Consider the following 115,343-nt stretch of genomic DNA (forward strand, 5'->3'; position numbering starts at 1 on the left):
GCACGTTTTCCCTCACCGTCAGGCGGCGAAACAGTGCATTGTGCTGAAAGGTGCGGCCGATACCGAGATGAGCGGCCTTGAAGGGATGGATGGCCTCGAACCGCTCGCCATCGAAGACCACATCGCCGGAATCGGCGCGGTAAACACCATTGATGACATTGAGCAGGGAACTTTTGCCCGCGCCGTTGGGGCCGATCAGCGCGCAGATTTCTCCTTTTGCGACACTGAAGCTCAAGGCATTGAGCGCCCGTACGCCCTTGAAGGACAGGGATACGTCATGGAGTTCAAGCAGGCCGGCCATCACGCACCGACCGATTTTAACGGCAGGGACGCATCGGCCGCCTCTGCCTCGCGCCGCTTCACCGCCTCTATGTCGCGCAAGCCGTTCGCCGGGTGGTTGACGGGCAGATAAGGTCCGTCACCGAAGAGTTTTTCACGCAAGGTTCCCGGCTTGTAGGCAGTGGGATAGGCACCCCGCCTTTGCAGTTCCGGCACGATATGGCCGACAATATCCTCGAAGCTGTCGGGCGTAACCGCATAGGCGATGTTGAAGCCGTCGACGTCGGTATCCTCGGCCCACTCCTGCAGGATATCGGCGACACGTTCGGATGAGCCGACGAAGACAGGCCCCATGCCGCCGATGCCACCGAACTGCGCGAGCTCGTCGATGGTCCAGGACTTGTCGCCGCCGGCAATGTGCTCGACGAAGGAGTGGATCGCATTGGTTTCGATCCTCTCGACCACGTCGGTCGGCGCATATTGCCCGAAGTCGATGCCGCTCCAGCCGGACATGAAGGTCAGCGAGCCGTCATAGGAAACGTAGCTCTTGTAATCCTCGAACTTCTTCTGCGCCTTCTCTTCCGTCTCGTCGGTGATGATGGTGATCAGCGTATAGATGAACACCTTCTTCGGATCGCGGCCGGCCGCGGCAATGCGCTCGCGAATATCGGTGACATAGCGCTTGAGGACGGATTTCGTCGGCGCGGCGACGAAGATGCACTCGGCATGCCCCGCCGCAAATGTCTTGCCTGGCCCTGAAGCACCCGCCTGATAGAGCACCGGTGTGCGTTGCGGCGAAGGCTCCGACAGATGATAGCCCGGGACCTCGAAATATTTGCCCTTATGGCCGATCTCGTGAACCTTGGATGGATCGGTGAAGATGCGACGGTCGCGGTCGCGCTGCACGGCGCCCTCTTCCCAACTCCCCTCGAAGAGCTTGTAGAGCACCTCGACATATTCGGTCGCGACTTCATAACGGTTGTGGTGCCGGCGAAGTCCGCCCTGCCCGATATTCTTCGCGCCGCTCTCCAGATAGGAGGTGACGATGTTCCAGCCGACGCGACCCTTCGTATGGTGGTCCGCCGTCGAAAGGCGCCGCGCAAAGGTGTAGGGATGCTCGAAGGACGTCGAAGCCGTGATGCCTATGCCGAGATGCTCCGTCGCAAGCGCGATGGGCGCTGCAAGCTGCAGGGGATCGTTGACCGGAATCTGTGCCGCCTGCTCGATGGCGTGATAATTCGAGCCCTCGTAGACATCATAGTAGCCGATGACGTCGGCGATGAAGACGCCATCGAAGATGCCGCGCTCCAGCGTGCGGGCGAGATCCTGCCAGTAGTCCAGATCCTTGTATTTCCAAGACTTGTCGCGAGGATGCGCCCATAGGCCCGGCGATTGATGACCCACGCAGTTCATGTCGAAGGCGTTAAAACGAATTTGGCGGCTCATGAAATTCCCCTGCTGAGTGTCTGGACAAGGCGAGTGCTGGGGACAGTAGGGATCTCAATTGTATTATTATAGAAAACCTATAATTTTTATGGATAACGTTGCGGATTATTTTTCTTCCGAAGCGCTGCAAGTGAGGCAAAGGAGCGAACGTCTACCACTGGTTTAGGTAGACAAAAGACCAATGCACGCACAAAGACGCAGCACTCAGCAGACAACAATATCAGCGATGAGCGGCCAACCGCTCGCTCAGTCCACAAACATTCGGCAGGAGCGTCTTTGGTGCTCCTGCCGGAACAGCTTCAATGTGCGGCCTACTTCAGTGGTGATCACGCCGACTGCGATATCAGGCGTCGCCGGGATAATCCCGCTTTTCACATACCACTCCGCTATGGTGCCGATTTGCTTCACGTCGGCATCGGTAACAGCGGTCATCGGCACCGCGTTGTTTTCGCCGATTTTCGCACCAAGTTCGGCCGGAATGTTCATTTCCTTTGCCCAGATCGCGCACAGGCATTCTCGCTTTTCCACAACATCGAAGATGGCCTGCAATTGATCCAGCTTCTTGGACGCAAACTCGCGGCTTGCGACGAGGACGACAGGATTGTCGGACCCAATCGCCGCGCCGTCGGCAAGGACTTTGCCGTCATAGGTTTTCTCGGCAATCGTCAGAAAGGGGTCCCAGGTTGCGCAGGCATCGACATGGCCTTGAACGAAGCTCGGCCCGCTGTCGCTGGGGCTGAGATAAACGCGCCTGACGGTCGATGGATCGACGCCGTTCTTTTCGAGGCCACGCATCAGCAGATATTCGCCGGTCCCGCCGCGGTTTACGGCGAACTTCTTGCCGGCAATGTCCTTCAGTGATGAAATGCCTGAGGCATTCTTAACAATGACACCTTCGGAACCGGCCGCCATCTTCTGATACGCGAAGGCTGGGATCCGGACTCGCGACCACTCCGTCGCCAACTACCTAAAATCCCGCGTCTTCACCTTGATCGCATCAAGATGCGGATAGGGATCGACGATATCCCGCGCCCGAGGCCCCTTCGGAAACCCGCGCGGATCCGGCGTCGGCGACCATGATGAAACTCATCGCCTCGTCCATGCGGCAACGGAAACGGCCGCATCACGATCCCCGACACTTGCCAGATCCCCCGACAGATCCGTCAGCCTATGTGCCACGAGATGCACGACGTCGCCTTCCCGCTGGATGCGGCCATAGACGCCGATCATGCCGGCACTGAGCACGACACGGCGGTATTTTTCAAAGGTCTTTAGCCAGACGACGAGGTTGGCTATGCCGGTCTCATCCTCGATGGTGATGAACATTACCCCCTTGGCGGTACCCGGCCGCTGGCGAACAAGCACGAGGCCGGCGGCTTCCAGCCATGTACCGTCGCGGGCCTGCATCGCCTCGCGGCAGGTGGCGATACGGCGCTTGGCGAGATCGGCGCGCAGGAAGGAGAGGGGATGGCCGCGCAGGGTCAACCCGACACGACCGTAGTCCTCGACCACCTCGCCGCCTGATGTCATCGGTCTCAGCGCCACCGTCGGCTCATCAAGCTCAGCCACGAGGCCGGAGATCATCGACCGATGAGAAGAGCTGCTCCGCACGCGCCGCGACGATTGCCGCGGCGGCGGCATTGGCAAGACCCTTGACCATCCGCAGGCCGAGACGCACGGCAAACCGGTCCTCGTCATTCTTCGGCTCCAGCGTGCAGTCCCAGAGGCTGGCGTTGACGCAGACGGGCCGCACCTCGACGCCATGATTGCGGGCGTCGCGGACGATCTGTGCGGGTGCATAAAAGCCCATCGGCTGAGCGTTGAGCAACGCGGCGCAAAAGACGTCGGGATGCCAGCATTTCAGCCAGGAGGAGGCATAGGCAATGAGCGCGAAGGAGGCCGCGTGGCTTTCCAAAAATCCGTAGCTGCCGAATCGTTCGAGCTGCTTGAAGGTCTTTTCGGCGAACTCCCGCTCATAGCCATTCGCCACCATTCCAGCAATCAGTTTCTGGCCGAATTTCGAAACGCCGCCGTTGTGTTTGAAGGTTGCCATGGCGCGCCGCAGCTGATCGGCTTCGCCTGGTGTAAAACCGGCGCACTCGATCGCCACTCGCATCGCCTGCTCCTGGAAGAGCGGCACACCGAGCGTCTTGCCGAGCACGTTCTCCAGTTCCGGTTTCGGATAGTCGACCTTCTCCTTGCCCTCGCGGCGGCGGAGATAGGGATGCACCATGTCGCCCTGGATCGGACCGGGGCGGACGATCGCCACCTCGATCACGAGATCATAGAATGTGCGCGGCTTGATCCGCGGCAGCATCGACATCTGCGCCCGGCTCTCGATCTGGAAGGTGCCGAGCGTGGCGGCCTTCCGGATCATCGCATAGGTGCGCGGGACCATGGCAGCCGGCTCGATCGGCACCAGTTCGTCGAGGCGGTCACGGGTGAGCACAAAGCCCCCCGGGTGACGCCGCACGCGCCTGCCTGGAGACCCGCGACACAGTCCTATGCTTTGAGAAAACTCTTGTGGCATCCAAGCCGTCTTCGTTCCTGGATAGCCCACGTCTTCTTATATTAGAATTCTATTCCGCGATCGCGCAGCTATTTGGTATCGATGACAATGGTCGGTCGCACCCACCACGTTTATAGTCTATAAAATTGATAGACTAACTCACTCGCAATGCCGTGCCTCGCTCTTCATCTCATCCGCAAGAATGGATTTCAACAGGTGATCGCAATGACCAGACAAGTGATCGAATACGCCGGCATTCCGGTCGGCATCGTCATTCCGGACAGCAATTCATTGAAGTTCATCGCCGTCAAATTTCATGTCTACGATCTCGATGGTCAACACTTTGCGACGACATCGGACGTGCTGCGGGCAATCCATAAGCTGATGTCGACATCCGCTGACGGCGTCAATCGCGCCGCCTAGGGAAACCTGCGCCATGAGTAGGTTACATTACTTCTTTCATCTCTCGGCACAGCGCGACGACATCGAGGCCAGATTGCTAGCTCAAGAATATCGGATGCTGCTTCTCGAAGATCATGTCGATGACGGCACCAGCAGCGAACTGCAGTCGAAATGCACGGAGCTTTCCCGTGAAATTTATTCATACCGGCACCGGCGTCACCGTTGACAATCAAATCCCGAGCGACGCCTGCATTAACAGTCATCAATATCCTCCAATCCGTCAGCCTTGCAAATTCCTCGCACGATCAGCAATCGGCTCCGTTCGACCTCCGGATACGATCACTGATATCGCAGATGGTTTGACATGGCAGTGATGTTACAGCTTCCGCCCTCCGTACTCCAAAAAGGATCAAGCGGAGGCTGGAGGCTTAAAAACAGCCAGCAATGCCTGCCAGCGGCGTGATGATGGATAGGACAAGCGCAAGATCAACGCGAAATGAATACCGGAATCGACGAGGAAAATTGCCGATGCTACGCAGAATTTACATCAAGAATACCTTCTCAATCGCTGCCAAGTTCGGCGCAGCAATTGTTCTGACTATTGCCGTCGCGCTGGCGCTTCACAGTGCTGCGACCGCAGGGGAGAAGGTACTTCTATCCTATGAAGCCACGCCTTCTTCGGGCTTCAAGCTGCCAGGGCTCGCCCATGCAAGTTACGATGACCGGGCGGCATTCTCGGCGCAAGTGCTGGAGGAGATCGTGCCGAAAATCATATCGGCAAATGGCATTGATCCGGCAACCCTGGAGACCGAGGTCACGCCCGGCGGGTATCTGCTGAAAACGAATGCATCGCTTCAGACGGAAGGAGAGCTCGATGACCACATCGCCGATCGGCTTGCCGGCTCATTTGGTTACGTTTTTCGTCAGTACAGCGTGCTCGTCTCGCGCCTTGACGATACGTCGGGTAAGACCGGCTTTGTTGTCGTACGATTTCCCAAGGACACGCTCAACGCGGCTGTCGCACAGAAGTTCTTCGAGACGGCCGACGCGACGAAGAAGGGCTTGGGAGGCGGCTATACGGCGTTCGCGGACGAACAGATCTACCTTAACGTCGTAAATTCCGAAGGAAAGCCTTACAGCGGCCTTGATGACATGGCCTTCCTGGACGGATTGAAACAAACTGCGGCATCCTTCGCAGATCCCAAGCCGGAAATTGCCGCGTCAGGCAAAGCAACCGCGCGCTTCATTAGCAACGATTGGGACAAATCCGGTCAAGGCGAAGACTATGTAGGCCAGCTCGGCGGCCCCAATTCCGATCTGGTGCAAAAACTCGAAGTGATCGGTAAGACCTATGCATCGCTGATCGCGGCATCAGCCGAAAAGAATGGCTGGAACCGCGGCCAATAGACTTTCCTCTCAGAACCATATCCGACGCGGGCTTTGGCAAGTAATGGAAATGCGAGCCGGCCAGCTGCCGCTAGAAGACGACCATTTGATCCATCTTCATATTGGGAGACACTGATGGCTGTTACGGCCCAACCACTCATCCTTGATCACGCGGTCGTTGGCGTCCTTGACCGACTGCACGAAGCAGCCGCCGTCTACCGCAAGCTCGGTTTCAACCTCACGCCGCGAGGCCATCACACACTGGGCTCCATCAATCATCTTGCCGTTTTCGGTGAAAACTATCTGGAGCTGCTGGGATTCCCGCAGGAGAATGACAGGAAACGAAGCGATCTCTGGTCCTATCCGATCGGTTTGAACGGGCTTGCGTTTCGCGCGACCGATGCTGCCGGTCTGCGACGAGAGTTGGTCAGCGCCGGCTCCGTTACGGAATGGCGGAATTTTTCGCGGCCGGTAGCTTCCGCACCTTCCAGATCGGCAAGGAGGCGATTTCCAACGGCCGCTTCTTCTTTTGCCAGCACAACACGCCGGAACTGGTGTGGCAACCGGGCGATCAGGACCATCCGAACGGCGTCCTCAATATTGTCGACGTGTTTATCGTCAGCCGCGCTCCTCAAACGATTACCGAACTGCTGGCTGGATTTCCCAATACCGCGGCGCCACAAGTCGCCAAGGACGGTATTGCAATTCAAGCCGGTATCGTCACGGTTCATATCATCTCCGAGGCCGACGCTGCCTCGCGAATTGGATCCGCCATTCCTCAAGGCTTTGCGGGCAACGAAAGAAAGATAGCCCTTGGTCTGAACGTCCGCTCACTCAAGGTAGCGGCGGATATCCTCGCGCAAGGAGGCTTTTCGCCGCGCGCCTTCGAGGGAGGCTTGCTCGTCGATGCCGACGCCGCCAACGGCGTTGCGCTGTGGTTCAAGGAGGAAACTTCAAGAGCCGGACCTCGCGGACGATAGTAACGGATAAGAAGAGAGAAGGAACTCCGTATGGCCAACCCGTCCGTCACCACACGCATCGTGCTTGCCTCGCGCCCCTCCGGGAAGCCCATAACTGCGAACTTCCGCCTCGAGCAGGAAACGCTAAGGGATCTGGTCGAAGGCGAAATCCTTCTCCAGATCCTTTATCTGTCCCTTGATCCCTATATGCGTGGCCGCATGGATGACGCGAAGTCCTATGCCGCGCCCGTCGCAATTGGCGGCGTGATGGAAGGCGGGACGGTGGCGCGCGTCGTCAGTTCGCGCAATCCGGCATTCAAGCCTGGAGACATTGTTCTCTCCCATTCCGGCTGGCAGAGCCATACGATTTCAGACGGCAATGGATTGCGCAAACTCGACCCAGATGCGGCGCCGATCTCGACGGCACTCGGGATTCTTGGAATGCCGGGCTTCACCGCCTATGCGGGGCTACGCAATATCGGAAGGCCCAAGGCGGGCGAAACATTGGTCGTTGCGGCTGCAAGCGGCGCGGTGGGTTCGGCAGTCGGCCAGATAGGGAAGATCTTCGGCGCAAGGGCGGTTGGGATTGCAGGTGGCCCCGACAAATGCCGCTATCTATACGAAGAGCTTGGCTTCGATGCGGCAATAGACCATCGTGCGAGCGACTTTCAAACCCAGCTTGCATCGGCCTGTCCGAATGGCATCGACGTCTATTTCGAAAATGTCGGCGGGCATGTCTGGAACGCGGTATTTCCGTTGCTGAATGATTTCGCGCGCATCCCGATCTGCGGGCTGATTGCGCACTATAACGATGACGCCGGCGCATCGCGAGACCCCGACCAATTGCCAGCGGTGATGCGTACGATATTGCGGAAGAGCCTGACGCTACGAGGTTTCATACAGCGCGAATTTGCCGATCAACGCCCGGATTTCTATCGCGAAGCGGAACAATGGATCGCCGAAGGACGCCTCAGATACAAGGAGGACATCGTGGATGGGATTGAAAACGCTCCGGAGGCTTTTATCGGCCTCCTGGAAGGACGAAATTTCGGCAAGCTGGTGGTGCGCATCGCGCCATGATTTAGGGGTGGTCGCTGCGCACACTATCAGCAATAGCTTGGGCGACCTTTCTTGCCTGTATGCGGATATCCGGTACGGCGGTGATTTCCCAGAACTGGCCTGCGGTCAATGCACCGACCGCATAGAGAGCCACCTTGCTGCCTATCGGCGTGGGAATGCGGGACTGGGCGTCGACAATCAGTCCAAGATGAAGCGGATCAGCCTCCACCAGGCCTTTGTGCTGCATCTCCTGCAATAATGGCGAGTGCGCTATGCCTGCACGTTCCATGCCGGTGCAATTGACGATCCAGTCCGCTTGTATCGACGCCGCAACGCCTCCGCCGCGGGGACGGTAGTGCAAGATTAGAGCCTCTGCGTCCTTCACATTCCGCAGGTAGCCGGCTCGCACCGAAACCTGGCCGCTTTGCATCATGCTTTCGAACCGGCGAAAAACGTCGGGGGCGACGCGGTGACGGTGGATGTTCCACCATGGCAATGCGTGGCGCAGAAAGCGGCGGCGTTCGCTATCCGGCAGCCTCAGCCACAGAGCCTGCGTTTTCGGGCGCAGACCATCCATGACCCTGCGCCAGTCGCCGGCGTTCCTGCTTTCACGACGCAGAGCATGCAGGATTTCACTCATCCTCGTGGGCAATGCCCCAACATCGATTTCCGCAGCCGGCTGTGGATGACTGATATGATTGAGCGGGACGAGGCCCCGCCGTGAGAGCACGATTACCTTACCCATAAATCCGTGGGCAAATAGCGCCAGGACCTGATCGATCATCGTCAGCCCCGAGCCGAGAATACAGACCGTGTCGGTCCTCCCCACCCGTCTAAGCCAAGACAGTCGCCATGGATTTTCGATGATATGCGATTGCGCATCGGCCGATAACTGCGACTGATCGAACGGCAACTTGGCATTTCCGACGCCAAGACAAAGCACGATGCTTCGGCCGGCAATCTCACCGCCATTGTCCAGCAGAAAACCGAGCGCGGCGCCGTATCGCTCGACACATCCGCTGGCCTTTGCCTTGATGAAATCGACCCGGCATCGGCGCTTCCTGCTGCGCAGAAGAGCGGCCAAGCTGTCGCGGAGATACAGGCCATAATCCTGTCTGGAGGCGAAGTCTCCTCCACCCAATGGCCGCTTGCGCTCACGCAGCCATTCGACAAATGCATCCGGACGGTCCGGAAAGAGGCTCATGCGTCCGGCGGGTACGTTCAAGCGATGCAGATAAAGCTCGGTGCGATAAGCCGTTCCCCGGCCAAATCCGGGATCGTCGCCGACAACGGCGATGGATGCCGTTTCAGGAAGCAGCTCGACGAGGTTGCCGACCGTGGCGATGGCGGAAAAGCCGGAGCCCACAACAACGGCATCATAGATCATCGCTTGTTCTCTCTGCTTTCAAACGAGCGGGAGAATTACCCGTGTCTCTTTCCCTTACGGTCTGATCTAGGGCAGACGAATTTCCGATCCAATGGCTCCGTCTTCGGAAGATGCCGGTTTCGCCCTACGCGCTTCCGCTCATCAGGTGGACCGGGCGTGTCACGCTTCCCAATTCGTGGATAGCCCAAAGCTCATCAGCAACGAACTTCTGAAGCCTCCACAGGTTAAGGTCCCGAATCCCCCAGGCCTCGAGATGTTTCACCGTCAAATAAAGATACTCGGCGCACGACCCTCTGGCACGGCACGCCCTTGCCAGAATGCCTGCTACCGCTTCCTGTGATAGTTTGGAGGTAACATAGCTTCCCTTCGGACCAGCCCAGAAACCAACGCGCGCACGGGGCCTTGCTCGGTCTGCACGCGGATCCACCTTATTGCGGCCGCGTCTTCAGGCGTGCCGACTTCACGGCGAAGCATGCGTTGAATCTGGCCCAGGCGATCACCATCATCCAATCTGAAAACGACGGCCTCGCGTCCGCAACAATCACCTCAAGCGTTGCCATCAGCCCGTAGGCCTTCTTGCAGCTTTGCAAGTCGATCGCCGCTGCGCGCGGCGATTACGACCGCGAGTCCTTCAGCGGCAAAGCGCCGCGCAAGCGCGGCACCAAGCCCCTGTTTGGCTCCGGCTCCGAAAACGACCGCAACACCCGGTAATGCCGGTATCTTTTTCGGGGCCTTCGCCACAAGAAGTCTCCTCGCTCAGCGGACACGATCGAAGATCAGGATGAAGTTATTCGCTGGTAGGTCAAGCGTGCGGGCGAGCTTCAGGCCATGCGGAGCCGCGGCCTTTTCCAGTTCGCCGATGTCCTTGAGACCCCATTCGGTGACACCAGCAGCTAGGATTTCCTTATCGAAAGCTTCGTTCGAGCCTGTCGTATAGTGGCCGTCGCGCTTGAACGGGCCATAGATCGCCACAAAGCCATCCGCCGCGAGGACCGACGACGAGAGGCGAGCAATGCCTTCCTGGATCGACACCGGGGCCACCTGAAAGAGGTTGATCACGAAGATCACGTCGAAGGTCTGGTCCTTCGGGTCGGGAAAGGTAGATGGATCGGTGAGATCGATGCGAATAGGATCGGCGACATTGCTGTTGCCAGCGTCCGCGCGCTTCGATTCGATCGTATCGAAAACATCAGTATCATAGTCGGACGGCAGGAAATGCACGCCGGAGAAATGCGGAGCGAAATAATTGATGTGAAGGCCCGCGCCGCTCGCTAATTCAAGAACATTGCCCGACGTTGGGAAGATTTCCTTGAATGCCGTTAGGATGGGATCTTTGTTGCGATTGCCGGCCCACGCGACATAGGGGCTCAGGGGATATGGATCGATGTCTGGGCGCTGATCAACTTGGGTCATACTGGTCTCCTTGGTATTTGGCTCGCCACTGGTCGAACCGGATGGAATTAGACGGGTTGGGCGAGGAGTTCGGAGAGGAAGCCATCGACGGCGGCGTCGAAGTCAGGATCGACCCCAAAGAGGGCGAGATGGTTCATAGAGCGTTGATTGCTGTCCCCGAGGCGCTGGAACGCCGTTCCAATGACACATATGCGCCAAGATCAGTGCGGACAGCGGTTGGCTGAATGGATGTGGGTTCCATAATCTGCTCCTCCTGAGCGAGTGCTTTGATGCAGCCTCACTCTGCCAGAGCGCCGGCCGCTGTTCACTCCTCATGGGATCTAAAGCCGAAGGGGTGCGCCTCACCCGCCCCGATCTGATCTTGCGTTTAGATCAGCCGGTCAGATCGGGGCTGATTGGCATGCCGTGTGGCAACCAAAAGGACATTTCTACTTTGCATAAAGGCGGACATTCCAACTTCTTCGCCACACTTCCATGCTGACCTCCCACCGCAGTGATCGTCGCGGCGCCCTCAAGCTGACGAAGTTGACGAACCTGACGAGACAGCCCATATTTCCGTTGGAGGTGCCCTATGGCTATGACCGAAAAAAAAGGCGGTTCCCGCAAGCGCAACGAGCGCCGTAGGAATCTTATCACCGGATATGCAGGCAAATGGGAGCCGCTCTTTGAGAAAAAAGCGGTAGCCCGCGCGACCGCAGCGCGCGTGCTTTCTGGCGTGTCCGAAGGTGTCAAGCGCGCCAAAAACACGGGCGGCACCGTTCGTGTGACATATGTCATTCGATCGGCGGACGAAGAGCCTGAAATTGAGATTGAAGAGATCGCCCCTCAGAAGGACGCGCTGGACATCGCCCTCGCGGCCGCAAAGCAGCGCGGCGCCGAGCGTGTCGCTGAAATCCTCAAGGGACCCGAGATGTTGTCTGCGGACGAGTTCGCCGATGAGATCGGCGCCACTCGCGAGACGGTGAACAGAAAGCGCAAGCGTCACGAAATTCTCGGGCTCGAAGGAGCAAAGCGAGGCGTGCGCTTTCCGAAATGGCAAATCGGCGATGATGGTCAACTGCTTGGCGGTCTCGCTCAACTGTTCGAAGCTTTGAACGGGCACCCATGGGCGGTTTACCGGTTTCTCCTTCAGGAAAGCGATAGCCTCGGCGGTCGCACCGGTCTTGAGATGTTGCGGAAGGGCATGATCGAGCATGCTGTGGGTGCGGCGCGCTCCATCGGCAGAGGTGATTTCTCCTGAGCATCTCGCTGAATTTGCTGCCGCCCGCCGACTTCGGCTCGCGTGAGCTTGTGACCCTAAAATTGACTTCTAGCGCTCCGTGGTACCGGCTCTTCCAAAGCCGATATCCCAACCCTCTTGGCTACGGCTTTGGATCAAGCCGCTTCAGTGATCCCGAAGTGACCGTGTCTCCTCCCGACCGGTTCGGCGTTGTTTATTTCGGCAGCAGCATAAAAGTCTGCTTTGCCGAAGCGATCTTGCGTGAACGCGCCGTCGGTTCAAAAGGCTCCTTCCCTATCGGTATTGCGGAGCTTCAGGAGGTTTCTTGCGCGTCGATCGAAATCAACCAACCTCTGCTGCTCGCGGACCTGCGCTCCGATGGAATGTGCGCATGCGCATACCGACTGATGCTGCCCGTGCCGCTTCGCATGAACTTGGGAAGCAATGGTCAAGAGCACTCTGGCTCCACGACGAGAAACCGGACGGGATCATCTACGACTCCCGCCTGAATGGTGAAACCAATACCGCCCTCTTCGATCGGGCGCTCCCTAAACTCGACGTGAAATCTGCCGGGCCGCTGCTGGATTCACGAGATGAATTGGCACAAATCCTGGACGATTTCGCACTTGAGATCGTTTGATCCCCGACGCGTGTTATTTGCGCACTCGACTCTTGGCACATATCGCTTTGCAGTTAATTAGGTTCTTCCTCAATTTCTGTGGTTAACAGAGTGTTAGTGCTGCGATTGCTATCTGCGGGGATGCGAACGGAATCGAAATGGTCACCCGGCCCAGGGGTCAAAGTTCTGGGTATCACCCTTCAAGATGAAGAAAACTGGATTGTTTCTGCCGCTGCGAAACCTGTCGGTATCTGCCCGGATTGCGGAATGCGAAGCCGGCACCGGCACGGCTGGCACAACCGCCGCCTCCTGGACTTGCCTGTTCAGGGCCAAGTTGTGAAAATCAAGCTCGCGCTGAACCGGTGGCAGTGTAGACACCGGAAATGCGGGCGACGAACTTTCACAGACCGGTTGCCCGAGATTGCTTCACCCTACACACGACGAACTAAACGGATGGCTGAGATTGTAGGCTTGATTGGCCACAGGATGGGGAGCATGAGGATTTGTGGGGCGGGGTGGAACGGAGTATGTCGCCGTCATTGAATCCTGGCGGAGCGGGTGGGTGTGAAGAGGGCAAAACGGAAGGCAGCAAAGAGTAGCGGGAAGACGCCCGCTTCGGAGGATGAGGCTGTTATCCTGCAATTCCGCATATGGCTAAAGGACGTGAGCCCGATGGTGTGGCGCAGGGTTCAGGTAGTCTCGACGATGACGTTGCGCGAGTTTCATGGCGTCCTTCAGGTCGCGATGGGATGGGAAGGCATCCACCTTTACCAATTTATCATTCACACGGCGCGGTACGGCTCGTGGGAGACGGGTGCCCGTTCTCCGGCCATGATGCTTGGCGAATTGAAGCTGCGCAAAGGCAGCCGGTTCCTGTACGAATACGACCTCAACATTCCCTGGGAGCACGAGATCCGGCTGGAGGAGCGCCAGCCCGTCAAATCGGGTGCTCACTATCCGGCATGCACCGGAGGAGACGGCGACTGCCCGCAGGAGGATTGCGGCGGGCCGGAGGCCTGGATGTGGCGGCGGGACAACGCCTTCGGCTATGAGACGATGGACGACCTGGAGATCACGACCGAGTTTTTGCAGGAGGTCGCCGAAACGAAATCCCTTGTTGTGCTGGACGCTCCCGACCGTGCCGAGGAACTGCGCGCCGCACTGGATAGACTGAAGGAGCGCGCAAGCTGGCATGATGGATGATGACGGCGAGACGATCGCGACCGAAACCGTGGCCGATCTGGTGAAGGTGACGAAAGGCGCCGAGGATCTCGGACTGTCATTATCGGAGGCAAAGACCCTCCTCGCCAAATTGCAGCAGGCGATGGTGGAGACGCAGGTGGAATCGTGGCTCAGGGAAAATCGCGATCTGAATGGCGCCCGTCTACGCAGCAAGGGAAGTTATCCCGTCACCTTTCATACGCTATTCGGCGACGTGCAGCTGAAGAGCCCGCGCTATTGCCTGGCACGGATAGACGGCGCGAACGGTCCTGCAACGATCTCACCTCTACGGAAACTGATCCCCGACCACATCGCGCCCGAGCGCCTCTATCTGGAGACCCGGTGGGCGTCGCTCGTGCCCTATGCCGCCGCCGCCGAGCTATTGGCCGACGTGCTGCCGATCGATTGCGGCGCCAATGCTACGACGGTCCGCCAGCATGCATTGCGCGCGGCCCGCCGTATCGAGCGGGAGCTGACGGAAGAAAAAGTCTCCTTCATGCAGGATGCTTGCCCACGCGACTGGATGAACCTGCCCATTCCGGATGGCCGCATCGTCATCGGCCTCGATGGCGGATACATCCGCGACCGCAAAGACCGGAAGAGGAACTTCGAGCTGATCGTCGGCCGCTCACTGCCCGAAGACGGTGATCCGCGCTACATCGGTTTCGTCCACGGCTACGACCGTAAACCGCAGCGGCGGATTCTCGATCATCTTAAAAAGCAGGGCGTGCAGGCCAATCAGGATATCACTTTCATCACAGATGGTGGCGAAGAGGTCCGTTCGCTCGCCGAGATGATCGCACCAGCGAGCGAGCATGTCCTCGACTGGTTCCATATCACCATGCGCATCACAGTCCTTCGCCAGTTCGCGCAGGGGTGCGAAAACTACCACGAGCAGGCCGGGCAGGATCTGATTGAAAGCCTACGCAGGATCAAATGGCATCTCTGGCATGGCAACGGCTATCGTGCCCGTGACGAAATCGCCGACCTGCAATTCGATGCGGAAGGTCTCGAAACGGACTATCCCAACATGCGCAAGTTCCTGACCGCCATCGGCGAATTCCAAGTTTACATCGCCTCCAACAGTGCGAGCCTGATCAATTACGGCGAGCGCTATCGGTCCGGCGAGCGCATCTCCTCGGCTTTCGTCGAGGCCACCGTCAATGCTGTCATCTCCAAGCGGTTCGCGAAAAAGCAGCAGATGCAGTGGAGCAGGACCGGTGCGCACCTTCTGCTACAAACCCGCACGCAGACCCTTGACGGCTCCCTGCGTTCAACCTTCCTGCAATGGTATCCGGGCATGGCTAACGACAATCATGAGAAGCCCGAAATGGCCCGCGCCGCCTGACCGCACCACAAATCCTCATGCCCCCCCTTCTCCCTCGTTTTGATTTTCTGCACTGCGCTGGAGATCGGCAAAGACAGGATCAGACCTTAGGGAATAAAGGCCGTGAGACGGACCTGGAGTTCCAAATCGGGTGCACTGGTGGCCTGACTGCCCTTGGCGAGTTCCGTCAGCGCAGCTAGAACGTCTTGGTCTTGCGCGCCCGCGGCAAGGAAAAAGCGTGAGAGCACCGTGTCGAGCACGGTTGCCTCGGCTGCAGCGATGGGCACGAGAATACGAATGGTCGCTTGCTGCTCCTCCGGCGATAACGACGGATCCGCCAAAGCACGCGCAACGAACCGGGCGGCGATGAGCGGCGGGAACCCGGGGTCGGGAATATTGACCAAGGTCCCCTGTGGCAGGGGCTGCTCGGCATCCCAGCCTTGATCGATGTTCAATCGCCGAAAGTCCTCGAGCGGTCGCTGGTAGACTTCCGCAAGCTGCGTCAGCGAGGTCGCGTTCAAGAGTTTATCGGAAAGGGGAATGGTAAACTGAGGATCGCGGTCGGCGTATGTCTCACCCACCTTATGCTGAGCAGCGAAATCGGGTGCCGAAGGGTCCACGGCCAGGCGCTCGGCGAGGTCGACGACGTCGAATGCGCCGACTGCAGGGGCTCCCCACCAGCGAGATGCCATCGCGTTGACACGCGCCGTTGTGCGCGCGCAGAAGGTGCTGTCCTGAATGTTGTGGGCCGAACTGCGCGCGGCTGCGAGCGCCTGGGCGATCCATCCGAAATCCGGCGACGATATTTCGATCGCCTCCGCCAGGGCGGTGCAGGCTGGCGCGTTGAAGCCGGCAAAGCCATAGCGTAGCCCGAGCGCGCGCGTGATGAGTGTCGCGGATGTCGCCCGGCCGCCCGGAAGCCGCGAGAAGGCTTCGGCGAAGGCAGAAAGACGCCTGCGATGAGTCCCCCATGTATCGCCCTGGCCGCGGCGGCCCGCACCTGCGGCGATCACATCTGTCGTGCCCACCGCGTCGACGGCCTGCGAGAGAGCTTGGTCGAGTTGCTCAACGGCCCCGGCTTCGCCTGCGAGCCTGCGCAGGGCGAGGGTCGTGATCCCGAGGCTTTCGCGAAATTCGCCGCGGTTGGGGGCCAGCGCCGCGGCACCCAGAGCCGGAACCCAACTCCGCACCCATTCCACCCTTGGGTGTTGTAGCACGGCATCGAGCAACGCCCACAAGGAGCCCTGACGATACTCGCGATAGCCATAGGCCGCATGGAGCGCGACATATTGCTGCAAAAGCGGTTCTCCAAGACCCGGATCCGCCGCCGTCAACGCGACCAGGTCCGGCCCGTCAAGTTCGGCGAGATATCCCTTTGAACCCGCCATCATCTCCCGGCTCGCAAAAAGCTCGATATCGGCACCTGCCAACAACGATCGATCCACTGCGGAATCTGTCAGACGTGCGACGATCGAACGCGCTTCCTCCAGCGGGGGAGGCGGGGGTAGCGAGGTCACGGGCACAGGAGTCTTGTCTATAGCAGCATCAACCCACTGCGAAAGGCACTGAAGCACCGGCGAAGGCGGCGCAATCGCAATCGCTTTCCGTGTTCGGTCGCGAAGACCTCTGGCTCCCTCGATGTTTTTGGAAGCACCGAGCCAGGCGATGGTCAACAGCAGGGCCTGATACCAGGCTGCGTCCATCTCCAGCGCGAACAGGTCGAGCCGCCGCTCTGCGCCATCGACGTCGCCTTGAACGGCCAAATCGAATACCGGCTGCGCCCGGCGCTGCTCCTTGCCGAAGGCCACGACCCGCAACGCCACTTCGGCCAGCAGTATGGGGGAGAGGCCATCGTCATGGGCGGCAGTCCTCAGCGCCAGTTCGAGCACGCGTTCGAAGGCGTTCGGGTCGCGAAGCCGCTTTAAGTGCTGTCGTTCATATTGCGCGTCGAGCACAAGCGATACGAGCTTTTCCGTGAGCACGTGCCGCGCAAGCGGGTCGGCCGCCGCCGCGGCCAAATGCTGGGGAGCATGCCGAAGCCCATAATTGTCCCACTCGGTCCACTTATTCGAGAGACGGTCGGTGTAGTGTTCGCCGACGGCACGGTTCGCGGAGCGAAGATTGACCTTGTCGGCTAGGAAATCTGCAAAGGAACGGTGAACAACCCGCCAGGTTTCCACTCCGCCGACTCGCTCGCTGCCCAAGAGACGCGTCCAGCGTGAAAGGGCCCGTTCCGTGATGGCCTGCGGATCGCGCCCCGTTTGCGCGCCGAGCCAGTCCGCGGTCACGGCTTCGGCAGCGACCGCGAGGCGTTCGATCACGGGACGGTACAGCGTATCCCAGTCAGCCCAGCCCTCCGCTTGTGCCTCCTTCATTTTGGACCAGAACTGTTCGTAATACCCCTGAAGGCCCTGCGGCAACTTGTCCAGGTCGAGCGATGGCTGCCCAGCCTCGCGCGGCGATATCATGTCGGCAAGGACATAGCTCAGGTACATAAAATTGCCTTTGCTTGCGCTCTTGAGCCGTTCGACAAAGGCGTCCGCGCCAAGCGGCGGGCGCAAATCAGCCAGAGTCGCCTTGATCTGCTCATCCCGAGCCACGCGCTGTTCCAAGTACGTCTCTATGGCCATTTTCTGGTCTGGCGCATCCCAAAGGATTTCGTAGCTGGCTTTCGGCGTATTGGGCTGTGTTAGCAGATGCCCGCCGGTTGGTCTGTGCGTGACCACGACGTAGACACCGTGGGGCAGATGCGTTGGGAGCAACAGCGGATTGGCGTTGGTCGGCGGACGCTCCGCTTCATCGAGACCGTCGACCACGATCCATACAGGCGCTGATTTTGCGGCTACTTCCTTGAGCAGGCGACCCAGGTACGTCGCGTCCTCGCCCGCCTTGGAAGGCAGACGATCGTATTTCAACCCGTAGCGGATGATAATGGTGGCGCACAGATGCGTGAGGAACTGTTCTGCTGCGGTCAGACCGCGGCTGGCGTTTGCGAAGAAGCAAAGTGCATCGTTCCGCCGCGCGATCTCCGCGGCAAGCGCCGTCTTTCCGAGGCCAGCGTCCGCGACGACTTCGAAATAGCCGCACACCGACGCAGCGCGAAACGCATCGAGCCTTGCGAACACCGGCTCGCGGCCGACGAATGCGCACGAGGCGGCCTCGACAAGCTCAGGAAAGTCAAGCACATAGTCGGCAGGCGGGGAAAATTGTGCGCCGAAGATGATGTCGCCATGGACCTCTCCGACAACGGCAACATTGCTGTGGTGGGCGCTGAGCCCGCCGACAACGCTACCCTCTGGACCACGGTGGATTCAGGGCACATGCTAGTTTCCCGTGCCAGGCGGGCTCCCGAAGGTGATCCCGCCATGCACCTCCTCAGCGACCGCTATGTTGCTGCTGACGGCGACAAGCTGCCCAACAAGCCCACCAGAGGCTCCGGGCTTGACAGTCTCTACCTGTTTCAGAAGCGCTGCCAGTTTCTCGACGATTTGTTTGTCATCAGCGACCCCCGCCTCGCGGATCGCTTTCTCCGCCTCGGCTTTCTTCTTCGGGTCCTGAACGTAATCGTCCATGCACTTGGCGAGGCCAGGATTCGCACTCCCGAACTTGCTGACGATCAGTGCCTTGAGGGCGTCGTAACCATCTTTGATCAGCGTGTCGCCGATGGTTGCTCCGATGGCGGTTAGCCCGCCCAAAATCACACTGACGGGATCCATGATAACCTCCCTGTAGCTGATATTCTCGAGACGCGCGGCCTTTGGCCTAACCCAGCCTCGCACACCGCGCGCGCCTGATGTCCCAAACGGATTTGGGCGTGGCGTCCGCCGCGAAAATAGGACTGGCCGCCTAGAGTACTGCATGTCCAGTGTTAGCTGGGTCCGACGTGCCAGTTTCGCGCCATCACGCACGTTCGATAGAGTTCCATAATCCCATTATGCGCCACAATCAGTGTAGCCGCAAAGTTAAAGTGTCCTGTTTCTGCAAAGTTGAGCATGTGTTGGCGACGGTCCAACCTGCCGGAACTCGTGTAGTAACTTCCGCCGCGCGATTGCTGTCCATTTCCTTGGCTAAGCCTGTATGGGCCGCTAAACCATCTGGCATCAGAGTGGATTCTCTTTGCTGGTCGCCCAAACCGTCGTACAATGAAATTGAGATTGTCAGGAGATGCTTTATCGAACGAACAACCGTACAATATCATCCTCTTGAAAGTCGCCGTGGTTTCAACGCTGTAAAGTGCCCAAATGTTTTATGCGCTATCTCGTGCATTCTGCAGTGCACTCGTGCTTTTCTGTACAATTTCTGATTGTCGGAGTGGAGAAGCGACTATGAAAGTCGATGAATCATTGTCGAGAGAGGTCGAATCTGCTCGTCTCACCGGGCGTGCCGTCCCAGTGATAATCACCATGCGGAATGCAGAGGACGTGAAGTTCGTTTTGGAAAGCGGGATCAAGGCGAGTGTGACCTTTCAGCACATCCCAGCTGTTGCCGCTTCTCTGACTTCCGATCAGATCGAGCAGTTGGCCGCGATGCCTCAGGTTGAACTGATTGAGCTCGACACCGAGGCCAACGCGCTGCGCAAGCCGTAGCTGACCTGGCCGGATAGATCATAAGAAAATGGAATGTGGGTGCAATGGCCGTTGCATGTTGAAACGGCCATCGCTAAGCGTTCAGACGCCCCTCTTCGGCACCGTTGGTGGCGGGACCAGCGCTCCGGAAGCCGCATTTGCATTAACGCGACCATAGCCATAGAGCCGATCCCACCCAGGCATTCCCAAATTATCAACAGTGGAAGCTAACAGATTCCAGATCTGCTCGTTGTTCGAGAAACGATGGGCGCCCCAAGTGAGCGCCGCGGCTCCGGCAACATGAGGGCAGGCCATGCTGGTACCGCTCATCGTAGCGTAGCCGCCTCCCGGCGCCGTGGACAGGACGTTTAGTCCAGGTGCGCAGACATCAACTTCGGCCCCCCTGCTGCTGAACGACGTAATGACATTTCCGGAGTCGATCGCCGAGACGGAAATGACGTTCTTGTATTTGCCGGGAAAACCCACATTGCTGGCAGCCGGCGGCACAGGATCCTGGATTTGCGCATTTCCAGCCGCCGCCACGATCAGCAGGCCGCGGTCCCATGCCACGTTGCAAATGGTCTGCAAAGCGGTCGGTGCGGCAGACCCTCCGAGGCTCATGCTGATGATGTGCATTTTGTTCTGAATGCACCAGTCGATGCCGGCGATAACCCAACTGAATTGTCCACTGCCGTTGCGGTCGAGCACCTTGACGGCATAAAGCGAAGCCTGCGGTGCGACGCCCACGACGCCGGCCCCATTGATCGCTGCAGCAATCGTACCGGCGCAGTGTGTGCCGTGACCTTGGTCATCCAGAGGGGTTGGTGCACCCGGTACAAAGCTCATACCGCCGCCGTAGTTGGTTTTTAGATCCGGGTGATTGAAGTCGATCCCGGTATCGACGACGCCGACACGAATGCCCTTGCCCTGGGAATTTCCCCACGCAGCAGGGGCCAAGATCTGTGCAACGCCAACCGGAATCGTTTCAGCCATCACCGCCGGCTGATTTTCGATCTGCAGATGTTGCAAGGCGCTACCGATTGCGTAACAAGGAGCGTCCTCCTCCACATTCGCGACATTGGCATTCTTGCGGAGGACGTCCATCTCACTTTTGAGGAGTTTAGCGCTGACGATCGGCGCTTCATATTGATTTACGTCATATCCAACCGCTTCATCCTCTAGAACAGGACGGCCTGCCCCTATGGGCAACGATGTTGCATCGAGGAAGTGAGGCATCGCCTCCTGCGCAATCGCGGCGCGCACGATCTCGAGCTTGTCCTTCTCTTTGTCGGGCCGTTTTTCTTTGGCCTTGAACGTAATGATCACGGATTTTCGCTGCTCTGCCATTGCAACCTCCCTTGAAGTTCCATTTGACGAGGAATTCGCAAGAAACGCGCGAAATCGACCAACTGCTTCAATGTGAAGCAGGTACAAATTCGCCCTTCGACAGAAATAGGCATAAAAAACGGGTACGGCGCCATGGTAAAAGGCACCGGCAAGGTCTGCTATCTGTGGTTATGCAAGGAGTTTATAATAAAATACTTCGGCGCGTATTCGCTGTCAACTAGCATATGATACTGATACAACGATGAGTTGGACCGGGACCGTTCTCTTCTCCCAATGCATCCACATAAGAGGAACCAAACCGAAGACCTCCGGGCCGAGGCTGACCGTGATGCCTGGCGGCAGCAAGCCCAACAGTCACAGCGTGGTTTCCTACGCCGGATGTTCGGCTGACGTCCTCTGTGGACATGTCCTCAGACCGTTTCAACGAAATAGTTGGGAAATAGGGGGCAAGAATGTACAAGAAGTTCGGCATAGGGATCGCCATCGCGGCAGGCTGGGCAATCGCGTGGGCCGTCAAAGAAGAGTTCGCAATTCCGGACTACGCGATGTGGCTGGCGATAATCTCCGTAGTGGGCGTGATCTTCAGCTTTCAGGTTGAAAACCGCCTGTCGGCGCTCGAGGGGAGAGTGATCCGCAAGCATTACAACGGCGGCGTCAAACTGCTCGAAGGCGAGAGACACAAGCCACAGCACGCACAACCGGAAACTCTGGTGGCTGGCGGCGCTATGGAAGGGTGGATCAAGGAACCGCATCAGATCCTCTTCGAGGACTTCAGATGGTGGGCGCCTGTCCTGAACCCAGAATGTATCCGATCCTTGGGCTATCGAGTAAATCCACGACACCGATCTCAGAAACTCTCGCGGCCCAGCATTCGGCCGCCGGTTTCGCATCTGGTACAACGCCTGCGAGGTAGGGACGATGCAGATCGACGTTGGCGGTTTTGGGCTTCTCAACCCGGAGCGGTTCGCCGCCGACAGGCAGGCTGTCGCATTGCCTCAAGAAGATTGTTACTGAGCGAGTTCGTTGCCTCACCTAGAATGTTACCGTGACGGCACATGGCGCCATGATGCCCTCATCGCTAGGGAGGTATCATGACGACGAAGATGACGCGGGCGATGCGTATGGAACTCGCCAATGCGATCCGGGGTCGCTATTCCACTGCCGCGAATAAGGACAAGCGCAGGATCCTGGACGAGTTTATTGCTGCGACGGGGTATCACGAGAAATCCGCAATCCGTGTCCTGAATGGCCAACCGGCACCACAGAGCCGACAGACGCGGCAACGCACTGCGCTCTATGACGAGGCGGTGCGCAGTGCGTTGATTATCCTGTGGGAGGCTTCTGATCGAGTTTGCGGCAAGCGCCTCAAGGCGCTGCTGCCCATTCTATTGCCGGCGTTGGAACGCAATGGCCATTTGCTGCTCGAGGAAGAGATACGCCACAAGATCCTGTCGATGAGCGCCGCCACGATCGATCGCCTGCTGCGGATGCCGAGGCGCACCACCAAAACGAAAAAGCCAAGGATTGTGCCAGAGCCACAGCGGCGTATCAAAATGCGCACGTTTGCTGATTGGAACGAGCCGCATCCCGGCAGCATGGAAATGGATCTGGTAGCTCATTGCGGGGGCGTCAATCGCGGTAGCTACGTTCATAGTCTCGTTCTGACTGATATCGCGAGCGGCTGGACGGAGGCGGCGCCCATTGTGGTCCGAGAAGGCAGCCTCGTGGTCGAGACACTCGAGCGTATTCGCGCAGGCTTGCCCTTTGCACTGAGAGCTCTGGACGTGGATAACGGCAGTGAATTTGTCAACAACAGGCTGATCGAATATTGCCTTTCTCACGGCATCGAACTCACTCGAGCACGGCCTTACCGCAAGAACGACCAAGCCTGGATAGAGCAGAAAAATGGCGCCGTTGTGCGGAAGCTCTTGGGCTATCGGCGCTTCGAAGGATTGGCCGCCGCCAGGGCGATCACGCGCCTTTACGGGGCGTCCAGGCTCTTTGTGAACTTCTTCCAGCCTTCGTTTAAGCTGGCCGCAAAGCACCGCGATGGTGCAAAGGTGGCCAAACGCTATCATCCGCCGCAGACTCCCTGCGAGCGTCTGCTGCAAGCCGAAAGCACGCCGGTGGCCGTCAGGACCAAACTGAGCGAAATCGCCGCCGAGCTCGATCCGTTGAAGCTTGTGGAGGAAATGCGTGCCGTGCAGGCTTACCTGGCAGCGTTGGCCGACGGCGAAACACCGCCACCGGCCACATCCGAGCCGCCGAACCTGGCCGCGTTCGTGGCAAGCCTTTCGAGCGCCTGGCACGTGGGTGAGATTCGTCCAACCTTTTCCATTGAAGCCAAACCGCGCTACTTGCGAAGTCTACAAAAGGTCTCAACACAAGCCCCTGTTGCGAGCCCGACCGTCTCGCTCGAACTGGTGAAACCGTCGGCGACCGCTCCAATGGAAGCGAAAAGGCTGGAGACGCCGAATCTGATCTACGCTGAACCTGGCCAAGCTCGCATCCAGGCGCTCCGCGCGGCGTGGCCGATCGCGTGTCGCCGATTGGAAGAACTCCCCAACATCAACGCCATGCAGCTCTTCGAAGAGTTATGCATCCAGTTTCCAGGTCGATTTACTCGCAAACAGTACAAAACGTTCGCTCGCAAGGTCAGTCTCTGGCGCCAGGCGGCTCGCGCGCGCGGCATTGTCATCGCCTCGAAGACGTATCGTCGGTTCAGTGACAACCCCCGAGGTCGCCGCCCCGATACCTTCAAAGACCATTGGGAGGAGATGGCAGGGTGGCTTGAAGATCACCCAGACCAGACCGCACTTGAACTTCTTGTCGAGTTCCAGGCCCGTTACCCTGGACAATACAGCTTCCGACAGCTTCGTACGCTACAGAAGCGAGTAAGAGTATGGCGAGTGCAAGCCGTGCAGCGGCTCATTGGCGACGCCGGCACTTTGGCTCACATGTCGCTCCAGATCCCTCATGCTGCGCTACGCAGTAACATTCTAGACGAGGCAAACGGTAACAAAATTACATGAGGCAACACGATGGGGAGTATTGCTCCGGTACCGACACAGGCTCGGGTGGAGTTGACGCTGACCTATCTGCGCTTCATCCAGCAACGCGACGCACTGAGCCTGCTTTACTCGATCCTGCTCTTCGTTCGGCCGTTCGACTTCGACAACTCCGAACTCTCTCGCAGCAAGGCCTCGGCCGAGGCCGCGGACCAGCCGCCGGCTATCTCTGGGAAGCCGTCAGGCAGCCCGAAGTCGATCCATGGTTCGAATACACGGTCGAGGGGCCGTACCCGCTCCTGCGGCATACAGTCGATCAGTGGAAGAATGACATCGACCCGATGGTGAAATGGTGCGGCGACCGGAGCTGGGGTGCAGACAATTGTCGCTTTGCACTTAATATCAAGACTCGGCCTGCAAGAATTTCAATTAAGATAGCGCGGCAGTTAATTTGAGACTGGGCACTTAATGTGAGATTTTGGTTTGGATTTCAGCACTTAATGTGAGAACCGCCGCTGTGAATTAAAATGACTGTCTTCGGTGGATCTTCATCAGCAAATCGCAAATATCACAAAAGGTTATTGCCGCATCTGAAGGCGTTAAGCGCTGAAAATCGCTTTAACGAATCTCACGTTAAGTGCTCTAGCTCGCCGGAACAGCCGCATTCTTACGATTAAGATGGGGTGGTTGCCGTCCTCCCCCAACCGCATAGCAATATGCCAAGGTGATGTGGTGTAAGCCACAAAAGAGAGAGGTCGGCGGATGAACGATACGATGATCGGAGTGGATCTGGCAAAGAATGTTTTCCAGCTACACGGGGCGTCGATGACAGGCGTTGTGAAGTATCGCAAGAAACTGTCTCGCGGGCAGTTCTTCCGGTTCATGTCAGAGCAGTCACCGGCACGAGCGCCCATTACTGGGCGCGTGAGCTGGTGAAGCTGGGCCATGCAGTCAAGCTGATCGCGCCGCAGTACGTGCGCCCGTTCGTGAAACGGCAGAAAAACGACGCAGTCGATGCTGAGGCAATCGTCATTGCGGCTCGTCAAGCTGAAATGCGCTTTGTCGAGCCGAAGACCGCTGATCAGCAAGCGCGGGCGGTTCTGTTTCGGGCGCGTGAGCGTGTTGTTCATCAGCGAACGGAATTAGTGAACGCTCTGCGCGCCGTTCTCTACGAATATGGGCAGGTCATTCCGCAGGGGATTGGTCACATCAAGCGCATTGAGGCGATCCTCGACAATACTGAGATCGGCCTGCCCGAGATTGTGCAGGAGGAATGCCGCGACCTTCTGGCTCAGATCGGCGAGAAGACGGCCCGGATCGAAGAGAAAGCCAGGAAGCTCGCGGAGCTGTCTCGGCGAAGCGGAGCCGCCCGCCGGCTTCAGACCATGCCGGGTGTTGGACCCTTGACCGCGTTGGCCGTCGAAGCTTTCGCGCCGGCGATGCAGAGCTTCCGATGCGGACGTGACTTTGCCGCTTGGCTCGGCCTCGTTCCACGACAGTTCTCTTCTGGTGGGAAAGAAAGGCTTGGCCGGGTGTCGAAGGCTGGTCAGGCCGACATCCGCAGGCTCCTGATCATCGGGGCAATGGCGCGCCTGAGTTGGGCGGGTCGCAAACCGCCAGTACAAGGATCGTGGCTTTCGCGGATGCTCGCGAAGAAGCCGCGCATGCTGGTGGCGATTGCACTGGCGAACAAGATGGCTCGGACAATATGGGCCATGCTGACGAAGCAGGAAGATTATCGAGACCCAGCTCTGGCAATGGCGGCGTGAAAGGAAACTGCCACGGATAACCAGGACTGGCAAAGAGGTGTGAGAAGTCGACGACCTGAATGGGCGCATGATCGAACCGATCGGGAACGGGAAAACCAGTTTGGCACTTTGAGCCCGCAAGCTCGGGATTAAGATTTGGACCCGCTCCGCAGATCACCATACCGGCCAGCGGCCTTTGCAAGCGCCGCAACGAAAGGCCTGACAGAAGACCGCACTCGATCACACGTCAAAGAAGGTCAGAAACTTCTTGCTAAACGGGCGGCAACCACAGAAGTGCCAAACGACACGTTCAGTGCAGAGTAAGGGCTCACTTACGGATGAGCTCGTCGCGGTTCACGAGATCAACCGCCGTCGATCGCTTCAACTAGTCTCGGATTAAGTGCCATGACTAGCCAGAACCGCCGCATTCTCGCGATTAACTGCCATCTGCGGTCGTCAAGATGGCGTGCGCAAAGGTCGGGCCGTTCAAGAAAACTAGGAGGGACGCCAGGGACCATTTATCGTTTATCCTGAAGCGGATCCGGCACGCGATCTTCCGAACATGACGGAACGACGCTTGTGCCGCAAGGGCATGCCTATCCTCCTGCTTATCCGATCTTTCACCTACACTTTCCTTTGCCACCGGAAGTGTCCACGAACATGACCACGGACATAACGAAGCTCGCCGGATCCATTTTCTCCTCCGTTGGTATTTTCACATCAACTCTATTCGATTTTTAGCGCTGGACGCGGCCACTCTTCCCCAAAAGCTTGGTCGCGGATGCGCGTCTGCGGCGGCGTGTCGAGGACTTGCCGAATGATATCGACAAGGCCTGACAAACATTTTGCAAGCTAGTTCAACCCAGAACTGCCCTTCCATCCATTATCGCGGTCATGAAGCGATATCCGTTGCTCGCTATGTAACGCGGATCGGCCTTGAGAAGGTTCATGAATTCACGGTGGCTGTCGGTGCTCCTTCCGACCAGGCAGCCAGCGCTTGATTTTCCTAGATCTAATCTATCGCCATCGTAGCCCCAATGCTGATTGATACCAAACAGACCCTCATAAACCTTATCGCCCGCCCTTAAGTAGTCCTTGTTCAGGTCCCGGTAGACCCTCAACGGCTCGACCTGGACGAGTGCCTCATGCGCGCTCGGCGTGCCGGCTCTGTGGGTACCAACACGCCAAGCTTTGTACTGACCGAATGCAATGCGGGCCGCTCCTTTGTCGTCCATTGGATTCATCGTCCAGAACCGCCCTGGCTCCGTCGTCGCTTCCCACACCTTGAACTGCAAGGTGCCTTTATTGTCGATCCAGAATACGAGACGAATATCGTTGAAGGCATTGGGTGCGTTTGCGTTCAGCGTCCCATCTGCACTCGTGCCCTCAAGATAGACGATGTTCTTGCATTCCGGATATCGGCATATCCAGTGTTTGCTGGATATCATGTAGTCGACTACACGGTCCAACCACGCCCCCGTTCTTGGGATGGGCGCCAAGGCGCTCACCGGATTGGTGAGTGCATTTTGGATGCCCGCGGGGACTGATCCTCCATCATAGGCAATACCGTTTCGGGCGCAGTAGACCGCCAGCGCCCATTTCGAGACCGGCCCGAAATCGCCGTCCGGCGGCGGATCAAGGTACCCAAGATCCGAAAGCATCTGCTGAATTCGTTTGTCGCCAGTCAGCGCCGCGGTATCGCCGGCCGCGCTTGCGACAGGTTGCACCGAACGCGGCTGGCCGGTCGTTTGACCAAACAGTGCCGCGAGACTCGGCGTATCTGGGGATGCTGCCCAGTTCTCTTCTCCGCTAACCCGCATGGCATCGGCAAACCAGGTGACAAACTTGTCGATGTGGTTGCCGGTGCCGGTAGGGTAGCAAAGGAGGCGCCATCGATTGGCTTCCGCGGCGTCCTTGCGCAGCGAACCGGCATTGTAGGCTGCTGCGACGCGCGGCGCGTCAAAGTGGGTGTTGCCGCGTTGCTTGGCAATGTAGGCGGTACCCGCGTCGATCGACAGGCCAGGATCCAGCAGATCGTCGCCTTTGAGACTTTGCCGCCCAAGCGCATCCCTCGCGGTCCCGACGAGGGTTTGCATGAGCCCCACACTCTCGTCTTTGATCTTGGGTTCAGGTCGTCGAACGTCCGGCTTGCCGCTGCTCTCTGTGGCGATCGTGGCAACGATCAATTCGATCGGGACGCCATATTGCTTGGCCGATCGGGTGCACAGTTCGCCGTATTTCGACCAGATGTCACGCACCGTGGCTGGCTTCCCGGCACTGCCAACGGCTAGGGCCCCCTCAATCGAGATCCCCGTTGCCGTCAGGCACCAATCGACGCTTTCGGGATACATCTTGTGCGGCGTCGTCAGCTCGGGGAGCAGCTCAGCCAAGAGACTGAGCTTGGCCGGAATTACTCCAGTCGAAACCGGCCCGGCGGTCGACGGTTCAGCGGCGACAACCGGCTGGTTGGCAGCGACTGGAGGAGGTTGGATAGGCGGCGGCGTATAGGTTGGTACGTTGCGGGCTTCGGCGAGGTCTTTCATAGACTCGACCATCGCATCCGACTTTTCTTTTGAGCCCTGGCTGCTGCCCCAATAGAAGCTGACAACCGTGCCGGCGATGCCGTTTATGAAGCCCACCGCGGTGCCGATGAGACCGAATGCTGCTACGGAAAATTGGTTGTCGGCACTGAGCTCAAAGTAACCAGATGCCAGCAGAACGAGCGCGCCAACCATTGCGAGCATGCCAACTATGGCTATTCCAACCAGCCACATGCCTGCCTTGAAGACCAGAGGCGCGATGTTGTTGGCAGACTGGAAATCGCCAGCACGTGCGCGATCCTTCGTCGCAAGCTCGGCAAACTTCAGGCCGGTATCCAGTTCATATTTCCTGAGATCGTTTTCCGCCTGCGTAAGAGACAGCATCAGCTGCGGATTTGTAGAGTTCTCCTCGACTATCCTGACGACATCGTCCGGGGTGAGCACTTTGGTGTCCGATACTGCCGATCCCGCGGAGCCGGAGCCGGGAGGTATAGGAGCCGACGCACCGGCACGCTGACCATCAGGCGCAAACTGACGAAGCGCCGTCGAGGCGACCGCTGCCGCTATGATGTTGAAGGGCGGCGGAATCGCAAGCGCTGACAGAAGTGTCGGCGCAGCAGATCGCAGCACATCGGAGACGATTCGAGATAATGCCATGTCCCTTCCCTCCCGTCCGTTACAAACTCCTTTAAATGCCCTGCAACCAAAACATTATCACCTGGGTAAGCAACGCCGCCGCCGATGTCATCCGCGGAAACTACTGCCCCTGATCCGCCGACTTCGTCGGTTCCGTGTCCGAAGGGGGCTCCACACCGGACTTTTGATTGAAGAGGTAACTTGGAACGGTATCGTACATCGGTTCATCGATGCCGTTCAGAAGCATGAGATTAGCCATCATCGGCGACATCTGAACGTCGGGGAAATAGGTCGTGAAAAGACTGATCGCCTTTGCCCGGTGCGAAAAGAAATCGTAGACGCGCCGCTGCACGAAACGGGCAAGTTCCGGCTGATCGCGAGAAACGAGCAGGGCATAGGGCTCGTAGGTGTAGAACGCCGCAAACCGTTCGACATCCTGCTCTCGGCAGTCTCTGGCCACCCGCCATGAATCGAACTTCGCCTGAATGATCTCGCGGTCACCGAAATAGACCTGCTGCCGCCCTAGCTGCTGACTGCAAAACCAATCGGTGAGCGCGTTGTAGGTCGGAAAGGGACAAAGCCTCACCGGCGGCTGCCTCGCAGCCACTCCTGGCGCTTGTCGACAGCTTTCATATTGAGCAAGTTGCGATGTGCAATCCACCGGCTTGTCCGAAGAGGAGTTGGCGCCAAATAAATTGACCTCACACGCGCGCAGCGCGACCTGCTCGGCCGTCGTGTTCTCGACATAGGCAAAATCGGTGCCGGCGCGCGATCCGGAAACGCGGCGAACGAGGTAGGAAACGCCGGTGACGAACACGATCGGCGAAAAGTATCCGTCGATTGTTTCGTTGTTCCTCCAGAATCGCAAGGTGGTGGGGTCGCAGAGAATGTCGATCTTTTTTTCCTTGGGAGCGTCCGTCTGAAGGCGCTGGAACCGGTCAGCCGCGGTCACCAGAACTTCATCGAGGTGATAGGGGGAATTGGCGAAGATGCTGTAGCAAAGATCGGCGGCATAGCCTCGGTAGCGCTGGGTGCTCAAGGGGCCGGCCTTGTACGAGAAGGGCTCGGCATCCGCGCGAAATCCGGCCTTCACAGTCGTCGGTTCCGCCGCCGGCGATTGCGGATCGATCTCCTCGGCGACAGTTCTGCCGCTCAGGGCCAACGTGATCGCGAAGCTGGCGACGAGTAAGACAGAAGTGACGATGCGAGCCAATCCCAGGCGTTCCCGCATTTTCTGCTGCACCGGCCCGGTCTCAGGCGCATGCGGAGGCCAGGCGGCATTGGTGACCGCGACGAAGACGACCGTAAAGCAAACGATCAGATCCGTCAGATTGTAGAAACGATAGAGGACCTGCCTTTCGGGATTGAAATATATGGCCTTCAGCGTCTGAAACGGCGTGCAGGCGACATCTGTTAGGCAACCCGAAAGCCAAGCGAGGTTCAAACCCAGCACCACCGCCGTCGTCGTTACCGCAGCAATGGCGCCATAGACGACCGCCGGCACCTTTCCCTGGGCCCGGCGTTCCGATGCGCGTACGACAAAGCAGGCGAAGATTGCCGCGCAAACGCTCTTGGGAAGGAAAACGCCAAACGCCGACTGCTTGCGCGTGTAGAGCAAATCGAGAAAACGGTCCGTATTTTCGGCGATCAAAGCCGTCCAGAACATGGCGAGTAGCGTGAGACCGAACGCTGCCACGACGGCGGCGATCGCGATATAATAGATCATTCGTTCGGCAGATTGCCGGCGGGTGTGGAGATTTCCCAGGTGCCGGCGCTTGTCGAGGTCCGTGAGATATTGCCTGAGCGCCATAACCGCGAGCACCGGAAGCCAGAAGATGACCGCGACTTGCAGCGTTTCCAGGGCGGCGGTGGCAAAGACCGTCATGGCGGTCAGGTCGACATCGCTGAGCGGCGAGTGAAGGCCAAGCCGAGTCATAAGGGCGTATGTGCAAAAGATTGGCGGTAGCAGGATCAGAACCCAAAAGCCTGTCTCCAACCGCCGCTCGGGGGGCGCGATCTCCTTGACGGCTACCTTCAGTGATCGGTGCAAATCGCTTGCCTTGCCTCGTCTTTGGCCGGTCCAGCCGCTTGCCTCCTCCAGATACGGGCTTCGTTCGGCATAGACGGCGAGAATGGCGGCGAGTTCAAGTCGCGACTTGTCGATCTTCGCAACCGTGTCTTCCAGCATTGTTTCCACCTGCCGGCGCTGGCGGGCGTGTACCTCTTTTTCAGCCTCCTGGTCGGGCGATCCGTTCGCGACGCCTTCCTTGCTCTCCTCCGGGTAGGCGCATTCGATGAGGTCTTCGAGGGCAAGCAATGCGCTCTCCGCCGTCTGGCGTTGCTCGCGTGCCAAAGTCTGCAATTCGTCGAGAACGAGCGTATCGGGCCAGGAACCGGGATCGCGGATCGCCTCGGTCATGATTTCGAGTTCGGTCCATTTCCGAATGAGCGGAGCAAAATTGCTGGTGCGCTCCAGAAGGATGCGCAACCAGGGTTTCACGCTTTTTACTTTCTGAGCGATTGGGTCTTCGCCAGCCCTTTCTTCCGCGGCGACGCCGGGGCCATTCCCGTTCGTCTGCGCTGGCTTGTGGGAATTCCCATTTGCGAGGATTGCCTTCTGGACAGCCGGCCGGGTGTGCTGATCCAGAGTCAAAAGCAAACGGCGCGTACGCTCCTTGAGTTGCATCGGAACCCCTACCCATCCGTGCACCTGTCGCCTGAGCCAGGTTTCCACGATTTCCACGGGTTTCAGCAACGGCGCAAATCCCGCCATGCCGATCGCGAGCGTCAGTGGCCAGCTCGGGCTCGTCAGCGTATCGCGGCCGATGTCCACCTCCAGTCCCGCCATCGGGATGTAGTTCACGGCTTTGAAGACTAGGCCGCCGAAAAAGGTCAGCGCGGCATAGATCGCCACCAGGATTCCAGCGTAATAGAAGTAGGCCTGCCGCATGGCATCGCCGCCGCGCAATTGCGTTGGGGCGAGCCGCTTGACGACCTCGTAGTCGTATTCATCGGGTTGAGAACTGGGCTGCCTGAACCGTTGCCATGCGAACACGGCGACCAACGCCGCGCCTAACAGAAACGCAAAGACGAAATTCCATTCCAGCCGGACGCCCATCAGCGGCAACAGATCACGCTGCTCCGGCTGGAGCAGATGGTAGCTCCAGAGGGATACGGGAACGTCTTGCGGCCAGACATTCACGACCTTGTCGCTCACGTCCGCCCCCCAAATGCACCTTAAGCCACTGAACTGTCAGCGTTCAGCATTTCTGAACGTTGGGATCGCACTGTCCGGCCGAAAATGCGGGACCCGAAGGCACCGCTAATGCGAAAACGGACAATAGCAGGATCAACGCCAAAGAGAATCTACGCATCACATTTCCCATCAGATATATATATGAAAGTGCTAATACTACCATAGTTTGTATTGAGCAACAAGACCAATTGCGTTCCGCGTTTGGCCATTGCCTGTCAAGCTATTTGGAAAGGTGCAACGGGTGGCTGAGGGTGCTGCATGCTTCGCTTGCCTCCCACAACACGCTCTCCCAGAGCGGGTTGCATACAGCGGCTGGAGGTTTGATGCTCTTGAGCTGCCTTAAAGACCGAGCCTACGCTCTTGAAGAGATCTGAACCGGCGGCACCTCACTCAGATAGCTAAGTGCCTGATAAACCAGAATTCGTGGCATAACGCCTATTTATGGGACTTCGCGACGGGCCAAGGCGTTCAAGCTCGGGTCGTGATCGATTGATGTAAGAACGCGAGGTTCGGCATCGCGCTAGGCGACCTTGCCTTTTGCAAGGAGGTGCTGGCGAAAAATATGCCGAAACTCCTTGAAGGTGGCGAAGCCTAGAGCATTTGCGACACACACGACAGTTGAGGGAGCAACCATACATCTTTGTGCGAGCGAGGCCGTCGTGCCGAAGGCGACGACATCGGGATCAAATAAAGCGATCCGGGCAACGCGCTCTTGTTGCTCCGGAAGACGAAGGTTGGTTGCTACGATCATATCTTTCAGCTGGCCGATGTGGCTGGCTTCGCAACCGCTTTTTTCCGGTGCAACCGCTTTTTTCCGGTCCATATGACGCGCTCCATCGAAATTCCCAGAGGCTTCCGTCGTGTCAGTCGCGAAACTTGGACTGAACGAATTCGAACGCTCGTGCCGTGCACTCCTTCGGCGCCGCGACGGCAGGATCCTGCTCTGCCTCGACAACGAGCCATCCAGCATAGCCAGTGTCCTTCACGAAGCGGACGACGGGGTCGAAATCGATCACGCCGTCGCCTGGAATCGTGAACATGCCGTTCCGCACTCCCTCGTTGAAACTCAGATCCTTCGACTGCACCTCCGCGCGGATTGCCTTGCGAACGTCTTTCAGATGGATGTGAACGATACGGTCTCCAAACCGCTCGATCAGCTCCGCATAATCAAATCCGGCAGCAGCGGCGTGTCCGGTATCGAGAAGAAGCCCAGCGTCCGGCCCAGCTTCACCGATGATGGCGGAGATTTCCTCAAAGGTTTCTGCGACCATCATGAGGTGGTGATGATAGGCGAGCCTTAGCCCATAGGTGTCGAAGAGGCGCTTTCCGAACTCGGTCAGTCGCGCGGAGTATCCCGCCCTGTCTGCCTCCGGCATGAGTAACCGGTGCGACATCGGCGCATCGAGCGGCGATCCGGGCGTCATCATCGCGACCTCACCGTAGACCAGCACACTGCACCCCATGGCTTTCAAAAGTTCAGCGTGGGCGGCAACTGAGATCATTTCCTCGCCCACCGACTTCTCCGCCAGTTGGCCGGAATGCCAGCCCGAGGCGAGAGCAAGGCCGTTCTTATCGAGCAGCGGCTTCAGGACCGAAGCTTCGCGCGGAAACTTCCGTCCAAGCTCGACGCCCGCATAGCCGTTCGCAGCGGCGTCATTCAGGCACGTGTCGAGAGAAATATCGGCACCAAGATCTTCAAGCACATCGTTCGCCCAAGACAAGGGACTGACGGCCAGTCGCGCTTTCGAGGAAGGCAGGGTTGATTGCTGGCTCATTTTCATTCTCTTTCTGATTTTTGATCTGCAACTTGCTCTGCCGCCGGTCGAAGGCCTCGAAGGGGACAACGCGGCCTAGAGCTCTCCGGTCAGGAACTGGGCCCGACCTTCGCCGAAGGACCAATCCTCGTCTGTGTTCTGCGTGAAGGACACCATGACGTCGCTCGGGACGATTCCACATCGCTCCTCCAGAGCTGAACAGAGCATCTGGTAGAAGGAGGTCTTCTCCTCGGTCGTCCTCGAACGCGAGACGACCTCGACCATCACGAAACGGTCCGTGCGCGGTATATCGAGCCCGGTGTCGAGTACTCGCAGATGGCTCGGTTCATGTTCGTTCAGGATCTGATAGCGGTCTCGCTCCGGAACCTTGAAGGACTGAACCATAGCGTCGTGAGCGGCATCAAGCAGCGTGTTGATCTGGTCCCCGCTGCGTCCGCGATAGATGTGGAATTTCATGAGTGGCATGCGGTTACCTCGACCCTTAGCGTCGGCGCGCTGTCAGGCGTCACGTTTCATGATCCATTCGACTTCAGGCGCTGGAACGAAGCGCCACTTTCTCAACGGGCCGGCCATGACGTTGAGGTAGTACATCTCGAACCCATAGGGTGCGCCGCACGGGTGATGGCCGCGGGGAACCAGAACGACATCGCCGTCAGACACGGCCATCGTCTCGTCCATCCTACCGTCGTCGGTGTAGACACGCTGGACTCCGAAGCCTTCACTCGGATTGATGCGATGGTAATAGGTCTCCTCGAGGTAGGTGATGCGCGGGAAGTCATCCTCGTCGTGTCGATGAGAGGGGTAGCTCGACCAATGTCCGGGCGGCGTGAAGACCTCCGTAACCAGAAGGCTGTCGCAGTAGTCCTCGTTCTCCATCGCGATGTTGTTGATGAAGCGAGTATTCGTCCCCTTGCCCCGCTCGGTAAGCGAGATGCCGTCGGGCCCGATACGGCGCGCCTCATGGCCGTTTTTGCCTGGCGCAGAGCACACAGCGATCGTGCAATCCGTGTCCGCCCTCGCACTCCATTCGCGGCCATTGGGAACATAGAGGCAATGCGGTGGCGTCTTCTCGAACACGTTCATGCGCTCGCCGAGAACGCCCCATTCCTGCCCGGCGGCGTTGATCGCGGCCTTGCCTTCCACCATGACGAGGATCACCTCGTTCGAACCGGTCTGCTCAGAGGCTTCTTCACCTGCCCGCAGCTTGTGGAGCGAGAAACCGACATATCGCCAGCCGGCGGATTGCGGCGTTATCTCGTGGACCTTCCCGTGGCGGCCGAATGGTTTGCGTAACAAATCGCTCATCAGTGCCTCCTCAGTTCACCAGGTTTTGTGAGCGCATGTGCTGCTCGTATCTCGCTCGTGCCGCACCGGATTTTTGGGTGCGGGCAATTTCAGGCACTGCGACATCCCACCAAAAGCCCCCACCGCCTTCACCAGGGCCGGGCTTCGGATCGGTGTCGATGACGATGACCGTGGGCCGATCCCTGCCTCTCGCCTCGACGATCTGCACCTCGAGATCGGCAATATTCTTTGCCTTGACCGCATGCGCGCCCATCGAGGCGGCATGCGCGACAAAGTCGATCTCAGGCTGTGCCTCGATAGCGCAGTCCTTGTAGAGATTGTTGAATTCCTCGCCGCCGCAGTGAATCTGCAGCCGGTTGATGCAACCGTAGCCCCTGTTGTCGGTCATGACGACGGTGAATGGGATCCGGCGCATGACGGCGGTTGCGAGTTCGGAATTCGCCATCATGTAGCTGCCGTCTCCAACGAAGCAAACGACCTCGCGCTCGGGCATCGCCAGCTTGATGCCAAGCGCTCCGGCGAGTTCATAGCCCATGCAGGAATAGCCGTATTCCATGTGGTATCCGCCTTGCGCGGGCTGCCAGAGGAGCTTAAGTGCACCGGGCATCGTTCCGGCCGCGCACATGGCGATGGTCTTTTCCGTGGAAACCCTCTGAACAGCGCCGATTACCTGCGCGTCAGTCGGCAAAAAGCCCTCCGGCTTGCGCTCAGGGGCGGCGCAGTGCGCGTCCACCTTCGACAGCCAGACTGTCCTCGATTTCGAATTGAAGGAAGAGGCCTTGAAGCTGCCAAGACGTCGCGAAAGCTCCTCCAATGCCACTTTGGCGTCAGAGATCAGTCCGACCGCACCGTGTTTGTCAGCGTCATAAGCCTGAGTGTTGATCGAAACCAGCCGTCGCCCCGATTTTCCGAATAAAGCCCATGAGCCTGTGGTGAAGTCCTGGAAACGGGTGCCAACGCCTATGACGAGATCGGCGTTCGCACACAGTTCGTTTGCTGATGCCGAGCCGTCGACGCCCGCCGCCCCGAAATTCATGGGATGGGCTTGAGCAAGCGCGGACTTGCCCGCCTGTGTCTCGACGACCGGGACGCCGTGGCGTGTCGCGAAATCAGCAAGCGTGCTTTCTGCCTCGGAGTAGATCACCCCACCGCCGCAGACGATGACGGGGCGGGTCGAAGTGCGGATGAGGTGTGCAACGTCTTCGACGTCGCGTCGATCCGGCTCGGGGCGGCGGATGCGCCAGATCCTCGGTTCGAAGAACTCCTCTGGGTAGTCATAGGCTTCCGCCTGTACGTCCTGGCAGAACGCAAGCGTCACAGGCCCGCAGTTGGCGGGATCGGTCATGACGCGAATAGCGCGTGGCAGCGCGGTGAGGAGCTGCTCGGGGCGGTAGATCCGGTCGAAATATTTGCTGACTGGTCTCAGGCAGTCGTTCGCCGACAGGCTGCCGTCCTCAAAGTCCTCGACCTGCTGCAGGACCGGATCCGGCCGGCGATTTGCAAAGGCGTCGCCGGGTATAAGAAGCACAGGAAGCCGATTGACATGCGCCAGAGCGGCTGCCGTCACCAGATTTGTCGCTCCAGGGCCGATCGAGGAGGTTACGGCATGTGCACGCCGGCGCTTTTTCGCCTTGGCATAGGCAATCGCGGTATGGGCCATGGTCTGTTCGTTCTGACCTCGCCAGGTCGGCAGCGCATCACCGATGCCTTCGAGAGCTTCACCGAGCCCTGCGACATTGCCATGCCCGAAAATCGCCCAGACGCCTTCAATGAAACGATCGCCCTCCTCGGTCATCTGGACGGAGAGATAGCGCACCATCGCCTGCGCCGCGGTCAACCGGATGGTAGACATGTCAGTTTCCTTTCGCAGTCTTGCGCGCCATATCCCAAATGCCGCAGAGGCGTTCGAAGCGGGCCGCCATGTCGGCGACCGCAACCTGATCCGACAGATCGCCCTTCATCCAGGCACGCGCGACATCGCCGAAGATCGTCCGACCCACGGCGAATCCCTTCACGAGGTCGAAGGAGGCGGCCACCTGAAACGAGGCCGCAAGTTCCGCCTCTGGAGCGTCAAGTCCGAGGACGACGATCCCGCGAGTGTTACCGTCATTCCGCTCGATTGCCTGAATGGCGTTGTTCCAAGCTTCGGTCGTCTTCATCGGCTCAAGTTTCCACCAGTCGGGATAGACGCCGATGTCGTAGAACTGCTGAATAAGGGTGGCGTTCGTCTCATCATTCACTGCCGAGACCTTCGACGGGATGATCTCGAGTAGGAACTCCAAGCCATTGCGACGCGAGGCTTCGAACAGCCTCTTGACCGTCTCCTCCTGGGCGGCACGTTGCTCCGTGCTATCGGAAGGATGACAGAAGCAAAGGACCTTCACGACGTTATCGCGAGCCCACTCCTCGAGGCCTCCGCAATCAAGTCCAAGTTCGGGCTCCAGCTTCAGCGGGCGCGATCCCGGCCATTCGCACGGACGTCCGAGCCAGAGACCCGTTCCGGCGGCGGCATGCAAAGCACGTCGCCCGATGCGATTGTCGCAGAGAATTCCATATCCCGGCCTGCCGTTCTGAACGCGCTGCGCCGCCTGCAGGCACAGCAACTTGAAATCTCCGCCACGCTCCAGCGTGTAGCCGGGCATTTCCTCGAGTTGCATGCGGTGGTCAAAGGCAAAGACATGCATGCTCGACCATTCACCGCTTCGGTTCGTCGACCAGTGAATTTGCTCCAGTTCACGGTCGTTGCGCAGATCGGGCCGCTTCACGCCTCGCGCCAGAAAGAATTCCAACTCCTCAAGGCTCGGATAGGCCGGCGTGCAGCCGTGACGGCTGACCGCGAATGCCCCGCACGCGTTTGCATATTCGAGGGCTTTCGGCCAGGACTGACCGCCGAGCCAGCCCTTCAGAAGGCCGGCAAAAAAACCGTCGCCGGCACCGAGAACGTTGAATACTTCGATGGGAAATCCCGGCCCTTTCTGCGCGTCGTCAAGGCTGTTCGGGATCCAGTCCTCAATCGCCACGGCGCCCATTGCTCCGCGCTTACAAATCAGCATGGCATCCGTGGCCACTCTCACGGCCCTGAGAGCATCGATCGTGGTCGTCGATCCACCCGCAATGTGAAACTCTTCTTCAGTGCCGACGATAAGGTCAAAAAAATGCAGGGTCGACTGGAGCTTCTCAGTGACCGCGCGGCTTTCAACAAACCTGCTCTCGCCGTCGCCATGGCCTGCAACGCCCCACAGATTGGGGCGATAGTCGATGTCGAGCGCCGTCTTTACGCCATGCTTGCGGGCGAGCTTTAGCGCCTTCATCACCGCGGCTTCTGTACGGGGGTTGGACAGGTGCGTTCCTGTCACCACCAGAGCCCCCGCCTTGCCGATGAAATCCTCGTCGATATCGTCTTCGCCTAGCGCCATGTCGGCGCAGTTTTCGCGATAGAAAATCAGCGGAAACTGGTCTTCATCGCGAATGCCGAGAATGACGAGCGCGGTCAGGCGCTCCGGGTCGGTCTTGACGCCCTCGCAACTTACGCCCTCGCGCTCAAGCTGCTCGCGTATAAAGCGGCCCATATGCTCGTCGCCGACGCGCGTGATGACAGCGCTTTTCAACCCCAGGCGAGCCGCCCCGCAGGCGATGTTGGTCGGACTTCCGCCAATATACTTTCTGAACGACCCCATGTCTTCCAGCCGGCCGCCGACCTGGGCGCCGTAAAGATCGACGGAGCTGCGGCCGATCGTTATCACATCGAGGGACTTGTTCATGAGCGTTTCCAATTTCTTTGACGTAAGGCGAACCGCCATTGGCGAGGGTCCTGCCACAGGGGAACTTTATGTGTCGGCACTTCGAGGATCACTGATCATTTGATCTTGTCGCGAGTTGCGCGACGGTTGCCGGCGGACCTCCTGTGCGACCGGCGGCCGTTGACCTACTTAACCCAGCCGCACGGGCTGCTTTTCGAAGACGGATTTGATTGCAGCCAGAGCGATTGCGAGCGCGTTGCGGGCATCGATGCCTGTCGGTCCGTCCTTGACTTCGCCGTGTCTTACGGCATCGACGAAGGACGCCAGCTGAGCGGTGTAACCCTGAACAAAGTGATCGGTATCACGGCGCCACGTATCGTTTGACACGCCGTCCTTATCAAACAGCGTCATGCTGGAACGACGAACATCGCCCATGGTGATCATGCCGCCGGAACCAAACACCTCGCCGCGGATGTCGTAGCCATACATTGCGCAGAAGTTGGCTTCCGCAACGGCGATTGAACCGTTGTCGAAACGGATGTTGACGACTGCCGTGTCGAGGAAGCCTTTCTCACGGGCATCCGGTCGAACAAGGGCGTCAGCCATCGCGAAGACTTCGACTGGCTTCGCCCCGGGATTGAGCCATAGGAGCGTATCGAAGTCGTGGATCAGCGTTTCATAGAAAATCGTCCACAGCGGGATCTTGTCAGGATCGGCGCCGAAAGGACCAGGATCGCGTGTCAGCGAGCGGATAAGCTGAGGCGCACCGACCTTTCCTGCATCGATGGCGGCGCGTCCTTCGGCGAAAGCGCGATCCCAGCGGCGGTTGAAGCCGACCTGTAGCGGAACGCCCGCGGCCTTTGCTGCAGCGATCCCGCGGTCTGCGTCTTCGAGCGTCAGGGCCATTGGCTTTTCGCAGAAGACCGCTTTGCCCGCTTCGGCAGCCTGCACCAGGACGTTGGTGTGGAAGCGCGCGGGTGTGGCAATGATGACGGCGTCGAGGCCGGGATGAGCAAGCATCTCGGCGACGTCGATAAACGCGGCGTCGACACCTAGCTCGTCTGCGAGCTTCGCTGCCGCGCCAGGCGCAGGATCGGCGATAGCAACCAGATTGGCGTCCACAAGCCGCTTGGCGATGCTTTCGCCATGGAAGGAGCCGATACGTCCCGCACCGATGAGACCCACATTGACATTTTTGACCTTGGCCATGAGATTAGTCCTGTTTGCTGAATTAGAGAGTGAAAGCTTCGCGGAAGGCTACGAGCGCTTCGTCGGAATCTCCGGCGGCCCAGGCTTCCATTCCGATCGGGCCTGAATAGCCCATCCTGTTCAGCGCCTTGGCGACGCCCTTCCAGTTGACTTCGCCGGTGCCCGGCTCGCAGCGACCGGGAACGTCAGCGACCTGAATTTCTCCGATCCAGGGCAGCGCCTTACGGCATAGCTCGATTAGGTTTCCCTCGCCGATCTGCGCGTGATAGAGATCGAGGTTCAGGCGCAAGCGGGGATGGTTGATGCTCGAAACGAGTGCGAGCGTGTCTTCCGCGCGGCCGAACGGAACGCCGGGATGATCGACGGGGAGGTTGAGGTTCTCGAGCGTGAAAACGACATTCTCTTCTTCGGCCATGTCAACGATGCGAAGAAGCGTGTCCTGCGCTTTCAGCCACATTGCTCCTGTAACGACTTCAATCGGCTGTACCGGGAGCCCACGATCACCGAGACCCGTCCCATGCAGATTGAGTCGTTGAACGCCGAGGCGCTTGCCCACCTGGGCGGTCTCGCGGGCAGTCTTGAGCAGTTCGTCCGCCCCTTCGCTGTCTGTGAGACGTCCTCTCAGATAGCCGTTCATGATGGTGAAGTTTGCGCCCGTTGCTTCCAGTTTGGCGAGGTCGTGTTCGGGCCAGTTCCAGAGCCCGACGCCGAAGCCCAGCTCCTTCAGCCGGGATGCACGCCATTCAATCGGGCGGTCTCGCCACAGCATCTCGGCGCAGGCCGCCAACGGAAATGCGGTGGTATTGGAGTTGCTCATTGGGGTTTTCCTAATTTTTGGATATGGGTGTCCTTGGCCCGGCGCTGGCGCGCCGAACCTTGTTTGCTTTTTGGAAAAGCTCGTTAGATCGTTCCGCCGAGTTCCTGAGATACGGACTGCAACTCCTTGCCACCCGCCATCAGGTTCTGGAGTTCGTCGATGCCGATCTCGTTCTTGGCAAAAGTTCCGAGCGTCTTGCCGCGATTGAGGACGGTGAAGCGGTTGCCAACGGCGTAGGCGTGGCGAACGTTGTGAGTGATGAAGATCACCCCCAGTCCCTTGTCGCGAACCTGGTTGATGTAGCGTAGGACCATGGAGGTCTGGGCAACACCCAAGGCGGATGTCGGCTCGTCGAGGATTAGAACTTTGGCGCCGAAATAAACGGCACGGGCGATGGCAACGCACTGACGCTCGCCACCCGAAAGGGTGCCGACAGCTTGCTGCGGATCGCGGACGTCAATTCCGATCTTGTGCATCTCGTCGCGCGTTACGTTGTCGGCGAGTTCCATATCCATCGTCTTGAACGGGCCAAATCCCTTCAGCGGTTCCCGTCCCATGAAGAAGTTCCGGGTGACGGACATCAGCGGGATCATAGCGAGGTCCTGGTAGACGGTGGCAATGCCTGAATCGAGCGCCTCACGCGGGCCGGAGAACACACGCGGTTGTCCCTCAACGAGGAAGTCGCCAGAGCTCGGCTTGTAGACGCCAGCAAGCGTGTTGATCAGAGTGCTTTTGCCTGCGCCGTTGTCTCCAAGGAGGCAGAGGACTTCATTGGTGTGGACCTTCATCGAAACGCCGTTGAGCGCTATCACGGATCCGAAGTGTTTGACGAGATCCTTGACCTCTACAATGGGGGTGCTGGAGTTGCTCATCACCGTTCTCCCGTGACGCGCTTGCGGATGACGTTGTTGAAGATAACCGCGATCAGCAGCATGCCGCCAAGGAACACGAGGTACCAATCCTGGTCGATGGAGGTGTAGGTCAGGCCGATCAGCACCATGCCGAAGACGATGGAGCCAAAGAATGCACCGATCGCCGAGCCATAGCCGCCGGTCAGCAGGCAGCCACCAATGACGGCGGCGATGATTGCCTCGAATTCCTTCTGGAAGCCGCGTCGCGCGTCGGTCGAACCAGCATCGAGCACCGTCAGGATCGCGACGAGAGTGGCGCAGAGCGCGGTGACGACGAAGAGCGTCGTCTTCACACGGCGGACCGGAACGCCAGACTTTTGCGCCGCCCACGCGTCGCCGCCGGCCGCGAAAATCCAGTTGCCGAACCGTGTCCTTAGCAGCAGCCAGGTTGCGCCGAGAGCGATGGCAATGAACCAGAGAATTTCGACGGGAACACCGGGAACCTGCGGCGCACCGCTTGGGAGCTTGGCGATCACGCCGATATCGGCCAACCAAGTGAACAATCCTGAAAACGCGTCGCCAGAAAAGATCGGCGCGAGCGGGCTATTGGCCGCCGCTTCTTTCATTCCGCGAAGCTGGGTCGAGCCGCCGCTGGCCCATTTCAGGCCGACGAGCGTCAGGCCGCGCAAGATGAAGAGGAATGCGAGCGTCACGATGAACGAAGGCAGACCCGTTCGAATTGTGATCTGCGCATTGGTGACACCGATGCAAACCGCGAAAGCCATCGAGATCAGGATCGCGACGCTCAGCGGAAGGTGAAGCACGACGAGCGCCGTGCCGAAGACGAGGCCCGCGAACGCCACCATCGAACCGATGGAAAGATCAAACTCCCCGCCGATCATAAGCAGGGCGGCTCCAATGGCCAGGATGCCGAGCTGCGCTGCTGGAGCCATGAAATTCATTATGCCCGCCAGCGTGAACATTGCGGGGTTCGCCGTGAAGACGAAGAAGATTGCTACGAGCACCAACCCGGCAACGGCTCCAAGTTCGGGGCGGCGCAGGAGGGAGGTGACGGTGGACACCTTCTTCAGCCGCTCATCGGCGCGTGAAGCTGTCACGCCGTTTTGGTTATTGACGAGGGACATGGCCCGTTCCTTTGAGAAAGGTAGATCAAATAACGCGGACGCCAGAGTTTACGATAGATCCGATGGGCATCGCACGCCAGCAGAGTGGCGGCCCCCGGGAGGTTGGGGACCGCCGGGCTTCGCTTAGCGAATGCCCTTGGAGGACTTTTCGATCACGGAAGCCGCTGTGTCCTTCTCGACGAAGCTCGGGCCCGACGGGACATTGCCTGCCGGAATGGTGCCGTAGCGTGCGTAGAGCGCGAGGAAAGTTACAGGGAGATAACCCTGCAGGTAGGGCTGCTGGTCGACGGCGAACAATGCCTTGCCGTCAGCCACCGCCTGGAGGAAGTTTGCCGAGAGGTCATAGGAGGCGACCTTTACCTTGTCGGCAACACCCATCTTCTCGACGACAGCGACTGCGCGCTCGCCGACGAGCGGAGCCGAGAGGCCGAGGACGACGTCGATCGACGGGTCGGAGGTCAGCGCTGCCTGGATCTTGGCTTCAATCTCAGCCGGATCGGCGGTCGTCGGAAGCACGGTCACCTTACCGCCTTCAAAGCCTTTCTCGGTGCCGGCGCAGCGCTGGTCGAGAGCGGCATTGCCGACTTCCTGATTGACGCAGAGCACGTGCTTGAGGCCGAGAGACTTGAGCTTGGCGCCAACCTTGATGCCTGCCGGGGTTTCGTCCTGACCGACATGCAGTTTGATACCGAGCTTTTCCTGAGCGGCGATGCCGGAGTTCATCGAAATGACCGGGATGCCGGCGGCGACAGCCTTTTCGATCGCCGGACCAAGCGCGTCGGGGTCAGGATTGGAGATAACGATACCCGCTGGATGCTGGTTGACGGCAGCCTCGATAAGCTGCGCCATCGCAACCATGTCAAACGTTTCCGGCGCGCGATAGTCGACCTTGACGTTGCTGTCCTTGGCGGCCTGCATCATCCCGTTCTTGACGATAGACCAGAACGGGTCGGAAGCCTGGCCGTGCGTAACGGCGATAATGCTCGGCTGTTCCTGAGCTTTTACGCCGACGGAGCACGAGGCGGCGATGCCGACCGCGACAACACCATAGGCGAGCTTCTTCCAAATCGATTTCATGTTGTTCTCTCCTCCGAGCCGATCCACTCCCATGGACGGCTAAACGAATGCTACCGGGTGCTTTTCTATTGCTACCGGGTGCAAGCAGATGCATAATAACTTGGAATAGGCTAAAAGCAAGCATTCATTTCATCAAAATTAGCGAATGGAATGTCTGTTCTATTTTTGGATGGAGGCGCAATGCGCAAGCGGGCAACGGCAAAACAAGTGGCAGAGGCTGCAGGCGTTTCGAAATGGACGGTGATCCGTGCGTTTACACCGGGTGCATCGATCACTGAAGAAAGCAAGCGCAGAGTGTTGGAGTCGGCCGCGCGGCTGAACTACACGCCAAACCTATTGGCGCGCAGCTTGGCGACAAAATCGACGGGCCAGATCGCGGTGTTCGTGGACGACTTTGCAAATCCGCAGAAGCTTCCGTTTCTCGAGACCTTGACCGAGCAGTTGCAAGCCGTAGGGCGCGTGGCGATGCTCATCAATATCAATAACCACTTCGACCACGTCCATGCGCTTCTTCACGCCGATCAGAGGCAGGTTGACGCAATCATTCTGTTCGGCACGGCGTTTCGCGACGAAACGCTCACTGATCGGCAGCTTGGAAATGGCACCCCCCCGATGTTCGTCCTTGCTCGTGACAGCCAGATCGACGGGGTGCCGGCTGTCGTTTGCGACGCCGAACTTGCACTTCGCGATATCGTCGACCACCTCTATAGCAGAGGTTATAGGCGACCCGGCTTCATGAGTGGCGCTCCCGCACTATCGACTGCTCTCAGACGGCGTGAATACTTCAGTAAGTTTTGGTCCGAGAAGGGTATCACCCATGTTGAGCAGCTCTCTGCCCAGAAATACAGCCTCCAAGCCGGGGCTTTGGGTATCCGCAACTATCTCTCGGACACATCCGGAAAAGAGCGCATCGACGTGTTGATGTGCGAAAACGATATCCTGGCTTTGGGAGCGATGGATGAAATGCGCGGCCGATTCGACTTGCGAATTCCTGAAGACATCGCCGTGGTTGGTTTCGACAACTACGAGCTTGGAGGGTCATCGGCGTACTCCCTAACGACCTATGAGCAGCCACTTCGGGAGATGGTCAGCATAATCATTCGCATGATCAAAGGCGAAGTCGATCCGGAAACGGTCACTTTGCCGGGAGAGCTTGTCGTTCGTTCGTCGACCTGAAATCTGTCCGTCGCAGCACACGGCTGCCTCTGTGGGCGACGCTAGTGCTCGCTTCTTCGGTCGCAATGCAGCGACGGTAGTCAGAGCGTTTCGTAACTTGCCGGCAAGCCCCCCACTTTCTGTGACTGAGGGCGACGAAACCGCCGTTGCGATGAGAACCCGCCGGTGGACAACCTCTGTTATCCGAACTGAGGTCTCCAGCAAATCGCAGCGCACGTTGTCGCAGAAGAGGCTTAGCCCCGCTTTTGACGGACCGTATGCACCCATGTTTGGATAGGGCGCCTGACCGCCGCTGGAGCCGATATAGATCAGATGACCCGCTTTCGGGTCACCATGCCCGGCAGCAGCGCTCTGGTCAGATGCATCGGCGCGCCTTGAGGTTCACGTCGGTCATTGCATCAATTTCCGCGGGATCGATCTCTTGGAAGGTCGCGCGGGTAAGAAGTATCCTGCGTTGTTGACCAGCATATCACCTCGACGCCTCGAGCGCTCTAGCCGTGAGCTTTTTGGAGGCCCCTGGTCAAGGAACCGACTGACGTTCTTGCGTCAGCCCTGCCGATCATCCGACCTTGCCTTCCAAGCCCGCTCGAAATCGAAGACCGTCCATGAACAATCCCACCATCCGGCGCGGCTCGGTAGGCTCGCCGCAGCTTGGTGGCACGCACAGCATTCCGACCCCGTGCAGGAGTTCCGCAACCTTCACACCGTCTCGGATCCGCCCCGCCGCGGCCGCGGCGTCTAGCAGTTTTTGAACCCAGGGTCCTAGCCGCTCAAGAAAATAGACTGGCAGGCCCTCCAAGGCGGGATCTCCTGGGTTGAATGCCGCCGCCAGTCCCCGGTGAGCCGCGATAAAGTCGACATAGCGCTCGACCCAGTGCTCCAGCGCCTCGCCTGGCGAGTACTCGGCTGCGAGCGACTGTGCCGCCTCGACGGACTCTTCGACCTCTTGGCGAAACACGGCAACGACAAGATCGGAGCGCGCTGGAAAGTGGCGGTAGAGTGTGCCGACTCCCACACCTGCCTTGTCGGCGATCCGACGAATTGGCACGTCGAGCCCTTCTTCGGCGAACACTTGGGCAGCGGTTTGAATAAGCGAGCCGATGTTGCGTTGCGCGTCTGCGCGACGTCGCCGACCAGAAACCTGATCCGCGACCCGATTCGAAATGTTTTTGTCTCCTGGCATAATACCCCTTGCTAACCGGAATATGATTCCGTATATACCTAAGCGGACGAGCGTTCCGTATATCGCATGCGGAGGGTTCGATGACAAGTCCCACGGAGCAATCATTGATGAATAGCAAACCAGTCGCGCTCGTTACCGGAGCAAACAAGGGGATCGGCCTGCAGATCGCGAAAGATCTGGCACGGCAAGGTTTTGCAGTTATCATCGGTGCACGCCAACTTGAAGCGGGCGAGAGCGTCGTTCAAGCCGTCGGGCCCGACGCCCGAACAGTTCAACTTGATATCACCGACGAGGCGTCAATCGCCCGTGCCGAGGCGCGCATCCGCGAATTGCATGGTCGGCTCGACGTTCTCGTCAACAACGCTGGTGTGGGGCATGGTGGTAATCCGGGACGAAGCAACGCCCAGATCATGGCGGAGACGCGTTTGTCTGTCGTTGATCTGACCGAACTGCAGGCTGTATTCGCCACAAACGTTTTTGGAGCCGTTGCCGTCACACAAGCGATGCTGCCGCTTCTTCGCGAAGCGCCGGCGGCGAAGATCATCAACATATCCAGCTTGACCGGCTCGCTGACTCTCAATGATGATCATTCGAACCCGCTTCGCCAGTACACCAGCACATATACGGTCTCGAAGAGCGCCCTAAATGCGTTCACGCAAGCGCTCGCAATCGAGCTCGAAGGCACCAACATCAAAGTTCACGCCGTTTGCCCGGGTCATACCGCCACGGACATGAGCGAATATGGCGGGCCAGTCGAGGACGCAGCCCGCGAACCGGTGCGCGTGGCGTTGCTTGGAGCGGATAGCCCTACCGGCACGTTTTCGAACGCCCGAGGCGCGCTGCCCTGGTGATCCAGTAAGCAGCCTCGCCGCCGTTAAACAGAACCGCATAACTATCCAACAGTGTCGTGATCATTTCGACGTGCAACCCGTCAGGAGAAGCTCGTGCCTAAGACAGCCAAATTTGTGCAGTTCCACCGCCTTGGGGGACCGGATGTTCTCAAGGTCGAAGACCTTCCGATCCAGGAGCCAGGAAAGGAGGAAGTCCGCCTGCGCATCAGAGCATTCTCTCTGAACCGCGCTGAAGCGCTCTTTCGAACCGGACATTACGTCATACAACCGCAGTTTCCGTCCAAGCTCGGCTACGAAGCCTCCGGCGTCGTCGAAGCCGTCGGCCCCGGCGTGGATGAAAATCTGATCGGGAAGGTGTTCAGTACCATCCCGAACTTCAGCTTCAGCCGCTACGGCGTCTATGGTGAAATCGCCGTTGTGCCCGTCACGTCGCTGGCTGCCTATCCCGATCATCTCACGCCGGAAGAAGGCGCATCAATCTGGATGCAATATCTTACGGCCTATGGGCCGCTGGTCCATCTGGGCAACGTTTCAACAGGCGACTTCGTCTTGCTCCCGGCGGCGAGCAGCAGCACCGCGATCGCGGCAATGGAGATCGCGAAGGCCGAAGGGGCCAAGAGTATCGGCATTACGCGGACAGCAAGGAAGAAGGACGATCTCCTCTCGCTGGGCTACGACCATGTGATCGTGAGCGATGAAGAGGATACCGTGAAACGCGTCGCCGACATCACCGACGGCGAAGGCGCCCGCGTCATTTATGACCCCATTCTTGGAAGCGGAATGGAAATCCTGGCGCAAACGGCCACCTATCGGGGTATCTACTTTACCTACGGCCTATTGGATCCTCGGCCAGCTTCCTATCCAACATTTTCGGCAATGTCGAAAGCGCTGACGATTCGAGCGTGGGCGGTACCTGAGCTCTTTCACGACCCCGAAATGTTGAGGAAGGCAAAGGAATATATTTTCAGGCGCCTCAGTGAAGGGACACTGAAACCGAAGGTGGGCAGGGTCTTTGCCTTGGACCAAATTGTCGAAGCGCATCGCTTCATGGACTCAAACGACCAGATTGGAAAGATCGTCGTTAAGGTCGGGTAAAATGGCCGTTGAAATCAAGCCGACTCGTTGGGACACATCACGCGGCCTGCGACCCCGCAACGTGGGCAATTCCTTTTAACTAACGGCCAAATCCAACACCCTGAACTCCGGCCTCAGCGAAGTCTGGCTCGGAATACTTGGAGACCAATATGTGTATCGCATGTTTTATGCAAACCAAGCACCAAACAATGGCGGCAAAGCTGGGGCGGCCGATGAGTTCGTCAGCCATGGAAGCTTTGATCGACAAGCCGGGACCGATCGAGGTTGACACCATCCCCAGCGCGGATTGGGTGGCTCCTCTCTCCGGATTGCTCAATCTCAAGCACCCCGCCGCCATCAAGGCCGGTCTGAAGGATCGGGAGGAACCGATAGAGATTTATACACACCTTCTGCGGCATCCGGTCCAAGGCGCGTTCATGATCGACACCGGCGTTTCAAAGCGCTTCGTGCAGGATCCCAAGGGGGTCGGGGTGGGCCTGGTGATCCGGAAGTTCGCGAAACTCGACCGGATGAAGGTTCGCAACGAACCCCTGTCTGCCATCCAGTCGAAGGGCGTTCCGCTCAAAGGCGTTTTCATGACACATCTTCATTTCGATCATGTTTCCGGCATGCCAGATATTCCGCTCGACGTACCCTTCTATACCGGCTTTGGAGAAGCCAATACCAAACAGTTGCAGAACGTCTTCGTCCAAGGGATGGAAAATAAGTTCTTTGAAGGCAGGCCCGCCATTCAGGAATTTCAATTCGCCAAGGATCCCAATGAAAAATTCGATGGCGTGATCGATGTTTTCGGTGACGAAACGCTCTTCTCCATCTTAACTCCCGGGCATACTGCCGGCCATGTTTCGTTCGTGGCCCGCACAGCCGGCGGTCCGGTTCTTTTGACCGGTGACGCCTGCCACACACGCTGGGGCTGGGACCACGGCGTTGAACCGGGAACCTATACGTTCGACCGGGTGAAGGAACAAAAGAGCTTGCTCGCCCTGAAGGCGTTGAGTGAGCGTCACCCCAAGATGGAAGTGAGGCTCGGTCATCAGCCTTAGGGCCGGCGACGACGCGGCCGCGCGCGACAAGCCGCGTCGGTGACATTCGCGATGAAGTGCAAGGGCAGTCCATTAAGCAGCACGCCGACGAACACGGCGCCGACCACCATGCCGAAAATGTTCGGACGCCGCTGGTCGAGCACTGCAAAGCCGTTCAGCGAGGCCGCGACGGCGTCCATCAGCATCGAGCCGTCGGACGACCGTTTGTTATCATCGACGATCGCGGTGGGGTTATGCATTCTTGCGGATGTCGATGCAGTCCGCCTAATGATACAGTCCCAATCGAACCTCTGGCACGGAACAACGCTCCACGAATTCGTGTCGACAGACGGCACCGTTACCGTCAAAGCTGCGAGCATCGTGACCGCATACTGCAATTGTCACCGGCGTCGCTGCAGCGAGCGGCAGCTCCTATTGGCACGATCAACTCGACAAGGTCCGCAATCTAAAAGGTCTCTCCGAGTAATTCTCGAACTCGCCAAATAGCGGCCTGGAGGCGAGAAAAGTCCCTGAGTGCCGCGCAATCTGCCATCCCCAACGGTCGCCCGTCAGCCGCTCCCCGCTGGGATCAGCGCATCTGAATTTCAAGGGCTCAGCGTTGACGCCGCGCAAGCTACTACTCAGCTTTGTCGCCAACCGGCCAGTACTGTCCCTGCAGGTCACTCAGCAGCCAGCTGGCGGCCATCCCAAGCGGTCCATCTCTCTTGTATGCCGCATAGATGGGCAGCCACCCCGGCGTAACAGAGGAGTCATCGATTACGATCTGTTTGAGGCGACCGTCTGCCAGGTATTCCTTTACAAGATGATGGGGCATGTTGCCCCATCCAAAGCCGGCAAGAATGAATTCAAGCCGTCGGGCGATATCTATGAACCGCCACACTCTTGGGCTTACAACGCCGAAGCTTTGTCCGCCAGACTGGCTCGAATCCGTTAAAATCAATTGCACGTGCTCCGACAATTGTTCTCGTGTTGCCGGTCCCTTTGTTTGCGCGAGCGGATGGTCTGGCGCGACAACCGGAATCAATTCGATCGACGTTAACAGATGGGCCCTCAAGCTCTGTGCAGTCACGGGCGTGATCATCCCAATAGCGATGGCCGCGCTCCCGTCACGCAAACGCCTCTCCGCAGACCATGGCCCATCGGTGAAGAGCGAAACCGTTAAATCCGGGAATTCTGCCTGGAGGCCCTTCAGACTGCCCATTATCGGCTCCGACGGCACCATGCTGTCGATGGTGAATCCCAATTCGGCTTCCAGCCCAGCTGACATCGCTCGTGCAGTCCGCCCGAAGAGTTCGGCTTGGCGCAACACTTGACGCGCCTGGGTCACCAAAACACGACCGGCTTCCGTCAGCTTGGGTATCTTGCGCGTGCGGTCGTATAACTCGACCCCATGAATTCGTTCTAATGTCTGGATCGCATGACTAACCGCGGATTGAACACGGCGAAGTTTGCGCGCAGCGGCGGAGAAGCTCCCGGTCTCATCGACGGTCACCAAAACGCGCAGCTGATCAAGGGTGAGAGCGTCAATCATCCATCTATCTCCAGCATAGATGGATTATATCGAAATTCCATCTATTTTTCAAATGGACGTAGGGTGTTATGTCGGGCTTATCAGTCAATCAGATGGAGAGATCGTATGGAAAATGTTGTAGGCACCCGCCCGCTGGCCAAGGCAAAAACTATCACAATTTGGGTTTTGCGAGCCGTGCTGGGGTTAGCCTTCATCACATTCGCCGCGATGAAGCTTAGTGGTCAGCCGGAAATGATTGCCGAATTCGAGCAGGTCGGGCTCGGCCAGTGGTTCCGCTATTTCACGGGCATACTGGAATTGATCGGTGGCATCGCCCTCCTCGTGCCGCGGATTTCGATCATAGGCGCAGTGCTGCTTCTAGCGATCGACGTCGGAGCTTTCATTGCACAGATCTCTGTACTTCACATCGACTGGATCCACACCGTGGTGCTTGGGGCCGTCATTTCCTTGCTCGTTTACCTGCAGCGAGACGGTGCCAAGGCGCGCCTCCCTAACAGCCGCTGAGAAATCTTCCCTTTGGGTATCATGGTTCGTGCCCAACAGTATCAACTTCTGTCATGCCCGGCGAGCTCATTTGCCCTGCGTCAGCCTGGATCATCGCGGGGCGCTGGCCATAACTCAGTCACGCGAGTCGGATAATCCGCCGAAGGAAGAGACTTGGCTTTTTCCGTGGTTATACGCGTCGCCAGCGCGTTCTCACGCTCTCGGCAGGCGCAACACGCCTGCCGAGAGCTTAGAGTCCAACGACAGTCATCAAATGACAATGATCTGATATCGCTAGAAGGGGATCGGGATGGCCCTCACTGGCAGGCAATGTCCTGCCTCGGTTTCCCAAGGCAACCTTCTCTGCCGGGTTCTGGGCCAACCCCATGCCGACGAGGATGTGGTCAAGTTCGATCGGATTACGGCAGCCGAGGTTCTCCTTGAAGGAAAGAGCCTTCTTTGCATCCTTCCGCTTGGCTGAATCCGTGAAAATGGTTAGGTCGTCACATATGGCTTTGGAAGCCGCGTTGACCGGGCAAGTCTCATGCAGCAGCATCAGCGAGGTGTTTGCCAGGTTTCCGTCGAAAACCTCCTTGAATAGATTGGTCACCTTCACGCCTGACGGCAGCGGCGTGGTTGGATCGGAGCCATCGGTCCTCACCGTTTGGGATGCCTGGCCCTCGTACCAAAGGCTGCGGTTGAAATCACCGAGCAAGACAAAGCGCCCATCGCCCGGAGCGTCCCGCTCGATCCATGCTTCGAGAGCGGCAGGCTGCCGCTGGAGAATTTGGCAGTTCGGGTCATCGCCTTCCAGATGGCCGCGGCGCGGATCGCTTTCATCGTCAAGCGGAGAGACGCAGGACGACTTGAGATGCACAATGGACTTCATCTTCCTTTGCACGGACTCCCACGCCAGCCGGGCCGTCGTCTGCCAAGCAGCCTACCAATTCCCGGTTCCGACGATCGACATGGGCGTAAGCATCACGGTCAGGGCCGGTGCGATCACCCACATCACGGGGCGAGTGCAAATGCTGGCTCCCGGCCTTCCCTGCCTGGTCTGTACCCAGGCTTTGGACAGCAGCCAGATTCGCAGGGAGCTGCTCAGCCCGGCGCGCAGCCGATCCATACTTCGAAGGAGCGCGTGTGCCTCAGCCCGCTGTGATTTCAATCAATTCGACGGTGGCCTCGCTTGCCGTCACCATGTTTCTCGGCGCGGCGACCCCCGCCCCCGCGGCTGCGCGCTTCCTCTACTACGACGGCATGCGGGGAGCGGTCCGCCCCACCACCGCACGGCGCGTGCACAACTGTATTTGTTGCTCAGCTGACGGTGCGTTGGGGAAAGGCGTTGAATGGCCTCTCCCGGTGAGGGTCGAGCGATGAGCAGAATGCCTCTTTCGCCGAGAACCGTCGTTTGGTACGGGGAACGACCCGATCCCGACGGCCTGGACGAATACGCACAGCATGGGCTGAGCATTTCGTTTGTTGACGACCCATGAAGGATCCGGATATTTCAGAGGTGGACGCGGCGGTGTTCCGCTTCGGCCCCTCGTCTTTGCAACAAATTTTGGCAGCAGCTAGACGCTACGCGCGGCAGTTACGCGACTATAACATTTCGTTGCCTTCATCGCGGATGACGATGCTTCGCTTGAGGTATGACAGCACCCGGAGCGAATGCTAAGATCTAAAACTGGCGCAGCTCCGCAATGTCCTCGGAAATGTTTGCCACGCGACAATTAACAGCATTGCCTGAAGTGCCACTTGAACTTGCCACCATCGACCGCAAGCCTGCGAACGACCGGCAATAGATGGCAGATATCCGATTATTCCAATTGTATCCGATTCGTGCATGCAAACCTCACAGTACGTGCCCGGATATCATCTTGTTAATCTCCATGCTTCAGGTGTTGGTACTAGACGACGCACTGCACCGACGGACACTGGCCCGCACAACTACGACGGCCTGCAGTTGACGTTGAACTCTGCCCGAATGATTCGAGGCGGCCATCCCCAAAACCTGAAGTGCACGATTCGGTAGTGTCACGCGCGTCCGTAAGGATGACAACGCGCCAATAACTGCACCTTAAAGGTTGAATGACGAAACGCCACTCCGCGGCAGGCGCGTAATCGATCCAGGAAAGAGCACACCAATGTCATCCTTGCACACCACCCGAGAAAGCCAGCGGAGCGGGCGGACCACGCCCACGGCGACCTCTATCAGATCTTTGCAGGTCATGAATAAAACATAGCTGCCCAACAGCAACTTTAGATACAAATGAAACCCGTCTTTCAACTTAGACATAGGCGTTTTCACAGGGAACTCACGATGAATATCGTCAACTTACCGTCCCGCAAGCCGGTCAACGGTCACTCCGACATGTCACCTGTCGCGTACCCAACATTCACCGATATCCAAATGGCGCAGATACTCGAGCACGAGCGGCAACAAATGCTGTTTGTCGTCAACTATTTGGAAGCGATGCATGCGCAAATGCTCACGGAGACTGCGAACGAGCCTCTGGTGAAACTCATAGCCGATGAGAATCTCGTCCCTGCAAAAGCTGACCCTGGAGGCAAGTCCAGAAAACTTGCGATCGGCAATGGTAAAACTCGCGCATCACCGGAACGCGGGACTCCTATGGGCTCAGCTGCTCTTTCGAGGATGGGCGCGCCGGAATAGCAACAACCCTGGAACTCATCGCATAGCATATCGGGTTACCAGCAGTTTTCATCACGCCTCCTGGTTCCTGAAATCAAGAAAAGCCGCGCGTGAGATAATGGAAAATCTAAGAAGGGCACAGGTTTCGGCTTGTTGTAAATCGATATCATGAGTGGAAAAGCCATCCATACATCTCGCCCGGCCTTCAAACGCTTGGATATTCAGTCGGCCAAGTCATTTGAAAAGGCGCAACATGCCAATAACTTGGTTCAGGCAACTGCCGTCGATAGTAAAAAAAGCGACCAGATTTTATATCTGCCGACAGCCAACTTGGCTTCTTGGTCATTTGACATCGCAACGGGTGATCTATGGTGGTCCGCCGAACTCGAATGGTTTTTCAACCAGTTTCCACAGCAAGCCGATCGGCAGCACATGCGGGCCACTATACGTGCAGAGCTGGCGCCATGGCTGCAAGGAATCGCCCTCCGCGCTGTCGCGGCGCAAGGCGATCAATGGCCAGAGCTCAAACTGCAGGTTAGAATGCCCGATAATTCTAGCAAAATGCTTCAATTCCTGTGTCATAGGGGCGGACATCAGCGCCACTCGGGGATTCTGACGGGTATCGCATATGAACTGGACAGCGCAGGTCAGCGCGAGCGGCTTTTCCGCGAAGCATTCGAATTTGGGCCGTTCGGCGCGGCAATTATCGATTCACATGGTCACTTTTTAAGAGTAAATGCGGCATTCGCAAGGCTGTTGGGCTATACTCGTGAGGAGTTTTCCAGACGGTCCGCCAACGAAATCACGCCCGCTGGCGATATTAGTCTCGATCGAGAGGCCATGCGGGCCCTTCTGCGAGCGGGCAACGGACGGGCCGCGATCTTCAAGCAATACCTCCATCGCGACGGGCATCTCATCGATGCTCAGGTCGAGTTTGCGATCATCTCGGGCGACGTCGCACAGCCCGACGAAACTCTGTGCTTCCTTGTATTTGTGCAGGACCTCACGGAGCTCCGGAAGACGCAGGCCGAGTTATATACGTCTCAGATTCGTTCCGAACTAGCGCTTGCAAGTACCGGAATCGGCATATGGGAATGGAACGGCAACCAAAATGGGGCATTCTACTCACCACGCACCTGCGAAATCCTCGACGTCGAGTTGAAGGAACTTTTCTCTGACGAAAGCTTACTTGCCAGCATCCATCTAGACGATATCAAGGATTATGTTGAGAGCCGGATGCAACATACGAACGGCGATACTCCTCTGCATAGAGCTGAAATCCGTATTCGACAACGAAATGGGTCATACAAGTGGGTCGAGGATATTGGCAAGATCCTCGAACGCGATGAACAGGGTCGGCCGCTCCGGGTGGTGGGAACGCTCCTAGATATTCATGACCGCAAGGCCATGGAGGAAACACTGAAGCGGCAATCCTGCGAAATCGCTTCTCTCGTGGAACACTCCCCTGATGGTATGATTCGTTATGATTGCGAACTTCGCCGACTGCATGCCAATCCTGCGATGCGCCGCTTTCTGAGGGGAATTGATCCAAAGGATGTCATCGGTCTCCCTGCGACCGAAGACGATATCACAGGGATTCCCACTGACTATCTTGACACGCTGCGATCGGTCCTGAGGACCGGCCAAGAAGCCGACCTGGAGACGAGTTATATATCCTCGTCCGGATCACACAATTGGTTGCATGCCCACTTTACACCGGAAATCAATGCCGATGGCAAGGTGTCGACCGTTCTCGTAGTGATGCGCGATATTACAGAAGCCGTTTCGCACCGGGAGGACATAGAGAAGCTTGCGTATCGCGATTCCCTTACCGGACTTCCCAACAGGGCCTGGTTCAATCGCGTCTTTGAAACCACACTTGCTGATGCTGAAGCCAAGAATGTGCAATTCGCGTTGGTCATACTGGATCTCGACAATTTCAAGGACGTGAACGATACACTAGGCCATGCGGCAGGCGATCAGCTCCTGTGCGAGGTCGCCCAGCGTCTCTCTGTCGAGCTGCGGCAATCCGATACTTTTGCCCGTCTTGGCGGCGACGAATTCGCGATCTTTCTGCAGAACGTGGGACACCGGCAAAATGTATCGGAAATCACCAACCGGCTGTTGGCGGCGATTGCCCGCCCTTTCCATATGGAGGGTCGCGATATGCTAGTATCGGGCAGTCTGGGGATAGCCTGCTATCCCGACGATGGCGCCTCCCCTCGCGATCTCTTTGCACACGCAGACGCCGCCCTGTATGAGGCGAAGGCGCGAGGCCGCAACAATTTTCAGTATTACGATGAAGCGCTTACCGCCCGAGCGAGGCTACGGGTGAACCTTGGTAACGCCTCGCACACAGCATGTGCCAACAAAGAGCTGGAACTCTATTACCAGCCGAAGGTGGACCTCTCGTCTGGCGAGATTATTGGTGCCGAGGCATTACTGCGCTGGCGGCATCCTGAGCTTGGACTTCTGATGCCCGATTCCTTCATCCCCATCACTGAGGAAAATGGAACCATCGTTGAGATTGGCGATTGGGTTATTCGAACAGCCGCGCAAACGGCTGTCGACTGGAACTCCAAGCGTCTGAAGCCCTTGAAAATTGCCGTCAACCTTTCGCCCCGGCAGTTCAAGCAGAACGATCTCGCGAAACAGATCGAAATTGCCTTAACGCAGACTAGTTGCCGAGCAGAATGGTTGGAGTGTGAGATCACCGAAAGCTTGCTACTCAATGACGAGCCCGGTGTTCAAACGACGCTGCAAAAGCTGCGGGCGATGGGGCTGAGCGTTGCTATTGACGATTTCGGGACTGGCCATTCGGCTCTTGCTTACCTCAGTCGTTTTCCGATCGACGTTCTGAAGATTGACCGTTCCTTCATAGCTCAAATGGGGAAGAATGATCGTGGAACTGAACTGGTAAAGGCTTTCACGTCGATCGCCGATGCGCTTGGAATGACCACCGTCGCCGAAGGCATCGAGACAAACGAGCAAGCTGCCAGTCTGAATGGCTTTGGCTGCGAAATCGGGCAAGGTTACTTTTTTGGGAAACCGGTAGCTTTGCATGACTTCAACAAACATTTCCTGTAAGGCTTCTGTCCGTCTTCACCCGATGGGCCGCCATAGACGTCAGTTCGGAGGATTTCTGCGGACCCATATTCTTGACCTGCAGGTGGACGGCTCGGTATCCTCATGATTGGTGTTCGCCGAGGACCCGGATGAGAGATTCGACGGGGTGATCGATGTTTTCGGTGACGAGTCACTCTTCACTATCCTGACTCCTGGACATACTGCGGGCGGTGTTTCGTTTGTGGCCCGTACTCCTGGAGGTCGGTTCTTTTAACAGGCGACGCCTGCCATACACGTTGGGGTGGGAGCATGGCGTCGAACCTGGAATTTTCACATTCGACCGGGTAAAGGAACGGAAAAGCTTGCTCGCATTGAAGGCGTTGAGTGAGCGAAGAGATAAACTCTAGGCGGCGCAACCAACATTGAGGCAATCCACCCCGTGCAGAAGCAGAAGCGCGCCTGAGGGAAGTCGACGCCAACGACGCGCTCCCCGCACAATTCGCGACTGCTACTAAATTGGGCGGATTGCCGAGACGGACAAGGCATCGCGCAACGCGCTGACGAAAATGTCCAAATCGCTCTTCATCATGTAGATGTGCGGCGAAACCCGCAGCCCCTCAATATTCTTGACCTTGCGATATTTCACATGGACGCGGCACGTCTCCCGGAGGTCGCTCTCGAGCCTCCTCATATCCATGCCGTCGATAGAAAACAGGCCTATTGCACCCAGCTCGTCCGTGTCAATTGGGGTATGAAGCCTGAAGCCGGGAATATTGCGAGCAAGGCCGATCCAATATCGGGTGAGTTCACGCAACCTCGCATGCATCCTGGCTGCTCGAATCTGCTTATGGAAATGGATAGCCGGCGCAATTCCACTTTGTATCGCCGAGTTGTAAGTGCCAAGGTTCCAGTGATCGAACTTGTCTATTCCGATGGTCGGTTGGTCGAATGGCGCAAGTAGGGGCCATGTTTGGTCGATATGTCGGCGGTTGACGACCAGCATCCCGTTGCCGACCGGCGCTCCCAACCATTTGTGAAGGCTGGTGATAAAGAAGTCGCAACCGAGTTGGCGAAAGCTGACCGGCATCTGGGCGAATGTCTGAGCGCCGTCGACGACGGTAATGATATTTCGCTCACGCGCTATCTCGCAGAGGCGTTTGATGTGGAGAACACGGCCATTCCAATGATACATATGCGTCAGCTGCAGCACGCGGGTGCGCGGCGTCATCAGATTAACGTAAGCCTCGACGATATCGTCGTTGCCGTCCAGCAGATCGAAAACGCAATTGACGACCTCGACACCGTCGCGCTGGACCCGTTGAAACCATCCCTCGCGAACACTCGGGTAGTCCCAGTCCGAAATAATTACCTGGTCACCTCTGTCGAGCGGTATCCCAAAGATCGCTGTCGAGAGACCTTCCGATGAATTGCGGTTTAGGGCGATTTCGTCGGGCGAACAATCAATCAGTTCTGCCAAATCGCGCTTTATGCCGGGCAATGCTGTGTCGAGCTTGCTCCACATATTGTAATCGGGATTGCGGCTGATGAACCGGTAGGCGTCGATCATTGCTTCTTCGACCACAAGAGGTGGAGGGCTCACTGCCGCGTTGTTCAGGTTCAAAAGCGGTTCCTGCGCAGGGTATTGATCGCGAACGCTCTTCCACGCGTCCTCGCTTGCGCTCACGTCCACCATATCAGCCATAACACTCATCGATAAAGTCCCTCGTTTACCCCGGGCCCACCATAGGCACAGCAGGCCAGAGCATTCTGCCCATATTGCCTCCCGCGCCGGAAGATAATGGCAAAAGAAGAAGCCTGTGCGGAAGAACGTTCGGGCGGGCTCTCGGAGAGCCGGCGAGCGGTCTCACGATTGGGTCTCAGGGGTGATGGCTCAACACCTTTTCGTAGCTGGCCGATCGGGATTGCAATGCAATCGCATCTCGCCGGACGATGCCTTCAGTAGCACGTTTTAGCTTCCTGAAACTTCGCTCTGGTGCGCGCCGAGATAAGAGCGAAACTCAATTATGAGCTGTTTTTCAGCTTCCCTACCATCGGCGGGGGCCAATACCCGGTGACAGAAGGCCGGAACCATTCCGTAAAGCGCCGCGGTCAGGGTTTGAGCGACCAGATCCGGATCGGCAAACTGGGCGTCACTCGCACTCGACAGCGCTGCTCCGACTGCTTTCACACTTCGTCGAGTCGCCATGTCGATTAACGCGCGAGCATCGAGTTCCAAGGAAATGCGATAAAGGGCCGGAGAGACCTCTGCCTGCGCCATCTGCGCCTGAAGATAAGCCTTCACCACAGCCTCGGCGAGCTCCTCAGCTCTGGCGTTGAGGTTTTCGTCGCATGCTCTTTCAATTGCTGCTGCCAGCACCGCGAGATGTCGCTCCAGCATCGCGAACAGCAACGCCTGCTTGTTTGGGTAATATTGATAGAGAGTGCCAACCGAAACACCTGCTCGGCGCGACACGCGTGTGGTGTTCAGTCCGATCAGTCCATCGCTCGACAAAACCTGAATGGTTGCTTCGAAAATCGCGTCCACGGTGGCGATAGACCGCTCCTGACGCGGCAATTTCCGGGGGTTTAGTAATGGTGACGAGCCGTTTCCCATAAGCGAACCCAAAACCTGAAAGATTATTCATATACAACATAAGTTCCCACCGCTCGACGATCAATGCGGTTCGCGTCGGGAGCCATTCGTATCAACAGGGAGCCAATATGTATATCGCCTGCTTTATGCAGACTAGGCCACCAGCCGCACCCCCCTTGGACGCGCCAGGTGATGGCGTTAGTCGCTCGGGCGATCGTCACATAGCATGCCGCAGGGCTTGTTCGACAACTGTGGCTCGATGATCCCCTTGTTCTGGTCCGCTCGGTCCTCCCATCCGTGTGTCATTTTTCCTCTTTCCGAACACTCTTGGGGCGCGTGAGCCTGCCCCAAGAGTGGGCGATTTGAACTCGAGGCCTGGAACTAGAATTCCGCCCATGAATCTTGGGCTAATGCGATATTGCCTCTAACCGCAGGGGCGGCAGCGGAGCGACGCACGGTGGACGGCGATCGAGATGAGGGCGAAGTCGCTGCCATGCTGCGCGCGGTCTTGCGCAGAGCAACGGCTTGGCTAGATGAGGTGCCCTCCAGTTCAAACTGAGAAACGAGCTCGCGCAGCATGGCAGCCTCAAGCGCAAGGCTCGCGCTTGCCGCAGTGGACTGCTCGACCATGGCCGCATTCTGCTGGGTCGTCTGATCCATCGAATTCACCGCGGTGTTGACCTCGGCCAACGCCAAAGACTGCTCTTTGGCAGATTTGGCTATTGACTCCATGTGTTGGTTCACCTGTGCGATAAACTCTCCGATTGACTTCAGTGCCACACCTGTATCCTGGACCAGTTTGACGCCGCTACCGACTTCCTGGGTGGATTTTTGGATCAGCCCCTTGATCTCCTTGGCTGCCTGCGCGGAGCGCTGAGCCAGTTCACGCACTTCCTGCGCGACGACGGCAAAGCCCTTGCCCGCTTCCCCCGCGCGCGCCGCCTCGACGCCTGCATTGAGAGCCAAAAGATTGGTCTGGAAAGCGATTTCGTCGATGACGCCGATGATATTCGAGATTTGCTGTGAGGATTCTTCAATTCTCTGCATCGCCTCTTCGGCGTGAGATACGACTTCCGCAGATTTGGTCGCGGCGTTGTTCGCCTCGGTGGCGACGCCACGCGCTTCTTCAGTTATTTTGGTCGACGAGTTCACGGTCGCCGTGATTTGATCCAGCGCGGCAGCAGTTTCTTCCAGAGAAGCGGCCTGCTGCTCGGTTCGCTTAGACAGGTCGTTGGCGCCGGCGGCGATTTCCTTGGTGCCATCGTCCATCGTGTTGATGCTTTCATAGATCGCCGACATGGTCGTACCCAGTTGGCGGACCGATTGATTGAAGTCGTGCCTCAAGCTTTCGAAGTCCGGCGCAAAGGCGTCGTTGAGCTGGAAGGCCAAGTCAGCCGCTTGATTCCGGCCGCCAAGCCGGAGGTAGCAATCCTCAGACGCTCGGCTGCATCATCCTCCGCCTTTTTCTGGTCGGCGATCCGATTGGCTTCTGCCTGTCTACGGTTTGTCTCGGCGTCAAGTTCGAGCTGCTTGTTGACGATCGCCGCTTGGCGAAACACCTCGATGGCGGCTGCCATCGAGCCGATTTCGTCCGAGCGGCCGCCGAACGGAATGGACGCAGCACTATCGCCGGCGGCGAGCCGCCTCATGGAGGCAGTAATCTTCTGTATCGGCTTGACCACACCTGCCAGGACAAAGAAGATGGAGGCCAGAACGACGACGGCGATAAAACCCAGAATTATGCAAATTGTCGTCACAGTTTCGGAATATGTCGATTCCGCAAGATCGGTCGCCTGCTTGGCGCCGCGCATATTGAACTGAACCAATTTTGCCACCGACGCCGTATTCTTCTCGCCTTGCTCCGCCATCACCGTGCCAAAGATTTTGCTTGCTTCGTCATTCCTGTTCGCACGGGAGAACTCTAGCATTTTGGCAGCTAGCTGGTCATATGCGGCGCTGCCGGCCGAAATTTCCGTGAGTATCTGACGCTCATCTGCGGTGTCCGCCATAAGCTCGTAGGCCTTTATGGCTGCGTTGGTGGCAGCAATCTTCTCCTTGATCGCCTCTTCTGTCTTGGCTTTCGCCTCCGAACTGACAGACAAGATGTATCTGGCATAGGCGAGCCGCTCCTCGTAGAGGAGGCCCCTGATGTCTTTCGCAGCCACGACACTTGGCAGCCATTTTTTGGAAATCGCCTCAGTCGAGCCATTGAGGGTCGACATCGACGCAACAGAGAGGACGCCGAAGCCTCCGATCATGGCCGAGATCAGCAGAAAGACGCTAATCAGGGATAGTTTCACACTTGGTCTGCGCATTTTGGTGATCCCTTGGTTGAAGTGCGACTATTTGGATGCCGAAGCGGCACTAAGAATGGACTGCAACGCGTCGTTCAATTCGGCGAGCTTGTTGTGTAATCTCGCCGGGCGAACGTTTGTCTCAACGTCTGACATCGCCATCGATTCAAGTACGACAGCCATTCTCTCAATCTGTGATTGATAACCTTCGCATCGACCCTGTATGTTGAGAAAGTTCAAGAGGATTGCCAGGTTTGCTCCGCTTTATCTTGCTGACGCCGATAGGGGACGACGAACTGAAGCCTTGAATTTCCATCCCGCCCCCGGGGAAGCGGGTTTAAGGCTTGCTTGGGTTACTGTGGCAATCTGTTCGGCGGTTGCTAAGGAGGTGTTAACTAGTCACCCGAATCTGAAGTTCGGCTCATTGTTTTTTGGCAGAATCGCTTGACCGAGGCGAGGATTTGGTCGGCGGATTTCACCCATCTGTATGGCTTTGGATTCTCGTTGTGCGTTGTAATGAACGCTTCGATGTCGGCCTCCAGCTCTGCGGTGGAACGATGAACGCCGCGTTGCAACTGCTTGCGCGTCAGCTCTGCAAACCACCGCTCGACCTGATTGATCCAGGAGGCGGACGTTGGCGTGAAGTGAACATGCCAGTGCGGGCGGCGTGCGAGCCAGGCCTTGATCCTCGGCGTCTTGTGGGTCGCATAGTTGTCCATCACCAGATGCACGTCCGGCCCTTTGGGCATCTCGGCGTCAATCCGCTTCAAGAAGTCGAGGAATTCGGTCGCCCGGTGACGTTTGTAGCACTGGCCGATCACCGCGCCAGTCGCAACGTCGAGCGCGGCGAACAGGGATGTCGTGCCGTTGCGGACATAGGTATGGGTGCGCCGCTCGGCTACGCCCGGCGCCATGGGCAGAACCGGCTGCTCGCGATCCAGCGCCTGGATTTGCGATTTCTCATCCACGCATAGCACGACAGCCCGGTTTGGCGGCGACATATACAGGCCGACAATGTCCTGCACCTTGTCGACGAACAGCGGATCGGAAGACAGCTTGAATGTCTCCGAGCGATGCGGCTGTAAACCAAATGCGGTCCAGATCCGACGGATGGTGGTGTGCGACAGCCCGCTGTCGGCTGCCATCGAGCGGATAGACCAGTGCGTGGCATCCTTCGGAGTGGTGTTCAACGTACGTTCGATGACTTCGGCGACCTGCGCGTCAGAGACGGTTCGTGGCCGACCTGCGCGATATTCGTCAGTCAGCCCGTCAATGCCATCCCGCGCGAACCGGCGACGCCATTTGCCAACCGTATGTTCGTGGACACCGAGGCGTTCGGCAACATCCTTGCTCTCCAGGCCCTCTGCACACAACAGGACTATCCGGCATCGATCCGACAGCGAGCGAGGTGCTGTATGCCGACGCACCTGAGATTCAAGGAAATTCCTATCCCCGTCACTCAGGACCACGATGTCTGCTCGCCTGCCCACCATCAATCAAACTCCTGCCGTTGCTGCAGAAGCATAACAAATGATGCCTACTTTAGTTCCGGGTGACTAGGATATCCGTTTGGGAGCGATGGCCAAATAGAAGCCAGAAGCGGATAGCTATGCTGAAACTGGATCCATATCCTTTTGTGACGACATGGCCCATCAAGTGCTGCGGCTAATGAACCCGTCGTTTACGGAATTGCTTAAGCCAGCTTTCAGGGGCAGAGATTGTTGGGCTTTCTGGTCATAGCGCATGCGTTCAAGGCCGCGGCAAACGCATTCCCGAGGATCGCACGGTTTCGGAGGGCGACTCGCCAAAGGCTTGTCTATAGAGAGCGGCAAAGCGGCCCATGTGAGTGAACCCCCATCGCTGCGCTGTCTGCGATATCGTGCTTTGATTTTTCGCGTTGATCAAATCTTTCCGGACTGCATCGAGCCGGATTTGGCGGAGGTATTGAAGGGGGCTGATTCCTTTGAACTGCAGGAATCCCGCGTTAAGGCTACGGGCGCTGCACCCACATTCCCGGACAAGATCACCAATCGTAATCTCCATCGAAACATTCGAGACCATAAAGTCTACTGCCCGTTTGACCTGCCTTGGTATCGCGGGCGAGAGGGGGCGGCCTAAATTTACTGAGTAATTGTGGGGCACGACAGCCAGCAAGAGCAAGGCTAGCGACTGAAACAGGTGCTCGGTGAACTTCACCGACGCAATATGTTCTGGTTCGTTTGCAAGGCTGCTCCAGAGCAGTGCCGAGGCCATGGAAATTCTTCGTATTGCAGACGAACTGCAATCCAATTTCGCAGAAAATTCGAGCTTTTTGCTGACAGGGGTATCAAGCAGTTCGCAGAGTTGCTTGGTAACCAGGGATCTGCCAAACGCTATAGCGGTGTGCCGCCGCCCCTCTTGAAAACGAATTCGTTCAATCGTCGACAGGTCTCCTACAAAAGCCTCGTCAGGTCCGTATTCGTGGCGCTGTGAGCCGGTGTAGACATCGAATCCACCTGCATGCGGAAGATAAATCGCAAAGACCTCCGGCGGTTCGAGGAGTTTAGCTTGCATGCCAAAACGGCATGTTCCGGACCAAATCTGGAACGCTCCAGTGGCATAGTGACTCCCTTCAATCGCGATGCCCTTGCGCCGAGTCAGGGGTTCGATGAGGACGCCAGTCGAAAATCTTGCATAGTGTTCAGACAGCGTCTGCGCGTCAATATTCTCGAACTGAAACCTAGAGATACCTGAGGGCTTTTTATGCGGCACAGTGGGTTCCATCCTAGGCGCTCTCAATAACCGCAGCCGATTGCGTGTCCACGGATACCAATATTTCTATCGCAGGGGTATTTCCTTGAAGTGATTTCTTTTCATCGATTTTCATGCAAGAGCCCGAGGTCGATTGTACGTCACAGTGTTTTCTTCGACAGTCAGTCGATCAGGTTGCGATAAGGTCTTTCGGGTGCCGCAAATGTCGTCGCGGTGCCCGAAAGACCTTACCGCGAAACCGGCGGCTGATCTTAAGGCCTGGCTTGAACCTTCGACCGCTGTCACTCACTGCAGTTCGCAAACAACAGCCTGTCGAACTTGAACTGCCGCGAGGTGGCGGACGGCCAACAAAACGTCGACCTGGCCGAAAGACAGCCGTACTGCAGCAAGCGTCGCAACTGTGGCACGAGGGCGGGGCAAGAGCATCCAGCCTATATCACTTGCCTTGTGCCCTGGCCTGGTCGCGAATCTGGGACAAACTCATCTTCGGAGTGAGCGCTTCCGGATCGATTCTAATCTCGATAAGCGCGGGCTTCCCGGACGCGTCGCTCCGCTCGAACGCTGCCGCGAACTCCTCCGTCGCTTCGACAGTTTCCGCGTGCAGCCCATAGGACCGCGCCATCGAGGCGAAATCGGGGTTGGTCAACATCGTGCCGGACACGCGGCCGGGATAGTTCCGCTCCTGATGCATGCGGATCGTGCCGTACATGCCGTTGTTGATGACGAGGAAAATCACCCGCGCGTCATATTGCATGGCTGTCGCGATCTCCTGTCCATTCATCAGGAAGCAGCCGTCTCCGGCAAAGGCGACCACGGTGCGTTTGCGATCCGTGAGCTTGGCGGCGATCGCCGCCGGCACGCCATAGCCCATGGATCCGTTCGTCGGCCCAATCTGGGTGCGGAAGGTGCGGTACTGGTAGAAACGATGCGCCCAGGCGGAATAATTGCCGGCGCCAGTGGTGAGAATAGCGTCGACCGGAAGGTGCGAGCGCAGCCATTCCATCACATCCCCCATCTGCACCGGACCCGGTACGACGGGATGCTTCAGATTTTCGAGGTAATCTTGATGCGCTTGAGCGGTCCAGCCCTGCCATGCCGGGTTCGCGATGGGGGACAGTTGCACTGCCCGCGACAGAAAACCAACGGCCGTTGCATTGATCGGCAATGTCGCATGGTAGACGCGGCCTAATTCTTCCGCGCCCGCATGGACATGAACGAGCGTCTGCTTGGGCACAGGGATATCGATGAGGGTGTAGGCTCCCGTGGTCATTTCACCGAGCCTCGCGCCGATCGAAATCAACAGGTCGCAATCTCTCATGTGCTGGATCAGCTTGGGGCCCGCCGCGAGACCTAGATCGCCCGCATAGTTCGCATGCGCGTTGTCGAACAGGTCCTGGCAGCGGAACGATGCTGCGACCGGCAGCGCAAAGGCTTCCGAGAAGCGCCGCAATGCGTCCACTGCCTTCATCGTCCAGCCACCACCGCCGGCCACGACCATCGGGCGCTTGGCGGTTTCTAGAAGCCGGCGCAGCTCGGCCAGTTCCTCGTCGCCGGGATAGGCCTCGACCTTTTTGTAGTGCGGCACGTCGGTGACATCGACGCGGTCGATCAGCATGTCCTCGGGGAGAGCAACGACGACAGGACCCGGGCGGCCATTGACTGCGCGGTGGAATGCCTGGCTGATCAGCTCGGGGATGCGCGCTGCGTCTTCGATTTCCACGACCCATTTCGCCATCTGGCCGAACATGCGGCGGTAGTCGATCTCCTGAAACGCCTCGCGCTCCATCTGGTCACGCGCCACCTGGCCGATGAACAGGATCATCGGCGTCGAATCCTGAAACGCCGTATGGACGCCCACGGAGGCATTGGTCGCGCCGGGACCGCGGGTCACGAAGCAGATACCGGGCTTTCCGGTCATTTTTCCGTACGCTTCGGCCATGTAGGCGGCCCCGCCCTCCTGCCGGCAAACGATGAGTTCGATGTCGTCGCTCGCGTCATGAAGCGCATCGAGTGCTGCCAGATAGCTTTCGCCTGGAACGCAGAAAGCACGTTCGACGCCGTGAATCCGGAGTGCATCAATGAGCACCTGCCCGCCGGTGCGGGTGGTCTTGGTCGTTTCCATTGGGTTCCCCCGAATTGAGTTAAATGACGGCGTCTTCAAGGAACGGACGGTTCGCCACGACCCGCTCGTATCCGAAAGGCGATAGATCCAGGGTCTTGAAGGCCCCGTATGTCATGAGTTCGCTCAAGCCCCGGCCCATGGCTGGCGACTGCTGCAGCCCATGACCGCTGAAGCCGTTGGCAAACAGGAAATTGCTCACTTCGGTGTGAGGGCCTAGCACCACATTATGGTCCAGGACGCAGTAGTCATAGTGCCCGGCCCAGGAATTCACGACCTTGATCGCCTCGAATGCCGGGACCCGGTTGGCGAGCGTCGGCCAGATTTCGTCGTCGAACTCGTCGTGCATCACGTCGAAGTCATTCGGGTCCACCTCAGGATCGTGCTTGGGATAGGTGCCCATGAGATAGAACTTGCCTTCCGGCCGGAAGAACACCCCGGTCGGATCGATGGTCAGGCCGATCTTGCCTTCCAGCGGTGTCCGGCAGTCGACAACGAAGAGCGAGCGCCGCCGCGGCTCTACCGGAACGTCGAGCCCGGCCATCCGCGCCACCTTCTTGCCGTTGGTGCCGGATGTGTTGACCATCGTGCCACAGCCGATGTTCTGGCCACCCTTGGTGGTCACGGAGACAATCCGGTCGCCCTCGCGGTTCACCGCAACGACCTCGTCCTCGATATATTCGACCCCGAGCGAGCGCGCCTTCTTGCGGAACCCCTGCAGCAGCCCGACGCTGTCGAACCAGCCCTCGCCGCGTTCGCCCGTGCTGCCGACAACAAGACCTTCTAGGTTCAGCCAGGGAAAACGACGACCAAGCCCCTCGGGATCGAGCAGCGTCACCTCGGCGCCGCAAGCGACCTGCGTCTCGTGGTTGCGCCGCAGAACCTGTTCGCCGCGTTCATCTTCGGCAAGGAAGAGATATCCGGCTTCGTGAAAACCGATCTCGGCCGTATCGTCGTCGACGGCGACATTGTGCTTGAAATTGCGGATGAACTCAGTGCCGAACTGCGAGACCTGGACGTTGATGGCGTTCGAGAACTGGTGACGGATCGAGCTCGACGACAACGCGGTCGCCGACCGCTGGTAGGTCCAGTCCTTCTCGATCACAAGAACCGAGCCTTTGAAATCCGGATTGGTGGCGAGAAAATATGCCGTGGAGCTGCCGACGACCGCGCCACCGACGATGACGACATCATAGGACGGTTTCGAAGCCTGCATGTCGCGCCTCACTTCTTCTCGTCTTCGAAATGGCCGGCCGCGGCGAAGCTGCCGCCCTGGTATCGGACTGCCGGATCGTTGGGATCACCCTGCTTCGTATTCGCGAAAACCTTTTCGGCAAATTCGTCCGCGCTGTCCTCCGGCTTATAGCCGAGGGACGCCGCCGTGCGGTTGTCCCAGAAGGCCCGGCTGTTGTTGGACATGCCATAGGCGACCATGAAGCCCACGCGTTCGGCCGAAAGACTTTTCTCTACCAACTGCCGGCAGTCGCGATAGGAGAGCCAGGTGATCAGATGCCTGCGATCGGTCGGTTCCGGAAAGGAGGAACCGATGCGCAATGACACCGTCTCGATACCGAACTTGTCGAAATAGTAGCGCGCCAGATTTTCCACGAAGGTCTTCGAAACCCCGTAGAGACTGTCCGGCCGGGTCGGCACATTGCCGTCGATGGTCTCGTTGCGCTCGTAGAAGCCGATCGCATGAACAGAGCTTGCATAAACGATACGCTTGACGCCATGCTGGCGGGCGGCCTCGTAGATGTTGTAGCTGCCGACGATATTGGCATTGAGGATGGTGTTCCAGGCACCTTCGAGGCCCTGGCCGCCCATGTGGACGATGGCGTCGCAGCCCTCCACGGCCTTCGAAACCGCGTCAAAGTCAGAAAGGTCGGCCGGAAAATCCTCCTCGTGCGGCGCCCGGTTTTCGCAAGCGCTACGCGCCGACAGCCGGACGATCTTTCCAAGCCTGGTTCCCGACTTGCGCAACTGGGTGCCCAAAGCCCCTGCGGCGCCGGTCAGGAGAATACGATTGTAGTCGCTCATGTCGGTATCCCTCAGCATAGCTGGCCCAATGCGTCGGCAACGCGTTCGATCGCGATGTTCAGATTATCGCGCGATGTCGCGAACGAAAGCCGGATGTAAGGCTCGACGCCGAATGCCGAGCCGGGAACGGTGGCGACCTTGCCCGTTTTCAGGAGATAGGAGGCGAGATCCGTATCGTTCTTGATCGGCGTGCCGTCGGGTGCCGTGCGGCCGATATAGGGCGCGCATTTCGGAAAAAGGTAGAAGGCGCCCTCTGGTGCCCGCACCTCTAGCCCCGGTATCGCCCCAAAACCCCTGGCGACCAATTCGCCGCGCGCCTGGTATTCGGCCACCGCATTGGTGACGAACTCCTGCGGCCCATCGAGGGCGGCGGCCGCCGCAAATTGCGTGATCGACGACGGGCAGGTCGTGCTTTGGGATTGCAGCTTGTTGAGCACCCTGGTCAGTTCTTTCGGACCTGCCGCATAACCCAGCCGCCAGCCGGTCATGGCATAGGCCTTGGACACGCCATTGATGATCAACGTGCGGTCGCGAAGTTCCGGGCAGGCCACGCCGATCGAGGTAAACAGCACGTCGCCGCAGACGATGTGCTCGTAAATTTCGTCGGACATGACCGCGACGCGCGGATGCCGGGCGAGGACTTCACCCAGCGCCTTGAGCTCGGCAGCCGTATAGATTGCCCCGGTAGGGTTGGACGGCGAGTTGAACAGGAACCAGCGCGTTTTCGGCGTGATCGCGGCCTCAAGCTGCTCCGGGGTAATCTTGAAATCCTGTTCGACGCCGCAAGGAACGATTTTCGGCACGCCGCCGTGAAGGATGACGATATCGGTGTAGGACACCCAATAGGGCGCCGGTACCACGACTTCATCACCCGCTTCGAGCGTGCCGAGAAAGGCGTTGAACAGGATCTGCTTGGCGCCATTGCCAATCGAGATTTCGTCCATCGCATAGTCGAGGCCGTTTTCCCGCTTGAACTTGCGGACAATGGCTTCGCGCAACTCGGACAGGCCGTCGGGCGCAGTGTAACGGGTCACTCCCCGGCGCATGGCCTCGATCGCCGCATCGACAATATGGGCCGGCGTGTCGGAATCCGGCTCACCGAGCGACAGGTCCACGACGTGCTCGCCCTTGGCGCGCATAGCCTTGGCCGCCATGGAAACGGCCATGGACGGAGACGACTTGATCGTTGCGGCCCTCGAGCTTTCGAAAACCATGATATTCATTGGGAGCCTCCCTTGGCCTTGGACTGGCCGTATGCGCCGCGTTGTTCATCGGTTATGTAGCCGTGGCGATGATCGCTATCGATCTGTGCGGCCGGGCGCTTGCCAGGATCGCCGAAGCCGCCGCCGCCGGGCAATTGCAGAACCAGCTTGCGACCCTCGGGCACGAACTGCAGGCCCTTGCCGCGCAGCTTGGTGCCGTCGTCGAGCGAAACGGAACCAGCCGCCCCATCTTCGCCACCATCGCGGCCACGTGCCGGATGCTCGAGACGATCGAACATGGCGGAGAAGCGGAAGGTGTATCCCTCGGCCGCGGAAATCTCGATCGTCTGGCCAAGGCCACCGCGACGCTCGCCTGCCCCGCCCGATCCCTCGCGCAGCTCCTTGCGCCAGACGATGACCGGCCCGACATTTTCGGTCGCCTCGATCGGCATGGTATGGACGCCACTCGGGAATGCGGTTGCGTTCAGCCCATCGAGAGCCGGTCTCGCGCCACTGCCCCCGGAGTTGAACATCAGGATTTCCGCACCCTTGCCGCCGATCTGGTCGGCAACGGGACGCACGCTCATATGCAGGTTCCAGAGTGCGCTGGCACCCTCCGCCGGCACCTGTCCGGGCAGTGCCTGATGCAGCGCGCCGAGCACGAGGTCCGGCACGAAGTGGCCAAGCACGTGACGCACGGCCACTGGCGCAGGCCGCTTGGCGTTCAGGATGCAGCCTTCCGGCGCGGTCACCTCGAACGGCGCCAGTGATGCCGCATTGTTGGGGATTTCCGGGGCAACCACGCATTTGATGCCGTAGCAGGCATAGGCCTTGGCATAGACGAGCGGCACGTTGATGCCGAACTTGCTCATTCCCGACGTGCCGTCGAAATCGACCAGCACACCATCGGGACCGATGGTAAGCCTTGCGGCGAGATGTACGGGTTCGTCATAGCCGTCGAGATCGAGCGAGTAGCTCCAGGTCCCGTGCGGAAGATTACGCAAACGCTCGAGCGTGGCCTCCCTGCTGTGCTTGAGGACAAAGCTGCCGATCATGTCGAGATCGGGCAGATTGAACTCCGTCAGCATGTCGACGAGCCGTCGATGACCGGTCTCGTTGCAGGCCGCAAGCGCATAGAGGTCTCCGATCACCTTGTCGTTTTCGCGAACGTTGTTCTTGACGAACTGGATGAGGGTCTTGTTGACCTCACCGCGTTCGAAGAACTTCATGATCGGGATGAAAAGTCCTTCCTCGTAGACTTCGCGGGCGTCCGGACCGAAGCCGCGTCCGCCGACATCGACGACATGCGCCGTCGAGGCGAAATATCCGACATGCTTGCCATGGTGGAACGAGGGTGTGACGACGGTGATATCGTGGAGGTGGCCGGTGCCCTTCCAGGGATCGTTGGTGATGTAGACGTCACTCTCGAAAATGTTGTCGCGGCCGATGTCGTTGATGAAATGGGCAACGGATTCGGCCATGGCGTTCACATGGCCGGGGGTCCCTGTCACGGCCTGCGCCAGCATGCGGCCTTGAAGGTCGAAGATGCCGGCGGAGAGGTCGCCTGCTTCGCGCACGCTTGTCGAAAAGGCCGTGCGGATGAGGGTCTGTGCCTGTTCCTCGACCACCGACACGAGGCGGTTCCACATAACCTGCATGTGAATGTCGATCATTGACTGGTTCATGGGATCATTCCTCAGAGACGGGTTACGAGCAGGCAGTCGTCGCGCTGGACGATCGCCTTGAATGCCGCGGTGATCACGGTCGAGGTCTCGCTCTCCACGATGACGGCGGGTCCGCGGACCACATCTCCGGCAGAGAGGTCTTCGCGCTTGTGGATCCCGGCATCGAGGAACGCGCCCGAGGCTGCATCGAACAACTGCCGGCGCGAGTCCGCCTCGACCTGGCTGCCAGCCTCGATCGAGTCGACGCGACGAACTGACGGCAGGGGCGAGCTCGCCTTGACCGACCAGCTGACGATCTCGATTTCAAGGCCTTCGATCGCCCGTCCGAAGAAGCGGCCATAGGCTTCCTCGAACATGGCGGTGACGCGGGCGGCGCTTCCCGTGTCGAAACGCGCCAAAGGCAGCGAGACCGGAATATCCCATCCCTGGCCGGCGTAGCGCATGAACAGCGTGCGCTCGAGGACCGGCTGCTTGCCGTCGAGCCCGCCTTCGACAAAACCAAGCGCTTCCTTGGTCATGTCTTCCAGCAGACGATTGGCAATGGCGGCGTCGAAGCGCGAAAGGTTGAACACCGCGCTGCGGACGGCTTCGTAGCCGAACGGCGCCTTGAGAAAGCCGATCGCCGAGCCGACGCCTGCGCCGGGCGGCACGAGGAAGGTCGAGATGCCCATCTTTTCACAGAGCCGCGCGGCGTGCAGCGGGCCTGCGCCGCCGAAGGTGATCATGGTGAAATCGGCAATGTTCTTGCCGTTCTCGACCGTATGTACGCGGCCCGCATTGGCCATGTTTTCATCGACGAGTTCGCAGGTGCCATAGGCTGCGGCGATGTCGTCGAGGCCGATTTCCGATCCGATCTCGTCCGCCATCGCCCTGCGGCTGGCATCGACCGAGAGCTTGATCGCACCGCCGGCGAAATTGTCGGGATCGAGCTTGCCAAGGATGAGGTCTGCATCGGTCACGGTAGGCTTGGTGCCGCCGCGCTGGTAGCAGGCCGGCCCCGGTTCGGAAGCCGCGCTATGCGGCCCGACCCTGATCTGGCGCATGGAGTCGACGCCGGCGATGGAACCGCCACCTGCGCCGATTTCCACCATTTCCACCACGGGGATCGAGATCGGCATGCCGCTACCCTTGCGGAAACGATAGGTGCGGGCGACCTCGAAGGTCTTCGCCGTCTTCGGAACATGGTTCTCGATCAGGCAGATCTTCGCCGTCGTGCCGCCCATGTCGAAGGACACGACCGAGTCGAGGCCATGGTGACGGGCCACATCGGCCGCGAAAATCGCACCACCGGCAGGCCCGGATTCGACTAGGCGAACGGGAAATTCCGACGCGCTTTCGACAGAGACGATGCCGCCGCCGGAATGGATCATGAAGACCGGGCAGACGACGCCGATCTCCTTGAGCGAAACCACCAGACGGTCGAGATACGACTTGATGGCGGGCTTCACATAGGCATTGGCACAGACGGTGTTGAAGCGTTCGAACTCGCGCATCTGCGGCGAGACTTCCGAGGAGATCGAGACCGAGAGGCCGGGCATGCGGGCCAGCAGCGCATCACGCACAAGCGCCTCGTGGCGCCCATTGGCATAGGCATGAATGAAGCCGATGGCAACGCTTTCGTAGCCGCCCTTCTCGATCGCGTCGACGACAACTGCGACTGACGCCAGATCCAAGGCAAGCAGCACATTGCCAGACGCATCGACGCGTTCGCGGACAACGAACCGGTCCGCGCGTTCGATCAGCGCCGGCGGCAGCGATATATTCAGGTCATACTGCTCGAAGCGATTTTCAGTGCGCATTTCGAGGACGTCGCGGAACCCTTCGGTCGTCACCAGCGCCGTCCTGGCGCCGCGCCGTTCGATGAGAGCATTCGTTGCCAATGTCGTACCATGGATTAACTGCTGGATCGCGCCCATGTCGATTCCAGCCAGTTCAGCCACTGCCTTCACACCCTTGAGGATCGCGCGTTCTGGAGCCGTATAGTCGGTGAGAACCTTGGTCGAATGCAGCGCGCCATCGAGTTCGAGGGCGATATCCGTAAACGTCCCTCCGATATCGACCCCAACGCGGCAGTTTCGTGGTCCGCTGTTTGCCATTTGATTCCCCACTCCTGGTCCGTCGGCAGCTTCACATTCCTTGAAGCGGATTTCCAGCTTGCGGACACAGGCCCGCCCCTCCCTCACCATTTCCGCTCGGAGGCCAGAAAGAGTATTTCCGCTTGACGGTCTTAGTATATGTCACTTATCATACATGTGTCAACTGGAAACCTCATCTTCATTGATATCGGAAAGCACAATGATGCTTCACAAGAACCTCATCGCCGGAGAATGGTCGGGCAGCACTGGTACGGCCAACATCAACCCATCCAACACCAACGAGGTGGTGGGCGAATTCGCCGCCGCAACGCGTAACGACACTCTCACCGCCATCGCCGCCGCCAAGGCCGCCTTTCCCAGATGGTCCAGGTCGCCGATCCTTGAACGTCATGCCCTCCTCAAGAAAGCGGGCGACGAGATCCTCGTGCGCAAGGACGAACTGGGAGCCCTGCTCGCGCGTGAAGAAGGCAAGACCCTGGCGGAAGCAACCGGGGAAGTGCTGAGGGGCGCCCAGATCTTCGACTTTTTCGCAGGCGAGGCCCTGCGCCTGTCTGGCGAAACGCTGCCATCGGTCCGGCCCGGCATCGGGGTCGAGATAACGCGCGATGCGGTGGGCGTGATCGGCATCATCACGCCGTGGAATTTCCCGATCGCCATTCCGGCATGGAAGATCGCCCCTGCCCTCTGCTACGGCAACACCATCGTGTTCAAGCCCGCCGATCTCGTACCCGCCAGTTCGTGGGCGCTGGTCGACATCCTGCATCGGGCCGGCCTGCCGTCCGGCGTGCTGAACCTGGTGATGGGCAAGGGCTCGATCGTCGGCCAGACCATGCTCGACAGCCCGGACATCCAGGCAATCACCTTTACCGGCTCGACGGGGACCGGCAAACGCGTCGCTCTTGCTTCGGTGGAACACAACCGGCGTTTTCAGCTCGAAATGGGCGGCAAGAATCCGTTTGTCGTACTTGATGATGCCGATCTGCAGGTTGCGGTGGACGCGGCGGCGAATTCCTCATTCTTCTCCACCGGCCAGCGTTGCACGGCGTCTTCCCGCCTGATCGTGACCGAAGGCATCCACGACAAATTCGTCTCGGCGCTGACCGAGAGACTGAAAACGCTTGTGGTCGACGACGCCATGAAGGCCGGGACGCATATCGGCCCGGTCGTCGACGCCAGCCAGCTAAAGCAGGACGTCGATTATATCGCCATCGGCCGGTCCGAGGGCGCAAAGCTATCGTTCGGTGGGGAAGTGCTCGAACGGAGCAATCCCGGTTTCTTCCTTCAGCCGACCCTCTTCACTGAAGCGAGCAACGCCATGAGGATCTGCCGAGAAGAGATTTTTGGGCCCGTGGCAGCTGTCATCAGGGTCAAGGACTATGAAGAAGCCCTCTTTGTCGCCAACGATACGAATTTCGGCCTGTCATCGGGCATCGCCACGACCAGCCTCAAGCACGCCACGCACTTCAAACGAAATTCGGAAGCCGGCATGGTGATGATCAATCTCCCGACCGCAGGGGTCGATTTCCATGTTCCGTTCGGCGGACGCAAAGGATCCTCCTATGGCCCAAGAGAACAGGGCAGATATGCCGCGGAATTCTATACCTCAGTAAAAACAGCCTACACGTTGGCCTAAGGAACCCCCCATGAAGATTCTCGTCCCAGTCAAACGGGTTGTCGACTACAACGTGAAGATCCGGGTGAAGCCGGATGGTTCCGGTGTCGAGCTTGCCAATGTGAAGATGTCGATGAACCCGTTCGACGAGATCTCGGTGGAAGAGGCGCTGCGTCTGAAGGAAGCCGGCAAGGCGGAAGAGGTGGTGGTCGTGTCGATCGGCCCGGCCAAGGCCGAGGAGACGCTGCGCACGGCGCTCGCCATGGGTGCCGACCGGGCGATCCTGGTCGAGACCGACGATCAAGTCGAGCCGCTCGCCGTCGCCAAGATCCTGAAAGCGGTCGCCGATGCCGAACAGCCGGGATTGGTCATCGTCGGCAAGCAGGCGATCGATGACGATTCGAACCAGACCGGCCAGATGCTGGCAGCGCTGCTGGGTACCGCCCAGGCGACCTTCGCCTCGAAGATCGAGATCGGTGACGGCAAAGCCCAGGTGACCCGCGAAGTCGATGGCGGCCTGCAGACGATCGAAGTCACGCTGCCGGCGGTCATCACCTCGGACCTCAGGCTGAACGAGCCGCGTTACGCCTCGCTGCCGAATATCATGAAGGCCAAGAAGAAGCCGCTCGACAAGAAAAGCCCGGCCGATTTCGGCGTCGACACCACGCCGCGGCTGAAGGTGCTGAAGACCGAGGAGCCGTCCGGCCGCAAGGCCGGCGTCAAGGTCAAATCGGTCACTGAGCTGGTCGACAGACTGAAGAACGAAGCCGGCGTGCTTTAAGCCAGGAAAGAGAGAACAACATCATGACCATTCTTCTTCTGGCCGACCACGACAACGCCAGCCTTTCCGACCAGACCGCCAAGGCGCTGACCGCGGCCGCAAAGATCGGCTCGGACATACATGTGCTGGTCGCCGGCAAGGGCGCCAAGGGCGCTGCCGATGCCGCTGCAAAACTCTCCGGCGTTTCGAAGGTGCTGCTGGCCGAAAGCGACGAACTCGCCAACAATCTGGCCGAGCCGCTTTCCGACCTGATCGTTTCGCTGGCCGGTTCCTACGACACGATCCTCTCGGCTGCCACCTCGACCGGCAAGAACGTGCTGCCGCGCATCGCTGCCCTGCTCGACGTCGCCCAGGTCTCCGAAATCATCGAGGTGATCTCATCCGACACCTTCAAGCGACCGATCTATGCCGGCAATGCCATCCAAACGGTGCAGGCAAGCGATACCAGGAAGGTGATCACCGTGCGCACCGCCTCCTTCGCTTCCGCCGCGGCAACCGGCTCTGCCGCCGTCGAGGCGATCCCGGCGATTTCCGATCCGAGGCTGTCGCGCTTCGTCAAGGATGCGCTGTCGGCTTCCGACCGTCCGGAACTGACGTCGGCGAAGATCATCATCTCCGGAGGCCGGGCGCTCGGTTCGGCCGAGAAGTTCAAGGAAGTCATCCTGCCGGTCGCCGACAAGCTGGGTGCAGCCGTCGGCGCAAGCCGTGCCGCCGTCGATGCCGGTTATGCCCCGAACGACTGGCAGGTCGGCCAGACCGGCAAGGTGGTGGCGCCCGATCTCTATATCGCCTGCGGCATCTCCGGCGCCATCCAGCATCTGGCCGGCATGAAGGATTCCAAGGTGATCGTCGCCATCAACAAGGACGAGGAGGCGCCGATATTCCAGGTCGCCGACTACGGCCTCGTTGCCGATCTATTCGACGCCCTGCCAGAGCTTGATCGGTCGTTTTGAAACCGTCGCCCGCTTCCTGACGGGAGCGGGCGACGGCATCAGGACTGCCAGGAAGTTCTGATCGGGACGTGCAAGAGGCTCACCGCACAGGGTCGCGGTGTTTTCGCGCTAGGCAGACACTGTCATTTGATGGCCACAGAGATCGTGCCGGTATCGATGAAGCCGATCCGGCTAGAGATCGTCATCATGCGTCGGCGTCCAGAAGCCGCCGGCCGCGTGGGTTTGACCGATGATCACATCATCGAGGACAGGCGCGTGCACTGGCCGCTTGATGGCATAGGCGGCCGCGATGGCTCGCAGAGCGACGCGCCGATAATTTTCTTGCAGCTTCGGCTGTTCGCCCGTTGGCTTCTGACAGTCTGCCATCCCCATCCCTACTGCTGAAACTTGACCATCGTGCCGCCGCCCGTCGCCTGATCGGTCGGGAAGACTTCCACCCGCGCCACGTCGACGAATACGGGTAGCTCGATGGCATTGCCGATGACCGCCGCGATATGCTCGGGCTGGATAGGCCGATAGCCGTCATAGAGCACGGCCTGGGCCTGGTTGTCGACAAACGCGGTGCGGTAGAGATCCGTCTGGACACGCCCCGGCACGACCTCGGTGACGCGCACCGACGTGCCCAGCAGATCGCATCTCAGGTTATCGCAGAAGAGGCTCAGGCCAGCTTTCGATGCCCCATATGCGCTCATCGAGGGATAAGGCGCTTGGCCGCCGCTTGAACCGACGAAGATCAGATGACCGCACTTGCGCGCGACCATGCCCGGAAGAACCGTCCGGGTTAGATGCATCGGCGCCTTAAGGTTAACATCGATCATCGCATCGATTTCGGCCGGATCAATCTCGTGAAACAACGCCCGCGTCGACAGAATCCCGGCATTGTTGACGAGGATATCGACTTCGATGTCGGCAAACCGGGCTGCGAATGCGTCCGTGTCACGAACATCAGCCTGTACGGCGATTGCGCCTGACGACGCGGCAAGCTCTTCGAGGGCGGCAGCATTGCGGCCGATGGCGTAAACTTCAAGCCTCATTTGCCGCAGCTTGAGGACGGTTGCCCGGCCGATGCCGCTCGTGGCCCCGGTGACGACGGCGGTCTGGTATGGCAGGCGGTCAGACATAGATGTAGCCCCCGCTGATAACCACGTTCTCGCCTGTCGCATAGGTATTGCGGCTGCTTGCCATCATGACGATCCATTCGGCCATCTCGACCGGCTCGGCTGCGCGGCCCAAGGCGCTCGCCTTGGCGAGTTCGGGCAGGAAGCCGAGCTCCTTGGCGCGGTCGGTGGCGAAACCTGCAGGCGCGACGGAATTGACGAGAATGCCGTCGGCGGCGCATTCCTGGGCGAACGATTTCGTCAAGGAGACCACCGCTGCCTTGGTGGCCGCATAGTGGGCATTTTGCGGATGCGCCTTGAAGGCGTCGACGGAGGTGACATTGACGATCCGACCCGTGACTTCGGGGCGGTTGACGAAGCCGCGCATGTGCCGCACCGCGGCCACCATCATATGGTATGTGCCCTTGATGTTGATGGCGTTTTCCAGATCCCACTCCTCATCGGAGATCTCGAGGATCGGACGGCGCGGATAAATGGCGGCGCTGTTGACGAGGGTGTTGATCCGTCCCAGCCTGTCGGCGATCTCGGCAAATCCGCGATGCGCTGTCTCCGCGCGCGCGATGTCGGCCACGGCCGTCGCCACTTCCGCCCCCATCGCGCGCAATACTTCGGAAGAACTGGCCAGAAGCTCGGCGTTGCGATCAATGAGACCGACCTTTGATGCACCGCGCTCGACCATCAGCTTTGCGGTCGTCAGCCCGAGCCCTGACGCTCCGCCAACGATAATCACGTTCTGCTGCTGCATATCGTTCACCTCGACCGTTTGAATTTTAATTTCATTTGTATGTTATCACTTATATGCTAAATTCGAGCGCCGCCACAAGCTATTTTTGGAGAGACCTATGATCCCTCGCCTGACGCTGGACAGAGCATTCGAGCCACCGTCGCCCGGGTTCCTCGAGCGCCTGATCGAGCGAGGCTTTCGTGGCGACATCGAAACCGGGCGAGCCAGCGCGATCGTCGCCTCAACCGATAACTCGATCTATGAAATCATGCCCGCCGGAGTCCTCTACCCGAAGGACGGCGACGATCTTCGCCTGGTTGCAAAAACGCTCGGCGAACCCGGCTTCGAAAACATCATCATGACACCGCGCGGCGGCGCCACCGGAACCAACGGCCAGTCGCTGACGCGCGGCTTTGTGGTCGACTGCTCCCGCCACATGACCCGCATCCTCTCCGTCGATGTCGACAACCGGATCGCGAGGGTCGAAGCGGGCGTCGTCAAGGATCAACTGAACCAGGCAATTCGGCAATATGGACTGTTTTTCGCACCCGAACTGTCGACGTCAAACCGCGCGACGATCGGTGGAATGGTTAGCACCGATGCCTGCGGCCAGGGATCGTGCGTCTACGGCAAGACGAGCAATCACGTTCTCGGCCTGCGCATCGCGCTCACCGACGGGACGGACTGGTGGGCGCGCCCGTCGGACGATCAGGAACTGTCGCGGCTCATCGCCCGCACCGACAGGATCGGCGAAATCCACAGGGTCGCGCGAACCATCCAAATCGAGAAGAAAGATCTCATAGACCGGACTTTTCCCAGGCTGAACCGGTACATGACGGGTTACGACCTCGCCCATGTCATGCGCGATGACGGAAGGTTCGATCTGGCCTCCATCATCTGCGGGTCCGAGGGAACGCTCGCCTTCATCGCCGAAGCGGAACTCAATCTGCTGCCGATCCCGGCGGAAGCTGCTGTCATAAACATCCGATACGATGACTTCAACGCCGCTCTGGAGGATGCAAGGGCGCTCGCCGCGCTGGGAGTGGCGTCGGTGGAAACGATCGATGAAAAGGTTCTCCGGCTCGCCAAGGGAGACATTGTCTGGTCGTCCATCGGCCGCTTCTTCCCGGACGACGGACAGACGAACGGCATCAACATTGTGGAAGTCCTCGCAGACGATCGGGAGGGCCTCGCCTCGAAGCTCGCATCGGTTACCGCGGCCCTCGAACAATCGGGCGGCACAGGGCGAAGAGGGCACACCATTGCAGACCAAGCGGAGGACGTCGAAGCCATCTGGACGATGCGCAAACGCGCAGTCGGGCTGCTGGGCAATGTCGATGGCCCCGTGAGACCCGTGGCCTTCGTGGAAGATACGGCGGTCCCTCCCGAAAACCTCGCCTCTTACATCCGCGAATTCCGGGCACTGCTCGATGCCGAGGGACTGGATTACGGGATGTTCGGACATGTGGACGCCGGCGTTCTGCATGTGCGACCCGCACTGGATCTGACGCGGCCCGAACACGAGGCGCTCGTGCGCCGCATCAGCGATGCCGTGGTTGACCTGACCCGGAAATATGGCGGAGTACTTTGGGGTGAACACGGCAAGGGCGTCAGATCGGAATATGTCCGCGAATACTTTGGCGAATTGTACGAAAGCCTGAATGACATCAAGCGTGCCTTCGATCCGTACGACCAACTAAACCCGGGCAAGATCGCGACCGCCCGCTCCACGCCGCTGATCCGCATCGATGAGCCCCCACTGCGAGGGCAAATGGACCGGGTGATCGCCGCGGACGCACGCATTTCCTATGGCAATGCCTCGTTCTGCAACGGCAACGGCGCATGCTTCGACTTCGAGGCGGACAGCCCTATGTGCCCCTCCTATAAGGGAACCCGGGACCGCCGCTATTCGCCGAAGGGCCGTGCCATGCTGTTCAAGGAATGGCTGCGATTGCTCGGCGGGGCCAGGGCCAATCCACTGGACGCGAAACGCCTGATCGGATCTGGCGACCGTCTGCTCAGCGTGCCGGTCCGGGTCTGGCACTCGCTGAACCCCGCAAACCGCACAGATTTTTCCCATGAGGTTCGACAGGCCGTAGACAATTGTCTCGCCTGCAAGGCATGCGCCGGGCAGTGTCCCGTCAAAGTCAATGTGCCGGATTTTCGCTCCAAATTTCTTGAGCTCTACCATGCGCGCTACCTCAGACCGCTTAAGGATCCGATCGTCGCCGCAATGGAACAGGTCCTCCCCTGGCTTGCCCGCGTCCGTCGAGCCTATAATGTCGTCGTTCGATCGCGGCTGGGGCAATTCGCCATGAGCTTGCTCGGCCTTACCGCGCTCCCCGAATTGCCTACCGTCGACCTATGGCGCGAGCTACGGCGCCGGGGCGTTGAGGCCGCAACGCCCGAAAACCTTCGCGGCCTGCCTGCGCCCGATCGCGCGAATTCCGTTGTTTTTGTCGTCGATGCGTTCACCAGCTATTATAATCCGGAGCTGGTCATCGCCGCAGTGTCCCTCGCACGCAAGCTTGGTCTCCATCCCTTCGTCCGGCGCTCGATATCGAATGGAAAGGCGCTCCATGTGCATGGCTACTTGCAGCGGTTCGAGAAGACGGCAAGACGGAACGCCGCAAACCTTACGGCATTGGCGTCGACCGGCAGCACGCTCGTCGGTCTCGATCCTTCGATGACCCTTGCCTTCAGGTCGGAGTACAAAGACCTCGTCAAAGCGGTACCCACCGTGCTTCTGCCACAGGAATGGCTGATATCGCTCGGCGCGCGCCTGGGCCAGCTTTCGCGCAGGCAAGGCCTGAAAGCGCGTCTTCTGCTACACTGCACCGAGCGGACGAACGCCGCCTCGTCGAAGAAGGATTGGGAGGCTGTGTTCGAAAGCGTTGGCGTTCACCTGTCCATTCCACCCGTCGGCTGCTGCGGAATGGCGGGCACATTTGGGCACGAGGTCAGAAACCGTGAGCTGTCCGAGCGGATTTACGCTATGAGTTGGGGGAAGGAAATGGATCGCGCAGATGGCGCCGAGCCGCTCGCGACTGGCTTTTCTTGCCAATCCCAAGTGCGAAAGGCCAATGATCGTCGCCTTCGCCATCCGATCGAATTCCTCCACGACCTTCAGCAGCCATAACAGGCGCGGCGGTGGCACTGACGCAAGATATGTGATATGTGATGAATTACATGTATGCTTCTCGGGAGAAATCGTTGTCAGTTATCACGCAGCGCGGCAACCTGGCTGAGATCGTCGTCGCACAACTCACAAGCCGAATCGATTCCGGCATCTATCCGCCGGGCGAAAAAATTCCGTCGAGCGCGCAATTATGCGAGGAATTTGGCGTTAGCAGAACGGTCGTCCGTGAAGCACTCACGTCGCTGAGGGTTGCCGGACGCGTCACGTCGCGCCAGGGCGATGGTGTCTATGTCACGGAGCGCGATTCCAAGACGCTCAACTTTGAGATCAGCCGGATCGAGGACATTCGCTCGGCGATGGAAATTCTCGAACTTCGCCTGGGCGTCGAAATGCAATCCGTTGCACTCGCGGCTTCACGGCGCACGCCCGAAGCTCTGGCCGACATCGCCCGCGCGTTCGACCATCTGGACAATCTTCAGAGCGAAGACGCCGAGGTCGAAGCACAAGCCGATTTCGAGTTCCATCTCGCGATTGCCCGTGCAACACGCAACCCGCACTTCCCGCAGTTTCTTCAGGCCGTGTTCAGTGAGATCAGTTTCGACCTGGTCATGAAACACCGCCACTCGGCACGCACGCATCAGGCCTATCTAAAAAAGATAAACAAGGAACATGCTGCGATTTTCGCAGCTATCACCCAGGGCGACCCGAAGGCTGCGAAAAATGCGCTTGCGGCCCATCTCGAAGAAAGCCTCACCAGATACCGGGCAATGCTGAACGAGCCCCAGATCGTGGAAATCGCTGACTAACATCATTTCCGGGAGCCGCAGTGCGGACGAACAAAAGAGTGTCAAATGGCCACAGCGGCATCGAAGGGACGGGGTGTTTCGTTCCCTGGTTCGAGGGTGGCAACGCTCCTGGCACGTCTCGTTACAAAACAAGTTGAGCACGGCACGCCCAGACACGCGGACAAGAGTTTGCCCAAGGTGCTTCCACCAATTTTTCCGCGTTCGGTCGGCATCATCATGATGCTTTCCGCCGATTCGGACGGCGCCCACGGAGAATATTCCAATTAGAAAAGACCGCAGATGAAAGCGGTGTTTGCGAGCCAATGCCTTTTGCTTCCGTCATAAAACACGTCTGCTGAGCGGACTTGTGATATCACTGTCGACAATTGTTCGTACAGCAGGCAAGATGTTCCGTGACGGACCGGGCATCGGCAGTACCATCATCCGTACGCGAGAGAGTGATAGTTTCCCGGTTCTGATGATGCCGAGTTGAAAAAGAAAGAGTAATTTTGGAAAAGTTGCGGAAAGTTGAAAATGTCAGCGGCGGGAAGGAAACCGGCAGCGCCCGCGTCTATAAGAAACTCCGTGATGACATTCTGAGAGTCCTTATCGCACCCGGCACATCACTCGATGAAGTTAGTCTCAGCCAGCGCTTCAAGCTTTCTCGTTCGCCGATCCGGGAGGCGCTTGTGCGGCTCTCCGGCGAGGGCCTGGTGCAAATTCTACCCAACCGTAGCGTCATCGTGGCGCCCATGGAGTTCGACAAGATGCCGGAATTTCTCGATGCGCTGGATCTGATGCAGCGTGTCGTCACGCGGTTTGCAGCGCTACACCGCACGCCGGACGATCTCGTCAGAATTCACGAGACTGAGAAAGGTTACGAGCGGGAGGCCGCCAATGCGATCAAATCAGGCGACTCCATCGACATGATCGAACAGAACTTTGAGTTCCATATGGCAATCGCCGGCGCCTGTCGCAATTCGTACTTTGCCGACTCCTATCGGCGGCTTCTACAGGAGGGGCGGAGGCTGTTGTTTTTTCATTTCCAGTATCAAGCTTCGGATTCCAGTTTGACACTTGACGAGATGGCGACGCCCCACCGTGCTATAATTGATGCGATTGAAAAGAAGGATGCTGATCGCGCTGAGCACGAAGCCCATTTGCACGCGGTCCAATTCAGGGGTCGCTTTATGGACTTCCTGAACCAAAACCTTACCGCCAAGCTGTCCCTCGAATACAAAACCAACGCTGGCTAGTAACCGAAATAAGAAACCATCAGCGCAATTTGCGAGTCGAGCATCCCTGCACCATATCGAACTTGGCACCCGCGTGCAGCTGCGGCTCTTAGGAGTGGCGTTTCTCGCGGCTTCATGACGATGTCGGCGACCATGACCTCGGGCCGCAACTGAGATATGTCGATCGGTAGCGGATCCGTATCCGGGTGTAGGCCGCAAGGTGTAGCATTCACAAGCAAGTCTGCGTCTTGGAGGTTGGGCTCCGACGCCGTTACAACCAGACCTGGGTAGCGAACTGAGACGTCTGCAGCGAGCGTCTCTGCCCGCATACGATCAACATCGGAGATCCGTAGAGCTTTGCAGCCGCTTCGCGCAAGAGCAAACGCGATCGCCTTACCGGCGCCGCCGGCACCGACGAGGAGCACATTGCGGCCCTGCGCGTCTTTGCCGTCATTCAGCACACCTTGGAGAAAACCGGGGCCATCCATATTGGTTGCGACCATTCTACCATCAGGGTCCCGCCTGATCACATTGGCAGCGCCCAGCTCTTCGGCCGCAGCCTCAGCTTCGTCCGAGAGTGCGTAGGCCTGCTCCTTTAACGGGACGCTGACGACAAGCCCGCCGAGGTTACGCATTCGTTTCATCGCCTCCCAGCCAGCCGCAAAATCTTCTGGACTGAAGTGGACGGGCACCATGACTGCGTCGATCCCGCGCGCGGAAAACACAGGATTGATCACCTCTGGTGTGCGGACATGGGCGATCGGGTGGGCCAGCATAAAGAATATCTTCGTCGTTCCCGAAATCATCATTAGGTGTGCCCTTAGAAACCGATTGCCTTTTTAGCGGATGCCCGCCGGACTATCTTGCATATTGTCTATGGAATGTCGACATTAGATATGCAATATTGGTAACGAAAGCCGAATTTGCAGCGCTAGGAGTTTGAAAATGCCTGTTGTGCGTGTCGACATGCTTGCTGGAAGAACATATGAGCAAAAGACTGAAATCGCTGAGGTTTTCACACGGGAGCTTGCGAGGATCGCAAAGTGTGCCGAAGACGATGTGCAGATCGTTTTCAATGAATATGAGCGCAGCAGTTGGGCGAAGAATGGCGTCATGATCGATGCAGCAAAAGCCCATGCAAAGTGATCGTGATGCGGCTGTGACAGACGTTACTGTAGTCGGCGGCGGGATCGTCGGTGTGTGCTCGGCGATTGCCTTGCAGAACGAAGGCTTTCGCGTCGAACTCGTGGATCGCGGCCTGGAAACGGAAGCGGCGAGCTACGGCAATTGCGGCCTGCTGGCGACAGGCGAGATCGTGCCGATCTCCAAGCCCGGCATCTTGCCCAAGATCCCCAAATGGCTGTCGGATCCGAAGAGCCCGCTCTTCGTGCGTCCGGGCGATATGATCAGCCAGATGCCCTGGCTGATGCGCTTTTTATGGTCGGGGCGGCGCCGGAAGGTGCTGGAGATCGTGGCGGGCATGACGCCGCTTCTGCAGCGCGCCGAGCAGGATTATCGCGCGCTCCTCGAAACGGCCGGGCTCTCCGACAAGCTCGTCAACACCCCCAACATCATGGCCTTCAATTCGAAGGCCGATATCGATGGCGACAGTTTCAGCTGGAAACTGCGCACGACCAACGGCTTCAACCACCGTTTTCTCGACGCCAACGATATGAGGGCGGTCGAGCCGGCGCTGTCGGGACCGATCACCTGTGGCCTGCTGCTGGAAGACTGGCTGCAGTTCTCCGATCCCGGCATCGTGCGCAACAGGCTTGCCGAATTCTTCCTGTCGCGCGGCGGTTCGCTACTCAAGGCCTCCGTCTCCGGGTTGGTCGCTAAGGGCGGAACAGTTACCGCAATCCGTCTCGGCGGCGGCGAGCAGGTCGAGGTGAAGCGCCTCGTGCTGTCTGCCGGCGCCTGGAGCGGCAAGCTTGCCCGGGATATCGGCATCCGCGTGCCGCTCGCGGCCCTGCAAGGCTATCACCACCACCTGCCCAATCCGGCTGTCACGGTCAACCATGCGGTGCTTTATGCCAATGGCGGCTTCGTGCTGACCCCGATGGAAACAGGGTTGCGCATCGGCGGCACGATCGAGGTGGCAGGGCTCGATCCGAAACCGAATTTCGATCGCGCCAACATCATCGCGGAAAAGGCGAAGGCCGTTCTCCCGGGGCTGGATATTTCCGGCGGCAAGCAGTGGATGGGGCCGCGCCCCTTCATGCCGGACACCATGCCGGTCATCGGCAAGGCGCCGGCACATGACAATGTCGTGCTCGCCTTCGGCCACGGCCAGGTCGGCATGACGCTTGGCGCGACGACGGGCCGGCTTGTCGCCGATCTCGTCGCCGGCCGCAAACCGCCCATCGACATGTCACCTTACCGGTCGAACCGGTTCTAATGTTAAAAGGGCGTCGACCGCAGTCGACGCCCTTTCCCTTTCCCGGAACTTCGTTATCAGCGGCGTGGGCCGACCAGCGGGCCGCAGCGCTCGATGGCGATGCGCACCGTTTCTGCCGGATCACGCTCCCACCAGTCGAGTTCGGAAAACAGCTCGAGCTCGAAAGGACCGTCATAGCCGATATCGTCCAGCCAGCCGCGGATGCGCGGGATGTCGATCACGCCATCGCCAACCATGCCGCGGTCCCGCAGGTTGCGGGTCGGGACGAGCCAGTCGCAGTAGTGGAAGGTCTGAATGCGCTGCGGCCCCGCCCGGCGCAACTCCCGCTCGAACGCGGGATCCCACCAGCAATGATAGACGTCGGCAACGAGGCTGGTCGATTCGTCTCCGAGTTCATCGATCATGTCGTTGCATTCGGTTATCAGGTTCATTGCGCTGCGATCGCCGCAATACATTGGATGTAGGGGTTCGAGGCCCAGCTTGACACCGACCGAGCGGGCATAGGGGGCGAGCTCCACCAGCGCATCGCGGATGCGCTGGCGCTGCGCCCCGAGATCCTTGTCGCCGATCGGCAATCCGCCCACCACCATGACCACGCAAGGAGCACCGATGGCGGCCGCCTGGTCGAGAATGCGCTTGTTGGCGTTGATCGCCGCGCGCAAGCGGGCCGGATCGGTCTCGTTGACCCAGGCACTGGTGCATAGCGATGCCACCCACATGCCGGCATCACGCAGATGCTTCACAGTCGCCTCGACCCCATAGTCGTCGAGGAAGTGACGCCAGACCGCTATGCCAGGGATGCCCTGCGAGACATAGCCTTCGATTGCCTGCGGCATCGACCATTTCGGCGTGGTGATCTGATTGATGGCGAAACGGGAGAGGTCATAAGCGGTCATTGAGCGGCTCCCTTCCGGCGCGTTGCAGTTGCTCCCTCGTCGATTGAAGTGTCATCTGCTGCGAAGACGACCCCATGATGGGCTTCAGCGTAAGCTCGGCTGATCTTTCCGTTAATGAGGTCGTCGCGGATGAGATCGAGCGAGCGCTTCAAGGGATCGCCATATCCACCGCCGGCGGCCTGTTCGTGGCGAACCACGACATTCTTCCCAATCGTGCGGGTGATCTTGGCGGGCAGGACGATGCTCTCGCCGTCCGGATCCAGGATGTTGACGCATTTTGCGGCTGGCTTGCCACCGAACAGGCCGTAGGGGGCGTGATCATGCCGGTCGGCGCGAATCTGCAGCACGGCTTCCTCCGCGAGCAGGCGATATTGGCGGATGAGCCCGAGGCCGCCCCGGAATTCACCGGCACCACAGGAATCGGGCCTGAGACTATATTCGTCCATCATCATCGGATAACGGACTTCCAGCGTTTCGACCGGCAGGTTGGACATGTTCTGCGAGGGGTTGGTGACACCCTCCACGCCATCCTTGTTCCAGCGGCCGCCCCAGGCGCCGTTGATCATATCGACCAGCACGAAGGGTTCGCGTGTTTCCTTGTCCCAGCCACCGAAGGCGAGAACCGTGTTGCCGCCCTCGCCTGCCGCCATCACCTTTTTCGGCGCGATCTGCGACAAAGCACCAAGCACGGTATCGACCACACGGTAGCCGGTGAGAGCACGGGCAGCGACTGCCGCCGGCATCTGCGGATTGAGGATGGAGCCCTCCGGCGCCGAGATCGTGATGCAGCGGTAGACGCCGGCATTGTTCGGCACTTCGGCATCGAGTGCGCAACGCACCGAGAGATAGGTCGCGGACTTGACGAACGACAGCGTCGAATTGATCGCGCCCTTGACCTGCGGAGAAGAGCCCGCGAAATCGACGTCGAGATGATCCCCCTTCACCGTCAGCTTGACGCGGATCGGAATGGCATCGGTGGAAAAGCCGTCGCCGTCGATGAAATCCTCGAAGCTGTATTCGCCATCCGGCCAGGAGCGGATCGCTGCACGCGTCAGCTGCTCGCCATAGTCGATCAGATCGTCGAAATAGCTGTCGAGTTCATCGGCGCCATAGCGCTCGATCAGGCGCAGGAGTTCACGTTCGCCGAGATTGCAGGTGGCGAACTGGGCTTCGAGGTCGCCGAACACCAGTTCCGGCAGCCGCACGTTCTTTTCGATGATGCGCATCAGCGTGTCGTTGCGCACGCCCTTGCTGTAGAGCTTCATCGGCGCGATGCGCAGGCCTTCCTGGTAGATCTCGGTGGAGTCGGCCGCATTGGAGCCGGGGACGCGCCCGCCGACATCGCAATGATGCGCGATGACGACCGAGAAGCCGCGCAGGCTGTTGTCGCTGTGGAAAATCGGCCGGATCATGAAGATGTCAGGCAGATGCATGCCGCCTTCATAGGGATCGTTGAAGATGATGACGTCGCCTTCGGCGAGATCGTCCGCATATTCTTCCATGATGACAGCCATGGCATCCGGCACGGCGCCGAGATGCAAAGCGACGGTTTTCGCCTGCGACAGGATGCGGCCATGCTTGTCGCACAGGGTAACAGAGTAATCGAGAACGTCACGCACGATCGGCGAACGCGCGGTGCGCATGACGGCAAAAGCCATGTCGTCGACGATCGTGTCCAACGCGTTCTTGATGACGGCGAAGGTGATGGGATCATTGGTTTTCTGGGCCATGGGAACAGCTCCTTGAATGGGTTCAGGCCAAACGGGTCTCAGGCGAGTGTGGCGACGACATTGCCGAAGGCATCGAGATCGGCCTTGGCGCCCGGCGGCACGACGATGGTGGTATCCGGGCTCTGGATGATCAGCGGTCCGACGGCGCCGCCACGGAAGGTGGCGCGCTGGTGGATCGGCGTATCGATCCAGCCGTCCTTGCGCGAGAAATAGACTTGGCGGGTGGTGACATCCGCCGGACCGTCTTCCGGCTTGTGCGCCGTGAAGGCCAAGCGATTGCCGCTGGTGCCGCCGGCGTTGAGGCGGATGTTGACGATCTCGACGCCGTCGTCCGACGCATAGCCGTAGATCGCCTTGTAGGCTTCACGGAACGATGCACGCAGGTTTGCGCGGTCCGCCTCGGTCACTGTTTCGGGGAGCGCCACCGGAATTTCGAAATCCTGCCCCTTGAAGCGCAGGTCGGCTTCGAAAGTGCACTCAATCTGGTCGTCGCTATAGCCTTCCTCCGCCAGCGAGGCATGGGCGTCGGCGCGCATCTCCTTCAAGAGCGCATTGACCTCGGCGATCGGCAATTGATCGAGACGGCCGTTGAGGCTGCGCAGGAAATAGCGCTCCACCTTGGCCGCGAGCATGCCGGTTGCGGTGAAGACACCCGGTGAACGCGGGAAGATGACGCGGCAAATGCCGAGCGTGCGGGCAAGATCGCACGCATGCACCGGCCCGGAGCCGCCGAAGGCGAGGATCGCGAAGTCGCGCGGATCGACGCCGCGCTCCACGGTCACCGCCTTGATGGTGCGCGCCATGTTGATGTTGACGACTTCGCGGATGCCGAAGGCGGCGTCTTCGATGGACAGCTTGAGCGGGTCGGCGAGATCGCGGCTGATCGCCGCGCGAGCACCCTCCACATCGAGTTTCATGCTGCCGCCGGCAAGCACGGGCGGCAGGAAGCCGAGCACGACATTGGCGTCCGTGACGGTCGGCGAGGTGCCGCCGATGCCGTAGCAGACCGGGCCGGGAACGGCGCCCGCCGAAATCGGCCCGACATGCAGAAGGCCCCCCTCGTCGATGCGGGCAATGGAGCCGGCACCGCTGCCGACTTCCGCCACGTCGACGGTCGGAACGCGCATCAGGTAACCGCCCGCCTTGATGAACCGGCTCGGGGTCGAGATGCCGGCGCGGAATTCATATTCGTTGGCGCGCGACAGCTCGCCCTTGTGGATCAGCGAGGCGGACGCGGTCGTGCCGCCCATGTCGAACACGACGAGGTCCTTTTCACCCGCCGCTTCGCCAAGCCGGCCCGCGCCGACAACGCCGGCCGAGCGGCCGGAGGAAATGAAGAAGACGGGCTTTTCCTGCGCCATGCGGGCGCTGGAGAGACCACCGTTGGAATTGCTGATCAGCAGCGGCGCGGAAACGCCGATGTCCCTCAGGCCATTTTCGAGGCGTTCGAAATAGGCGCGCAGCGATGGAAGCACATAGGCATTCACCGCTGTCGTAGAGGTGCGCTCATATTCGCGGATCTCGGGCAATACGGAGACCGAGGCCGTTACCCACATGTCGGGAAAATGTTCGCGCATGATCTCGAGAACGCGGTTTTCATTTTCGGGGTTGCGGTAGGAATTAATGAAGCAGACGGCAACCGATTCAACGCCCTCGGCTTCGAAGAAGCGGCCGATCTCGATCACTTCCTGCTCGTCAACCTCCTTGAGGATGCGGCCGTCGGCTGTCGAACGCTCGTCCACTTCCATGCGGTAGCGGCGGGCGATCAGCGGCACGGTCTTTTCCCAACTCAGGTCAAACATTGTCGGAGTACGGACGCGCCCGATCTCCAGCACGTCGCGGAAGCCCTTGGTGGTGATCAGGCCGGTTTTCGCACCGACCTTCTGCAGCAGCGTATTGGAACCCACTGTCGTGCCATGCACCACTTCCGCCACGGTCGAGACCGCAACGCCAGCCGTCTCGGTAATTTGGCGAATGCCGGTCAACACCGCTTCCTCGGGCTGGGCCGGAGTCGACGGCACTTTGGTGAAGAATGTCTCGCCGCCATCCCCGAAGAGAACCAGATCGGTGAAGGTTCCGCCAATATCCACGCCGATGCGTGCACTGTTCATTGCTGCCTCCTCGCGCGTTAGCGCCTGTGAAAAATCGAAGATGCGGGTTCCGTCCGGAGATGTCGGCCAAGCCCACAACAGCGGTTGACCGGGCTTTCCATTCCCGTTATAGAACTATTTAGTTTAATAGTGACACTGCTAGCGAACAGGGAGCCGTCCGTCAACCGAAAATCCACTCGGCACGTTGATTTTTTGTGTGTTTACAGAGACTTGCGAGGGCTTCATACCTCTTCCGCGAGCCTTTTCGGTTGACGATTTGCGATCGTGACGTTCTTTGCTAATGGATAGAAAGCGACCGCCCAAGCGGGGCGCAACAGACCAAGAGGCGGCAGTGAAGAAACGTATCCGCAATCCCGAGCAGACAAAGAGCCGCATCATCGAATTCGCGATGGAGGAATTCACCGAACGCGGCCTCGACGGGGCGCGCATCGATGCGATCGCAGAGCAGTCCGAGACCAACAAGAGCCTGATCTACAAGTATTTCAACAGCAAGGAAGAGCTCTATACCGCAAGCCTGGCGAGCACCTACGAGAAGATGCGCGCCTCCCAGCACGAAATCGATCTCGATGATCCGGACCCTCTGGTTTGCATGCAGCAGCTGGTCGAGCGCACCTTCGACACCTTCGCCAACAATCCGCACATCGTGCGGATGCTGACGCACGAGAATGTGCTGAACGCGCGGTTCCTGAAAGAGACGCTGTCGGTGAAGTTGCTCTACACGCCGCTGCTCGAAAAGATGGAAAAGGTCGTCCGAGACGGCCAGGAAAAAGGGCTATTCCGGGCCGATATCGACCTCAAGCACCTCTATATCTCGATCTCGGCGCTTGGCTATTTCTACTTTTCCAACATGCACACGCTGGGGATCGTGCTGGAGAAGAATCTGGCGGAACCCGACGCCGTCGCCTCTCAGCGGCAGATAGCCGTAGACATGACGATCGCCTATTTGCGCAAACCGCAGACATCCGGTTGAGGAAAAAATTGGCTCCGTGCTCAGAAGCACGGAGCCGAGGCACCCTTGGGAGGTATCAGTCGAGAAGATGCACTTGGGGACCCCAGGTATCGGAAAGCGCAAATCCTTTGGCGAATGGATCATCGTCTACCAATCGTAATTGCTGCTTGCCGTAGACGAAACCCTGGCCGGTGATCCGCGGGATGACCGCCCTGCGTCCGCCCACTTCGGTTTCCGCCAGTGCCTGGACGAGAAATTCACCACCGATGATCGAGCGCGAGACCTTCGTGTCTCCCACCGAGATCAGCCCGCGCGCATGCAGGCTTGCGAGATTGGCCGAGCTGCCGGTACCGCAGGGCGAGCGGTCGACGCGACCAGGCTTCAGCGTCGTGCAGGTCCGAACCGCCCCATCAGGCTCCTGGCTGCGGAACATGACATAGGCGATCTCGTCCACGCCCGGCAGCGTCGGATGCTTGACCTTGACCTGCTCGGCGAGCAGCGCCTTGAGCTCGATACCGGTCTCGGCGAGTGCGCGCGCGTTGTTCGGCTCGATGGTCAGCCCGACCTGTTCGACATCGACCAGGCCGTAGTAGACACCGCCGAAGCAGATGTCGGCCTTGATGCGACCCCAACGCGGAGTGTCGATCTCCTGGTCGATGACTTCCGCAAAGGCCGGCACATTGTCGATGCTGACCGAGAGGCAACGGCCGTTTTCGCAGCGGGCGCGCGCCGTGACCAGCCCCGCTGGCATGTCGAGACGCACGATCGTTTCCGGCTCGACCATGGCCACGCGGCCGCTTTCGAGCAGCGCCGTCACCACACAGATGCAATTGGAACCAGACATTGCATGCGCACGGTCGGCCTGAAGCACGATGAAGCCAGCGTCCGCGTCGGGACGCGTGGGCTCCAAGAGCAGATTGACGGTCATAGCAACATTCGCGCGCGGCTCAAAGGTCACGAAACGGCGTAGGCTGTCGTCGACATTGTTGATGTAGTTCATCTTCTCCAGCGCTGTTGCGCCCGGAATTTCCGGCGCGCCGGCGACAAGCACGTTGCCGATTTCCCCCTCGCAATGAACCTGGAGAATTTCAAGTTTTCGGTCGAATATCATATAGGCCCCTTGATTGCAGGCGTTCAGCCCACTTGTAGGATTGGATCGACATCCAGAGTCCCTCCGTCAGTCGTCAAATGGTAGGTAGGATCGCCGTTCCACCTTAGGGAAACGCCTGCCGAAATCTGATCAGCGGTGACCAGGAGAATATTCAGCTTTTCGGAGACCGATTGCACGTCCATATCCTTTCAGTGTCCAAGAACCTGGCTAAGGAACAGCTTCGACCGCTCATGCTGGGGGTTGTCGAAGAAATCCGCTGGCGGCGCATCCTCTACAATCCTCCCCTGATCCATGAAGATCACCCGGTCGGCGACCTTTCGGGCAAAACCCATTTCGTGGGTCACGCAGACCATGGTCATACCGCCCTGTGCGAGTTCGATCATGACGTCGAGCACTTCCGAAATCATTTCGGGATCCAGGGCGGAAGTCGGCTCGTCAAAGAGCATGATCTCGGGTTTCATGCAGAGCGCGCGTGCGATCGCCACACGTTGCTGCTGGCCGCCAGACAGCTGTCCCGGGAAATTGTGAGCCTTCTGCGGAATTTTGACTCGTTCCAGATAGGTCATTGCCTGTTCTTCGGCAGTCTTGCGATCGATCTTGCGGACCAGCATCGGCGCTAAGACGCAGTTCTCTAAGACAGAAAGATGCGGGAAGAGATTGAAATGCTGGAACACCATTCCGACCTCACGGCGGATTTCATTGATATTTTCGATCTCGTCGTTGAGCTCCGTACCGAGCACGCGGATCTTGCCGCGCTGGTGATCCTCAAGCTTGTTGAGGCAGCGGATCAGGGTCGATTTGCCGGATCCAGATGGGCCGCAAACGACGATCTTTTCGCCCGGTTTGACGGTCAGGCTGACGTCATGAAGCACCTGATGGGCGCCATAATATTTGACCAAACTGTTGACTTCGATGGCCAGGGCATTTGCGGTCATGCGTTTTGCTCCGATATCCTGCTGTCGCGCTGAACGCGCTCAAATTTCCGTCGCGCCGGACCAGGACCCGGCGCATGGTCGCCGTTGGGCTAATGCCCACTCAGCTTCATCGACCGTTCCAGATAGCTGCCATACATCGACAGCGAGAAGGTGAAGACGAAGTAGATCATGGCGACGAAGCCATAGACCTCGATATGAAAGGTTTTCCACCCGCCGGTAGAGAACGCCGCGTTGCCCGACGCCGTGATCTCGAAGAAACCCAGAATGACGATCAGCGCGGTTTCCATGAAGGCGATCACAACCTGATTGATGGTCGGCGGCAATGCAAAGCGGAAGGCTTGCGGCAGGATGATGCGCGTCACAGTCTGCCAGTAATTGAGGCCAAGCGCGGTCGCTGCCTCTTCCTGCCCGGCTGGCAGGGACTGGATACCGCTGCGGATGATTTCGGCTTGGTAGACGGCAAAGAACAAGGCAGCACCGAGGATCACACGGTAGAGCTTGTCGCCCACCAGAAAGTCCGGCAGCGTGAGCGGCAGGATGATCGCAGCGGTGAACAGGATGGCTAGAAGCGGCAGCGAGCGGATGCCGTCGATGAAGAGCGCGGTGAGCGTTGAGACGACCGGCAGCCTGGATCGGCGCAGCAGCGCAAGCACGATAGCGAGGGGCATGCCGATGACAACGGTGGACGAGAAGACAAAGACCGTGAGCGCAAGACCGCCCCACTGTGTCTCCAGCACCGTCGGCATGCCCCAGAAGCCGCCTTTCATGAGTAGATAGAACAGGCCGTAGCCAACGGCCCAGAGGGTCGGCAGGCGTTTTGCCGACCAGAAAAAAGGCATGCAGGACAAAATGACTGTCGCGAGAATGGCGAGGCAGGCAAGCGCCGAGCGCCACTGTTCCTCGTAGGGATAAAGGCCGAAGAAGATCAGGCGATAGCGGTCGGTGATGACGGCCCAACAGGCGCCGGCCGCCTTGTGGCAATCCTCTGGCGTACCGAACCAGACAGCATTGATCAGCCCCCAGGTCGCGAGAAACTGCACCGCATAGAGGATCAACGCCAGGCATATCACGGTGAGGATCGTGCGTCCGACCGAGGAAAAATAGTCGCGCTTTAGGCTGTCCATGAGGTTGCCGGTCAACGCAGGCGCCTGAATGTCGGTAGTGGCCGTCATTGTCTCCGCTCTCATTTCTTATGTCCCGGCAGGGCAAGCGCCCGGTTGATGGCATTCATAGTGAACGAGATGCTCATGTTGATCACCCAGAAGCCGATGATCAGCAGGAAGATCAGCGAGATCGTCTGGCCTGAATGATTGATGGAATTGGCGACCACGAAGAAATAGTCCGGAAACCCGATGGCAAGGCCTATAGTGGTGGCCTTCATCAGCCAGATGATCTGATTGGTCATCGTCGGCAGGATCCGCCGTATCATCAGCGGCAGGCGGATGCGCCAGAAAATATGCCAGTTGCTGAGGCCCAGCGCATGGGCGGCCTCAATCAATCCGGCCGGGATGGAGAGAAAGCCGGCGCGGACAATCTCGGCGACATAGGATGCACCAAAAAGCGCGATGGCAACGATTGCGGTTCCGAGCTCCGGCGTCATCGTGCCGCCGCCAAGAAAGCGAAGCCCTTTCGGCTGCGGCATGTCAAAGAGCGGCGTGTCGGCCAAGCGCCCGGCATAGCCGATGGCGCAGGCAATCACCAGCGAGAGGAGAATACCGCCAAGCGACGACCCCCGGCCAGTGCGGCGTGCGACGGTAACGGAGACGATCGTGCTGACGATAAAGACTACGATCGCTGCCAGAAGGTACCAGGCCCCGATGTTGAGCACCGGGAAAAAGATGCCGCGATTGGAGATGAAGACGCTGCCCGGTACGGCGATGGCTTGGCGCGGCGAGGGCAGGTTCACGAAGATCGCATACCAGAAGAAGGCCTGGAGAATCAGCGGAATGTTGCGGAATATCTGGACATAGACAGTCGCGATGGACTTGAGCAGCTTGTGGCTCGAGAGCCGCGCCGTTCCGATGACCGTGCCAAGCAGCACCGCCAGCGAAACCGAGATCGTGCCAAGAAAAAGCGTGTTGATGAAGCCGACCAGGAGCGCGCGAGCAAAGCTGGAATCAAGGTCGTAGTCGATCAAGGTAAAGACGATGGAAGAGCCCGTGGCATAGTTCAGGAAGTTCCATCCGACGCTCAAGCCCTGGATTTCGAGGTTCCGTCGCGTCGTCATCACGGCGATGACCAGCGTTACCAGGATGATGGTGATGAAGACAGCCTGCAACAGGATATCGCGCTGCTTGCGGTTTCCGAACGAGAAAGTCATGGGCCCATGTCCACCTTGCCTCGCAAGGAGGCATGAAATGAAATGAACCTCCGCCGGAACAGAGCCCGGCGGAGGATGGCGGTTTTTAGTCGAGGACCGGCGCGTAGAAGACGCCACCCTTGTTCCATAGCGAGTTCAGGCCGCGTGGCAGCTTGTAGCGAGACTCGGTTCCGAAGTTGCGGTTGTACATTTCCTCGGAGTTGCCGAGCTTCTTGATGACGTTGTAAGCCCAGTCGTCCTTGAGACCGAGGCGCGTGCCGATGCCGGGCGTTGCGCCAAGCAGCTTGCCAACAACGGTGTTCGGCGGGTTGGCCTTCATCTCGTCGATGTTCTTTGAAGTCACGCCATTTTCCTCGGCAATGCGCTGTACGAAAATCACCCAGTTGGCAATGTCGACCCAGTTGTCGTCGCCCTGGCGTGTGATGATCGATTCACCCTCCAGTGACAGCGCGTCTGTCAGGATGACGTGGTTGTCCGGGTCAGCCGAAGTCGCCCGATTTGCTGCAACGATCGGGCCCCACTCGGCAAAGGAATCGCAGCGATTGGCGAAATAGGCAGCGGTAGCTTCATTGGTCTTTTCGAAGGTCACGACCTTGATGTCGTACTTCTTCTCCTTGATGTAATCGCTGACCAGCTTCTCGGTCGAGGTGCCGCCAGCGAGGCAGACAGTGCCGCCGGCGAGATCGGCGAGTGACTTGGCGTTCAGGTCCTTATGCGCCATGAACTGGGTGACGCCGATGAAATAGGGCATGGAAAATTGCAGGCCGAGTTCGGTATCACGGCTGAACAGCCAGCCGCTGGCCTTGATGACCAGATCAATTTCGCCTGACTGCAGCGACGGGAAGCGCTGCGCCCAGCTGATCGGGATCAGCTTCAGCTTGTCGTCATTACCAAAAATGGCAGTCGCGACAGCGCGGCAATAATCGATGTCGAGGCCGTGCCAATTGCCCTTTGCGTCAACTTCCGCGAAACCTTCGAAATTGCCGTCGCTTGACGTGCAATTGAGGGCGCCACGTGCCTGGACGGCCTTGAGCGTATCCCCCGGGGCGGCCATGGCAGCGTGCGGCACTGCAGCCGAAAGTGAAAGAAGCGCTATTGCAAGCTTCAAGGCATTTTTCATCACATTCCATCCTCTGTTGGTTTTGGATCACTTCGTCTCTGCGGCAGGCATCAGTCCCGATCTCTCTGGAGCCCCGTACCTCTCCCGCCCATCATTAAGCTCCTGGCGCAATCAAGCGTGAACCGAGACCTACCATCAGCGCATCTAGGTATCCGCCCGCACTCTGAGCGAGAAAGCCAGCCGATAGCAGCCGGCACTCTTTGTGAAGAGGCTACGTTAGATCCCACCTTTGGCGTCACACGCGCAGTTCCCGAAGTTGGCTGAGCCAATCTTTGTCGTTCTAATGTCGACTTTATTATTAGTCGTTCTAATGTCGACAATGTCAAGCAGTAATTTTTGCCCCGTGTGGCCGTCCCGATCAAATTCTGATCGCATTCAAAACGTCCTACGGCGGGCGTTTCTGCCCGTCTCACCGTCATGCTGATACTATATCACTTGTCATATATGTGTCAAGTGATAGCGCACGGCTCTGGGAGTCACGGCTCTCGTGATATGAAAGCTGTGTGAGATAGAAACTTAGGTTTGAGGCACTGAAGCGGTGAGCTTCTCCCCTTCCCGAAGATTGTGTTCTTCGGAGAGTTCACCGGCCAAGGCGGAATTCCGCGATAGGATTGCCTCAAGGATTGGCCGATGCTGATCCAGGATGTCCATAGGATCGGCGATCAGTGCGTCGCTCGAGCGGATGTAGACTCTGATCTGGTGTTCGATGAGCCCGTATTGCGAGCACAACCGGGAATGACCGGAGGCGTCGACCACCGCCTTGTGAAACCCGAAATCCGCCTCGGCGATTTCATCTGGATTTTTGCGCTCGCATGCAGTTTCCAGCGCATGGAAGGCTTCCCGAACGTCGGCGATCCGGGCCGGCTCGGCATTGGCTGCCGTCAGCCCGGCCGCCAGGCGCTCGACGGCGCCACGCAGTGTATAAAGCTCCCAGATATCCTGCCGGGACAGCTTGACGACTGTCCACCCCGTATAAGGCACCAGACTGACTAGGCCTTCTTGCGCCAACTGATGAAGGGCGGTGCGGACTGTGGCGCGCGAAAGCCCCATCTCGTCTGAAATCTGCACCTCAGTCAAACGGGATCCTGCGGGAATCGCGCCGTCGACGATCTGGCTCCGCAAAACGCCCAGCGCCCGCACATCCGCAGGCATTTTTTCAATTTTAGGAAGCTTGGTCCGATCCATCGTGAGGCCTCTTCGGCTGCGCTTCAGCTTGTTTATCGTCTTAGACCGATCCGGAACAAGAAGATCGAGTAAAAAATATCCCAAAGGGCTATTGTCGACAATAGCCCAACTGCGTATATTGTCTCTGCTGGCGGCCTCAGATGCCGCCGGAATTGAAATTCACCACGAGTTTAACCCCGGGGCTGCCTGCCGAGCGGGCGACATGTTGCGCCCTTTGCTCGTGCCGGACCGCGATGCAGCAATCGAGTGTCCAGATGAAAAAGATACGTAACGGAGATGAGATCCTGTCCGGAGGCGATCGATCGTCCCGGCAGATCGTGCTTGAGATCGCCGACCGGACGCTGGACCGGTTGGATAGCTACCGGCGCATGCGCGGCATCATGCGCATGGAGGGCAGCGTGCTGCATATCGGCACCCGCTCCTGGGACCTGTCGAAGAAGCGCAATGTCTATCTCTTCGGCGCAGGAAAGGCCTGCAATCACATGGCCATGGCCGTGGATCACGTGCTCGGCGAACACCTGACCAAGGGCATCGCCATCGTCAAAGTGCTTGAGGAGACGGACCGGTTCGACAGGACCGAAGTCTTCGTCGGCGGCCACCCGCTTCCCAATGAGGAAGGCCACAAGGCCTCGAGAAAGATCATCGAAATCATCGACCAAGCGGGGCCGGACGACCTGTTCATCTGCGTCATCAGCGGTGGCAGCTCGGCGCTCATGTCCTGCCCGATCGACGGGATCAGCCTCCAGGACGAGATCGACACAACCGATGTCCTGTTGAAGTCGGGCGCCGGGATCTATGAGATCAATGCCGTCCGGCGGCACATTTCCGCACTCAACGGCGGCATGTTGGCGAAACGGATTCAAGATGTCGGGGCGGAGCTGATCGGCTTCGGCATCAGCGATGCGGTCGGCAATCCCGCCACCGGTGACGTTGCGCAGCCCCACGCCGCCTATAAGAGCACACCAATCGGCCCGGATGCGACGACGCTCGACGATGCGCGCGCGACAATCATCAACCGCAACGTCGCCACACGCCTGCCGAAAACGGTGGTCGACTATCTGATGAATGCCGGTCCCGAGGCGGAAACCCCGAAAGCCTTTCCTGACAACACCTATTTCCTGCTCAACACGCTGCCGGATTCCTGCATCTACGCCAAGGAAATCTGCGCCGAGATGGGCATTCCGGCGATGATCGTCTCATCCTTTCTCGAGGGCGAGGCGCGCGACGCCGGCACCTTCCTCGCCTCGATGGCGCGCGAAATTCAGACCTATGGCAATCCGATCAAGGCGCCTTGCGTGCTCTTGAGTTCCGGCGAGGTCACGACGCTGATCGAAGACAACAGTATCATTCGCGGCCATGGCGGGCCGGGCCAGGAAATGGCGATCAGCTTTGCCATCACGGCAGCGAAAACTTCAGGCGCCTGCCTGCTGTCCGTCGACACCGAAGGAACCGACGGGACGACGCGCGTGGCCGGCGGCATCACCGACTCGTCCACCGCAAAAACCGCCGCCGCCAAGGGCATCAATCTCTATCAGGCGCTGCGGGATCACAGCTGCTTCGAGGCGCTCGATTCAGTATCCTCCGCCATCTTTACCGGCAATACCGGCACCAATCTCTGCGATCTGACCATCATGTACGTCCCTGAACTCGCGCGGGGTGCCTGACATGCAAGACAAGATCATCTCTCTTCGCGCCCAGCAGATCATCGACTGCAAGTGCCGCCCCGCCGTCGAGGTGGAAATTCGCACCGAAAGCGGAGCCATCGGCCTTGGCGCTGCACCGACAGGCACGTCCGTCGGCATGTATGAAGCCTTTGTGCTGCGCGACGGCAACCCGGCAAGCTACAAGGGCCTGAGCGTCCACAAGGCGGTGGGCAAGGCCGTCAACATCATCGCCCCCGCGCTTATTGGCATGAATGTGTTCGACCAGCGGGCCATCGATGAGAAGATGATCGCGCTCGACGGCACGCCCGACAAGCGCAATCTTGGCGGCAATACCATCTATTCGGCGTCGATCGCCGCGTTCCGGGCAGCGGCCGCCTCGCGCAGCATTCCCCTTTACAATCACATTGCCGGTGGCGACATCCGTACCGTGCCGGTGCCTTGCTTCAACGTGATCAATGGCGGCAAGTACGAGAATTTCACCCAGTCCTTCAACGAGTTCCTGATCGTCCCGCACGGGACGGACAGCATCGATGAGGCGGTCGAAATGGCGGTGGCGGTGTTCAACCACCTCGGCTCCGTGCTCACCGCCTATCTCGGCCACAAGCCGCAGGTAGCCAGTTCCTACGGCTATGCCGCACCTTCGGACGATCCGGCCGTCGTCCTCTCCATGATGCGCCGGGCGATCGACGAATGCGGCTATCGCGGCAAGATTTCCTTCGCGCTCGATTGCGCTTCGAGCGAGATGTATGACGCGGCCACCAAAACCTATCTCCTGAAAGGCGAACGCGTCACGTCCAGCGCGCTGATCGCCTATGTCCGCAAGCTCACCGAAACTTTCGACTTCGTCTTCATCGAAGACCTGCTCGATGAAACGACTGGGATGGCTACCGCAAGGCGGTGTTGGAGCTCCCGAGAACGATCATCCTCGGCGACGACCTCACCGTCACGAGCCTGCCTCTGCTGCGCCGCGCCCATGAGGAACATGCCGTCGACGGCTTCGTCCTGAAGCCCAACCAGGTGGGCACCGTCACCGAAGCGATGGACGCCTATCGGTTTGCGTCCGAGCACGGGATGATCGCCGTGCCGTCCGGCCGCTCGGGCGGCGTGGTGGACGATGTCGTGATGGACTTTTCCGTCGGGCTGCAGGTTCCGTTCCAGAAGAACGGCGCGCCGCGCTCCGGCGAGCGCATCGAAAAACTCAATTTCCTGATGCGCGCCAACGCCCGCAGCCCCGGCTGCCGGCTCTACGACATCAAGCCCCTCCTTCGCTTCTGATTGCACAATTCCGAACTTCAACACTCATCCGGAAAGGCCAAGCCATGTATCCCCGCATCGATTTTCTCTATCTGTCCGAACCCGACATGATCGAAGCCGGCGTTCTCGATGCCGCGCGCTGCGTCACCGTCTGCGAGGAAACCTTCAGCCTGCTCGGTGAAGGCGACTATCTGATGGGCGGTGCCACCCACAACAGCCACGGCCTGAACATCGTCTTCCCGAAGGAAACGAAGTTTCCGAACATGCCGGTTGCCGGTCCGGACCGCCGTTTCGCCGCCATGCCGGGATATCTCGGCGGACGCTTCGACGTCTGCGGCAACAAGTGGTACGGCTCCAACCACGCCAATGCGTCAAAGGGATTGCCGCGTTCGGTGCTGACGATGATGTTGAACGACAAGGACACCGGGGCGCCGCTCGCTCTCATGTCCGCTAATCTTCTGAGTGCTGCGCGCACCGGCGGCGTGCCGGGCGTGGCGGCCAAACATCTTGCCAATCCGGATTCGAAGGTCGTCTCCGTGATCGGCTGCGGTCCGATCAACAAGGCCTGCTTCTCGGCGATCATGACGCAACTCAAGGCGGTCGAGAAGGTCGTCTGCTTCGACATTTTCCTCGACAAGGCCAATGAATTCGCAGCCTGGGTCAAGGAGACCTATCAGGTCGAAGCCGTCGGCGTCGACGATGCCGAGGCCGGCTTCCGCGGCGCCGATGTCGTCACCGTCGCCGCCTCTCGTCTCAAGCCGCTGTTCTTCAACGATGACTGGATCAAGGAGGGCGCCACTATCCTGGTTTCCGGTCCTTTCAATACCGAGGAAAGCTTCCTCACCGACGCCAAGATCGTCTACGACCACACCTCGCTGCAGGAAGCTTACGTCGAGGACGCGGCCGCGTCCGGAAACAAGGACGCCTATTACGGGGGCGTCATCGGCGGCCCCTTCTTCCGGTTGATCGATGCCGGAAAGCTGCCGCCGCTTCACGAGTCGACTGGGCTCGGGGACGTGGTTAACGGCAAGAAGCCTGGACGCGAAACGCCAAGGATCGCGTGATCTTCATCGCCTGCGGCATGGCTGTCTTCGACATCAGCTGGGGCTACGAATGTTACCAGACCGCGCTCAAGAACGGCATCGGCCAGTCGCTGAACCTCTGGGAGCAACCCAGCCAGGCCTGAGCGACTGGAAGCTCTCGCCGGCCGGAGCGCCGCTCCGGCCGTTGCATCCATGGGGTTGCGTACTGCGCTTTTCGCGTTTGCCGGCGACGGTAGCAACTCCGCGTCGCCGGTAAGCCTGCCTTTGCATCGGGTTTCTTCCGAACCCGGTTTCCCCTATCCGATCCGAGGACATCAGATGAATGTTATAGTGCGCGACAGAGCCGGGCTTTCTTACATAAGCCCGGACGCGACGCAGCCGTGGGCCAATTTTCTCGAACAAATCGACAGGGTGACGCCCCATCTCGGCGATCTCGCACGCTGGTCGGACACGCTCAAGCGACCAAAGCGGACGATGATTGTCGACGTGCCGATCGTGCGCGACGACGGCACGATCGCGCACTATGAAGGCTATCGCGTCCAACATACGCTTTCGCGCGGCCCCGGCAAAGGCGGGGTGCGGTTTCACCCTGATGTCACCCTCAATGAAGTCATGGGGCTTGCCGGCTGGATGACGATCAAGAATGCCGCACTGAATCTGCCATACGGCGGGGCGAAAGGGGGCGTCAGGATCGATCCCAGACACCATTCCATAGACGAATTGCAACGTGTCACGCGCCGCTACACGTCTGAAATCGGCAACTTCATCGGACCGAACCGAGACATTCCCGCGCCCGATGTCGGCACCAATGAACAGACCATGGCCTGGATGATGGACACCTATTCCATGAATGTCGGCGGAACCACGACCGGCGTCGTCACGGGAAAACCGCTATCGCTCGGCGGTTCCCTTGGTCGCCGGGAAGCGACCGGCCGCGGGGTCTTCATCACCGCGCGCGAAACCGCACGCCGCTCCGGCATTCCGATCGAAGCCTCACGGGTCGCGGTTCAAGGCTTCGGCAATGTCGGCGGCACGGCTGCCGCGATGTTCCAGGCGGCCGGCGCGAAGATCGTCGCCCTCCAGGATGATTCCGCCACGATCATCGACGAAGCCGGAATCGATGTCACTAAGGCGCTGGCCTACACCGAACAGCATAGCCGGCTTGCGGGCTACGCCCCAGACAAAACCGCGTCGAACGAGGAGTTCTGGCAGATAGCAACGGACTTCGTCATCCCTGCGGCGATGGAAGGCCAGATCGACGCCCGTCGCGCGGCGACGCTTCCGACACGCATTGTCGTTGAAGGCGCGAATGGCCCTACGACACCTGGAGCCGACGATGTGCTGCGTGACCGCGGCATTATTGTCGTGCCTGATGTTCTCGCCAATGCGGGCGGCGTGACCGTATCCTATTTCGAATGGGTACAGGACTTCTCGTCCTTCTTCTGGACGGAAGAAGAGATCAACGCCCGGCTCGAGCAGATCATGATCGGCGCCTTCGATGCGATCTGGACACTCGCCGATGATCGCGGCGTGTCTCTTCGAACCGCCGCTTTCATCATTGCCTGCCAGAGGGTTCTTGCTGCCCGCCAGCGCAGGGGCCTTTATCCCTGAAATCCACGCAACAAGAGGCGGCCCAATGGCCGCCCTTCGCTTTATCTATCCAATCCTACCAGTTGAGGATCGGCTGCATGGCGGCCTTGAACTCGACCTTCTCCGTATCGGTAAGCGAGCCAAGCGGCGCCCGGCATTCACCGACGGGGAGGCCCTGCAGCTCGCAACCATACTTGATCTTCTGGACGAATTTTCCGGACTCGAGGATGTTCATCGCGCGATAGAGGGTCTTCATCATCTGGCGCGCCTTGGCGATATCGCCCGACTTGTAGGTTCGGTCCAGATCGCAGCAGGCCTTGGCCATGCAGTTCGACGGACCGCAGATCCAGCTTTCGGCACCCCAGAACATGAAGTCGAGCGCGATGTCGTCGGAGCCGCTGACCAGCTGGATCTTGCCTTCGTAGCGGCTGGCGATATCGATCGCCCGTTGCAGCACGCCCGAGCTCTCCTTGATGCCGATGACGCGCGGATTGTCGGCGAAATGGTCCATCAGTTCGAAGCTGATGTCGGAGCCGTCCTTCGCCGGGTAGCTGTAAAGCACGAGGTTGACGTCAACCGCCGCAAGCACCGCTTCATAGTGCCTGATCAGTTCTTCCTGTGTCGGGCGTGCGTAGAAGGGCGGTGCGAGCAGGATCGTGTCATAGCCGATCTTCCTGGCCATCTCGGTTTGCTCGATGACCTCGCGTGTCGCCGGGGCGTTCGTGCCGGCGATCAGGATCTCGCCAGGCTTGGCGAAGTCCTTCACGAACTGCAGCACGTCGCGCCGTTCCTCGGTCGTCTGGCTGAAATATTCACCCGTCGAGCCGTTCGGCACCCAGCCGGTCACCCCCGCCTCGCGCAGGTCCCATGAGCTTTTCAAAGGACTTGAAGTCGACCTTCTTGTTTTGGTCGAAGGGGGTGACGAGAGCGGGCATGACGCCGGTGAGTTTCATCGCGGGGATCCAATTGGCAAGAATTTAGTCAACGAATTTTCGACCTGTCGGGTCGCGATGCGACAGGACCACGGCTTTCCTACTGCGGCTGGGCGGCGCCGCGCTGCTGTAGGCCGTGTAAACCAGCCAACCGCAATCGACAGGCAGCACAATCCCGGTGATGGCGGCGGCGGCGGCGGAACATAGGAAGTAAATCGCTTCACCGATTTCACTCGGCTCGACAAATCTACGAAGTGCGGATTTGGAGACGACCTTGGATGGATCGCGCTCACCTTTTTCGATGCGCTCCCGCATCGCCGGGGTCAGGGTATAACCGGGTGCCACGGCATTCACCCGCACGCCTTGCGGCCCCAGTTCGGCCGCCATCACTTCGGTCAAGGTTTTGAGCGCAGCCTTGCTCATGGCATATGCTGGCTGCGGATGCGCCTGGAAGGTCGTCAGCGAACACATGTTGATGATCGAACCGCTGCCGGCCTCCGCCATTCTCTTTCCAAAGGCTTTGCCGGTCAAAACGCTCCCGCGAAGATTGATGTCGAGGATCCTGTCGAAGTCCTCGATCCGCATGGCCGTTAGCCGCGTCGCATTCTGTAGGATGCCGCCCGAGTTAATCAGCGCCTCGGCGCCATCTTGCGAGAAGACGGTTTCTGCAAATTTTTCGATAGCCGCTTCATCCGAAACGTCGAGATAAACGAAGCGTGTCTCGCAGTTCCCGGACCTGAGTTCGGCCGCGATTTTCTCGCCGCGCTCGGCGTTGATGTCAGCGATAATCGTCCGCCAGCAAACCGCGGCAAATTTCCGCACCGTTGCCTCGCCAATCCCGCTTGCCCCGCCCGTAACCACCGCGAGTGGCGCACGGGCGTTGTATTTTCATCCATCTGCCGGCTCCTGATCCATCGATTAATTGTAGCATCAGCCGTCGATCTAATGTCGACAACATTGAAATGTCAATCGACGTTTCAAAAGGAACTTGGTAGAGCGAGAATAAGTAGTATGTCGACATTGCCCGACAATCTGCAACGTATGTCTTCAACAACCTCCGAAACGGCACTTTTCAAGCCTCCTCAATGAAGTGATCACCATGACCCGCTACATATTCGATTCCATTGAAGGCCACACCGCCGGCATGCCCGTGCGCCTGATAGTTCCGGGCAACCAGATCTTATCGGCGAAACGCAGAGCGAGCGAAGACTGGACTTCATCGCACGTCATGACTGGATTCGCAGCGGGCTGATGTGCGAGCCCGAGGCCATGAAATGATGTCGGGCGCAATGCTGGTGCCCTCGACACGGGAGGATTGCGATACCGGCGTGCTCTATCTTGAAACGTCGGGCTGCCTGCCGATGTGCGGCCACGCCACGATCGGGCTCGTGACCTTCATCATTGAAAAGGGACTGATAGAACCGGCGACGCCGGGGCTCGTCCGGCTCGACACGCCGGCAGGTGTCGTCGAGGCCAAATACGAAAAGACCGGCGACAAGTCACCGGCGTTCGATTCAGCAACGTCGCCTCTTTCGTCTTTGCCGAAGGTGTCGAGTTGGACCATCCCGATCTCGGACCCATCGTCTTCGACATCGCCTATGGCGGAAATTTCTATCCCATCGTCGAGAGCCAGCCGAATTTCCGCGATTGTGCAGATTACACACTGAAGAGCTTCGGCGGATGGCGCAGGTTCTGGTCAAGCTGCTGCGAGCGTTATCGAGATCATCCATCCTGATAATCCAAGCATAAGAGGTGCACATCACACGAAAGTGGTGCGGCGCGCCAACCAACGGGGCCGACGCGCGTGCGGTCGTGATTGCCACACCCAAAATCATTGATCGCTCGCCCTGCGGCACCGGCACGTCCGCGCGCGTGGCACTCCGCGCCGCTCGCGGAGAGCAGCAGATCGGCGACGTCTTTACCCATGAAAGCCTGATAGGCTCGACATTCAAGGGACGGGTCGAGCGCCATGTAACGCTGAATGCCGGCATTCCCGCAGTTATTCCAAGCGTCGAAGGTTGTGCCTATATCACGGGTGCCTCGACTCATGTCATTGACGATTTGGAGCCATATGCGACGGGCTATCTTACCTGATTGCAACAGCGTCTGCGCCCCGTTGAAAGCATATGCGAGATTCGGGGCGTGTGCAGTCGCTATTGAATCTCTGGCAAATCCCAGCCAGTTTGCGGCGCGAGAAAGGACCATTCATGCGCCAAGAATATAAAACTGCGCCCAGCAGCGACAAGGAAACGGGCAGCGCCCGCGTGTTCGCGCAACTGCGCAAAGACATTCTGCAAGTGATTTGGCGCCGGGATCGCCCCTGGACGAGATTCGCCTGAGCGAGCGTTTCAAGCTGTCCCGATCGCCGATCCGTGAAGCGCTTGTCCGTTTGTCCAGCGAGGGTTTGGTAAGCATCCTTCCCAACCGCAGCACGGTTGTCGCGCCGCTTAATTTTGAAACCCTGCCAGAATTCCTAGAGGCGCTGGATCTCTATCAAAGGGCAACGACAAAATCGGCAGCGCTTTTGCGCACGGAACAGGATCTTGAAGACATCATCGAGGCCCAGGGCCGGTATGAGGAGCAGACACGCCTGAGCTTCGAGAGCGGCAGCTCCATTCCGATGATCGAGTCAAACTATGAGTTTCATATGAGAATCGCGCGCGCGGGCAAGAACCGCTATCTGGAGATTTCTATAGCCGCGTCCTCAACGAAGGCAGGCGCATGCTCCATTTCCATTTCGAGTTTCACAGACTGGACCCCGAAATGAACGCCAACAAGCTTGGCGCGGATCATCATGAAATGATCGCGGCCATACGCACCCGAGATACGGAAGCGGCCGAACGCATCGCACACGACCATGCAATGCAGTTCAAGGGCCGTTTCATTCAGTTTCTCACAAATAATGTCCGTGACGCCCTTCGGTCAGCGTAGCTTCGTGCGACTGGGCATTTAGATCGAGTGATGAAAATTGCAGCTTCCTGACGCAGTCTTTGATGCGGACCGAGTAGCTCTTATTTTGCAATTGATGGGGTTCGAACTGCAAACCCGGAGATGCTGACAGATCGGTGACCTCCGCCTCTCTCGAGGAAACCATATCTACCGACATCGCCAGTGAAGGTTGACGCCGACCATCCGCGGCGTGATGTGCCATCTGATCTGGCTGAGAGGACACATCGTCAGAGCGCTCAAGACGAAACTCCGAGACGATCTCGCGCAGACGGCTGACCTCGGTCGGCAAAGCTGTGCGTGCAGGTGCGCGCGCGTCGGCATAGTTCGTCGGCCCCTCGAAGAGGCTGAGTCCGGAACACCGTTAAGCTGGCCGCAAGCCGTCTCGTCAGACGCTTCCAAACCGCCGGCAGGTTCTTCGCCTTGAACCAATTCGAACCATCGACCGCTCCACACCGAAATCGTGGAAAGACAATAACTTCAACGGCTGTGTGCATAAGTCACTATTTCCCGACCGAAATCCTGATGTGTCAGATGCGGCCCTTAGCCGGCAACCGGACGCCGCACACTACCCATAAGGCTCAGCCAAATGGCGCTGTGTGGCACCACGCAGCGTTCCGCTAAAATTGCATTAGTTACATGAGAAGCGTGCCCAAGTGCCCAAAAGTAGCAAATTTAATCGTGCAACATTCGGCGCCTGCCTTCCACCGAACGCCGAATTCGTGCACTCAGGTTGCAAAGAGGGGTCACACCATGAGCACTGAAGAGCCTGACAAGTCCGAACCGGAAACGCCGAGCAGCCGGGTCTACGATCTATTCAGGGTGCTCCTTTCCTCTGTGCTCATCAGCCTGCTCCTAGCTGGTATAAGCACATCGGCGCTGAAGCTCTGGAATCGCCTTTATCCGGAGGACGTCGTGAAGGTCTGGCAGGTGTCAGAAGGGGACTACCAGCGAATCTCGACGGCCCTGAACAACTCGAATAGCAAGCTTATGCGCCTGAAGGATTTGGTTGCCAACAATCGGAAGCGGTGAAGTTAGCAACGGCGATGCAGGAAGAGCTCAGGCTGCAAATGCGTCGATCGCGAATTCGCCATTCATCGAGCAGCGCGATACCATGAGCGTCTCGTGGAATGTCATCTCCTCAGCCTACGCCAAAAGCGCGACCGGCGACACTGGCGGTCAATCCGACAACACGATCGTCTACATTCTCTTAGCTTTGGTTGCCTTCGTGCTCGTTGCCTTCACCGGCATCTATGCCTTCTGTAAAGACAAGTCGCAGCGCGCATTCATCGAGAAGACCATCACGACTATCGTTGGATTCGCGCTCGGGATGATAACCGGCTCAACTACCGCGCGGTTCAAGTAGTCGATGGCGCAGAGGCTGCGGGGGCGACCGGCGCGGGCTTCGGGAGCGAACGGAAATATGCGGTGCGCCGCTTTTCTTATGACCAGTGGCACGTCTTCGACTCCACAATGTCGCAGTAGGTCTTGAACCCCTCCTCGCTGGCATCAGAGTGTTCCTCAGAGAAAAAATTCGTCAATGCGATCCTGCAAACCTCGGTTTTGCCGTTGGCCAGAATGCAATTGAAGATGTCGATCTGCGGTGCCGGGGGGGCGCGTCTTTCGTCGTTGAGGGTGAACCCTGCCTCAGCGACGGCGGCGATGAGACCCTCGAAGGCCGTCTGCAGGTCCGCCTCGCCGTTACCCGAAAGGCATATGTCGTCCATATAGACGGATACCGTTATCGTCGCCGGTAGGCCGCGGAGGTAGATGCCTATCGCGGATTTCGCGAGAACGAGCGTCGCCAGGATGGGAGACTGGACGAATCCATACGGAAGCACATACCCTGCCCCGTAGGGATTTTTGACCGTGGACCACTTCGCATAAATATTCTGGCCGCTGGACATGGATGTCCTTCAGCGCGCGTTTAACGCGATTGCGCTGGATGCTGTAGAAGAATTTCGAAATGTCGATGCGGCAGAAAAACTGGTTGTTGCGGTGGCGATGCAGCGCAAGAACGTGCGACCCGTCTTTGAAATGGTAGACAAAGCTGTCGAATTTGTAGGCCTTGTTCACCTTGCGCTTCAGTTCAGCGCCAAGTTTTTCCCCGAAGGGGTTAGGCGCATAACCGGCTTGCCGTTCTTTTTGTAAGAATAAAGGAAGTTTCGAACGCTAAGGGCATAGTTGACAACCTTGCTGTAGATATCGAGCGCAATTGATGATCTCCAGGTGGAGTACAATATCGTCAAGACAGCTACAGCAAGGTCGAGATGCTTATGAATCTTCTTCATCGGCAAATCCTCCATTGCGAGACTTCAGCAAACTGCAACCCATGTTTAACCATGGATCGTCAACTGAGAGAACAATAGTATATTCCCGAAGCTCGTACATGAGGACAACCCGAAGGTCGAACTTTCCGTAGAGCCGTGAGCTACAGCCTATTGCTGAAATCGCCCTGGATATACGTTTGCCTTCAAAGAGTTGCAAGGGGCACAACCTCTGAACGATAAGATTTTTGCTGGCGCTGGCGAGTTCGATCACCACCGAAGGCCGGACGTCGATCTCTATTCGGAGATATCCGCAGAGGTTGCAGAGAAGATCACGGCAAAATCGAGGTGGATGCCACTGGCTAAGCATCCGGCGTGCGGTCTCCGATTAATTACCGCCCGCCATGAACCGTGTCTCCACGTCCGTATCGTCGCGAACGATCATGCCGCCCTGGGCGGCGAGGGACAGGGCGGACAGCAGGCGGTCGGGCGTCGGCCCGAAGGGACCGCTCAACCTTTTGTGGATCCTGAGCCACCCGCTGTCGCCGAGCGCAAGCCGCAGGCGCTGCGTGCCATCACCGTTTCTCGCCACCGACCATCGGACATGCTGCCCGATCACCCAGGTCTCGATTAGTTCGCGCCAGAGGGTTTCGACCGTCGCTTCCGCCAGGGACAGGAGCCGCCTGTGCTGGAGCGATATCGGGAAGCGATCCGATCGCCCTCCCAGTTCGCCGAGCCTGCCATCGTCGGCACCTTCTCGCTTTAGCGCCGAATACATTGCCTGTACGTAGCCAAGAGCAGATAGGGCCAGACCTGGAATGGTCTCATAGCTGCCAGGACCCCCGCGTTGCGCAACGGTCAGCTTTTCACTCAATGCGACCAGATCCGTGTCGCCCTTAGCGGCTGCGGCGGGCCAGCCGTGGGCCTTACAACGCTGCGACAGCGCAGTGAGCAGATCGCCGACGGTCGGGCCGGCCAAGTCCTTATCGAAATCCTCGGCTTGGCGCAGCGCCATTGCAACGAGCGCATCGGTCGATGCCGATCCGCCGTTGGTTTTGATCATCACCTCGATCCAGACGAGCATGCTTTCCAGCGCCAGGCGCTGCAACTGGCGCACCTGCAGGGAAGCCATTAACAGCCATGTCGCCTGCAGGCCGGTATCGTTCGAGCCGGTGCGAACCAGGGCGCGTCCGCCGGGTAACACGCCAGAAGCAAGCACGGCCCGTAGCTCCGGCACCGTCAGTCCGTCCGGTGTCGCTTCGATGGCTTCAAGGACAAGCGCCAGCGTGTCATTGCGCCTGGTAAAATCCGTCCTGCCCGTTTCCCGCCTCGGCTCGAACAGCCTACGAAAGACCTCTCGTTCCTCGTTCGACGGCTCCGACGGAGGAAGATCGTCGTTCAGGCGCTGCACTTCCTCGGGGCGGAAGGTCCTTAAAGCGGGATCGACCATGTGCCGCATGGCAGACCTGGACACGATCGAATCGATCGCCCTGACGGCAGGCATGACCTGTTCGGTCGGCCGGAAAACGCCGATGACGGACGTCTGCTCGAGAAACCCGAGCGCTTTGATGGAGGGGCCGTACTGGATCGCGTCCATGATTGACGTGGAGGCCTGTCGCTTCTTCTTGACGGTTTCCCAATTCGCGCCCTTGAAGGTGAAGGGGCCTCCACCCTCCATCGGCATGCAGCTCCTCAACACCGCCATTCCAGGCAGGTCGCGTCCGCCGGCCAGCATGTGCGACCAGGCGTAGATGACCTCCAGGCGCATGACGAAATCCTTCGCCGCCGCGGAGTCGATATCCTTCATCCCGCCGTTCGACAGGAGGTCGTTGGTCTTCCACCAGGCCCAGGCCATGAAGGCGTAGGGACGGATGAACACGGTCGTGTTGTTGATCCCCGGGATCGCCCGATCCATCAGGTCCAGGTTGATCTGGCGCAGGCCAAGCGGATCCACGCCGCCGTCCTTCAGGGCAAGCCTGGTGACCAGCCGCGCGCCCGGCGCCGTCGCAAAATCGAGGTCGGTCTCCTGGAGCAGCTGGTTCAATCAGGTTTCCTCCGGCTGGATGTCGACGATGATCGCGGTGCACTTCAGCCCCTGGCAGCTGGCGATCCCACCCCTGCGCAGGCGACCCGCTTCGACCGCGGCAAGCTTCATGTGGCAGGATGGGCAATGCTTCCAGTCACTGCGAACGACGACTGTATCCCGCCGCCGGATGCCTTGGCCGATCCTGCCGAGGGCAGCGATCTCCTCGCCACTTGCGGCAGCCGAAAGATCGGGCATTGGCCCTTCCCCGTCAAGCGCGGCGATCAGGGCTCGATTGCGCTGCCATGATGTCGGCGCGGCAAGAGTCCCGGTGACGGCAAGCTTCCAGTCTCTGGCGCGGACGTCTGGCGCGAGCTGGCCTTCACGATGACCAGTTGGCGGCATTTCGAGAAGATCGCGGTGATCTTTGGTCAATGCGCCTCGAAACCAGATCTCCAGCGCCTTGTGGATCTCGGCGCTCTTTTTCGGCTCGCGAAGGCCAGGAGCCACGGTCGCGACGGCATAGCATCGGTCGAGCGTGTCGAGGCCGGCCTGCGCTGGTCCGGCGCGCCTTGCAAGGTTTCGCCAGACCGGCAGGTGGGTCTTCAGGAACTGCTCGGGTTCCTCGACATTGTCGGCGCCGTAGAGAATGAAATCGAGCACCGACAGGATGTTTTCTCTTTTCGTCCGCCCGTCCGGAGACTCATCGATCTTGCGCATGAAAGAGCCGATCGCGCCGGCCAGCAGGTCCGCATTCGACCAGACACTCTCACCGCGTCCGTCATCGCCGCCGTCACCGGCATCACTCTCATGCCCGTGCCCCTGCCCCCGCCGCGGAGTATCCGTGATCCTCTGGCGGAAGCGCGCGATAAGTTTCTGGAACGCCGACTGACCCGTGCCTGACGCAGCGCGATCGTTTTCGGGCTTCAAGGCATCGCCAATCCCGAGCTCGCCCGCCGGGACCAGGTGCGAGGTTTCCTCCTTGTCGGCCTTGGGAGAATTGCTCCCGGACGCGATCGGTTCGTCGCCCGCCAAGAAGGCCTCGGGATGCTTGGTGAAAAAGCCTGCAATGATATCGTTGTCGCGCGGGTTCTCGGCCCCACCGGCCGCACGCGCCATGGCTTCGGCAATTGCGCCGCGCTCGCGGACTGCTGCAATGATGTCCGTCATCACCAGCCAGCCGCGAACGGTCTCTTCGCCGCGCGCCAGCACCAGCTGCAAGGACGAGACGGCCGCATCGACCCTCCGGCGCTCGATCATGAATCGTCCGTCAACCGCGAGTTCGACCGTCCCGATCGACTCGAACCGACCGGGAGCATAAAGCGAGGCATTCCAGCATCCTTCCGGATCGACGACGTCGAGGACGCGGCCGTTGACCCCGCCGCCATCCAGACGCGCGATCAGGCATGGACACGCGGTATGGTGCGGCTCCTGCCCACCTTCCCCGACGAGGCCCTTGGGATAACCCGCTCGGCTCCAGCCGAGCCATGGCGCACCGTCTGATACGCGTGCGACGACCACTTCGACGCTGCCAAGCCCCAGTCCGTTGACCGTCGCGTTGGCGCTCCCGGCTATCGTCAGGCGCCCTCTGGCGCATTCGATATCGAAGGCCTTGGCGTGCAACAGCTTCTCGCCCGAAAACAGCTGGTTGGTGACGGGCTGCGCCGCCAGGCCGAGGGTCTTGGCCGTATCGAAGTCGAACCAGAACGGCACTTTCGGCGGAACGAACACATTGACCGTCTTGCAGCCGAGGTCTCGCGCGAGATCGACAACCGCTTTCGGGCCGCCGAAATAAGGTGACAGAACGGTCAGCGCCTTCGCGCCACCGAGCTCCGTTGCCATCTCGACGATCTGTGGTGCGAGCGCCCGGTTGTACTCGACGGCCTATTCGATCACGAGACGGCTCTCGACATCAAAGAGCATTTCACCGATACCGGTGGTGCCAGCGACCACATCTTCGCGCTGTTCGCCCTGCTCGACAAACGGTTCTCGCCTCGACTCCGCAATCTTAACGACCGGAAATTCCATACGTTTGAGAAACCGGATGTCTACCCATGGCTGGAGAGCCATATTGGAACACCAATCAACAGCGATCTGATTCTCGCCCATTGGGATGAGCTCTTGCATTTGGCCGCTTCGATTAAAATGAAAGCGGTTGCTCCCTCCGCAATCCTGAAGAAACTAGCAGCCTCACCCAATCCAAGCCAGCTCGCAAAGGCACTGCGAGAACTTGGCCGCCTTGAGCGGTCGCTGTTCATGATCGAATGGTATTCAAACCCGGCCTTGCGGCGACGTTGTCAAGCGGGATTGAACAAGGGGGAGGCTGCGCACAAGCTCAAGCGCGCTGTCTTTTTTCACGAGCGCGGCGAAGTTCATGACCGCTCGTTTGAAAGTCAGGCGTTTCGCGCTTCCGGCC

95 protein-coding genes and 11 pseudogenes (2 of these 106 only partly in view) are annotated in these 115,343 nt (G+C 58.9%); 46 read left to right on the forward strand and 60 right to left on the reverse strand.

From position 1 onward, the window contains the following. The 4 genes and pseudogenes from CCGE525_RS37515 to CCGE525_RS39460 all read right to left on the reverse strand — a co-directional run. Window positions 1-301 carry the start of an ABC transporter ATP-binding protein gene (locus tag CCGE525_RS37515; protein WP_120709326.1) on the reverse strand. The gene continues 467 nt to the left of window position 1, outside the view, so only the first 301 of its 768 coding nucleotides appear in the window; its start codon is at window positions 299-301; its stop codon lies beyond the left edge, outside the window. Next, window positions 301-1,725, reverse strand: coding sequence for an LLM class flavin-dependent oxidoreductase (locus tag CCGE525_RS37520; protein WP_120709327.1), 1,425 nt, complete (start codon window positions 1,723-1,725; stop codon window positions 301-303). Before CCGE525_RS37520 ends, CCGE525_RS37515 begins: the two co-directional genes overlap by 1 nt. Before the next feature lie 246 nt (window positions 1,726-1,971). After that, window positions 1,972-2,637: an ABC transporter substrate-binding protein gene (locus CCGE525_RS37525; RefSeq protein WP_245472488.1), complete on the reverse strand. Its 666-nt coding sequence runs from the start codon at window positions 2,635-2,637 to the stop codon at window positions 1,972-1,974. A 51-nt stretch (window positions 2,638-2,688) separates the two neighbouring features. Then, window positions 2,689-4,216 (reverse strand): annotated as a pseudogene (locus CCGE525_RS39460) (helix-hairpin-helix domain-containing protein); the annotation flags it as partial. A 243-nt stretch (window positions 4,217-4,459) separates the two neighbouring features. On the opposite strand from CCGE525_RS39460, the gene CCGE525_RS37540 reads away from it, so the two are divergent. From CCGE525_RS37540 to CCGE525_RS37550, 3 genes are all read left to right on the forward strand, one after another. Next, window positions 4,460-4,657, forward strand: a complete 198-nt coding sequence (locus CCGE525_RS37540) for a hypothetical protein (RefSeq protein WP_120709443.1) — start codon at window positions 4,460-4,462, stop codon at window positions 4,655-4,657. 13 nt (window positions 4,658-4,670) lie between these two features. Next, on the forward strand, window positions 4,671-4,862 hold the full coding sequence (locus CCGE525_RS37545; RefSeq protein ID WP_120709329.1) for a hypothetical protein: 192 nt from the start codon (window positions 4,671-4,673) through the stop codon (window positions 4,860-4,862). A gap of 302 nt (window positions 4,863-5,164) precedes the next feature. Continuing rightward, on the forward strand, window positions 5,165-6,043 hold the full coding sequence (locus CCGE525_RS37550; RefSeq protein ID WP_245472489.1) for a hypothetical protein: 879 nt from the start codon (window positions 5,165-5,167) through the stop codon (window positions 6,041-6,043). Window positions 6,044-6,139: 96 nt separating this feature from the next. Here the strand turns inward: CCGE525_RS37550 and CCGE525_RS39465 are convergent, their stop codons facing one another. Next, entirely contained in the window at window positions 6,140-6,277 is a 138-nt protein-coding gene (locus CCGE525_RS39465; RefSeq protein WP_245472545.1) for a hypothetical protein, read from the reverse strand. Between CCGE525_RS39465 and CCGE525_RS39775 the strand changes: the two are divergent. The 3 genes and pseudogenes from CCGE525_RS39775 to CCGE525_RS37560 all read left to right on the forward strand — a co-directional run. Continuing rightward, window positions 6,218-6,436 (forward strand): annotated as a pseudogene (locus tag CCGE525_RS39775) (VOC family protein); the annotation flags it as partial. The gene CCGE525_RS39465 and the pseudogene CCGE525_RS39775 sit on opposite strands and share 60 nt — an antisense overlap. Before the next feature lie 35 nt (window positions 6,437-6,471). Continuing rightward, window positions 6,472-7,002 carry a VOC family protein gene (locus tag CCGE525_RS37555; RefSeq protein ID WP_342637478.1) on the forward strand — a complete coding sequence of 177 codons (531 nt, stop codon included), beginning with the start codon at window positions 6,472-6,474 and terminating at the stop codon, window positions 7,000-7,002. A gap of 30 nt (window positions 7,003-7,032) precedes the next feature. Further along, complete coding sequence (locus tag CCGE525_RS37560) at window positions 7,033-8,061, forward strand: NADP-dependent oxidoreductase (RefSeq protein WP_120709330.1); 1,029 nt, start codon at window positions 7,033-7,035, stop codon at window positions 8,059-8,061. Window position 8,062: 1 nt separating this feature from the next. Here CCGE525_RS37560 and CCGE525_RS37565 read toward each other — a convergent pair whose 3' ends face one another. The 4 genes and pseudogenes from CCGE525_RS37565 to CCGE525_RS37580 form a co-directional block, all read right to left on the reverse strand. Then, complete coding sequence (locus tag CCGE525_RS37565) at window positions 8,063-9,427, reverse strand: FAD/NAD(P)-binding protein (protein WP_120709331.1); 1,365 nt, start codon at window positions 9,425-9,427, stop codon at window positions 8,063-8,065. 124 nt (window positions 9,428-9,551) lie between these two features. Continuing rightward, window positions 9,552-9,973: pseudogene (locus tag CCGE525_RS37570) on the reverse strand (gamma-glutamylcyclotransferase); the annotation flags it as partial. Further along, window positions 9,974-10,168, reverse strand: a complete 195-nt coding sequence (locus CCGE525_RS37575; protein WP_245472491.1) for an SDR family NAD(P)-dependent oxidoreductase — start codon at window positions 10,166-10,168, stop codon at window positions 9,974-9,976. 15 nt (window positions 10,169-10,183) lie between these two features. Continuing rightward, complete coding sequence (locus tag CCGE525_RS37580) at window positions 10,184-10,840, reverse strand: DUF938 domain-containing protein (protein ID WP_120709332.1); 657 nt, start codon at window positions 10,838-10,840, stop codon at window positions 10,184-10,186. Between the two features lie 571 nt (window positions 10,841-11,411). On the opposite strand from CCGE525_RS37580, the gene CCGE525_RS37590 reads away from it, so the two are divergent. The 6 genes and pseudogenes from CCGE525_RS37590 (at window position 11,412) to CCGE525_RS37610 (ending at window position 15,247) form a co-directional block, all read left to right on the forward strand. Then, on the forward strand, window positions 11,412-12,080 hold the full coding sequence (locus CCGE525_RS37590; protein ID WP_120709334.1) for a hypothetical protein: 669 nt from the start codon (window positions 11,412-11,414) through the stop codon (window positions 12,078-12,080). Window positions 12,081-12,130: 50 nt separating this feature from the next. Continuing rightward, complete coding sequence (locus CCGE525_RS38870; protein WP_281024697.1) at window positions 12,131-12,568, forward strand: RES family NAD+ phosphorylase; 438 nt, start codon at window positions 12,131-12,133, stop codon at window positions 12,566-12,568. Beyond that, the gene (locus tag CCGE525_RS39670; RefSeq protein ID WP_281024692.1) at window positions 12,451-12,699 is read left to right on the forward strand and encodes an RES domain-containing protein; all 249 of its coding nucleotides are present in this window, start codon (window positions 12,451-12,453) and stop codon (window positions 12,697-12,699) included. Before CCGE525_RS38870 ends, CCGE525_RS39670 begins: the two co-directional genes overlap by 118 nt. A gap of 120 nt (window positions 12,700-12,819) precedes the next feature. After that, window positions 12,820-13,170: pseudogene (locus CCGE525_RS37600) on the forward strand (transposase family protein); the annotation flags it as partial. Window positions 13,171-13,314: 144 nt separating this feature from the next. Then, the gene (locus CCGE525_RS37605; RefSeq protein WP_281024698.1) at window positions 13,315-13,881 is read left to right on the forward strand and encodes a plasmid pRiA4b ORF-3 family protein; all 567 of its coding nucleotides are present in this window, start codon (window positions 13,315-13,317) and stop codon (window positions 13,879-13,881) included. Next, the gene (locus tag CCGE525_RS37610) at window positions 13,871-15,247 is read left to right on the forward strand and encodes an ISKra4 family transposase (RefSeq protein WP_120709335.1); all 1,377 of its coding nucleotides are present in this window, start codon (window positions 13,871-13,873) and stop codon (window positions 15,245-15,247) included. Before CCGE525_RS37605 ends, CCGE525_RS37610 begins: the two co-directional genes overlap by 11 nt. A gap of 86 nt (window positions 15,248-15,333) precedes the next feature. Here CCGE525_RS37610 and CCGE525_RS37615 read toward each other — a convergent pair whose 3' ends face one another. After that, a complete protein-coding gene (locus CCGE525_RS37615) occupies window positions 15,334-18,411 on the reverse strand; it encodes an NACHT domain-containing protein (RefSeq protein WP_120709336.1) in 3,078 nt (1,025 codons plus the stop codon). A gap of 138 nt (window positions 18,412-18,549) precedes the next feature. Then, on the reverse strand, window positions 18,550-18,942 hold the full coding sequence (locus CCGE525_RS37620) for a hypothetical protein (RefSeq protein WP_120709337.1): 393 nt from the start codon (window positions 18,940-18,942) through the stop codon (window positions 18,550-18,552). Window positions 18,943-19,551: 609 nt separating this feature from the next. Between CCGE525_RS37620 and CCGE525_RS37625 the strand changes: the two genes are divergently transcribed. Further along, the gene (locus CCGE525_RS37625) at window positions 19,552-19,812 is read left to right on the forward strand and encodes a protease inhibitor I9 family protein (protein ID WP_162950470.1); all 261 of its coding nucleotides are present in this window, start codon (window positions 19,552-19,554) and stop codon (window positions 19,810-19,812) included. Between the two features lie 81 nt (window positions 19,813-19,893). Here CCGE525_RS37625 and CCGE525_RS37630 read toward each other — a convergent pair whose 3' ends face one another. Beyond that, complete coding sequence (locus CCGE525_RS37630; RefSeq protein ID WP_120709339.1) at window positions 19,894-21,138, reverse strand: S8 family peptidase; 1,245 nt, start codon at window positions 21,136-21,138, stop codon at window positions 19,894-19,896. 452 nt (window positions 21,139-21,590) lie between these two features. Here CCGE525_RS37630 and CCGE525_RS37635 point away from each other — a divergent pair, with 452 nt between their 5' ends. The 4 genes and pseudogenes from CCGE525_RS37635 to CCGE525_RS37650 all read left to right on the forward strand — a co-directional run bounded on the left by CCGE525_RS37635 (window position 21,591) and on the right by CCGE525_RS37650 (window position 25,915). Further along, window positions 21,591-22,187 (forward strand): hypothetical protein, encoded by a 597-nt coding sequence (locus tag CCGE525_RS37635; RefSeq protein ID WP_120709340.1) that lies wholly within the window; start codon window positions 21,591-21,593, stop codon window positions 22,185-22,187. 42 nt (window positions 22,188-22,229) lie between these two features. Beyond that, window positions 22,230-24,170 carry an integrase catalytic domain-containing protein gene (locus CCGE525_RS37640; RefSeq protein ID WP_245472494.1) on the forward strand — a complete coding sequence of 647 codons (1,941 nt, stop codon included), beginning with the start codon at window positions 22,230-22,232 and terminating at the stop codon, window positions 24,168-24,170. Window positions 24,171-24,179: 9 nt separating this feature from the next. Further along, a complete protein-coding gene (locus CCGE525_RS37645; protein WP_162950471.1) occupies window positions 24,180-24,494 on the forward strand; it encodes a hypothetical protein in 315 nt (104 codons plus the stop codon). A 414-nt stretch (window positions 24,495-24,908) separates the two neighbouring features. Then, window positions 24,909-25,915 (forward strand): annotated as a pseudogene (locus CCGE525_RS37650) (IS110 family RNA-guided transposase). An 836-nt stretch (window positions 25,916-26,751) separates the two neighbouring features. Here CCGE525_RS37650 and CCGE525_RS37655 read toward each other — a convergent pair. The 13 genes from CCGE525_RS37655 to CCGE525_RS37715 all read right to left on the reverse strand — a co-directional run bounded on the left by CCGE525_RS37655 (window position 26,752) and on the right by CCGE525_RS37715 (window position 44,245). Then, on the reverse strand, window positions 26,752-28,878 hold the full coding sequence (locus CCGE525_RS37655; protein WP_162950472.1) for a peptidoglycan-binding protein: 2,127 nt from the start codon (window positions 28,876-28,878) through the stop codon (window positions 26,752-26,754). A 313-nt stretch (window positions 28,879-29,191) separates the two neighbouring features. Continuing rightward, complete coding sequence (locus tag CCGE525_RS37660) at window positions 29,192-32,287, reverse strand: type 2 periplasmic-binding domain-containing protein (RefSeq protein ID WP_120709343.1); 3,096 nt, start codon at window positions 32,285-32,287, stop codon at window positions 29,192-29,194. Window positions 32,288-32,846: 559 nt separating this feature from the next. Further along, the gene (locus CCGE525_RS37665) at window positions 32,847-33,149 is read right to left on the reverse strand and encodes a MurR/RpiR family transcriptional regulator (RefSeq protein ID WP_120709344.1); all 303 of its coding nucleotides are present in this window, start codon (window positions 33,147-33,149) and stop codon (window positions 32,847-32,849) included. Window positions 33,150-33,189: 40 nt separating this feature from the next. Next, entirely contained in the window at window positions 33,190-34,101 is a 912-nt protein-coding gene (gene iolE, locus CCGE525_RS37670; RefSeq protein WP_120709345.1) for a myo-inosose-2 dehydratase, read from the reverse strand. Between the two features lie 75 nt (window positions 34,102-34,176). After that, window positions 34,177-34,566, reverse strand: a complete 390-nt coding sequence (locus CCGE525_RS37675) for a tautomerase family protein (protein WP_120709346.1) — start codon at window positions 34,564-34,566, stop codon at window positions 34,177-34,179. A gap of 33 nt (window positions 34,567-34,599) precedes the next feature. Then, window positions 34,600-35,406 (reverse strand): 5-deoxy-glucuronate isomerase, encoded by an 807-nt coding sequence (gene iolB / locus CCGE525_RS37680; protein WP_120709347.1) that lies wholly within the window; start codon window positions 35,404-35,406, stop codon window positions 34,600-34,602. A 10-nt stretch (window positions 35,407-35,416) separates the two neighbouring features. Next, window positions 35,417-37,258 carry a 3D-(3,5/4)-trihydroxycyclohexane-1,2-dione acylhydrolase (decyclizing) gene (iolD, locus tag CCGE525_RS37685; RefSeq protein ID WP_120709348.1) on the reverse strand — a complete coding sequence of 614 codons (1,842 nt, stop codon included), beginning with the start codon at window positions 37,256-37,258 and terminating at the stop codon, window positions 35,417-35,419. A 1-nt stretch (window position 37,259) separates the two neighbouring features. After that, window positions 37,260-39,167, reverse strand: a complete 1,908-nt coding sequence (locus tag CCGE525_RS37690; RefSeq protein WP_120709349.1) for a bifunctional 5-dehydro-2-deoxygluconokinase/5-dehydro-2-deoxyphosphogluconate aldolase — start codon at window positions 39,165-39,167, stop codon at window positions 37,260-37,262. 168 nt (window positions 39,168-39,335) lie between these two features. Next, on the reverse strand, window positions 39,336-40,355 hold the full coding sequence (locus CCGE525_RS37695) for a Gfo/Idh/MocA family oxidoreductase (RefSeq protein ID WP_120709350.1): 1,020 nt from the start codon (window positions 40,353-40,355) through the stop codon (window positions 39,336-39,338). A gap of 22 nt (window positions 40,356-40,377) precedes the next feature. Continuing rightward, window positions 40,378-41,172 (reverse strand): TIM barrel protein, encoded by a 795-nt coding sequence (locus CCGE525_RS37700; protein ID WP_120709351.1) that lies wholly within the window; start codon window positions 41,170-41,172, stop codon window positions 40,378-40,380. Between the two features lie 83 nt (window positions 41,173-41,255). Continuing rightward, window positions 41,256-42,044 (reverse strand): ATP-binding cassette domain-containing protein, encoded by a 789-nt coding sequence (locus CCGE525_RS37705; protein WP_120709352.1) that lies wholly within the window; start codon window positions 42,042-42,044, stop codon window positions 41,256-41,258. Further along, the gene (locus CCGE525_RS37710; protein ID WP_120709353.1) at window positions 42,044-43,168 is read right to left on the reverse strand and encodes an ABC transporter permease; all 1,125 of its coding nucleotides are present in this window, start codon (window positions 43,166-43,168) and stop codon (window positions 42,044-42,046) included. Before CCGE525_RS37710 ends, CCGE525_RS37705 begins: the two co-directional genes overlap by 1 nt. A gap of 123 nt (window positions 43,169-43,291) precedes the next feature. Then, complete coding sequence (locus CCGE525_RS37715; RefSeq protein WP_120709354.1) at window positions 43,292-44,245, reverse strand: sugar ABC transporter substrate-binding protein; 954 nt, start codon at window positions 44,243-44,245, stop codon at window positions 43,292-43,294. Between the two features lie 180 nt (window positions 44,246-44,425). On the opposite strand from CCGE525_RS37715, the gene CCGE525_RS37720 reads away from it, so the two are divergent. After that, a complete protein-coding gene (locus CCGE525_RS37720) occupies window positions 44,426-45,421 on the forward strand; it encodes a LacI family DNA-binding transcriptional regulator (RefSeq protein WP_120709355.1) in 996 nt (331 codons plus the stop codon). A 156-nt stretch (window positions 45,422-45,577) separates the two neighbouring features. On the opposite strand, the pseudogene CCGE525_RS39780 reads toward CCGE525_RS37720, so the two are convergent. Together CCGE525_RS39780 and CCGE525_RS37730 are read right to left on the reverse strand one after the other, a co-directional pair. Then, a pseudogene (locus CCGE525_RS39780) lies at window positions 45,578-45,892 on the reverse strand (SDR family oxidoreductase); the annotation flags it as partial. 88 nt (window positions 45,893-45,980) lie between these two features. Further along, window positions 45,981-46,604: a TetR/AcrR family transcriptional regulator gene (locus tag CCGE525_RS37730; RefSeq protein WP_120709447.1), complete on the reverse strand. Its 624-nt coding sequence runs from the start codon at window positions 46,602-46,604 to the stop codon at window positions 45,981-45,983. A 107-nt stretch (window positions 46,605-46,711) separates the two neighbouring features. On the opposite strand from CCGE525_RS37730, the gene CCGE525_RS37735 reads away from it, so the two are divergent. The 3 genes from CCGE525_RS37735 to CCGE525_RS37745 all read left to right on the forward strand — a co-directional run bounded on the left by CCGE525_RS37735 (window position 46,712) and on the right by CCGE525_RS37745 (window position 49,593). Continuing rightward, a complete protein-coding gene (locus CCGE525_RS37735) occupies window positions 46,712-47,455 on the forward strand; it encodes an SDR family NAD(P)-dependent oxidoreductase (RefSeq protein ID WP_120709356.1) in 744 nt (247 codons plus the stop codon). 93 nt (window positions 47,456-47,548) lie between these two features. Beyond that, entirely contained in the window at window positions 47,549-48,550 is a 1,002-nt protein-coding gene (locus CCGE525_RS37740) for a zinc-dependent alcohol dehydrogenase family protein (protein ID WP_120709357.1), read from the forward strand. Between the two features lie 227 nt (window positions 48,551-48,777). Further along, window positions 48,778-49,593 carry an MBL fold metallo-hydrolase gene (locus CCGE525_RS37745; RefSeq protein WP_245472495.1) on the forward strand — a complete coding sequence of 272 codons (816 nt, stop codon included), beginning with the start codon at window positions 48,778-48,780 and terminating at the stop codon, window positions 49,591-49,593. Between the two features lie 59 nt (window positions 49,594-49,652). Here the strand turns inward: CCGE525_RS37745 and CCGE525_RS37750 are convergent. Both CCGE525_RS37750 and CCGE525_RS37755 read right to left on the reverse strand, forming a co-directional pair. After that, window positions 49,653-49,793, reverse strand: a pseudogene (locus tag CCGE525_RS37750) (ABC transporter permease); the annotation flags it as partial. Window positions 49,794-50,209: 416 nt separating this feature from the next. Continuing rightward, window positions 50,210-51,124 carry a LysR family transcriptional regulator gene (locus CCGE525_RS37755; protein WP_120709359.1) on the reverse strand — a complete coding sequence of 305 codons (915 nt, stop codon included), beginning with the start codon at window positions 51,122-51,124 and terminating at the stop codon, window positions 50,210-50,212. 105 nt (window positions 51,125-51,229) lie between these two features. Between CCGE525_RS37755 and CCGE525_RS37760 the strand changes: the two genes are divergently transcribed. After that, window positions 51,230-51,628: a DoxX family protein gene (locus tag CCGE525_RS37760; protein WP_120709360.1), complete on the forward strand. Its 399-nt coding sequence runs from the start codon at window positions 51,230-51,232 to the stop codon at window positions 51,626-51,628. 229 nt (window positions 51,629-51,857) lie between these two features. On the opposite strand, the gene CCGE525_RS37765 is transcribed toward CCGE525_RS37760, so the two are convergent. After that, window positions 51,858-52,496, reverse strand: coding sequence for a hypothetical protein (locus CCGE525_RS37765; RefSeq protein WP_120709361.1), 639 nt, complete (start codon window positions 52,494-52,496; stop codon window positions 51,858-51,860). A 1,434-nt stretch (window positions 52,497-53,930) separates the two neighbouring features. Here CCGE525_RS37765 and CCGE525_RS37775 point away from each other — a divergent pair. Both CCGE525_RS37775 and CCGE525_RS37780 read left to right on the forward strand, forming a co-directional pair. Then, window positions 53,931-54,284: a hypothetical protein gene (locus CCGE525_RS37775; protein ID WP_120709363.1), complete on the forward strand. Its 354-nt coding sequence runs from the start codon at window positions 53,931-53,933 to the stop codon at window positions 54,282-54,284. Between the two features lie 147 nt (window positions 54,285-54,431). Continuing rightward, window positions 54,432-57,350: a sensor domain-containing protein gene (locus tag CCGE525_RS37780; protein ID WP_120709364.1), complete on the forward strand. Its 2,919-nt coding sequence runs from the start codon at window positions 54,432-54,434 to the stop codon at window positions 57,348-57,350. A gap of 490 nt (window positions 57,351-57,840) precedes the next feature. On the opposite strand, the gene CCGE525_RS37790 is transcribed toward CCGE525_RS37780, so the two are convergent. The 11 genes and pseudogenes from CCGE525_RS37790 to CCGE525_RS37840 all read right to left on the reverse strand — a co-directional run bounded on the left by CCGE525_RS37790 (window position 57,841) and on the right by CCGE525_RS37840 (window position 74,106). Further along, complete coding sequence (locus tag CCGE525_RS37790) at window positions 57,841-59,040, reverse strand: aminotransferase class V-fold PLP-dependent enzyme (RefSeq protein ID WP_120709365.1); 1,200 nt, start codon at window positions 59,038-59,040, stop codon at window positions 57,841-57,843. 258 nt (window positions 59,041-59,298) lie between these two features. After that, window positions 59,299-59,874 (reverse strand): TetR/AcrR family transcriptional regulator, encoded by a 576-nt coding sequence (locus CCGE525_RS37795; protein ID WP_245472497.1) that lies wholly within the window; start codon window positions 59,872-59,874, stop codon window positions 59,299-59,301. Window positions 59,875-60,303: 429 nt separating this feature from the next. Then, window positions 60,304-62,237 (reverse strand): annotated as a pseudogene (locus CCGE525_RS39475) (methyl-accepting chemotaxis protein). Between the two features lie 374 nt (window positions 62,238-62,611). Further along, the gene (locus CCGE525_RS37805; RefSeq protein ID WP_120709278.1) at window positions 62,612-63,709 is read right to left on the reverse strand and encodes an IS630 family transposase; all 1,098 of its coding nucleotides are present in this window, start codon (window positions 63,707-63,709) and stop codon (window positions 62,612-62,614) included. Between the two features lie 256 nt (window positions 63,710-63,965). Next, complete coding sequence (locus CCGE525_RS37810) at window positions 63,966-64,979, reverse strand: AraC family transcriptional regulator (protein WP_120709367.1); 1,014 nt, start codon at window positions 64,977-64,979, stop codon at window positions 63,966-63,968. Window positions 64,980-65,403: 424 nt separating this feature from the next. After that, a complete protein-coding gene (locus CCGE525_RS37815) occupies window positions 65,404-67,089 on the reverse strand; it encodes a thiamine pyrophosphate-binding protein (RefSeq protein ID WP_120709368.1) in 1,686 nt (561 codons plus the stop codon). 19 nt (window positions 67,090-67,108) lie between these two features. After that, window positions 67,109-68,302, reverse strand: coding sequence for an NAD(P)/FAD-dependent oxidoreductase (locus CCGE525_RS37820; protein WP_120709369.1), 1,194 nt, complete (start codon window positions 68,300-68,302; stop codon window positions 67,109-67,111). A gap of 8 nt (window positions 68,303-68,310) precedes the next feature. Further along, window positions 68,311-69,123: an NAD-dependent epimerase/dehydratase family protein gene (locus CCGE525_RS37825; RefSeq protein ID WP_120709370.1), complete on the reverse strand. Its 813-nt coding sequence runs from the start codon at window positions 69,121-69,123 to the stop codon at window positions 68,311-68,313. Window positions 69,124-69,134: 11 nt separating this feature from the next. Further along, a complete protein-coding gene (locus CCGE525_RS37830) occupies window positions 69,135-70,346 on the reverse strand; it encodes a pyridoxal phosphate-dependent aminotransferase (protein WP_162950473.1) in 1,212 nt (403 codons plus the stop codon). Further along, entirely contained in the window at window positions 70,343-72,010 is a 1,668-nt protein-coding gene (locus CCGE525_RS37835) for a hydantoinase B/oxoprolinase family protein (RefSeq protein WP_120709371.1), read from the reverse strand. The genes CCGE525_RS37830 and CCGE525_RS37835 overlap by 4 nt, the downstream gene beginning before the upstream one ends. 11 nt (window positions 72,011-72,021) lie before the next feature. Then, on the reverse strand, window positions 72,022-74,106 hold the full coding sequence (locus CCGE525_RS37840) for a hydantoinase/oxoprolinase family protein (protein ID WP_120709372.1): 2,085 nt from the start codon (window positions 74,104-74,106) through the stop codon (window positions 72,022-72,024). A 199-nt stretch (window positions 74,107-74,305) separates the two neighbouring features. Here CCGE525_RS37840 and CCGE525_RS37845 point away from each other — a divergent pair, with 199 nt between their 5' ends. From CCGE525_RS37845 to CCGE525_RS37855, 3 genes are read left to right on the forward strand one after another with little or no spacing between them, the layout of a single operon-like run. Then, the gene (locus tag CCGE525_RS37845) at window positions 74,306-75,739 is read left to right on the forward strand and encodes an aldehyde dehydrogenase family protein (protein ID WP_120709373.1); all 1,434 of its coding nucleotides are present in this window, start codon (window positions 74,306-74,308) and stop codon (window positions 75,737-75,739) included. A 10-nt stretch (window positions 75,740-75,749) separates the two neighbouring features. Further along, complete coding sequence (locus CCGE525_RS37850; RefSeq protein WP_120709374.1) at window positions 75,750-76,499, forward strand: electron transfer flavoprotein subunit beta/FixA family protein; 750 nt, start codon at window positions 75,750-75,752, stop codon at window positions 76,497-76,499. Between the two features lie 23 nt (window positions 76,500-76,522). Beyond that, window positions 76,523-77,452 (forward strand): electron transfer flavoprotein subunit alpha/FixB family protein, encoded by a 930-nt coding sequence (locus tag CCGE525_RS37855; RefSeq protein ID WP_120709375.1) that lies wholly within the window; start codon window positions 76,523-76,525, stop codon window positions 77,450-77,452. 171 nt (window positions 77,453-77,623) lie between these two features. Here CCGE525_RS37855 and CCGE525_RS37860 read toward each other — a convergent pair whose 3' ends face one another. From CCGE525_RS37860 to CCGE525_RS37870, 3 genes are read right to left on the reverse strand one after another with little or no spacing between them, the layout of a single operon-like run. After that, complete coding sequence (locus tag CCGE525_RS37860; RefSeq protein WP_120709376.1) at window positions 77,624-77,818, reverse strand: hypothetical protein; 195 nt, start codon at window positions 77,816-77,818, stop codon at window positions 77,624-77,626. Window positions 77,819-77,826: 8 nt separating this feature from the next. Beyond that, a complete protein-coding gene (locus CCGE525_RS37865) occupies window positions 77,827-78,573 on the reverse strand; it encodes an SDR family oxidoreductase (RefSeq protein ID WP_120709377.1) in 747 nt (248 codons plus the stop codon). Then, complete coding sequence (locus CCGE525_RS37870) at window positions 78,566-79,315, reverse strand: SDR family NAD(P)-dependent oxidoreductase (RefSeq protein ID WP_120709378.1); 750 nt, start codon at window positions 79,313-79,315, stop codon at window positions 78,566-78,568. Before CCGE525_RS37870 ends, CCGE525_RS37865 begins: the two co-directional genes overlap by 8 nt. Before the next feature lie 97 nt (window positions 79,316-79,412). Between CCGE525_RS37870 and ydiJ the strand changes: the two genes are divergently transcribed. The 3 genes from ydiJ to CCGE525_RS37885 all read left to right on the forward strand — a co-directional run bounded on the left by ydiJ (window position 79,413) and on the right by CCGE525_RS37885 (window position 84,474). Beyond that, the gene (gene ydiJ, locus CCGE525_RS37875; RefSeq protein WP_120709379.1) at window positions 79,413-82,433 is read left to right on the forward strand and encodes a D-2-hydroxyglutarate dehydrogenase YdiJ; all 3,021 of its coding nucleotides are present in this window, start codon (window positions 79,413-79,415) and stop codon (window positions 82,431-82,433) included. 74 nt (window positions 82,434-82,507) lie between these two features. Then, window positions 82,508-83,239 carry a FadR/GntR family transcriptional regulator gene (locus tag CCGE525_RS37880; protein WP_162950479.1) on the forward strand — a complete coding sequence of 244 codons (732 nt, stop codon included), beginning with the start codon at window positions 82,508-82,510 and terminating at the stop codon, window positions 83,237-83,239. 488 nt (window positions 83,240-83,727) lie between these two features. Continuing rightward, window positions 83,728-84,474 carry a GntR family transcriptional regulator gene (locus tag CCGE525_RS37885; RefSeq protein WP_245472499.1) on the forward strand — a complete coding sequence of 249 codons (747 nt, stop codon included), beginning with the start codon at window positions 83,728-83,730 and terminating at the stop codon, window positions 84,472-84,474. On the opposite strand, the gene CCGE525_RS37890 is transcribed toward CCGE525_RS37885, so the two are convergent. After that, window positions 84,471-85,262: a shikimate dehydrogenase family protein gene (locus tag CCGE525_RS37890; protein WP_120709381.1), complete on the reverse strand. Its 792-nt coding sequence runs from the start codon at window positions 85,260-85,262 to the stop codon at window positions 84,471-84,473. The two genes, CCGE525_RS37885 and CCGE525_RS37890, sit on opposite strands and share 4 nt — an antisense overlap. A gap of 130 nt (window positions 85,263-85,392) precedes the next feature. Here CCGE525_RS37890 and CCGE525_RS37895 point away from each other — a divergent pair, with 130 nt between their 5' ends. Further along, window positions 85,393-85,599, forward strand: a complete 207-nt coding sequence (locus tag CCGE525_RS37895; RefSeq protein ID WP_281024695.1) for a tautomerase family protein — start codon at window positions 85,393-85,395, stop codon at window positions 85,597-85,599. Next, window positions 85,589-86,851, forward strand: a complete 1,263-nt coding sequence (locus CCGE525_RS37900) for an NAD(P)/FAD-dependent oxidoreductase (protein WP_245472501.1) — start codon at window positions 85,589-85,591, stop codon at window positions 86,849-86,851. The genes CCGE525_RS37895 and CCGE525_RS37900 overlap by 11 nt, the downstream gene beginning before the upstream one ends. A 56-nt stretch (window positions 86,852-86,907) precedes the next feature. Here the strand turns inward: CCGE525_RS37900 and CCGE525_RS37905 are convergent, their stop codons facing one another. Genes CCGE525_RS37905 through CCGE525_RS37915 form a run of 3 tightly spaced genes read right to left on the reverse strand, consistent with a single transcriptional unit; the run spans window position 86,908 to window position 91,588 of the window. Continuing rightward, the gene (locus CCGE525_RS37905) at window positions 86,908-87,747 is read right to left on the reverse strand and encodes a sugar phosphate isomerase/epimerase family protein (protein ID WP_120709383.1); all 840 of its coding nucleotides are present in this window, start codon (window positions 87,745-87,747) and stop codon (window positions 86,908-86,910) included. Beyond that, window positions 87,744-89,477: a hydantoinase B/oxoprolinase family protein gene (locus CCGE525_RS37910; RefSeq protein WP_120709384.1), complete on the reverse strand. Its 1,734-nt coding sequence runs from the start codon at window positions 89,475-89,477 to the stop codon at window positions 87,744-87,746. Before CCGE525_RS37910 ends, CCGE525_RS37905 begins: the two co-directional genes overlap by 4 nt. A gap of 38 nt (window positions 89,478-89,515) precedes the next feature. Next, on the reverse strand, window positions 89,516-91,588 hold the full coding sequence (locus tag CCGE525_RS37915) for a hydantoinase/oxoprolinase family protein (protein WP_120709451.1): 2,073 nt from the start codon (window positions 91,586-91,588) through the stop codon (window positions 89,516-89,518). Window positions 91,589-91,919: 331 nt separating this feature from the next. Between CCGE525_RS37915 and CCGE525_RS37920 the strand changes: the two genes are divergently transcribed. After that, a complete protein-coding gene (locus CCGE525_RS37920; RefSeq protein WP_245472503.1) occupies window positions 91,920-92,558 on the forward strand; it encodes a TetR/AcrR family transcriptional regulator in 639 nt (212 codons plus the stop codon). 55 nt (window positions 92,559-92,613) lie between these two features. On the opposite strand, the gene CCGE525_RS37925 is transcribed toward CCGE525_RS37920, so the two are convergent. The 6 genes from CCGE525_RS37925 to CCGE525_RS37950 all read right to left on the reverse strand — a co-directional run bounded on the left by CCGE525_RS37925 (window position 92,614) and on the right by CCGE525_RS37950 (window position 99,091). Then, the gene (locus CCGE525_RS37925; RefSeq protein WP_120709386.1) at window positions 92,614-93,648 is read right to left on the reverse strand and encodes a proline racemase family protein; all 1,035 of its coding nucleotides are present in this window, start codon (window positions 93,646-93,648) and stop codon (window positions 92,614-92,616) included. A gap of 188 nt (window positions 93,649-93,836) precedes the next feature. Continuing rightward, window positions 93,837-94,583 (reverse strand): amino acid ABC transporter ATP-binding protein, encoded by a 747-nt coding sequence (locus CCGE525_RS37930; RefSeq protein ID WP_120709387.1) that lies wholly within the window; start codon window positions 94,581-94,583, stop codon window positions 93,837-93,839. 89 nt (window positions 94,584-94,672) lie between these two features. Further along, window positions 94,673-95,755 carry an amino acid ABC transporter permease gene (locus CCGE525_RS37935; protein WP_120709388.1) on the reverse strand — a complete coding sequence of 361 codons (1,083 nt, stop codon included), beginning with the start codon at window positions 95,753-95,755 and terminating at the stop codon, window positions 94,673-94,675. An 11-nt stretch (window positions 95,756-95,766) separates the two neighbouring features. Next, window positions 95,767-96,903 (reverse strand): ABC transporter permease subunit, encoded by a 1,137-nt coding sequence (locus CCGE525_RS37940; protein ID WP_120709389.1) that lies wholly within the window; start codon window positions 96,901-96,903, stop codon window positions 95,767-95,769. An 85-nt stretch (window positions 96,904-96,988) separates the two neighbouring features. Next, on the reverse strand, window positions 96,989-98,023 hold the full coding sequence (locus tag CCGE525_RS37945; RefSeq protein ID WP_120709390.1) for an amino acid ABC transporter substrate-binding protein: 1,035 nt from the start codon (window positions 98,021-98,023) through the stop codon (window positions 96,989-96,991). Window positions 98,024-98,539: 516 nt separating this feature from the next. Further along, complete coding sequence (locus tag CCGE525_RS37950) at window positions 98,540-99,091, reverse strand: GntR family transcriptional regulator (protein WP_245472544.1); 552 nt, start codon at window positions 99,089-99,091, stop codon at window positions 98,540-98,542. 371 nt (window positions 99,092-99,462) lie between these two features. On the opposite strand from CCGE525_RS37950, the gene CCGE525_RS37955 reads away from it, so the two are divergent. From CCGE525_RS37955 to CCGE525_RS37970, 5 genes and pseudogenes are all read left to right on the forward strand, one after another. Further along, window positions 99,463-100,872: a glycerate kinase type-2 family protein gene (locus CCGE525_RS37955; RefSeq protein WP_120709392.1), complete on the forward strand. Its 1,410-nt coding sequence runs from the start codon at window positions 99,463-99,465 to the stop codon at window positions 100,870-100,872. A gap of 1 nt (window position 100,873) precedes the next feature. Continuing rightward, window positions 100,874-102,147 (forward strand): annotated as a pseudogene (gene eno, locus CCGE525_RS37960) (phosphopyruvate hydratase). Between the two features lie 44 nt (window positions 102,148-102,191). Beyond that, window positions 102,192-103,190 (forward strand): tyramine oxidase subunit B, encoded by a 999-nt coding sequence (locus tag CCGE525_RS37965; RefSeq protein ID WP_342637473.1) that lies wholly within the window; start codon window positions 102,192-102,194, stop codon window positions 103,188-103,190. After that, window positions 103,187-103,312, forward strand: a complete 126-nt coding sequence (locus CCGE525_RS39785; RefSeq protein ID WP_342637474.1) for a hypothetical protein — start codon at window positions 103,187-103,189, stop codon at window positions 103,310-103,312. The genes CCGE525_RS37965 and CCGE525_RS39785 overlap by 4 nt, the downstream gene beginning before the upstream one ends. 175 nt (window positions 103,313-103,487) lie before the next feature. Next, a complete protein-coding gene (locus CCGE525_RS37970; RefSeq protein ID WP_120709452.1) occupies window positions 103,488-104,780 on the forward strand; it encodes a Glu/Leu/Phe/Val family dehydrogenase in 1,293 nt (430 codons plus the stop codon). 55 nt (window positions 104,781-104,835) lie between these two features. On the opposite strand, the pseudogene dapA reads toward CCGE525_RS37970, so the two are convergent. Continuing rightward, a pseudogene (dapA, locus tag CCGE525_RS37975) lies at window positions 104,836-105,712 on the reverse strand (4-hydroxy-tetrahydrodipicolinate synthase). A 24-nt stretch (window positions 105,713-105,736) separates the two neighbouring features. Beyond that, a complete protein-coding gene (locus CCGE525_RS37980; protein ID WP_120709393.1) occupies window positions 105,737-106,552 on the reverse strand; it encodes an SDR family NAD(P)-dependent oxidoreductase in 816 nt (271 codons plus the stop codon). A 413-nt stretch (window positions 106,553-106,965) separates the two neighbouring features. Between CCGE525_RS37980 and CCGE525_RS39480 the strand changes: the two genes are divergently transcribed. The 4 genes from CCGE525_RS39480 (at window position 106,966) to CCGE525_RS39795 (ending at window position 108,622) form a co-directional block, all read left to right on the forward strand. Beyond that, window positions 106,966-107,358 carry a proline racemase family protein gene (locus tag CCGE525_RS39480; RefSeq protein WP_245472506.1) on the forward strand — a complete coding sequence of 131 codons (393 nt, stop codon included), beginning with the start codon at window positions 106,966-106,968 and terminating at the stop codon, window positions 107,356-107,358. Window positions 107,359-107,443: 85 nt separating this feature from the next. Next, a complete protein-coding gene (locus tag CCGE525_RS39485; RefSeq protein ID WP_245472508.1) occupies window positions 107,444-107,785 on the forward strand; it encodes a proline racemase family protein in 342 nt (113 codons plus the stop codon). Between the two features lie 208 nt (window positions 107,786-107,993). Further along, window positions 107,994-108,458, forward strand: coding sequence for a GntR family transcriptional regulator (locus tag CCGE525_RS39790; protein WP_342637475.1), 465 nt, complete (start codon window positions 107,994-107,996; stop codon window positions 108,456-108,458). Beyond that, the gene (locus tag CCGE525_RS39795; protein ID WP_342637476.1) at window positions 108,413-108,622 is read left to right on the forward strand and encodes a hypothetical protein; all 210 of its coding nucleotides are present in this window, start codon (window positions 108,413-108,415) and stop codon (window positions 108,620-108,622) included. The genes CCGE525_RS39790 and CCGE525_RS39795 overlap by 46 nt, the downstream gene beginning before the upstream one ends. Here the strand turns inward: CCGE525_RS39795 and CCGE525_RS38735 are convergent. Continuing rightward, window positions 108,585-108,929 (reverse strand): hypothetical protein, encoded by a 345-nt coding sequence (locus tag CCGE525_RS38735; RefSeq protein WP_162950447.1) that lies wholly within the window; start codon window positions 108,927-108,929, stop codon window positions 108,585-108,587. The two genes, CCGE525_RS39795 and CCGE525_RS38735, sit on opposite strands and share 38 nt — an antisense overlap. A 461-nt stretch (window positions 108,930-109,390) precedes the next feature. Between CCGE525_RS38735 and CCGE525_RS37995 the strand changes: the two genes are divergently transcribed. Both CCGE525_RS37995 and CCGE525_RS38000 read left to right on the forward strand, forming a co-directional pair. Next, complete coding sequence (locus CCGE525_RS37995; RefSeq protein ID WP_120709394.1) at window positions 109,391-109,669, forward strand: hypothetical protein; 279 nt, start codon at window positions 109,391-109,393, stop codon at window positions 109,667-109,669. Window positions 109,670-109,751: 82 nt separating this feature from the next. Next, complete coding sequence (locus CCGE525_RS38000; RefSeq protein WP_162950474.1) at window positions 109,752-110,003, forward strand: hypothetical protein; 252 nt, start codon at window positions 109,752-109,754, stop codon at window positions 110,001-110,003. A gap of 76 nt (window positions 110,004-110,079) precedes the next feature. On the opposite strand, the gene CCGE525_RS39490 is transcribed toward CCGE525_RS38000, so the two are convergent. Beyond that, entirely contained in the window at window positions 110,080-110,544 is a 465-nt protein-coding gene (locus tag CCGE525_RS39490; protein WP_245472511.1) for a reverse transcriptase domain-containing protein, read from the reverse strand. Between CCGE525_RS39490 and CCGE525_RS39495 the strand changes: the two genes are divergently transcribed. Beyond that, window positions 110,543-110,788 carry a hypothetical protein gene (locus CCGE525_RS39495; protein WP_245472513.1) on the forward strand — a complete coding sequence of 82 codons (246 nt, stop codon included), beginning with the start codon at window positions 110,543-110,545 and terminating at the stop codon, window positions 110,786-110,788. The genes CCGE525_RS39490 and CCGE525_RS39495 overlap by 2 nt on opposite strands. Before the next feature lie 504 nt (window positions 110,789-111,292). Here the strand turns inward: CCGE525_RS39495 and CCGE525_RS38010 are convergent. Together CCGE525_RS38010 and CCGE525_RS38015 are read right to left on the reverse strand one after the other, a co-directional pair. Next, entirely contained in the window at window positions 111,293-112,948 is a 1,656-nt protein-coding gene (locus CCGE525_RS38010) for a hypothetical protein (protein ID WP_120709396.1), read from the reverse strand. Continuing rightward, entirely contained in the window at window positions 112,949-114,769 is a 1,821-nt protein-coding gene (locus tag CCGE525_RS38015; RefSeq protein WP_120709397.1) for a phospholipase D-like domain-containing protein, read from the reverse strand. An 18-nt stretch (window positions 114,770-114,787) separates the two neighbouring features. Between CCGE525_RS38015 and CCGE525_RS38020 the strand changes: the two are divergent. Then, window positions 114,788-115,343 (forward strand): annotated as a pseudogene (locus CCGE525_RS38020) (Tn3 family transposase); its annotated part runs 236 nt beyond the window's last position; the annotation flags it as partial.

The sequence above is a fragment of the Rhizobium jaguaris genome, from assembly GCF_003627755.1.
Lineage (GTDB): Bacteria > Pseudomonadota > Alphaproteobacteria > Rhizobiales > Rhizobiaceae > Rhizobium > Rhizobium jaguaris.

Excerpts from the sequence above, each read along its gene's own strand:
- CCGE525_RS37695 (WP_120709350.1), bottom strand. The coding sequence starts at position 40,355 with ATGGCCAAGGTCAAAAATGTCAATGTGGGTCTCATCGGTGCGGGACGT.
- CCGE525_RS37900 (WP_245472501.1), top strand. The coding sequence starts at position 85,589 with ATGCAAAGTGATCGTGATGCGGCTGTGACAGACGTTACTGTAGTCGGC.
- iolE (WP_120709345.1), bottom strand. The coding sequence starts at position 34,101 with ATGAGCCAGCAATCAACCCTGCCTTCCTCGAAAGCGCGACTGGCCGTC.
- CCGE525_RS37745 (WP_245472495.1), top strand. The coding sequence starts at position 48,778 with ATGGAAGCTTTGATCGACAAGCCGGGACCGATCGAGGTTGACACCATC.
- CCGE525_RS37970 (WP_120709452.1), top strand. The coding sequence starts at position 103,488 with ATGAATGTTATAGTGCGCGACAGAGCCGGGCTTTCTTACATAAGCCCG.
- CCGE525_RS37815 (WP_120709368.1), bottom strand. The coding sequence starts at position 67,089 with ATGGAAACGACCAAGACCACCCGCACCGGCGGGCAGGTGCTCATTGAT.
- CCGE525_RS39495 (WP_245472513.1), top strand. The coding sequence starts at position 110,543 with ATGGATGTCCTTCAGCGCGCGTTTAACGCGATTGCGCTGGATGCTGTA.
- CCGE525_RS37765 (WP_120709361.1), bottom strand. The coding sequence starts at position 52,496 with ATGAAGTCCATTGTGCATCTCAAGTCGTCCTGCGTCTCTCCGCTTGAC.
- CCGE525_RS37555 (WP_342637478.1), top strand. The coding sequence starts at position 6,472 with ATGGCGGAATTTTTCGCGGCCGGTAGCTTCCGCACCTTCCAGATCGGC.
- CCGE525_RS37810 (WP_120709367.1), bottom strand. The coding sequence starts at position 64,979 with ATGGAACCCACTGTGCCGCATAAAAAGCCCTCAGGTATCTCTAGGTTT.
- CCGE525_RS38015 (WP_120709397.1), bottom strand. The coding sequence starts at position 114,769 with ATGGCAACGGAGCTCGGTGGCGCGAAGGCGCTGACCGTTCTGTCACCT.
- CCGE525_RS37610 (WP_120709335.1), top strand. The coding sequence starts at position 13,871 with ATGATGGATGATGACGGCGAGACGATCGCGACCGAAACCGTGGCCGAT.
- CCGE525_RS37645 (WP_162950471.1), top strand. The coding sequence starts at position 24,180 with ATGGGGAGTATTGCTCCGGTACCGACACAGGCTCGGGTGGAGTTGACG.
- CCGE525_RS37560 (WP_120709330.1), top strand. The coding sequence starts at position 7,033 with ATGGCCAACCCGTCCGTCACCACACGCATCGTGCTTGCCTCGCGCCCC.
- CCGE525_RS37580 (WP_120709332.1), bottom strand. The coding sequence starts at position 10,840 with ATGACCCAAGTTGATCAGCGCCCAGACATCGATCCATATCCCCTGAGC.
- CCGE525_RS37545 (WP_120709329.1), top strand. The coding sequence starts at position 4,671 with ATGAGTAGGTTACATTACTTCTTTCATCTCTCGGCACAGCGCGACGAC.
- CCGE525_RS37565 (WP_120709331.1), bottom strand. The coding sequence starts at position 9,427 with ATGATCTATGATGCCGTTGTTGTGGGCTCCGGCTTTTCCGCCATCGCC.
- CCGE525_RS37520 (WP_120709327.1), bottom strand. The coding sequence starts at position 1,725 with ATGAGCCGCCAAATTCGTTTTAACGCCTTCGACATGAACTGCGTGGGT.
- CCGE525_RS37590 (WP_120709334.1), top strand. The coding sequence starts at position 11,412 with ATGGCTATGACCGAAAAAAAAGGCGGTTCCCGCAAGCGCAACGAGCGC.
- CCGE525_RS39490 (WP_245472511.1), bottom strand. The coding sequence starts at position 110,544 with ATGTCCAGCGGCCAGAATATTTATGCGAAGTGGTCCACGGTCAAAAAT.
- CCGE525_RS37775 (WP_120709363.1), top strand. The coding sequence starts at position 53,931 with ATGAATATCGTCAACTTACCGTCCCGCAAGCCGGTCAACGGTCACTCC.
- CCGE525_RS37635 (WP_120709340.1), top strand. The coding sequence starts at position 21,591 with ATGTACAAGAAGTTCGGCATAGGGATCGCCATCGCGGCAGGCTGGGCA.
- CCGE525_RS37995 (WP_120709394.1), top strand. The coding sequence starts at position 109,391 with ATGAGCACTGAAGAGCCTGACAAGTCCGAACCGGAAACGCCGAGCAGC.
- CCGE525_RS37945 (WP_120709390.1), bottom strand. The coding sequence starts at position 98,023 with ATGAAAAATGCCTTGAAGCTTGCAATAGCGCTTCTTTCACTTTCGGCT.
- CCGE525_RS39480 (WP_245472506.1), top strand. The coding sequence starts at position 106,966 with ATGATGTCGGGCGCAATGCTGGTGCCCTCGACACGGGAGGATTGCGAT.
- CCGE525_RS37805 (WP_120709278.1), bottom strand. The coding sequence starts at position 63,709 with ATGGTGGGCAGGCGAGCAGACATCGTGGTCCTGAGTGACGGGGATAGG.
- CCGE525_RS37940 (WP_120709389.1), bottom strand. The coding sequence starts at position 96,903 with ATGACTTTCTCGTTCGGAAACCGCAAGCAGCGCGATATCCTGTTGCAG.
- CCGE525_RS37735 (WP_120709356.1), top strand. The coding sequence starts at position 46,712 with ATGAATAGCAAACCAGTCGCGCTCGTTACCGGAGCAAACAAGGGGATC.
- CCGE525_RS37755 (WP_120709359.1), bottom strand. The coding sequence starts at position 51,124 with ATGATTGACGCTCTCACCCTTGATCAGCTGCGCGTTTTGGTGACCGTC.
- CCGE525_RS37910 (WP_120709384.1), bottom strand. The coding sequence starts at position 89,477 with ATGGCCCAGAAAACCAATGATCCCATCACCTTCGCCGTCATCAAGAAC.
- CCGE525_RS37840 (WP_120709372.1), bottom strand. The coding sequence starts at position 74,106 with ATGGCAAACAGCGGACCACGAAACTGCCGCGTTGGGGTCGATATCGGA.
- CCGE525_RS37705 (WP_120709352.1), bottom strand. The coding sequence starts at position 42,044 with ATGAGCAACTCCAGCACCCCCATTGTAGAGGTCAAGGATCTCGTCAAA.
- iolD (WP_120709348.1), bottom strand. The coding sequence starts at position 37,258 with ATGTCTACCATCCGGTTGACCGCGGCGCAGGCGATGGTGCGCTATCTC.
- CCGE525_RS37930 (WP_120709387.1), bottom strand. The coding sequence starts at position 94,583 with ATGACCGCAAATGCCCTGGCCATCGAAGTCAACAGTTTGGTCAAATAT.
- CCGE525_RS37630 (WP_120709339.1), bottom strand. The coding sequence starts at position 21,138 with ATGGCAGAGCAGCGAAAATCCGTGATCATTACGTTCAAGGCCAAAGAA.
- CCGE525_RS39670 (WP_281024692.1), top strand. The coding sequence starts at position 12,451 with ATGCGCATACCGACTGATGCTGCCCGTGCCGCTTCGCATGAACTTGGG.
- CCGE525_RS37860 (WP_120709376.1), bottom strand. The coding sequence starts at position 77,818 with ATGGCAGACTGTCAGAAGCCAACGGGCGAACAGCCGAAGCTGCAAGAA.
- CCGE525_RS37865 (WP_120709377.1), bottom strand. The coding sequence starts at position 78,573 with ATGTCTGACCGCCTGCCATACCAGACCGCCGTCGTCACCGGGGCCACG.
- CCGE525_RS37720 (WP_120709355.1), top strand. The coding sequence starts at position 44,426 with ATGCGCAAGCGGGCAACGGCAAAACAAGTGGCAGAGGCTGCAGGCGTT.
- CCGE525_RS37700 (WP_120709351.1), bottom strand. The coding sequence starts at position 41,172 with ATGAGCAACTCCAATACCACCGCATTTCCGTTGGCGGCCTGCGCCGAG.
- CCGE525_RS38000 (WP_162950474.1), top strand. The coding sequence starts at position 109,752 with ATGAGCGTCTCGTGGAATGTCATCTCCTCAGCCTACGCCAAAAGCGCG.
- CCGE525_RS37935 (WP_120709388.1), bottom strand. The coding sequence starts at position 95,755 with ATGACGGCCACTACCGACATTCAGGCGCCTGCGTTGACCGGCAACCTC.
- CCGE525_RS37825 (WP_120709370.1), bottom strand. The coding sequence starts at position 69,123 with ATGAGCGACTACAATCGTATTCTCCTGACCGGCGCCGCAGGGGCTTTG.
- CCGE525_RS37845 (WP_120709373.1), top strand. The coding sequence starts at position 74,306 with ATGATGCTTCACAAGAACCTCATCGCCGGAGAATGGTCGGGCAGCACT.
- CCGE525_RS37835 (WP_120709371.1), bottom strand. The coding sequence starts at position 72,010 with ATGAACCAGTCAATGATCGACATTCACATGCAGGTTATGTGGAACCGC.
- CCGE525_RS37850 (WP_120709374.1), top strand. The coding sequence starts at position 75,750 with ATGAAGATTCTCGTCCCAGTCAAACGGGTTGTCGACTACAACGTGAAG.
- CCGE525_RS37955 (WP_120709392.1), top strand. The coding sequence starts at position 99,463 with ATGAAAAAGATACGTAACGGAGATGAGATCCTGTCCGGAGGCGATCGA.
- CCGE525_RS37730 (WP_120709447.1), bottom strand. The coding sequence starts at position 46,604 with ATGCCAGGAGACAAAAACATTTCGAATCGGGTCGCGGATCAGGTTTCT.
- CCGE525_RS37870 (WP_120709378.1), bottom strand. The coding sequence starts at position 79,315 with ATGCAGCAGCAGAACGTGATTATCGTTGGCGGAGCGTCAGGGCTCGGG.
- CCGE525_RS37830 (WP_162950473.1), bottom strand. The coding sequence starts at position 70,346 with ATGAATATCATGGTTTTCGAAAGCTCGAGGGCCGCAACGATCAAGTCG.
- CCGE525_RS37640 (WP_245472494.1), top strand. The coding sequence starts at position 22,230 with ATGACGACGAAGATGACGCGGGCGATGCGTATGGAACTCGCCAATGCG.
- CCGE525_RS37890 (WP_120709381.1), bottom strand. The coding sequence starts at position 85,262 with ATGATGATTTCGGGAACGACGAAGATATTCTTTATGCTGGCCCACCCG.
- CCGE525_RS37690 (WP_120709349.1), bottom strand. The coding sequence starts at position 39,167 with ATGAACAAGTCCCTCGATGTGATAACGATCGGCCGCAGCTCCGTCGAT.
- CCGE525_RS37905 (WP_120709383.1), bottom strand. The coding sequence starts at position 87,747 with ATGACCGCTTATGACCTCTCCCGTTTCGCCATCAATCAGATCACCACG.
- CCGE525_RS37550 (WP_245472489.1), top strand. The coding sequence starts at position 5,165 with ATGCTACGCAGAATTTACATCAAGAATACCTTCTCAATCGCTGCCAAG.
- CCGE525_RS39795 (WP_342637476.1), top strand. The coding sequence starts at position 108,413 with ATGCTCCATTTCCATTTCGAGTTTCACAGACTGGACCCCGAAATGAAC.
- CCGE525_RS37525 (WP_245472488.1), bottom strand. The coding sequence starts at position 2,637 with ATGGCGGCCGGTTCCGAAGGTGTCATTGTTAAGAATGCCTCAGGCATT.
- CCGE525_RS37925 (WP_120709386.1), bottom strand. The coding sequence starts at position 93,648 with ATGATATTCGACCGAAAACTTGAAATTCTCCAGGTTCATTGCGAGGGG.
- CCGE525_RS37855 (WP_120709375.1), top strand. The coding sequence starts at position 76,523 with ATGACCATTCTTCTTCTGGCCGACCACGACAACGCCAGCCTTTCCGAC.
- ydiJ (WP_120709379.1), top strand. The coding sequence starts at position 79,413 with ATGATCCCTCGCCTGACGCTGGACAGAGCATTCGAGCCACCGTCGCCC.
- CCGE525_RS37790 (WP_120709365.1), bottom strand. The coding sequence starts at position 59,040 with ATGAGTGTTATGGCTGATATGGTGGACGTGAGCGCAAGCGAGGACGCG.
- CCGE525_RS37540 (WP_120709443.1), top strand. The coding sequence starts at position 4,460 with ATGACCAGACAAGTGATCGAATACGCCGGCATTCCGGTCGGCATCGTC.
- CCGE525_RS37760 (WP_120709360.1), top strand. The coding sequence starts at position 51,230 with ATGGAAAATGTTGTAGGCACCCGCCCGCTGGCCAAGGCAAAAACTATC.
- CCGE525_RS37715 (WP_120709354.1), bottom strand. The coding sequence starts at position 44,245 with ATGAAATCGATTTGGAAGAAGCTCGCCTATGGTGTTGTCGCGGTCGGC.
- CCGE525_RS37965 (WP_342637473.1), top strand. The coding sequence starts at position 102,192 with ATGTATCCCCGCATCGATTTTCTCTATCTGTCCGAACCCGACATGATC.
- CCGE525_RS37625 (WP_162950470.1), top strand. The coding sequence starts at position 19,552 with ATGAAAGTCGATGAATCATTGTCGAGAGAGGTCGAATCTGCTCGTCTC.
- CCGE525_RS37665 (WP_120709344.1), bottom strand. The coding sequence starts at position 33,149 with ATGGACCGGAAAAAAGCGGTTGCACCGGAAAAAAGCGGTTGCGAAGCC.
- iolB (WP_120709347.1), bottom strand. The coding sequence starts at position 35,406 with ATGAGCGATTTGTTACGCAAACCATTCGGCCGCCACGGGAAGGTCCAC.
- CCGE525_RS37620 (WP_120709337.1), bottom strand. The coding sequence starts at position 18,942 with ATGGATCCCGTCAGTGTGATTTTGGGCGGGCTAACCGCCATCGGAGCA.
- CCGE525_RS37820 (WP_120709369.1), bottom strand. The coding sequence starts at position 68,302 with ATGCAGGCTTCGAAACCGTCCTATGATGTCGTCATCGTCGGTGGCGCG.
- CCGE525_RS37675 (WP_120709346.1), bottom strand. The coding sequence starts at position 34,566 with ATGCCACTCATGAAATTCCACATCTATCGCGGACGCAGCGGGGACCAG.
- CCGE525_RS37915 (WP_120709451.1), bottom strand. The coding sequence starts at position 91,588 with ATGAACAGTGCACGCATCGGCGTGGATATTGGCGGAACCTTCACCGAT.
- CCGE525_RS37710 (WP_120709353.1), bottom strand. The coding sequence starts at position 43,168 with ATGTCCCTCGTCAATAACCAAAACGGCGTGACAGCTTCACGCGCCGAT.
- CCGE525_RS39465 (WP_245472545.1), bottom strand. The coding sequence starts at position 6,277 with ATGGCCTCGCGGCGTGAGGTTGAAACCGAGCTTGCGGTAGACGGCGGC.
- CCGE525_RS37780 (WP_120709364.1), top strand. The coding sequence starts at position 54,432 with ATGAGTGGAAAAGCCATCCATACATCTCGCCCGGCCTTCAAACGCTTG.